At 66.1% G+C, this 115,343-nt stretch carries 82 protein-coding genes and 1 riboswitch (2 of these 83 only partly in view); of the genes, 60 read left to right on the top strand and 22 right to left on the bottom strand.

Annotated elements, in window-relative coordinates:
- Positions 1-516, top strand: the 3' portion of a protein-coding gene (rpoB, locus tag IEW02_RS04135; RefSeq protein WP_188543385.1) for a DNA-directed RNA polymerase subunit beta. It extends 3,039 nt beyond the left edge of the window; 516 of the gene's 3,555 nt are visible here — the last part of the coding sequence; its start codon lies off the left edge, out of view; its stop codon occupies positions 514-516.
- A gap of 74 nt (positions 517-590) precedes the next feature.
- Complete coding sequence (locus tag IEW02_RS04140) at positions 591-4,547, top strand: DNA-directed RNA polymerase subunit beta' (protein ID WP_188543386.1); 3,957 nt, start codon at positions 591-593, stop codon at positions 4,545-4,547.
- 100 nt (positions 4,548-4,647) lie between these two features.
- Here the strand turns inward: IEW02_RS04140 and IEW02_RS04145 are convergent, their stop codons facing one another.
- Positions 4,648-4,998, bottom strand: a complete 351-nt coding sequence (locus tag IEW02_RS04145) for a nuclear transport factor 2 family protein (RefSeq protein WP_188543387.1) — start codon at positions 4,996-4,998, stop codon at positions 4,648-4,650.
- On the opposite strand from IEW02_RS04145, the gene IEW02_RS04150 reads away from it, so the two are divergent.
- Entirely contained in the window at positions 4,997-5,488 is a 492-nt protein-coding gene (locus IEW02_RS04150) for a MarR family winged helix-turn-helix transcriptional regulator (RefSeq protein ID WP_229745766.1), read from the top strand. The genes IEW02_RS04145 and IEW02_RS04150 overlap by 2 nt on opposite strands.
- Here the strand turns inward: IEW02_RS04150 and IEW02_RS04155 are convergent.
- Positions 5,485-7,107, bottom strand: coding sequence for a GMC oxidoreductase (locus IEW02_RS04155; RefSeq protein ID WP_188543388.1), 1,623 nt, complete (start codon positions 7,105-7,107; stop codon positions 5,485-5,487). The two genes, IEW02_RS04150 and IEW02_RS04155, sit on opposite strands and share 4 nt — an antisense overlap.
- 168 nt (positions 7,108-7,275) lie before the next feature.
- Here IEW02_RS04155 and IEW02_RS04160 point away from each other — a divergent pair, with 168 nt between their 5' ends.
- On the top strand, positions 7,276-8,892 hold the full coding sequence (locus IEW02_RS04160; protein WP_188543389.1) for an alkaline phosphatase D family protein: 1,617 nt from the start codon (positions 7,276-7,278) through the stop codon (positions 8,890-8,892).
- On the opposite strand, the gene IEW02_RS04165 is transcribed toward IEW02_RS04160, so the two are convergent.
- Both IEW02_RS04165 and IEW02_RS04170 read right to left on the bottom strand, forming a co-directional pair.
- A complete protein-coding gene (locus IEW02_RS04165; protein WP_188543390.1) occupies positions 8,883-9,254 on the bottom strand; it encodes a VOC family protein in 372 nt (123 codons plus the stop codon). The genes IEW02_RS04160 and IEW02_RS04165 overlap by 10 nt on opposite strands.
- Positions 9,255-9,317: 63 nt before the next feature.
- The gene (locus tag IEW02_RS04170) at positions 9,318-9,554 is read right to left on the bottom strand and encodes a hypothetical protein (protein ID WP_188543391.1); all 237 of its coding nucleotides are present in this window, start codon (positions 9,552-9,554) and stop codon (positions 9,318-9,320) included.
- 48 nt (positions 9,555-9,602) lie between these two features.
- Here IEW02_RS04170 and IEW02_RS04175 point away from each other — a divergent pair, with 48 nt between their 5' ends.
- The 3 genes from IEW02_RS04175 to IEW02_RS04185 are packed head-to-tail and all read left to right on the top strand — an operon-like array spanning position 9,603 to position 13,025.
- The gene (locus IEW02_RS04175; RefSeq protein WP_188543392.1) at positions 9,603-11,489 is read left to right on the top strand and encodes a glycosyltransferase family 39 protein; all 1,887 of its coding nucleotides are present in this window, start codon (positions 9,603-9,605) and stop codon (positions 11,487-11,489) included.
- Positions 11,490-11,515: 26 nt separating this feature from the next.
- Positions 11,516-12,034: a DinB family protein gene (locus IEW02_RS04180; RefSeq protein ID WP_229745768.1), complete on the top strand. Its 519-nt coding sequence runs from the start codon at positions 11,516-11,518 to the stop codon at positions 12,032-12,034.
- Positions 12,035-12,062: 28 nt separating this feature from the next.
- Positions 12,063-13,025, top strand: a complete 963-nt coding sequence (locus IEW02_RS04185) for an MsnO8 family LLM class oxidoreductase (protein WP_188543393.1) — start codon at positions 12,063-12,065, stop codon at positions 13,023-13,025.
- Between the two features lie 12 nt (positions 13,026-13,037).
- Here IEW02_RS04185 and IEW02_RS04190 read toward each other — a convergent pair whose 3' ends face one another.
- A complete protein-coding gene (locus IEW02_RS04190) occupies positions 13,038-13,415 on the bottom strand; it encodes a DUF1707 SHOCT-like domain-containing protein (protein WP_188543394.1) in 378 nt (125 codons plus the stop codon).
- A 49-nt stretch (positions 13,416-13,464) separates the two neighbouring features.
- Here IEW02_RS04190 and IEW02_RS04195 point away from each other — a divergent pair, with 49 nt between their 5' ends.
- Entirely contained in the window at positions 13,465-14,043 is a 579-nt protein-coding gene (locus IEW02_RS04195) for a PadR family transcriptional regulator (RefSeq protein WP_229745769.1), read from the top strand.
- Positions 14,040-14,504 (top strand): 6,7-dimethyl-8-ribityllumazine synthase, encoded by a 465-nt coding sequence (locus IEW02_RS04200; RefSeq protein ID WP_188543395.1) that lies wholly within the window; start codon positions 14,040-14,042, stop codon positions 14,502-14,504. Before IEW02_RS04195 ends, IEW02_RS04200 begins: the two co-directional genes overlap by 4 nt.
- Here the strand turns inward: IEW02_RS04200 and IEW02_RS04205 are convergent.
- Genes IEW02_RS04205 through aroQ form a run of 4 tightly spaced genes read right to left on the bottom strand, consistent with a single transcriptional unit; the run spans position 14,475 to position 17,381 of the window.
- Entirely contained in the window at positions 14,475-15,605 is a 1,131-nt protein-coding gene (locus IEW02_RS04205; protein WP_188543396.1) for a cation:proton antiporter, read from the bottom strand. The genes IEW02_RS04200 and IEW02_RS04205 overlap by 30 nt on opposite strands.
- Positions 15,602-16,105 (bottom strand): SixA phosphatase family protein, encoded by a 504-nt coding sequence (locus IEW02_RS04210; RefSeq protein ID WP_229745770.1) that lies wholly within the window; start codon positions 16,103-16,105, stop codon positions 15,602-15,604. The genes IEW02_RS04205 and IEW02_RS04210 overlap by 4 nt, the downstream gene beginning before the upstream one ends.
- Positions 16,102-16,941, bottom strand: coding sequence for an acyl-[acyl-carrier-protein] thioesterase (locus tag IEW02_RS04215; protein WP_188543397.1), 840 nt, complete (start codon positions 16,939-16,941; stop codon positions 16,102-16,104). Before IEW02_RS04215 ends, IEW02_RS04210 begins: the two co-directional genes overlap by 4 nt.
- Positions 16,938-17,381, bottom strand: a complete 444-nt coding sequence (aroQ, locus tag IEW02_RS04220; protein ID WP_188543398.1) for a type II 3-dehydroquinate dehydratase — start codon at positions 17,379-17,381, stop codon at positions 16,938-16,940. Before aroQ ends, IEW02_RS04215 begins: the two co-directional genes overlap by 4 nt.
- A gap of 42 nt (positions 17,382-17,423) precedes the next feature.
- Between aroQ and IEW02_RS04225 the strand changes: the two genes are divergently transcribed.
- Both IEW02_RS04225 and IEW02_RS04230 read left to right on the top strand, forming a co-directional pair.
- Positions 17,424-18,692 carry an MFS transporter gene (locus tag IEW02_RS04225; RefSeq protein WP_371829906.1) on the top strand — a complete coding sequence of 423 codons (1,269 nt, stop codon included), beginning with the start codon at positions 17,424-17,426 and terminating at the stop codon, positions 18,690-18,692.
- A 38-nt stretch (positions 18,693-18,730) separates the two neighbouring features.
- Positions 18,731-19,645, top strand: a complete 915-nt coding sequence (locus IEW02_RS04230) for a lysophospholipid acyltransferase family protein (protein WP_229745771.1) — start codon at positions 18,731-18,733, stop codon at positions 19,643-19,645.
- A gap of 71 nt (positions 19,646-19,716) precedes the next feature.
- Here the strand turns inward: IEW02_RS04230 and IEW02_RS04235 are convergent, their stop codons facing one another.
- On the bottom strand, positions 19,717-20,910 hold the full coding sequence (locus IEW02_RS04235) for an MFS transporter (RefSeq protein WP_229745772.1): 1,194 nt from the start codon (positions 20,908-20,910) through the stop codon (positions 19,717-19,719).
- Between the two features lie 35 nt (positions 20,911-20,945).
- Here IEW02_RS04235 and IEW02_RS04240 point away from each other — a divergent pair, with 35 nt between their 5' ends.
- Entirely contained in the window at positions 20,946-21,968 is a 1,023-nt protein-coding gene (locus IEW02_RS04240) for a LacI family DNA-binding transcriptional regulator (protein WP_188543399.1), read from the top strand.
- A 91-nt stretch (positions 21,969-22,059) separates the two neighbouring features.
- Positions 22,060-24,033, top strand: coding sequence for an ArnT family glycosyltransferase (locus IEW02_RS04245; protein ID WP_188543400.1), 1,974 nt, complete (start codon positions 22,060-22,062; stop codon positions 24,031-24,033).
- Here the strand turns inward: IEW02_RS04245 and IEW02_RS04250 are convergent.
- Both IEW02_RS04250 and IEW02_RS04255 read right to left on the bottom strand, forming a co-directional pair.
- Positions 24,009-25,568, bottom strand: a complete 1,560-nt coding sequence (locus tag IEW02_RS04250; RefSeq protein WP_188543401.1) for an HNH endonuclease signature motif containing protein — start codon at positions 25,566-25,568, stop codon at positions 24,009-24,011. The two genes, IEW02_RS04245 and IEW02_RS04250, sit on opposite strands and share 25 nt — an antisense overlap.
- 87 nt (positions 25,569-25,655) lie before the next feature.
- Complete coding sequence (locus IEW02_RS04255; RefSeq protein ID WP_188543402.1) at positions 25,656-26,078, bottom strand: hypothetical protein; 423 nt, start codon at positions 26,076-26,078, stop codon at positions 25,656-25,658.
- A gap of 90 nt (positions 26,079-26,168) precedes the next feature.
- Between IEW02_RS04255 and IEW02_RS04260 the strand changes: the two genes are divergently transcribed.
- Complete coding sequence (locus IEW02_RS04260) at positions 26,169-27,164, top strand: aldo/keto reductase (RefSeq protein WP_188543403.1); 996 nt, start codon at positions 26,169-26,171, stop codon at positions 27,162-27,164.
- Between the two features lies 1 nt (position 27,165).
- Here IEW02_RS04260 and IEW02_RS04265 read toward each other — a convergent pair whose 3' ends face one another.
- Positions 27,166-27,999, bottom strand: coding sequence for a hypothetical protein (locus IEW02_RS04265; RefSeq protein ID WP_188543404.1), 834 nt, complete (start codon positions 27,997-27,999; stop codon positions 27,166-27,168).
- 137 nt (positions 28,000-28,136) lie between these two features.
- Between IEW02_RS04265 and IEW02_RS04270 the strand changes: the two genes are divergently transcribed.
- The 17 genes from IEW02_RS04270 to IEW02_RS04350 all read left to right on the top strand — a co-directional run bounded on the left by IEW02_RS04270 (position 28,137) and on the right by IEW02_RS04350 (position 46,399).
- A complete protein-coding gene (locus IEW02_RS04270) occupies positions 28,137-28,958 on the top strand; it encodes a TIGR03084 family metal-binding protein (protein WP_188543405.1) in 822 nt (273 codons plus the stop codon).
- Positions 28,955-30,661 carry an acyclic terpene utilization AtuA family protein gene (locus IEW02_RS04275; protein ID WP_188543406.1) on the top strand — a complete coding sequence of 569 codons (1,707 nt, stop codon included), beginning with the start codon at positions 28,955-28,957 and terminating at the stop codon, positions 30,659-30,661. Before IEW02_RS04270 ends, IEW02_RS04275 begins: the two co-directional genes overlap by 4 nt.
- A complete protein-coding gene (locus IEW02_RS04280; protein ID WP_188543407.1) occupies positions 30,658-31,806 on the top strand; it encodes an acyl-CoA dehydrogenase family protein in 1,149 nt (382 codons plus the stop codon). The genes IEW02_RS04275 and IEW02_RS04280 overlap by 4 nt, the downstream gene beginning before the upstream one ends.
- A complete protein-coding gene (locus tag IEW02_RS04285) occupies positions 31,803-33,401 on the top strand; it encodes an acyl-CoA carboxylase subunit beta (protein WP_188543408.1) in 1,599 nt (532 codons plus the stop codon). Before IEW02_RS04280 ends, IEW02_RS04285 begins: the two co-directional genes overlap by 4 nt.
- 2 nt (positions 33,402-33,403) lie before the next feature.
- A complete protein-coding gene (locus IEW02_RS04290; RefSeq protein WP_188543409.1) occupies positions 33,404-35,368 on the top strand; it encodes an ATP-binding protein in 1,965 nt (654 codons plus the stop codon).
- Entirely contained in the window at positions 35,365-36,531 is a 1,167-nt protein-coding gene (locus tag IEW02_RS04295) for an acyl-CoA dehydrogenase family protein (RefSeq protein ID WP_188543410.1), read from the top strand. Before IEW02_RS04290 ends, IEW02_RS04295 begins: the two co-directional genes overlap by 4 nt.
- On the top strand, positions 36,531-37,277 hold the full coding sequence (locus tag IEW02_RS04300) for an enoyl-CoA hydratase family protein (RefSeq protein ID WP_188543411.1): 747 nt from the start codon (positions 36,531-36,533) through the stop codon (positions 37,275-37,277). Before IEW02_RS04295 ends, IEW02_RS04300 begins: the two co-directional genes overlap by 1 nt.
- Entirely contained in the window at positions 37,274-37,870 is a 597-nt protein-coding gene (locus tag IEW02_RS04305) for a TetR/AcrR family transcriptional regulator (RefSeq protein WP_188543412.1), read from the top strand. The genes IEW02_RS04300 and IEW02_RS04305 overlap by 4 nt, the downstream gene beginning before the upstream one ends.
- 43 nt (positions 37,871-37,913) lie before the next feature.
- Positions 37,914-39,302: a guanine deaminase gene (locus IEW02_RS04310; protein ID WP_188543413.1), complete on the top strand. Its 1,389-nt coding sequence runs from the start codon at positions 37,914-37,916 to the stop codon at positions 39,300-39,302.
- A gap of 14 nt (positions 39,303-39,316) precedes the next feature.
- A complete protein-coding gene (locus tag IEW02_RS04315) occupies positions 39,317-39,850 on the top strand; it encodes a DUF3558 domain-containing protein (protein WP_188543414.1) in 534 nt (177 codons plus the stop codon).
- Complete coding sequence (locus tag IEW02_RS04320) at positions 39,847-40,362, top strand: DUF3558 domain-containing protein (RefSeq protein ID WP_229745773.1); 516 nt, start codon at positions 39,847-39,849, stop codon at positions 40,360-40,362. The genes IEW02_RS04315 and IEW02_RS04320 overlap by 4 nt, the downstream gene beginning before the upstream one ends.
- Positions 40,363-40,637: 275 nt before the next feature.
- On the top strand, positions 40,638-41,012 hold the full coding sequence (rpsL, locus tag IEW02_RS04325) for a 30S ribosomal protein S12 (protein ID WP_188543415.1): 375 nt from the start codon (positions 40,638-40,640) through the stop codon (positions 41,010-41,012).
- 1 nt (position 41,013) lies between these two features.
- Positions 41,014-41,484 carry a 30S ribosomal protein S7 gene (gene rpsG, locus IEW02_RS04330; RefSeq protein WP_027504615.1) on the top strand — a complete coding sequence of 157 codons (471 nt, stop codon included), beginning with the start codon at positions 41,014-41,016 and terminating at the stop codon, positions 41,482-41,484.
- A gap of 89 nt (positions 41,485-41,573) precedes the next feature.
- On the top strand, positions 41,574-43,676 hold the full coding sequence (gene fusA, locus IEW02_RS04335) for an elongation factor G (protein ID WP_188543416.1): 2,103 nt from the start codon (positions 41,574-41,576) through the stop codon (positions 43,674-43,676).
- An 86-nt stretch (positions 43,677-43,762) separates the two neighbouring features.
- On the top strand, positions 43,763-44,953 hold the full coding sequence (gene tuf / locus IEW02_RS04340; protein WP_188543417.1) for an elongation factor Tu: 1,191 nt from the start codon (positions 43,763-43,765) through the stop codon (positions 44,951-44,953).
- Positions 44,954-45,045: 92 nt separating this feature from the next.
- The gene (locus IEW02_RS04345; RefSeq protein WP_188543418.1) at positions 45,046-45,606 is read left to right on the top strand and encodes a histidine phosphatase family protein; all 561 of its coding nucleotides are present in this window, start codon (positions 45,046-45,048) and stop codon (positions 45,604-45,606) included.
- A gap of 16 nt (positions 45,607-45,622) precedes the next feature.
- Positions 45,623-46,399 (top strand): glutamate racemase, encoded by a 777-nt coding sequence (locus IEW02_RS04350; protein WP_188543419.1) that lies wholly within the window; start codon positions 45,623-45,625, stop codon positions 46,397-46,399.
- A gap of 38 nt (positions 46,400-46,437) precedes the next feature.
- On the opposite strand, the gene metE is transcribed toward IEW02_RS04350, so the two are convergent.
- On the bottom strand, positions 46,438-48,699 hold the full coding sequence (gene metE / locus IEW02_RS04355; RefSeq protein WP_188543420.1) for a 5-methyltetrahydropteroyltriglutamate--homocysteine S-methyltransferase: 2,262 nt from the start codon (positions 48,697-48,699) through the stop codon (positions 46,438-46,440).
- A 142-nt stretch (positions 48,700-48,841) separates the two neighbouring features.
- Positions 48,842-49,042, bottom strand: a riboswitch (cobalamin riboswitch).
- Between the two features lie 86 nt (positions 49,043-49,128).
- The gene (locus tag IEW02_RS04360) at positions 49,129-49,698 is read right to left on the bottom strand and encodes a TetR/AcrR family transcriptional regulator (protein WP_188543421.1); all 570 of its coding nucleotides are present in this window, start codon (positions 49,696-49,698) and stop codon (positions 49,129-49,131) included.
- An 82-nt stretch (positions 49,699-49,780) separates the two neighbouring features.
- On the opposite strand from IEW02_RS04360, the gene IEW02_RS04365 reads away from it, so the two are divergent.
- From IEW02_RS04365 to IEW02_RS04400, 8 genes are all read left to right on the top strand, one after another.
- The gene (locus IEW02_RS04365) at positions 49,781-51,010 is read left to right on the top strand and encodes an MFS transporter (protein WP_188543422.1); all 1,230 of its coding nucleotides are present in this window, start codon (positions 49,781-49,783) and stop codon (positions 51,008-51,010) included.
- A 131-nt stretch (positions 51,011-51,141) separates the two neighbouring features.
- Positions 51,142-52,434, top strand: a complete 1,293-nt coding sequence (gene mdo, locus IEW02_RS04370) for an NDMA-dependent methanol dehydrogenase (RefSeq protein ID WP_188543423.1) — start codon at positions 51,142-51,144, stop codon at positions 52,432-52,434.
- 96 nt (positions 52,435-52,530) lie between these two features.
- Positions 52,531-53,697 carry an AAA family ATPase gene (locus IEW02_RS04375; protein ID WP_188543424.1) on the top strand — a complete coding sequence of 389 codons (1,167 nt, stop codon included), beginning with the start codon at positions 52,531-52,533 and terminating at the stop codon, positions 53,695-53,697.
- A gap of 5 nt (positions 53,698-53,702) precedes the next feature.
- On the top strand, positions 53,703-55,226 hold the full coding sequence (locus IEW02_RS04380; RefSeq protein WP_188543425.1) for a VWA domain-containing protein: 1,524 nt from the start codon (positions 53,703-53,705) through the stop codon (positions 55,224-55,226).
- Entirely contained in the window at positions 55,223-56,326 is a 1,104-nt protein-coding gene (nicT, locus tag IEW02_RS04385) for a Nickel transporter NicT (RefSeq protein WP_188543426.1), read from the top strand. The genes IEW02_RS04380 and nicT overlap by 4 nt, the downstream gene beginning before the upstream one ends.
- A gap of 68 nt (positions 56,327-56,394) precedes the next feature.
- The gene (locus IEW02_RS04390) at positions 56,395-57,615 is read left to right on the top strand and encodes an iron-containing alcohol dehydrogenase (RefSeq protein WP_188543427.1); all 1,221 of its coding nucleotides are present in this window, start codon (positions 56,395-56,397) and stop codon (positions 57,613-57,615) included.
- Positions 57,612-58,898 carry a MadS family sensor histidine kinase gene (locus IEW02_RS04395; RefSeq protein WP_188543428.1) on the top strand — a complete coding sequence of 429 codons (1,287 nt, stop codon included), beginning with the start codon at positions 57,612-57,614 and terminating at the stop codon, positions 58,896-58,898. The genes IEW02_RS04390 and IEW02_RS04395 overlap by 4 nt, the downstream gene beginning before the upstream one ends.
- 26 nt (positions 58,899-58,924) lie before the next feature.
- The gene (locus IEW02_RS04400; RefSeq protein WP_188543429.1) at positions 58,925-59,557 is read left to right on the top strand and encodes a MadR family response regulator transcription factor; all 633 of its coding nucleotides are present in this window, start codon (positions 58,925-58,927) and stop codon (positions 59,555-59,557) included.
- On the opposite strand, the gene mftM is transcribed toward IEW02_RS04400, so the two are convergent.
- Entirely contained in the window at positions 59,554-60,384 is an 831-nt protein-coding gene (mftM, locus tag IEW02_RS04405) for a mycofactocin oligosaccharide methyltransferase MftM (RefSeq protein ID WP_188544012.1), read from the bottom strand. The genes IEW02_RS04400 and mftM overlap by 4 nt on opposite strands.
- On the bottom strand, positions 60,375-60,971 hold the full coding sequence (gene mftR / locus IEW02_RS04410; RefSeq protein ID WP_188543430.1) for a mycofactocin system transcriptional regulator MftR: 597 nt from the start codon (positions 60,969-60,971) through the stop codon (positions 60,375-60,377). The genes mftM and mftR overlap by 10 nt, the downstream gene beginning before the upstream one ends.
- Positions 60,972-61,066: 95 nt before the next feature.
- Between mftR and mftA the strand changes: the two genes are divergently transcribed.
- From mftA to mftD, 4 genes are read left to right on the top strand one after another with little or no spacing between them, the layout of a single operon-like run.
- On the top strand, positions 61,067-61,159 hold the full coding sequence (gene mftA / locus IEW02_RS04415; RefSeq protein ID WP_188543431.1) for a mycofactocin precursor MftA: 93 nt from the start codon (positions 61,067-61,069) through the stop codon (positions 61,157-61,159).
- Between the two features lie 8 nt (positions 61,160-61,167).
- The gene (gene mftB / locus IEW02_RS04420) at positions 61,168-61,449 is read left to right on the top strand and encodes a mycofactocin biosynthesis chaperone MftB (protein WP_188543432.1); all 282 of its coding nucleotides are present in this window, start codon (positions 61,168-61,170) and stop codon (positions 61,447-61,449) included.
- Complete coding sequence (mftC, locus tag IEW02_RS04425) at positions 61,446-62,666, top strand: mycofactocin radical SAM maturase (protein ID WP_188543433.1); 1,221 nt, start codon at positions 61,446-61,448, stop codon at positions 62,664-62,666. Before mftB ends, mftC begins: the two co-directional genes overlap by 4 nt.
- Before the next feature lie 9 nt (positions 62,667-62,675).
- Entirely contained in the window at positions 62,676-63,854 is a 1,179-nt protein-coding gene (gene mftD, locus IEW02_RS04430) for a pre-mycofactocin synthase MftD (protein ID WP_188543434.1), read from the top strand.
- Here the strand turns inward: mftD and IEW02_RS04435 are convergent.
- Positions 63,838-65,157 (bottom strand): HNH endonuclease, encoded by a 1,320-nt coding sequence (locus tag IEW02_RS04435; protein WP_188543435.1) that lies wholly within the window; start codon positions 65,155-65,157, stop codon positions 63,838-63,840. The genes mftD and IEW02_RS04435 overlap by 17 nt on opposite strands.
- 58 nt (positions 65,158-65,215) lie before the next feature.
- A complete protein-coding gene (locus IEW02_RS04440; protein ID WP_188543436.1) occupies positions 65,216-65,875 on the bottom strand; it encodes an SDR family NAD(P)-dependent oxidoreductase in 660 nt (219 codons plus the stop codon).
- Between the two features lie 55 nt (positions 65,876-65,930).
- On the opposite strand from IEW02_RS04440, the gene IEW02_RS04445 reads away from it, so the two are divergent.
- Together IEW02_RS04445 and IEW02_RS04450 are read left to right on the top strand one after the other, a co-directional pair.
- A complete protein-coding gene (locus IEW02_RS04445) occupies positions 65,931-66,353 on the top strand; it encodes a MarR family winged helix-turn-helix transcriptional regulator (protein ID WP_188543437.1) in 423 nt (140 codons plus the stop codon).
- A 35-nt stretch (positions 66,354-66,388) separates the two neighbouring features.
- Positions 66,389-67,105 carry a GTP pyrophosphokinase gene (locus IEW02_RS04450; RefSeq protein ID WP_188543438.1) on the top strand — a complete coding sequence of 239 codons (717 nt, stop codon included), beginning with the start codon at positions 66,389-66,391 and terminating at the stop codon, positions 67,103-67,105.
- A gap of 20 nt (positions 67,106-67,125) precedes the next feature.
- Here the strand turns inward: IEW02_RS04450 and IEW02_RS04455 are convergent, their stop codons facing one another.
- From IEW02_RS04455 to IEW02_RS04465, 3 genes are all read right to left on the bottom strand, one after another.
- Positions 67,126-67,854: an aspartate/glutamate racemase family protein gene (locus IEW02_RS04455; RefSeq protein ID WP_188543439.1), complete on the bottom strand. Its 729-nt coding sequence runs from the start codon at positions 67,852-67,854 to the stop codon at positions 67,126-67,128.
- A gap of 9 nt (positions 67,855-67,863) precedes the next feature.
- On the bottom strand, positions 67,864-69,447 hold the full coding sequence (locus IEW02_RS04460; RefSeq protein ID WP_188543440.1) for an NCS1 family nucleobase:cation symporter-1: 1,584 nt from the start codon (positions 69,445-69,447) through the stop codon (positions 67,864-67,866).
- Positions 69,448-69,540: 93 nt separating this feature from the next.
- Positions 69,541-70,242, bottom strand: a complete 702-nt coding sequence (locus IEW02_RS04465; protein WP_188543441.1) for a GntR family transcriptional regulator — start codon at positions 70,240-70,242, stop codon at positions 69,541-69,543.
- A gap of 59 nt (positions 70,243-70,301) precedes the next feature.
- Between IEW02_RS04465 and mftE the strand changes: the two genes are divergently transcribed.
- The 15 genes from mftE to IEW02_RS04540 form a co-directional block, all read left to right on the top strand.
- Positions 70,302-70,985, top strand: a complete 684-nt coding sequence (mftE, locus tag IEW02_RS04470; protein ID WP_188543442.1) for a mycofactocin biosynthesis peptidyl-dipeptidase MftE — start codon at positions 70,302-70,304, stop codon at positions 70,983-70,985.
- A gap of 59 nt (positions 70,986-71,044) precedes the next feature.
- Positions 71,045-72,439 (top strand): mycofactocin biosynthesis glycosyltransferase MftF, encoded by a 1,395-nt coding sequence (gene mftF / locus IEW02_RS04475; RefSeq protein ID WP_188543443.1) that lies wholly within the window; start codon positions 71,045-71,047, stop codon positions 72,437-72,439.
- Positions 72,440-72,449: 10 nt separating this feature from the next.
- Positions 72,450-73,877 (top strand): mycofactocin dehydrogenase MftG, encoded by a 1,428-nt coding sequence (gene mftG, locus IEW02_RS04480; RefSeq protein WP_188543444.1) that lies wholly within the window; start codon positions 72,450-72,452, stop codon positions 73,875-73,877.
- 39 nt (positions 73,878-73,916) lie between these two features.
- Positions 73,917-75,206, top strand: a complete 1,290-nt coding sequence (locus IEW02_RS04485) for a sigma-54-dependent transcriptional regulator family protein (RefSeq protein ID WP_188543445.1) — start codon at positions 73,917-73,919, stop codon at positions 75,204-75,206.
- A gap of 93 nt (positions 75,207-75,299) precedes the next feature.
- A complete protein-coding gene (gene adh / locus IEW02_RS04490) occupies positions 75,300-76,823 on the top strand; it encodes an aldehyde dehydrogenase (protein WP_188543446.1) in 1,524 nt (507 codons plus the stop codon).
- 41 nt (positions 76,824-76,864) lie between these two features.
- Positions 76,865-77,356, top strand: coding sequence for a DUF779 domain-containing protein (locus IEW02_RS04495; protein WP_188543447.1), 492 nt, complete (start codon positions 76,865-76,867; stop codon positions 77,354-77,356).
- A 100-nt stretch (positions 77,357-77,456) separates the two neighbouring features.
- Positions 77,457-78,896 (top strand): ethanolamine permease, encoded by a 1,440-nt coding sequence (gene eat, locus IEW02_RS04500; protein ID WP_188543448.1) that lies wholly within the window; start codon positions 77,457-77,459, stop codon positions 78,894-78,896.
- Positions 78,893-80,305, top strand: a complete 1,413-nt coding sequence (locus IEW02_RS04505; RefSeq protein WP_188543449.1) for an ethanolamine ammonia-lyase subunit EutB — start codon at positions 78,893-78,895, stop codon at positions 80,303-80,305. The genes eat and IEW02_RS04505 overlap by 4 nt, the downstream gene beginning before the upstream one ends.
- Complete coding sequence (eutC, locus tag IEW02_RS04510) at positions 80,302-81,045, top strand: ethanolamine ammonia-lyase subunit EutC (protein ID WP_188543450.1); 744 nt, start codon at positions 80,302-80,304, stop codon at positions 81,043-81,045. Before IEW02_RS04505 ends, eutC begins: the two co-directional genes overlap by 4 nt.
- A gap of 11 nt (positions 81,046-81,056) precedes the next feature.
- Positions 81,057-81,815 carry an alpha/beta fold hydrolase gene (locus IEW02_RS04515; RefSeq protein ID WP_188543451.1) on the top strand — a complete coding sequence of 253 codons (759 nt, stop codon included), beginning with the start codon at positions 81,057-81,059 and terminating at the stop codon, positions 81,813-81,815.
- 229 nt (positions 81,816-82,044) lie between these two features.
- The gene (locus tag IEW02_RS04520; RefSeq protein WP_188543452.1) at positions 82,045-83,631 is read left to right on the top strand and encodes an AMP-binding protein; all 1,587 of its coding nucleotides are present in this window, start codon (positions 82,045-82,047) and stop codon (positions 83,629-83,631) included.
- Entirely contained in the window at positions 83,628-85,106 is a 1,479-nt protein-coding gene (locus IEW02_RS04525) for an amidohydrolase (RefSeq protein WP_188543453.1), read from the top strand. The genes IEW02_RS04520 and IEW02_RS04525 overlap by 4 nt, the downstream gene beginning before the upstream one ends.
- Positions 85,107-85,139: 33 nt before the next feature.
- Positions 85,140-85,565, top strand: coding sequence for a PPOX class F420-dependent oxidoreductase (locus IEW02_RS04530; protein ID WP_188543454.1), 426 nt, complete (start codon positions 85,140-85,142; stop codon positions 85,563-85,565).
- A 143-nt stretch (positions 85,566-85,708) separates the two neighbouring features.
- Entirely contained in the window at positions 85,709-94,213 is an 8,505-nt protein-coding gene (locus IEW02_RS04535; protein WP_188543455.1) for a non-ribosomal peptide synthetase, read from the top strand.
- Positions 94,214-94,273: 60 nt separating this feature from the next.
- Positions 94,274-115,343: the 5' portion of a non-ribosomal peptide synthase/polyketide synthase gene (locus IEW02_RS04540; protein WP_188543456.1), read on the top strand. It continues 5,180 nt past the right edge of the window; 21,070 of the gene's 26,250 nt are visible here — the first part of the coding sequence; its start codon is at positions 94,274-94,276; its stop codon lies beyond the right edge, outside the window.

Genomic DNA, 115,343 nt, shown 5'->3' on the forward strand with positions numbered 1-115,343 from the left:
ACCTTGTTCGACGGCCGTTCCGGAGAGCCGTTCCCGTACCCGGTGTCGGTGGGCTACATGTACATCATCAAGCTGCACCACTTGGTCGACGACAAGATCCACGCTCGTTCGACCGGGCCGTACTCGATGATCACGCAGCAGCCCCTCGGTGGTAAGGCGCAGTTCGGTGGACAGCGCTTCGGCGAGATGGAGTGCTGGGCCATGCAGGCCTACGGCGCTGCGTACACGCTGCAGGAGCTTCTCACCATCAAGTCGGACGACGTCGTCGGCCGCGTGAAGGTGTACGAAGCAATCGTCAAGGGCGAGAACATCCCCGAGCCCGGTATCCCCGAGTCCTTCAAGGTGCTCCTCAAGGAGCTCCAGTCGCTGTGCCTCAACGTGGAGGTGTTGTCTTCGGACGGCGCAGCCATCGAGATGCGCGACGGTGACGACGAAGACCTCGAGCGTGCCGCGGCGAACTTGGGAATCAACCTCTCCCGCAACGAGTCCGCGACCGTCGACGATTTGGCTCAGTGACTCGCAGGTACCACCCGCGAGCCCACTGCAGCATCAGCAAAAACTAACCCTGAGAAGGGGAAAGGAAGTAAGACGTGCTGGACGTCAACTTCTTCGATGAACTCCGTATCGGTCTCGCGACCGCGGACGACATCCGCAACTGGTCCTTCGGCGAGGTCAAGAAGCCGGAGACCATCAACTACCGCACGCTCAAGCCCGAGAAGGACGGCCTGTTCTGCGAGAAGATCTTCGGACCTACTCGCGACTGGGAGTGCTACTGCGGCAAGTACAAGCGCGTGCGCTTCAAGGGCATCATCTGCGAGCGCTGTGGCGTCGAGGTCACTCGCGCCAAGGTGCGTCGTGAGCGCATGGGACACATCGAGCTCGCCGCTCCCGTGACCCACATCTGGTACTTCAAGGGCGTTCCGTCGCGCTTGGGTTACCTGCTGGACCTGGCACCGAAGGATCTCGAGAAGATCATCTACTTCGCTGCCTACGTCATCACCTCGGTCGACGAGGAGCTGCGTCACGGCGAGCTCTCCACGCTCGAAGCCGAGATGGAGGTCGAGAAGAAGGCTGTCGCCGATCAGCGCGACGCCGACCTCGAGGCCCGCGCACAGAAGCTCGAAGCCGACATCGCCGAGCTCGAGGCGGAGGGCGCCAAGTCCGACGTCCGTCGCAAGGTGAAGGACGGCGGCGAGCGCGAAATGCGTCAGCTGCGTGACCGCGCACAGCGTGAGCTCGATCGTCTCGAAGAGATCTGGACCACGTTCACCAAGCTCGCCAAGAAGCAGCTCATCGTCGACGAGCTCATCTACCGCGAGCTGGTCGACCGCTACGGCGAATACTTCACCGGCGCAATGGGTGCGGAGAGCATCCAGAAGCTGATGGAGACGTTCGACATCGCGGCCGAGGCCGAGAACCTGCGCGAGACGATCCGCAGTGGCAAGGGCCAGAAGAAGCTTCGTGCGTTGAAGCGTCTCAAGGTCGTCGCCGCGTTCCAGTCCACCGGCAACTCGCCGATGGGCATGGTCCTCGACGCCGTCCCGGTCATCCCGCCGGAGCTTCGTCCGATGGTGCAGCTCGACGGTGGACGTTTCGCGACGTCCGACCTCAACGATCTGTACCGCCGCGTGATCAACCGCAACAACCGCCTCAAGCGACTGATCGACCTCGGTGCTCCCGAGATCATCGTCAACAACGAGAAGCGGATGCTGCAGGAGTCGGTCGACGCACTGTTCGACAACGGTCGTCGTGGACGTCCGGTCACCGGACCGGGTAACCGCCCGCTGAAGTCGCTGTCCGACTTGCTCAAGGGCAAGCAGGGTCGCTTCCGTCAGAACCTGCTCGGCAAGCGCGTCGACTACTCGGGTCGTTCCGTGATCGTCGTCGGTCCTCAGCTCAAGCTGCACCAGTGTGGTCTGCCGAAGCTGATGGCACTCGAGCTGTTCAAGCCCTTCGTGATGAAGCGCCTGGTCGATCTGAACCACGCGCAGAACATCAAGTCCGCCAAGCGCATGGTCGAGCGTCAGCGCGCACAGGTGTGGGACGTCCTCGAAGAGGTCATCGCCGAGCACCCCGTGCTGCTGAACCGCGCACCGACCCTGCACCGCTTGGGCATCCAGGCGTTCGAGCCGCAGCTGGTCGAGGGCAAGGCAATTCAGCTGCACCCGCTTGTCTGTGAGGCGTTCAACGCCGACTTCGACGGTGACCAGATGGCCGTGCACCTTCCGCTGTCCGCGGAGGCGCAGGCCGAGGCACGCGTGCTGATGCTGTCCTCGAACAACATCCTGTCGCCGGCATCGGGCCGCCCGCTCGCCATGCCGCGTCTGGACATGGTCACGGGTCTGTTCCACCTGACCCGTCTCGACGACAAGGCCGTCGGCGAGCACGAAGCCGCGACCAAAGACAGTGCCGAGCTGGGCATCTACTCCAGCCCGGCCGAGGCTCAGATGGCCGTCGATCGTGGCGTCCTGACGGTCCAGTCCCAGATCAAGGTGCGACTGACGCAGCAGCGTCCGTCCAAGGAGATCGAGGATTCGCTGTTCCCGGACGGATGGTCGTACGGAGACGCATGGACCGCCGAGACGACTCTGGGGCGCGTGCTCTTCAACGAGCTGCTTCCGGTGAACTACCCGTTCGTCAACGAGCAGATGCCGAAGAAGCGTCAGGCGACGATCATCAACGATCTCGCCGAGCGGTACCCGATGATCGTGGTCGCGCAGACCGTCGACAAGCTCAAGGACGCCGGCTTTTACTGGGCCACGCGTTCGGGTGTCACGATCTCCATCTCCGACGTCCTCGTGCCGCCGGAGAAGCCGCAGATCATGGAAGAGTTCGAGGCGCAGGCCGACCGGATCGAAAAGCAGTACCAGCGTGGCGCTCTCGACCACACCGAGCGCAACTCTGCACTGGTCAAGATCTGGCAGGAAGCCACCGAAATGGTCGGTAAGGCCATGGAGGCGCACTTCCCCGACGACAACCCCATCCCGATGATCGTGAAGTCCGGCGCCGCCGGAAACATGACTCAGGTGCGGTCGCTCGCCGGCATGAAGGGCTTGGTGACGAACCCGAAGGGTGAGTTCATCCCGCGTCCGATCAAGTCCTCGTTCAAGGAGGGCCTGACGGTTCTCGAGTACTTCATCAACACGCACGGCGCTCGTAAGGGTCTGGCCGACACCGCGCTTCGTACGGCGGACTCGGGCTACCTGACTCGTCGTCTGGTGGACGTCTCGCAGGACGTCATCGTCCGGGAAACCGACTGTGGCACCGAGCGCGGCATCACGACCACCATCGCCGAGAAGCTGGCCGACGGCACGCTCATCCGCGATGCGCACGTCGAGACCAGCACGTACGCCCGCACCTTGGCCTCGGACGCGATCGACGCAGACGGCAACGTCATCGTCGAGCGTGGTCACGACCTCGGTGATCCGGCTATCGACGCGCTGCTCGAAGCAGGTGTCACCAAGGTGAAGGTGCGCTCCGTGCTCACCTGCACCACGGGCACCGGCGTCTGCGCCACCTGCTACGGCCGTTCGATGGCCACCGGCAAGCTCGTCGACATCGGTGAGGCCGTCGGTATCGTCGCGGCCCAGTCGATCGGTGAGCCCGGCACGCAGCTGACCATGCGTACCTTCCACCAGGGTGGTGTCGCCGGAGACGACATCACCGGCGGTCTGCCTCGCGTACAGGAGCTGTTCGAGGCACGTGTGCCGAAGGGCATGGCTCCGATCGCGGATGTGTCGGGACGCATCCAGCTCGAGGACGGCGATCGTTTCTACAAGATCACCATCGTGCCGGACGACGGCGGCGAAGAGGTTGTCTACGACAAGCTCTCCAAGCGTCAGCGTCTGCGCGTCTTCAAGCACGACGACGGTTCCGAGCGCCTGCTGGCGGACGGTGACCACGTCGAGGTCGGCCAGCAGCTCATGGAAGGTGCTGCCAACCCGCACGAGGTCCTGCGTGTCATGGGACCCCGTCAGGTGCAGATCCACCTCGTCAACGAGGTCCAGGAGGTGTACCGGAGCCAGGGTGTGTCGATCCACGACAAGCACATCGAGACGATCGTTCGTCAGATGCTGCGCCGCGTGACGATCATCGACTCGGGTTCGACGGAGTTCCTGCCCGGTTCCTTGACCGAGCGCAGCGAGTTCGAGTCGAGCAACCGTCGCGTCGTGTCCGAGGGTGGCGAGCCCGCCGCCGGACGTCCGGTGCTGATGGGTATCACGAAGGCGTCGCTCGCGACCGATTCGTGGCTCTCGGCAGCGTCGTTCCAGGAGACCACTCGTGTCCTGACCGACGCGGCGATCAACTGCCGCTCGGACAAGCTGATCGGTCTGAAGGAAAACGTGATAATCGGAAAGCTGATCCCCGCCGGAACCGGTATCAACCGGTACCGGAACATCACGGTTCAGCCGACCGAAGAGGCACGTGCTGCGGCTTACGCAGTGCCGTCGTACGACGACCAGTACTACAGCCCGGACGGCTTCGGCCAGAACACCGGCGCTGCAGTTCCGCTGGACGACTACGGCTTCACCGGCGAGTACCGCTAGGCGCCTGCGGCACACGGGTGTGAAAAAGCGTCCTCTGGGGCTCTTTTTCACACCCGACCCGAAAGCCCCGCGCCCCTCAGGGCGCGGGGCTTTCGTGTACCTACCCCAGGAACGTATAGAGCGCGGTGATCTTCCCGTCCTTGACGTGTGCCACGTCCTGTCCTGTCACCGCGGGCGCCGCCCCGGGAGGAGACAGTGCCCACGATGCGCGGCCCAGATCCGCGACGGCGGTGGGATCGCCGGTCACCGAGAACGACATACCGGCGGTGCTCGACCGCAGTGCCGTGACGGCTGCGATGATCTCTTCGTGACCGTGCGCAGTACTTTCGGGTTCGTACCAGGTTGCGTCGGCGTCGTACAAGCTCTCGACCAGCGTCCTCCGCAGGGCATCGTCGGTGGTCTCGAATACTTCCAGTACGTTGCGGCGCATGACGTTCACGATGGGTTCCATGCCTGACAAGATACGTGATATGTCACGCAACGACCAGTGGTTGACGCCGTCCGAAGCGGTGGTGTGGCGGGCGTACATGGGCCTGTCGCTCCAGCTGACGCACGAGATGAACCGTCAGCTGACCGAGGATCACGGACTCTCGCTGGCCGACTACTCCGTCCTGGTCGCCCTGGCCGACAGCCCGGACGGGCGGCGACAACTCAGCGAACTCGCCTCGGAGATAGGTTGGGAGCGCAGCCGGCTCTCGCATCACCTCAAGCGGATGTGTGCCCGCGGGCTGGCCGAGCGCACGTCGTCGAAAACCGATGGTCGGGCGACGGACGCCGTCCTCACCACTGTCGGTCGTGCAGCCCTGAACCGCGCTGCACCCGACCACGTTTCGCTGGTGCAGCGGCTGTTCTTCGCCGGTTTGTCGGATGAGGACGTCGACCTGCTCGGCGCCACGCTCCACCGACTCCGTGACCATGTGCGTGCGGAGGGAACCCTCTAGCTACCGTCCGCGATCACCTTCGCAACGTTGCGCTCCGCCAGCGCCGTGATGGTCAGCGACGGGTTGGCCGCTCCCGTGCTCCCGGGAATCAGCGCACCGTCCATCACGTACAGGCCGGGATGGCCCTCGACTCGTCCGTAGGAGTCGGTGACGTCGCCGAGCACCGCACCGCCGAGCGGATGCGCGGTGAAGGTGTCGTCCACGTCGCGGGTGAACGGCTCGGCCGACGGCAACGTCCGACCGGCCTGCGCCATCTTCGACTGCACGGCCCGCAGCGCCTCGACGGTGTCGCGGCTGCCGCCCTTGGGCCAATCGAGCGTCAATTTGTTTGTCGCAGAATCGAATCCGAAGCTTCCGCGCAACGGGTCGATCGTCATGCCGAGGGTGCCGAGGAACCCGAGGTCGGTGGGGACGCCCGGCACGTACCAGTTCTCGACGGACAGGGGCAGCCCGGATTCGTCGACGACGCGCGACGCGCACGGGGCGCCCTGCGGACCACTCGACATCGGCCCGAGCGAGCGCGTCATCGCGGCATCGCCGTTGGTACCCCAGCCGGCGCCGACGAATTCGTTCAGATTCGGCAGGGAGCCGTCCGACCGCGCCCGCATCAGCAACTCGGTCGTGCCGATGGACCCCGCGCCGAGGACGAGCCGATCGCACGTCACCGTGCGGGTCTCGAGGACCGCGCCCTCGGGGCTGAGCCGCTTGATCTCCACGCGGTAGCGCCCACCCGATTCGGCCCCGATGGACGAGACCTGATGGCTGTGGCACACGACAGCGTTCCCGGTGCCCTCGGCCTGTGGGATGTAGTTCTGCGTGAGGTCGTTCTTGGCGCCGTTGGAGTTGCCGAAGGTGCTTCGCCCGACCGTGGCCGACGGCCGCGAACGCCCGGACATCTCGTCTCGCACCACGTTCCAGTTCCAGTTGCCGTCGACGCGCTGCGGGTCGTAGCCGGCCTTGCGGGCGTGATCGTCCCAGGTACGCGAATGAGCGAAGTTCGGACTGGCGTAGACGTCGTCCGGCATCGCCGACGGACGCAGCATCGACCGCGCCTTCGGATACCAGGTCGCGGCCATGTCGTCGTAGGACAGTCGCCCGCCGAACGACAGGTCGAAGAAGCGTTTGTCGGGGGCGATGGTGACCCCGGTGTAGACGATGGACCCACCGCCGACGGCCGCGCCGCGCCAGACGGAGAGGTTGTCGAACGTGGTGGTGTCCAGAACGCCGTTGAAATAGTCCACGGGTCCGACGGGCAGTCCGGTGATGTTGGTGAAGGACTGCTGATGCCACAGTCCGCGGCCGTCGGCGGTCATGTCGGCGGGGAAGATTTCGCGCCACGGGTCGCGGGGCCAGCGCAGTCCGCGCTCGAGCACGGTGACTCGGCTGCCCGCCTGAGCGAGGCGGAGGGCGGCGGCGCTCGCACCGAAACCGGAGCCGACGACGATGACCTCGGAGTGGTCGGGCGGGCGGGGCGGATCGGCGAACAGTTCCGGCACCAAGCCGCGAATGGCCGGAGTGCCGATGGGAATGGCTCCGGCTGTGCCGGCCTTCAGGAGCGGCTGAGCGGCCAGGCCGACGAGCCCTGCCCCTGCCAGTCGAAGCAGTTGCCTGCGGTCCACGTGCTGCACCTCGGAGTTCGAATCGATGAGTTGCCATTGTCTCGCCCCGACCGGGCCCAAAACTACCAGTTGACCTTTTTCCGTGACCAATCCCAATCATGCGGTCTGTTTATTCAACGGTTACCTAGGCGAAGGATTATGGCCACCGAGTTCGACAACAGTGATTCCATGGCCACACCCGAGATCAACTCCGACATCTCCCTGCGCGCCGGCACCACCCGCCGCCAGTTCCTGACGTGGAGTGCTCTGGTCGGAGCCCTCGCCTTCACCCCTCAACTGGCCGGCGCAGCCGACGCGCGGGCGCAGTCGTCGTCGCCGCGCGACTACCCGTTCACCCTCGGTGTGGCGTCGGGCGACCCCGTGCCCGACTCGGTGATCCTGTGGACCCGCCTGGCCGTCGACCCGCTCGCCCCGCTCGGCGGAATGGCACCCGGCTTCGTCCCCGTGGGGTGGGAGATGGCCACCGACGACCGTTTCGGTTCCGTCGTGCGCCGCGGGGTGGAGATCGCGGCCGAGTCCGACGGGTTTTCCGTGCACGTCGACGTCCGCGGCCTCGACCCGGCGCGGGAGTACTTCTACCGCTTCCTCGTCGGCCCCCATGCGAGTCCGGTCGGTCGCACCCGAACTGCCCCGGCCTACGGCACTCCCGTGAGCGAGTTGAGCTTCGCGTGGGCGTCGTGCCAGAAATGGGAAGACGGCTACTACCCGGCGTACGCCGACATGGCGACCGCGAACCACGACGTGATCTTCTTCCTCGGCGACTACATCTACGAGTACGCCCTGCCGACCGCCGGAGCTCGCGGCAGTACGCCGTACCCGGAGTCGATGAAGCACGAGGCGGGAGTGCTCGCTGATTACCGCGACCGGTACGCGCTGTACAAGTCCGATCCGAATCTTGCTGCCGCACATGCGAGTGCGCCGTGGATCTCGACGTTCGACGATCACGAGGTGGACAACAATTGGGCGTCCGCCATCAGTCAGGACGACGACGACCCGCGCCAGTTTCTTCTGCGCCGAGCCGACGCGTTCAAGGCGTGGTGGGAGAACACCCCGGTCCGCGGTGACCTGCGCCCGAAGGGACCGGACATGAAGGTCTACCGCCGCTTCACGTTCGGTGACCTGGTGGACTTCTCGGTGCTCGACACCCGCCAGTACCGCAGCGACCAGGTCAACGGAGACAAGGAAGCCGCCCAGAACGCCGCGTCCGCCGATCCGGCGCGCACCATCACCGGGGCCGAACAGGAACGGTGGATTCTCGACGGTTTCGACCGGCCTCAGTCGTGGAAGTTCCTCGCTCACCAGACGGTGATCGCGGACCTCGCGCAGGTCGAGGACGGGGAACGCAAGGTCGGTATGGACCCGTGGAGTGGATACGAGGCCTCGCGGCACCGCATTCTGGACGGCGCGCGGGATCGCGGGACCAAGAACGTGGTGTCGATCGTCGGCGACATCCACCGCAGCATCGTCTCCGAGTTGCGACGCGACTATCGGGCTGGTGACACTCGAGACGCGTCCGCCCCGGTGGTCGGCGTCGAGTTCGCAGGCACGTCCATCGCGTCGGGCAAGGACGGAGCCGAGGTCGACGCCACCGGCCGCGGCATCCGCGAGGCGTCACCGCACGTGAAGTACGGCAACGCACTGCGCGGGCATGTTCGGGGTCGGTTGACGCACACGGAATGGACGGCCGAACTGCGGACCGTCGAGAAGGTGTCCGCGCCCGGTGGTGTCTCGAAAACGGCTGTGACAGTCACGGTTCCGAACGGGCGACCGGAAATTCAGCTGTAGTAGCCCTCGAGTTGCTGCACTGCCCACTTGTTGCCGTCGGGGTCGGCGAAGTAGGTGAACCAGCCCCAGCCCTCGTCCTTGACGGGTGTCGCCTCGACTCCGGCCGCGAGCAGGGCCTGGTACGCATCCTCGGCGCTGGAGACGACCATCTGCATGCCGACGACCGAGCCTGGTTCAGCGGTGGTGATGCCGGTGCCGACGGCGATCGAGCAGCCTGACCCGGGCGGGGTGAGCTGAACGTAGCGAATCCCGTCGTACGGGCTGGCGTCGTGGTCGGCGTTGAAACCGATCTTTTCGTAGAAGGCCTTCGCGCGGTCGACGTCGGTGACGGGGATGGCAACGAGTTCGATTTTCCAGTCCATGGCACTGCCTTTCGTTGGGGTGCGATCACCCTGTCACCGATTGCGGACATCCGTGGACCTTGTTCATCCGTCGAGTGATCGTTCGAGAAACGCAATCAGCTCTCGCAAGCCGACCTCGGAATTGCCGGTCCACCGGGCGTGGAACGACCTGGCGATGTCGCCGACGAGGCGTGCGGTGAACTCCGGTGGACCCGGAAGGGTGGCGCCCCGCCGCGCCAGGCCGTCGACGATCGCTAATGACGGTGGAGTACGAGTCGATCCCGCTCGCCGACGTCGAAAATGCCTGGACTGCAGCAGCATCGGCGCGTCACAAACTGGTTCTCGTGCCCTGAAACGCATCTTTGTCCGATGTGCGCCGCGCTCGCAGGAAACTCTCGAGTTTCCCGCAGCCTGTGCACATGCTGGGTGTTCACTGTGGCGTTCGTGACCACGCTGCTGCGAAGAAGACCGAGACTCCTGCTGGTTCTCCTCCTCGTCGGCACGGCGGCGGTGTACCTCACGAACCTCAGCTCCCAGAAGTGGGGCAACGCCTTCTACGCCGCCGCTGTACAGGCAGGGTCCGTCAGCTGGAAGGCGTTTCTGTTCGGTTCGTCCGACGCCGCGAACTCGATCACCGTCGACAAGCCGCCCGCGTCGCTGTGGATCATGGAGATCTCGGTTCGGATCTTCGGGCTGAACTCGTGGTCGGTGCTGGCGCCGCAGGTGTTGCTCGGTGTGCTGAGCGTCGGGATCCTGTATGCGACAGTGGAGCGCAAGTTCGGTTACGGAGCAGGACTCCTTGCAGGCCTGGTGCTCGCGCTGACCCCCACGGTCGCCCTGATGTTTCGGTACGACAACCCGGATGCGCTGCTGACGCTTCTCATGGTGTGCGCCGCGTGGTCGATGCTCCGTGCGCTGGACGACGGACGGACGCGGTGGTTGGTACTCACTGGCGTGTTCGTGGGATTCGGGTTCATCGCCAAGCAGCTCGAGGTGTTCCTGCCGCTGCCGGGTATCGCCCTGGCGTACCTCCTGTTCGGACCTCCCCAGGTCGGCCGACGGATCCGGCAGCTTCTCGCGGCGCTCGCTGCTCTCGTGGTCTCGGCAGGGTGGTGGGTGGCGATCGTTCAACTCACCCCGGCGTCGGATCGCCCCTGGGTCGGCGGCTCCAAGACGAACAGTATCCTGGATCTGACGTTGGGCTACAACGGTTTCGGGCGCCTGACCGGCAACGAAGGCCGCGGCGGCGGGCGACAGGTGCCGTCCCGACAAGACACCGAGCAGATGTTCCCCGGCGGCTTTTCCGGCTTCGGCGGCCGCACCGGCATCACCCGCCTGTTCGCCGACGCGCAGGGCGGTCAGATCGCCTGGTTGATCCCCGCAGCGCTGGTTCTGGCGATCGCCGGAATCGTGTTGCGCGGCAGAGCCCCTCGCGCCGACTTTCGCCGAGCGTGGTACGTGATGTGGGGCGTGTGGTTGGTCGGTGCGGGGGTGGTGTTCAGCTTCATGTCCGGAACGTTCCATGCGTACTACACGATGACGCTGGCGCCCGCCATCGCCGCGATCGTGGCCGTCGGCGCCGTGGATCTGTGGTCGACGCGTGAAAGGAACTGGGCCAGAATCGTTCTGGCCCTGACTCTCCTGCTCACCACCGCGACGTCGTTCGCCTTTCTGAACCGGACACCGGACTTCCTGCCGTGGTTGCGGTGGACGGTAATGGTCGCCGGTGTCGTCGCGGCGCTGGCCCTGCTCGTGCGCCCGGTGAGGATCGTTGCCGTGGTGGCGATCCTGGCGGCACTCGGGGGACCGATCGCGTACGTTGCACAGACCATAGCCACCACGCACTCCGGCGGCGGCCCGAGCGCCGGGCCGTCGATCCAGAGGCAGCCGCAGGCTCGCAGCGGTGGCGGTGTCGAGTCCACCGTGCCCGCCGCGGACGTGACCGCTCTGCTCGAGCATAACGCATCGTCGTACACGTGGGTGGCAGCGACCGTCGGGTCGAACGCCGCGGCCGGTTACCAACTGGCGACGCAGGATTCGGTCATGCCGATCGGCGGATTCTCGGGCGGAGATCCGTCTCCGACTCTGGCTCAGTTCGAGCAGTACGTGCACGACGGGCGCGTCCACTACTTCATCGGCGGTTCACAGGGTTCGAAGGGCAGGCCGTCGGACATCGCCGCCTGGGTCGATCGGACCTACGACTCGAGGACGGTCGGGAACGCCACGGTGTACGACCTGACGGCTGCCCCGAAGTAACCGTCTCACCGCAGTAGCCTCACCGTGTGAGTGCATCCGAGAACGGACGATTCGAACCACCGTACGACTGTGACGAGACCACGATGCTGGTCGGGTGGCTCGACTATCACCGAGCCACTCTGCTGTGGAAATGCGCGGACCTGAGCGAGGAGCAGCTGAAAGCTCGGTCGGTCGAACCGTCGCCCATGTCGCTGCTGGGCCTCGTCCGCCACATGACCGAGGTGGAACGAAGTTGGTTCGGCCGCACCTTCGCGGGCCGTGACCGTCCGCCGCTCTACTACTCGGACGCCGACCCGGACGGGGACTTCGACAGCCTCGACAGTGTGTCGGTTGCCGACGCATGTGCCGCATTCGACGACGCAGTCGAGGAAAGCCGCGCCGTCGCGGCCGATGAGGACCCGGATGCACTGTCGGCGGCGAATCATCACGGCGAGGGCCACCCGTCCCTGCGTTGGATCTACACGCACATGATCGAGGAGTACGCCCGCCACAACGGCCACGCCGACTTCCTCCGTGAGCGAATCGACGGAAGCACCGGGGACTGAACCACCGGCCGGTGTGGTTGAACGAAGTGTGAAGCTATCTCTGTTGGACCGCTCGCGCACCCGTGCGGGATTCGACGATGCGACCGGTGTCACCGGCACCGTCGAGCGTGCGGTGTGGGCGGAACAGGCCGGTTACCAACGCTTCTGGGTCGCCGAGCACCATGCCGTCCCTGGAATCGCGAGCGGTGCCCCGGCGGTGTTGCTCGCCGCGATCGGCGGCCGGACCGACCGCATCCGGCTCGGTTCCGGCGGGGTCATGTTGCCCAACCATCAGCCGCTGGTCGTCGCGGAGCAGTTCTCGATGTTGAGCGCGCTGTATCCCGGTCGTATCGATCTCGGTGTCGGTCGGTCGCTCGGGTTCACGCCGCCGGTCCGTCGGGCGCTACGGCGTGAGCGCGACGAGCCCGACACGTTCGAAGCCGACATCGACGAGTTGCGACACTACCTGCTCGGCACCGCCGACGTCACCGCCCGACCGGCGATCGCCGCGCCGCCGATATTCGTTCTCGCGACCGGTCATGGGCTGAATGTTGCTGCGCGACTCGGCCTTCCGGTGGTCGTGGGCGGGCCGGCGCTGCGCGACGCCGACCGGTTGGCGACGTACCGCCGGGAATTCCGTGCGTCCGAGTTCAATCCCGTTCCCCACGTGATGGTGTCGGTGGACGCGTACGTGGCCGACTCCGAGGAGCAGGCGCGTCGACTCGCGGTTCCCGAGGCCTGGGCCATCGCACGCTCGCGGCAGACGGGGGAGTTCCCTCCCCTCGAGGATATCGCCGAGCTCCCCTCCGACGCGCCGCCCAGGGTTCGTGAGGCAGTGGAGAAGTCGGTGGCGTCCGCCGTGGCCGGTACGCCCGAGCAGGTCGGACGATCACTGGAGCGGCTTGTGGACCACACGGCGGCCGACGAGGTCATCTCGTCCACATCGACGTTCGACCGCGCCCGCTTGCGCGCGTCGGACGAGCTTCTTGCGCAGGTCGTTTCGCGCCTGTGAAATTGCCGGTGATCAGGAAGACCGGCGATCCACGCAACCGCCGCCGAACCGCGACGCCAGCAGTATCACGCCCCACGGTCCTGCCACCCAGATCGGCCACGGGTACAGCAGCGAGGCGCCGGCGAGGCACGTGGCCAACCAGATGCCGACACAGAGAACGTTCACCGCGATCCACGGGATCCAGTCGTTCGGTACGCGCTCGGGTGTCGGTTCCGGCTGGGGAAGATCGTGCAGAACCGACTCGAGGTCTTCGGAATGCACGGCGGCCCAGGCAATTCCGGAACGCCTCTCGAACTCGGACAGGGTCAGACGACCTTCTCCGACGGCTGTGGTCAACGCATCCACAGCCGCCTGCCGCTCGTGGTCCCCGATTCGGATGTCGATCGCCATGCCAGCTCGTTTCGGTTGGATGTTCCACTGTGGACGGTCGAGTTTCATCATGGACCCACCACAGTGGACTGTCAACCTGTGGGACCATCGAGGCGTGACGGACAAGCCGCTGAACTCAACGGCCGCATCGATGCTGGGTTTCCTCCACGAGGGTCCGATGACGGGCTGGGATCTGATCGCGACGGCGCAGTATCGAATCGGGGAGTTCTGGACCATCACCCGTAGTCAGGTGTATCGCGAGCTGGCAACACTCGCCGACAGGGGCTTGATCGTCGGCCTCGAGTCGGGCGCCCGCGAACGCAAGCCCTACGAGATCACCGAGTCGGGCCGCACTGCGTTCGCGGCGTGGATACACCGCCAGCCCGACGCAGGCACGATTCGCAACCCGATGCTCCTGACGCTGGCCTTCGGAGCGCACCTCGAACCGACGGTGCTGGCCACGATGCTGGCCACCCACCGCCGCGAACACGAAGCGGTCCTCGTCGGCTACCGCGCGCAGGCCGTGAATCCGGAAATCATCAAGCACCCCTTCGCGGCAGCCACTCTGGAATTCGGAATCACCTACGAGGAGGGTGTTCTCAAGTGGTTCGACCGCCTCCCGGCGATCCTCGATAATATTGCTCCATGACGAACTCTCTGAACGGATCCGTCGCGTTCATTCAGGCAACGTGGCACCGCAGCATCGTCGATCGCGCACGTGAGGGATTTCTCGCCGAGTTCACCTCGCTCGGTTACGACGCGTCCGACGTGGACCAGTTCGAGGTTCCCGGCGCGTTCGAGATCCCTCTCCATGCTCAGCGGCTGGCTCGCACCGGAAAATACGCGGCCATCGTGGCTGCGGCGCTCGTGGTGGACGGCGGCATCTACCGGCACGAGTTCGTCGCCACCGCCGTCATCGACGGTCTGATGAAAGTACAACTCGATAACGACGTGCCGGTGTTCTCCGTGGTCCTCACCCCGCACCACTTCCACGAACACTCCGAGCACGTGAACTACTTCACCGACCACTTCGTGACCAAGGGTGCCGAAGCAGCGCGCGCCCTGGCGACGACGACGACCTCACTGAGCAGGATTTCGGCCCAGGCGTGACCCGGCGGCTGTCGCGGCCGCGAGGGTGATGAGCGCTCCGAGGATGATCGCGGGCGCCTCTCCGGGCGCGAACAGGCCCGATTGTGTCCCCAGGGTGACGGCAGAGACGGGAACGCCGAGCTGAGCTGCGGCCAGGACGCCGACCGCGAGCGGCTGCCCCGTGACCCGCATCGCGGCGTGCGTGATCACCGCGCCGAGTCCGAGTGCGACACCGAGTCCGATCATGGCGGGGTGAGCACCGAGGTCGCGTAGGTCGAGCGACGCCCCGAGCCACACGAAGTACACCGGTCCGAGGAACCCCTCGGTGATTGCGAACATCTGCTTCGTCAGCCGGCGCGGCGGGCCGATCGCCGCGATGGCGAGCCCGAAGCTGAATCCCGCCAACATGATCGAGACGTGGGTGAAGACGGCCACCGCAGCCAACCCGAACAGAATTGCCAGGTTGATGCGCAGTTCGAGAGCGAACTTCCGTCGTTCGGACAGGCGATGCACCCGCCGTCGAACCCCGGACGCCTCCAGGCGGCGGAAAACAAGGAACAGTACGACGGCACAGGCGATGACCACGACGGAACCGACGGCCGCGCGAGCCGCCCGCGACGGGTCGACCACCAGTGGAAGCGCCACGATGCACGCGGCATCGGCGATCGCGATCTGCGGAAGCATCTGCAGGACAGCTGAACCGGACAATTTCCCCGAGTCCACGATGGGCATGATGATCGCCGCAGACGACGACGCCATCAGCACCGCGTACAGACCGAGGTGGCCGGTGCCGAACGCGGTGGTCACGGCCCACGCGATTCCCGTCGACACCACCCCGATCGCGACGGCTCGGCCGGCGCCCACTCTGATGCCGGCCATCAGGTGCGGATCGCGGATCGGTACGTGCGTTCCCGCCACGAACATCACGAGGGCAAACCCGATGTTCGCCAGGAACGTCGCGGTCACATCGGTCGAATCGAAGATCTGGAAGCCGGTGCGACCGATGACGATTCCCGCTACCAACTCCCCGAGCACGACCGGCAGCCGCAGTGTCGTCGGCAGGGCAAGCAGAGGGCCGATCAATCCCAGCGCTGCAACGAGCGCCAGAATCTCGAAGTTCACGTCCCGGACGGTTCCGCTCGCAGTGCCGCGATCAGCGTCGCCCGTCCGGTCGTCAGGTCCGCCCACAGCGATTCGGTGGTCAACACGGCGAGGCCCGACGTGGGAAACTTGGTCCGAATCCACGACGCGTACTCCGACTCCGCATCGTCGGCGAGTTCCAGTGCCGTCCAGGGTGTTCCGGGTGCGTGGCCGACCACCATGAGCGTCCGCACCGAGTCGTCGGTGAGCGCGATCTGCTCGAGAATGTCCTCGGGCGAACCCCCGTAGACAGAGTCTTCGTACCGAACCGGCGCGTCGATTGCGGTGGCGTCGAACGTCTCTCGGGTCCTGAGTGCCGTCGAGCAGATCACGGCGTCGACGGCTCCGACGTTGGTCCGTATCCACTCGCCCGCCAGCCCGGCCTGATACTGCCCGCGCGCGGCGAGCGGGCGGTCGTGGTCGTCGACACCGTCGGGGTACCCGGACTTGCCGTGCCTCATCAGGATCAGAGTGCGCGTCACGGTGTAGACCCCCCGCTGTCGCCCGACCGGCCTCCGGCCTTCCCGCTGAGCGGCGAGAACCGCGCGACCGTCCGCACCTTCTCGTCGACGACGAACCAGATCGTGATCGTCGTGCCGTCGCGCCGTTGCCGGATGATCACGTGCTCGCGGGCGAGGATCGGGCTGATGTACTCGATGACGGCGCGGTGGGGGACCGAGGTGATGTCGTCGGCGTCGGCCACCACCTCTTCGACCGCCTGCCAGTAGGCGGCGTTGTTCACGTGGTTGAACGCGTCGATGTCCGTGACGCGCAACGGGAACTCGAAATCGGTGTTGGACGGCGCCGGAAGCGGTTCGGTCAGCCACGCCTTCCATTTGAGCCGGTGCTCGTCGGCGCTGCGCTGTAGTACCGCTATGCCGTCGTCGCTGATGCGGGTCGGCATGCCGGTCGTCTGGCTGATGTTGATCCAGAACGCTTCGGTCTCGAGGGACGCGCCTTTGGGGCTGGTGATGGCGACGCGCATGTTGGACCAGCGCGTCGACAGTCCGGAACACCAGCGGTGCAACGAGATTCGATCCGGCCACACCGCCGGCCGATGAACGTCGATCACCGTTCGGCGCACGATCCACAGGGGGTCGGACCCGTCGAGACCGGACGCGTCGAGATTGTCCGATCCGATGTCCTGAAGGTAGCGGGCAACGGAGTCGTACCGGAGGCGATTGTCGGTGTCGACGTCCCCGGCGCGCACGGGCCGCTCGGTGCGAAAGCCGTCGCCGCCGGGGGGCGGGGGCGGAAGCTCGTGCTCGAGGGCTGGGTCGAGGGCTGGGTCGAGAGCGGGGTCGGGCACGGTGCTCATGATGTCAGGCTGCACAGACGCTCGACCGCATATCCGTAGCCCGCGATCCCGAGTCCGGCGATCACACCGACCGCGATGGGTGACACGTAGCTGTGGTGTCGGAAATCCTCGCGAGCATGAACGTTGCTGATGTGTACCTCGATGATCGGAACCTCGGGAATCACCAACGCGTCGCGCAACGCGACCGAGGTGTGCGTGAGTCCGCCCGGATTGATGACGATTCCCGCTGCGGTTCCGCGCGCCTCGTGAATCCAGTCGATGAGCGCACCCTCGTGGTTCGACTGTTCCGCCCGCACCGTCCGGCCGAATTGTGCGGCTGTGTCGGTGCAGAGCGCCACGACGTCGGCGAGGCTGTCGCCTCCGTACACCTCGGGCTGGCGGGTGCCGAGCATGTTCAGGTTCGGCCCGTTCAGGACGAGGATGTGACCAGCGGTCGTCATGCGTTTGCACACTACCGGCCCTCTCACGGCACACTGAACGGCGTGCGGGCGTGGATTGTGTGGATCACCGGAGTCCTCGCGTACATCGTCGGCGTGCTGCACCGGACGTCGTTCGGCGTGTCCGGCCTCGACGCCGCGGATCGTTTCGGAGCCAACCCCAGCCTTCTCTCGTCGTTCGTGGTCCTGCAGGTGGTTGTCTACGCGTCGATGCAGATCCCCGCCGGCGTGCTGCTGGACCGCGTCGGACCACGGGTGATGATCGCCGCCGGTGCGGCCACGATGGTCGCCGGCCAGCTCGCCCTCGCCCTCACCGAATCTCTGCCGCTCGCGATCGCCGCGCGCGCCGTCGTCGGAGTCGGGGACGCCCTCACCTTCATCTCGGTCCTGCGGTTGGTGCCGGCGTGGTTCGCTCCCCGGCGGGTGCCCCTCGTGTCGCAACTGACCGGCATCTGCGGCCAGATCGGGCAGGTGCTCTCTGCCGTGCCGTTCCTCGCCATCCTGCACGGACCCGGCTGGACCGCGGCGTTCGTCTCGGCGGCCGCGCTCGGAGCGGTGGTGTTCGTCCTGGCCCTGACCGTGATTCGCGACGCGCCACCGGGGATGGAACGCCAGACGCAGAAGGTGACGGTCCGGGAGTCGGGGCGCCAGGTGGTTCGAGTGTGGCGTCGACCGGGCACTCGACTCGGGTTCTTCAGTCACATGGGTACGCAGTTCTCCATCACGGTCTTCACGTTGATCTGGGGGGTGCCGTATCTGTCGTCGGCACAGGGCTTGTCGTCGGGTGTCGTCGGCGCCATGTTGACGACGTCGGTGGTGGCGGCCATCGTCTCGGGAATCGTCGTCGGCATCCTCACGGGGCGCTACCCGAACCGTCGATCGTGGATGGTGCTGTCGATCATGGTCAGCAACGCGCTGATGTGGGGCATCGTTCTGTTGCTCCCCGGCCGCGCACCCGTGTGGTTGCTCTTCCTGCTGATCGTCGTCATCTCGGTCGGTGGACCCGGGTCGGCGATCGGATTCGATTACGCCCGCACCTTCAATCCGAGCGTCGCCCTCGGCACGGCGCAGGGAATGGTGAACATCGGCGGATTCTTGGCGTCGCTGCTGGTGATGCAGGCCATGGGCGTCATCCTGGGCGCGCTGGGCGGGTACACACTCGACGCGTTCCGAGTTGCCTGGCTGACGCAGTACGTGGTGTGGGCGGTGGCGATCACCGGGGTGCTGGTCAGTCGCCGGACCGCGCGGCGTGATGCGGGGGTTGTCCCGCGAACGATGCGCGAAGTTGTGTATCGGCACCAATCCCGGAAATGACCGGCGACTGCGCCACTGCGCGGTCTAAGTTCGCTTACATGAGTGAGTCTCGGGATCAGGCTGCCCGCACCGCCGCTGCGGCCCGGTTGGCGATGAAGGAGAAGCGCGAGAAGGAGTCCGGCGGGCTGAGCAGCTTCGTCGCGTCGCGTGCCGGTGACTGGGACCTCGAAGACCAGGATTTCGACAGCATGCGCAGGCAGGAAAAGCTGTGGAATCCGCTCGTGGACAAGTACTTTCGAATGGAGATCGACGGGTGGGAGACCATTCCCGACTCTCCGGTTCTGCTCGTCGGAGTGCACACCGGCGCGCCCTTCGTCTGGGACGCGTGGACCGTCGGCGCGCAGTGGTGGCGCCGCTTCGGCGAGTCTCGGCCGCTGCACGGGACCGCGCACGACGCGTTGATGGCGTTCCCGCTCATCGGCCAGGTGTTCAGGTCGATGGGTGTGCTGCCGGCTGCACCCGACTCGATGGCGACGGCTCTGGCGGAAGGCCGAGACGTGATCGTCTGGCCCGGTGGCGAGCGGGATTCGCTGCGCCCGTGGAAGGAGCGCGACGTCGCGACCCTCGCCGGCCGCACGGGCTTCGTGAAGCTCGCGATCCGCGCCGGGGTGCCGATCGTTCCGATCGCCACCGTCGGGGGCGCCGACGCGATGCCGGTGCTGATTCGCGGTGACCGTCTCTCTCGCGCACTGCGTTTGGACAAGATTGCCCGGCTCAAGGTGTTCCCGATCGCCGTGTCGCTTCCGTGGGGCATTGCGCCCGCCGCGCTTCCGCAGATTCCGTTGCCGGCCAAGATTCGCACTCGTTTCATGCCGCCGGTGACCGTCGAGTCGGATTTGTCCCTGGTCGACGACGAGGACTACGTGCAGGCGAAGTACGACGAGGTGCGCGACGCCATCCAGGTCGGCATGAATCAGCTGGCCCGCAAACGTAGGTTCCCCTTGTTTGGATAGCTCGAGCTGGATAGCTCGAGCCGGATAGCTCGAGCTGGATAGCTCGAGCCGGATAGCTCGAGCCGGATAGCTCAGACGGTAGCCAGGTCCGGTTGCTCGGACCTGAAGGCTTTCTTCCCGACGCTGACCAGCGCCAGTGCGGCCACCATCAGGGTCAACGCGGTCACCACGAGGGCGGACAGTCCTGCGTTGTCGATGATGCCGCCGCCGAGGAGTGCGCCGGAGGCGATGCCGACCTGGAACACGACGACGTAGATCGCCGACGCCCGGTCCGCGTCCTGCGGCGCGCTCCGCATGACCGCCGACTGCAGGCACACCGGGATGGTGGTGAATGCGAGTCCCCACAACGCCGTGGCGGCGATGGCGGAGACGCCGAGTCCTGTTGCAGGACCGAACGTCACGCCGAGCAGGAGGAGTGCGAGCGCCGTCGACACGGTCGCGAGAACCACGACCGTCGAGCGCCACGGCCACCGGTCGTAGGTGCGGCCGATCGCCCAGATCCCGGCGACCCCGGCCAGTCCGTAGACGAACAGCATGAGCGACAGGGTGGTTCCACCCCCGCCCATGGTGGCGCCGACGAGCAACGAAAAGTACGTGTAGCCGGTGAACTGGCCGAGTACGGCGAGAAATGTTGCGCCGCACAGCAACAGCAAGATCGGGCCGATGGTTCCCTTCTTGGTGTCTCGCGACGACACGGTTGCGGGCAGGTTCGGCAGCGTCTTGATCAGCGCCACCGTGGTCACGATGGCGACGACTCCCAGAGTTGCCGCTGCCACTCGCCATCCCAGCCACTGTCCGAGCGCGGCAGTCAGCGGATTACCGGCCACGAGTGCCAGCGACGTTCCGGCGTACACCGTTGCGATCGCCTTGCCCTTCTGGCCCGGCTTCGCGAGCGATGCCGCAACCGGAGCGACGACCGCCCAGAACACGCCGTGCGTCGCGGCGCAGACCATTCGGGCGATCACGAGCATCCAGTAGTCGAACGACAGGGCGGACACCAACTGCGACACCGCAAGTGCGGCGGCTGTGATCACGACGACCGTGCGGCGATCCCACGTCGTGACCGCGCGGATGAGCGGCATCGTGACGATCGCAACGGCGTAGGCGTAGAACGTCAGCAGCAAGCCGACGCGGGACTCGCTGACGTCCAGTCCCGCCGATATTTCCGGTAGCAGACCCACCGGCAGGGTCTCGGCCGTCACGTAGACGAAGGCGGTCGCCGCAAGGGTCATCAGCGGGAGAGTGCGGGTACGCAGTTCGGTCACTTGTGTAGCGTTACACAGTGTGTATCGTTACACAAATGGCGAACACGGTCACGATGGCGGAGGTCGCGAAAGCAGCCGGAGTCTCGCTGATGAGTGTCTCCTACGCGTTCGGCCAGCCCGACCGCGTCTCCGACGCCACCCGCCTCAAGGTCCGGGAAGCAGCGGAGCGCCTCGGCTACACCGGACCGCACCGCGGTGCGCAGTCCCTGCGCCGCGGAACGACCAACAACCTCGGCGTCGTCCTGACCGAGAAATTGTCCTACGCCTTCGACGACGCCCAGGCCAGGCAGTACCTGTCCGGAATCGCCGACGCGTGCCTCGACACCGATACCGGCCTTGTTCTGCTACCCAATGCGCGCATCGGCCGTGACGTCGAGCGAATCAGGGACGCCCACGTCGACGGTTTCGTCCTGTGGACGACGGTGTCCGACGACCCCGTCCTCGACGCCGTCGTCGGAACCGGAAAACCGGTGTGCATTCAGGGCGGCCCTCGTCACCCCGGCACGGCGTTCGTCGGTATCGACGACGTGCGCGCCGCGATCGACATCGCGACCCTCGGCCTGGTCGGTTCGACGCGACCTGCGGTGCTCAGCTTCCCGATGGACCACCGCCGTGCCGCCGGGGTGGTGCACGGACCTGATCCCGACGACGCCACCTTCCCCGTCACGCGCCACCGCCTCGCCGGCTATCGGCAGGCCGTCACCGCCGCCGGGTTGTCGTGGGACGAGACGCCGGTTGCGTTCGTGCCCAGCAACATTCGCGACCACGGGGCGGCGGCCGCCCGCAACATCCTCGGAGCCACCGACGCCTTGCTCGCGATGAGCGACGAGCTGGCGTTCGGCGCGTCGGACGTTGCCGCGGAGATGTCGCTGCACATCCCCGATGACTTTTCGCTGACCGGCTGGGACGACTCCGCGGCCGCGGCCACCGCCGGCCTGACGACGGTGGCGCAGTCGCTCTACGACCAGGGCCGGGCAGCGGCACGCTTCGTTCTCGGGCAGTCCACGACGATCGACGAAGCCACGTTTCGAGTCGTGGTCAGATCGTCCACGCGCTGAGGCGTTCACAGCGTTCGCCCGGGTTGCTCCCAGCTCCAGCCGAGGTAGGCACGTCAGAGTCGTTCGAGACAGCAACTCGAAGGGACCTCACATGACCACCGTTCTCGACCAGGCTCCGACGCATCCCCACGCGCCGCCGCCACCGCGACGACAGTTCCGCGGTTCGGCGGTCGGCCTCGTCGTGCTGCTCGCGGCCACCGCCGTCCTCTACCTCTGGGACCTGACCGCCAGCGGCTACGCCAACACCTTCTACGCCGCGGCCGCACAGGCAGGATCGCAGGACTGGAAAGCCTGGTTCTTCGGGTCCCTCGACTCCGCGAACTTCATCACCGTCGACAAGCCGCCCGCGTCGCTGTGGGTCATGGGCTTGTCCGGACGCATCTTCGGTTTTTCGAGTGCGAGCCTTCTCGTCCCGCAGGCACTCATGGGCGTCGGTTCGGTCGCTCTCGTGTACGCGGCGGTCAAGCGCGTTGCATCTCCCGGTGCGGGCCTGCTTGCCGGTGCGGTTCTGGCCGCGACGCCGGCTGCTGCACTCATGTTCCGCTTCGACAACCCTGACGCCCTCCTCGTTCTGCTGATGACGCTCGGCGGATACTTCGTGATCCGTGCCGTGCAGACCGAACTCGGAAAACGCGCCGCGATGTGGATCGTATTGGCAGGTGTCGCACTCGGTTTCGCGTTCCTGACCAAGATGCTGCAGGGACTGCTCGTACTCCCGGCCTTCGCGCTCGCGTACCTCGTCGCCGGACAGGCGAAGCTCCTTCCGCGACTGATGCATCTGGTCGGCGGACTCGTCGCACTCGTCGTCGCCTCCGGTTGGTGGGTGCTCGCGGCTGCCGTGTGGCCCGCTGACGCCCGTCCCTACATCGGTGGGTCGACGGACAACACCGTCATGGACCTCGTGCTCGGATACAACGGCTTGGGCCGCATCTTCGGCGCCTCACAGGGCAGTGGCGGTGGCGGCGGCGGTGGAATGACAGGCGGCGCAGCAGGATCCAGTTTTGGCGGTAGCACCGGCCTGGATCGGCTGTTCGGCAGCGAGATGGGCATTCAGATCTCCTGGCTCATTCCCGCCGCGCTCGTGGCACTGATCTTCGGCATCATCGTCCGGGGACGCGCTCCGCGGACCGACGGTCTGCGCGCCTCGCTCATCATGTGGGGTGGCTGGTTCCTCGTCACGGGTCTGATCTTCAGTTTCATGTCCGGCACCATCCACCCCTACTACACCGTCGCACTTGCTCCGGCCGTGGCCGCACTGGTCGGTGTCGGCGGGTACGCACTGTGGGCGCAGCGCCATCGTGTTCTGCCTCGCGTCGGCATCGCCGCGATGATGCTCGCAGCCGGATCGTGGAGCTGGGTTCTGTTGCACCGCAACGCTGACTGGCTCTCTGCGCTGAAGTGGATCCTGCTCGTCGGTACCGTCGCCGGTGCCGTCCTCGTCCTCCTCGGTGGACAGAACCGGTTCCGTAAGTTGGCCGTCGCCGGCATCATCGTCGGCTCGATCGCCGGCATCGGCGGATCCGCATCCTACGCAATCGCCACTGCTGCAACAGCTCACAGCGGTTCCATCCCCACCGCGGGTCCCAGCGGTGCCGTCGCCGACGGCGGCATGGGCGGCATGGGTGGTGGAACTCGGCCCGATGGTGGCACGGCTCCGACGGGCGGCACGGCTCCAACGGGTGGCACGGCTCCGACGGGCGGCATGGGCGGGGGCGGAACGGGCGGCGAGTCCAATGCCGAGCTTACCGCCCTGCTCGAGAACGCCGGCACCACCTGGTCCGCGGCCACCAACGGGTCGCAGAGCGCCGCGACGTACGAATTGGCAAGTAACACAGCGGTCATGGCCATCGGCGGATGGAGCGGTGACCCCGCTCCGACGCTCGATCAGTTCATCGCGTACGTCGAATCGGGTCAGGTGCACTACTACATCGCCGGCGGCATGGGCGGGGGCGGCATGGGCGGTACCGACAGCACGTCCAGCCAGATCCAGGAGTGGGTCGCCGCCAACTTCGCCTCCACGACGGTCGGCAGTTCGACCGTCTACGACCTGAGTGGCCTGAAGTAGTCGTTGCCCAGTGAATCCCGTGCGTGGATGGTGCCGTCGGGCAGAATCTCGTAGTCCCAATGTTTGTCGGTTTTCATGTTGTGGTGCCTTCGGCACAGGGGTCGCAGGTTCGAGCCGATGGTCCACCCGCCGAGCAGGGGATCGGCGTGGTCGAATTCGACGACGTGGTCGAGGTCGCAGCGCGCCGATGGGACCTGGCAGCCCGGATGGACGCAGGTGTGATGTTGTCCGCGCACGTATTCCGCCAGAGCGGCGCCGGGAGCGTACGTCAGCGCGCCGGGTGGTGGGGTCGCGAAGCCGCCGTGTCCGTCGGGGTACTCGGCGTGGCATTTCTCGGGCTCGCACCTGAACCGGTGGGTCCAGTAGTCGACGACTCGACACGCCGGATCGACGGGCACCGGATCCCGATCGTCGTGGATCCGCGGTTGGTGACCTGGTCGAAGTTTCCTGGTGCGGCCCAGGACTACGGCGGCTGCCCCCGCACGTTCCTCGGCGTCGGCATCCTCGTAGTCGTGGGCGCGGAAAACGATGTCGCGCAGTCGCTTCGCGTCCGTGCTCGTGCAGTCACACGATCGGTACGCGTCGGGTGCCGTACCGGGGGTGTCACCGTAGTACGGCTCACCTCCGGTGAGCGTGTCCAGGAAGCGGCGGCTGGCGAGGAAGATGGCTTGCCAGGTTCCGTCCGCCATGAGCCGAGCGGCGGTATCGGGGTCGAGTGGTCCGTACCCGTGCAGGTACGGTGCGGCGGATCCCAAGCCGAGGACGGTTTCGAGATCGACAGTGATGTGGGTGAGGTTGGTCGACGGTGTCGGCGTGACCGAGTCCCGATGCGGGCACTCCTCGTCGCCGCACTCGCACGCGACACTGTTGCCGCGCATCACGGCGACGAAGCTTGCGGACAGTTTCTCTCCGGGAGTACGGGAATCTGCGTGGCAGAGTGTGCGCCTGGCGTCGGTCATGCGTTGGCCGAGCTCGGCGCCCTCGGCTGCGTCCACCACCGCGATGACCTTTTTCAGCCCGTGCCGCATCGGGATAATTCGAACCTTCTTCTCTGCCTCCGAGGCCAGCTTCCGGGCCTTCTCGTCCCAGTCCGGAATCATTGCGCGGACGAGACGGTCGATTTCGGTCCCGAGAGGTCCGGGCGCGAGGACACGGGCGCAGGCGACCACGTCCTCGTCGAGTTCGTTCATCACCGCGGCGGGGACGCCCGAGATGTGGTTGGCGATGACGCGGACCTTGGTCAGCGGCAAGTCTCCGGCCACGAATGCGTCGTGCACCGCGGGACGCATGCGCCACCGCAGGTTCAGCAATCCGTCGATGACGGGGCAGGTCGAGGCCAGCTGCGCGGACATCTCGGCGACGACACTGTTGTGGATGTAGGTGCTGTCGGGTGAGTCGACGGTGCGTTCGGGCCAGCGGGTGCGGGCTTCGTAGTAGTCGGCGATGGTGTCGATGCGTACGGCGTCGGCGATGTTGGCTGCCCGGTCGCTGTCGGCGACCCCGGCGAGCATGGCGCGAGCAGTCTCGACACTCACCTGCATCACCCCCCGATGAAGTCCCTACCAGCAAAATCGAACGTATGTTCGAACTGAAGAAAGACTATCGCAGGGCTCCGACAACTCTTACGGGTTGACGATCCCGAACCCCGGCACGCCGATGGCGCCGACTGCACTGACCGCGATACCCACCGGCCCGCCTCCGGTCGTGATCGTGGTCGGAGTGGACCCGGCCTCGGTGGCCCCGCTCGCCCCGCTCGCGAAGTTGATCCACTGCACCGTCAAGCCGCTGCTGTAGCCGGCGCACCGTGGTCCGAGCTGGTTGCACAGTTCGCCGGCCGTGAGTCGAACCACTCCGGTTCCGTTGGTTGCAGCCTCGAGAATCTCGTAAGCGAACGGGAACGGGGACCCGACCAGGTAATTGGTTCGGATGAACTGTGAGGCGTAAGCAGGTTCGGCAGACGCCGGTGCAGCACCGGCGACCACTGCGCCCGCGAGCGCGCATGCCACGGTGGCCGATCGAATGAGGTGGGTTCGATGTGCTGTCATGCGGCGGGACGTTACTGGACCAGATGGACTGTTTCGGATAACGAACGATCACGATCGAATGACATCTGAAGAGGGCGTAAGACTGAGGACATGACTCTCGCACAACGCACCCTCGGTACCCGGTCTCCGCTCACCGTCTCCGCACTCGGACTCGGCTGCATGGGCATGTCCGAGTTCTACGGCGACACCGACCGCGCATCCGGCATCGCCACCATCCGCCGGGCACTGGACATCGGCGTGTCCTTTTTCGACACGGCAGACATGTACGGCCCGTTCGTCAACGAAGAACTTGTCGGAGAAGCCATCGCGGGTCGACGTGACGAGGTGGTTCTCGCGACCAAGTTCGGCAACGAGCGGCTCGCCGACGGCACGCGTCTCGGAATCAACGGCACTCCGGAGTACGTCCGCTCGGCGTGCGACGCGTCACTGACCCGGCTCGGAGTCGATCACATCGACCTCTACTACCAGCACCGCGTCGACAAGTCCGTCCCGATCGAGGACACAGTCGGCGCGATGGCCGAACTGGTCCAGGCGGGCAAGGTCCGCCATCTGGGAATGTCGGAAGCGTCGGCGTCGACCATTCGACGCGCTCACGCCGTCCACCCGATCACGGCGGTGCAGACCGAGTATTCGTTGTTCACGCGCGATCTGGAGGAGACCGTGCTGCCGACGCTGCGCGAGTTGGGTATCGGTCTCGTGCCCTACTCGCCACTGGGCCGCGGGCTGCTCACCGGTGCCATCGCACACGAATCCGAACTGGCCGCGACGGACTCCCGCCGCACCTCGTACTTCCCGCGCTTTCAGGGCGAGGCGTTGGCGACGAATCTCGAGCTGGTGCAGAGGATCGGAACGATCGCCGACCGACTGAACTGCACTCCCGGGCAGCTCGCTCTCGCGTGGGTTCTCGCGCAGGGTGACGACATCGCTCCGATTCCCGGAACCAAGCGCGTGCCTTACCTGGAGGAGAACGTCTCCGCGCTGGACGTGCAAGTCACGCAGGACGTTCTGAACGAGCTGGAGTCCGCTGTTCCCGCGGGAGCCGTGGCCGGCGCGCGCTACGGGGACATGTCCAGCATCGACGAGTGACTCAGGACTGATCGAGCCGTACCGCCCGCACGAACGTGTAGAGCAAGGCGGGCACGGCGATGATCAAGGACATCACGGGCGCCCACACGACGAGGGCGCCGAGCGGCGGAACATCCTGAAAGAGCATGTTGTAGCCGATGATTCCGGTCACCGCGGTGCCGGCGAGAGCGATGTGCGTGATCAACATCCAGCGATCGAGGAACACTCCCGCGAACAGTCCCAGCACGACGAAGAACGCTGTCTTACCCACGGCGTAAGCGGGCGGCATGTTCGCGCTGAGGTTCGCGGCGGCGATTCCGATGTCGGAGAGCACGACGAACGCGAATGCGCTGTGCAGTCGCGGCCAGGATGTGATCAGCCACCACAGTGCCGCAGCGAACGCGAAGGCGGCGGAGCCGACCTGCACACCGAGGGCGAATGTCGACGTGGCACCGAATCCGAAGAGGATCTCGAGGGTTGCGCAGACGCCCATCGATGCGGTGAAGAACGCGATGATCCACCGCACCAGACGCTCGTCGGTGAACGACGACATGAGTCCCACGATCCACTCGTAGCGGCCTTCGAGCTCGCCGAGTGGTTCGTCGTCGGGTTCGGGCGCAGACGCAAGCGACGGGTCGTCCGCGAGTTCGCGCGACTCGGCGTACTCGGCGCCGGAGTCGAATGCCGTGGTGAAGGGTCGCGATGGGCCGTACGCCCGCCGTGGTGCAGGAAATCCGTCTCGTGTCACCATCGCGGATCGCGATCCCTCCGGTGCGGGCGACCGCAGGCGATCTCGGCGATGCAGCGTGTCGCGAACCAATTCTCGGCTGGGTGCGGTATTGGGTCGTGCACCCATTCGCAATACCGTAAACCAGGTATTCGTTCCAGGAACGGGGTTGAATGGCCAACCCGATTGTTTTGGGAGTTGTCACAACACCGTTAAACAAGCAAGCACGCTTGCTTTTTTGCGAAGATGATGCGACCGTTCTGCCCATGGCGTCCTTGACTGCGATCCTGGCGGACCTCCGGGCGGAGGGAGATGCGTTGGACGCGATGGTGTCCGACGCGGACAGCTCCGTGTGGCAGACGCCGACCCCCGCCGCCGGCTGGACGGTGGCGCACCAGATAGCCCACCTGCACTGGACCGACCACGTGTCCGCGCTTACCGCTGCGGGAGCAGCGGGCGACGAGGATGCCGACGCCGCGTTCGACGCCGTGATCGCCGACGCGATGGCCGCGCCGGACACCTTCGTCGACACCGCCGCCGAGACACTGGCCACCGAACAGATCACCAGCCTGCTCGCCCTGTGGCGTCTCGGACGGGCACAACTCTTGGACGTTCTCCCTCGCGTTCCCGACGGCACCAAGATTCGTTGGTTCGGTCCGCCGATGAGTCCCGCATCCATGGCCACCGCCCGCATCATGGAGACCTGGGCTCACGGCCAGGACGTCGCCGACGCCCTGGGGGTCGAGCGAACTCCGACCGCCAGGCTGAAGCACGTCGCGCACATCGGAGTGCGCACCCGAGATTTCGCATACGCGGTCCACGGACGCCCGGCGCCGGCCGAGCAGTTCCGCACCGAACTCACTGCGCCCGACGGCGACCTCTGGACCTGGGGTCCCGAGGACGCTTCCCAGCGCATCACCGGACCTGCCGAAGACTTCTGTCTCCTGGTCACCCAGCGGGCCCATCGCGACGACCTCGAGGTCTCGGCAACGGGTGCCGACGCGACCCACTGGCTCACTATCGCACAAGCTTTCGCCGGTGCACCCGGCTCGGGCAGATCAAAAAGCGCAGGACGGGACCCAAGATGACGATCCGCATCGGCAACTGCTCCGGCTTCTACGGCGACCGACTCTCTGCGATGCGCGAGATGCTCGAGGGCGGTGAACTCGACTATCTGACAGGCGACTACCTCGCCGAGCTCACCATGCTCATCCTCGGCCGAGACCGCATGAAGGACCCCGCTCGCGGCTACGCCAAGACGTTCCTGCGGCAACTCGAAGAGTGCCTCGGCCTCGCGAGCGACAAGAACGTGACGATCGTGTCCAACGCAGGTGGTCTCAACCCCGCCGGGCTCGCCGACGCCATCCGCGAGCTGTCCGAAAAGCTGGGTGTGGCAACGACGGTGGCTCACGTCGAAGGCGACGATCTGCTCTCCCGAGCAGCCGAACTCGAGCTGGGAACCCCGCTCACCGCGAACGCGTACCTCGGAGCCTTCGGCGTCGCCCGCTGTCTCGACGCGGGCGCGCAGGTGGTGGTCACCGGACGAGTCACCGACGCGTCCGTCGTGGTCGCCCCGGCCATTTCACGATTCGGCTGGGCCAGAACCGATTACGACAAGTTGGCGGGCGCGGTTGTCGCGGGACACGTCATCGAGTGCGGAACCCAGGCGACCGGGGGCAACTACTCGTTCTTCACCGAAATTGCGGATATGTCGCGTCCGGGGTTTCCGATCGCCGAAATCTCCGAAGACGGTTCCTCCGTCATCACCAAGCACGGCGGCTCCGCCGGGGCAGTGACCATCGGAACCGTGACGGCGCAGTTGATGTACGAGATCACCGGTGCCCGCTACCTCGGTCCCGACGTGACCGCCCGCATGGATTCGGTGTCGCTGACGCAAGAGGGTCCGAACCGTGTCCGCATCTCCGGTGCGATCGGCGAACCGCCACCGTCGACGCTGAAGGTGTCTCGGAACCTGTTGGGCGGGTTCCGGAACGAGATGACCTTCGTTCTCACCGGCCTCGACATCGAAGCCAAGGCCGATCTTGCGAAGAGTCAGATGATCGCGGCTCTGCAACCACCGCCGCGCGAGATCGACTGGACTCTCGCCCGGACCGATCACCCCGACGCCGAGAGCGAGGAGACGGCGAGCGCACTGCTTCGCGTGGTCGTGCGTGACGACGACGCGAACCGCGTCGGCCGTGTGTTCTCCGCTGCGGCAGTCGAACTCGCACTGGCGAGTTACCCCGGCTTCCACGTGACCGCACCGCCCGCCGCAGCCAGTCCGTACGGCGTCTTCGAACCGGGGTACGTCGACCAGAAGGTTCCCGAACACGTTGCTGTGCTCCCCGACGGGGAGCGTGTCGACATCGAGCCGCCGTCCGAAACGACGACGACCGAACCAGACGGTGAACCGGTTCTGCCGGAACCGTTGCCTACCGAACCCACCGTCCGCGCACCGCTCGGTACCGTCGCCGCAGCGCGAAGCGGCGACAAGGGTGGCAACGCCAACGTCGGAGTCTGGGTCCGTACCGATCGCGAATGGTCTTGGCTCACACACGAATTGACCGTGGACAGAGTCAAGCAACTCCTGCCCGAAGTCGCGGACCTACCCGTGTCCCGCCACGTCTTCCCCAACATCAAGGCCCTCAACTTCGTCGTCGACGGCATCCTCGGCCAGGGCGTCGCGTCGCAGGCTCGTTTCGATCCACAGGCGAAAGGCCTGGGGGAGTGGCTGCGATCGCGGCACGTCGACATCCCCGAATCCGTAGCGTTCTCGAAAGGCGTCGAGTGAACATCTGGACCACCCCCGAGCGGGAGCAACTCCGTAAGACAGTGACGAGCTTCGTCGAACAGGACATCGCGCCGCACTTGGACCAGTGGGAAAAGGACGGGGAGCTTCCGCGCGAACTACACAGGAGCGCAGCAGCTCTCGGGCTCCTCGGTGCCGGCTTCCCGGAGTCGGCGGGCGGCGACGGCGGCGATCTCGCCGACGCATTGATCATCTGCGAGGCCATGCACGAGGCCGGCGCGTCGGGCGGGCTGTTTGCATCCCTGTTCACCTGCGGAATTGCTCTGCCGCACCTGATCGGAGCGAACGATCCCGAGCAGATCGAGCGGTGGGTCGCACCGACTTTGCGCGGCGAGCTCATCGGGTCGCTCGCCATCACCGAACCCGGTGGCGGCTCCGACGTCGGCCATCTGCGCACCACCGCGGTGAAGGACGGCGACCACTACGTGGTCAACGGCTCCAAGACCTACATCACCTCGGGATGCCGTGCCGATTTCGTCGTCACCGCCGTCCGCACCGATGGCCCCGGCGCCGGCGGCGTCTCCCTGCTCGTGATCGAGAAGGGCACACCCGGTTTCGAGGTCTCACGCAAGCTGGACAAGATGGGATGGCGAGCCTCCGACACCGCCGAACTGTCCTTCCAGGACGCCCGCGTTCCGGTGGGCAACCTGGTCGGCGAGGAGAACACGGGGTTCGTCCAGATCGCGAAGGCGTTCGTCACCGAGCGTGCAGCGCTTGCTGCACAGGCGTACTCGAGCGCGCAACGCTGCCTCGACCTGACCATCCAGTGGACCCGCGACAGGGAGACGTTCGGCAAGCCGCTCATCGAGCGGCAGTCGGTGCAGAACACTCTCACCGAAATGCACCGCAAGATCGACGTCGCCCGCGTGTACACCCGCGCCCTCGTCGAGCGCGCCATCACCACGAACGACGACTGCATCGCCGAGGTGTGCTTCGCGAAGAACACCGCGGTGGAGGCCGGCGAATGGGTGGCCAACCAGGCTGTGCAACTCTTCGGCGGTCTCGGATACATGAGCGAAAGCGAAGTGGAGCGGCAGTACCGCGACATGAGAATTCTCGGGATCGGCGGCGGAACAACGGAAATCCTGACCGGGCTTGCCGCGAAACGATTGGGATATCAGAAGTGACCACACTGAAGTCGGGACTCGACACCGGTTCCGAGGCGTTCACCTCCGCCGCAGCCATCATGGAGACCAAGCTCGCCGAGATCGACGTCGAACACGCCAAGGCCATCGGCGGTGGCGGCACCAAATACACCGAGCGCCATCACAAACGCGGCAAGCTCCTTGCTCGGGAGCGCATCGAGCTGCTCGTCGACGAGGACGCGCCCTTCCTCGAACTCTGCCCTCTCGCGGCCTGGGGCAGCGACTTTCCCGTCGGGGCCAGCACGGTCGTCGGCATCGGGGTGGTCAGCGGAGTCGAATGCCTCATCGTGGCCAACGATCCGACCGTCCGCGGCGGCACCAGCAATCCGTGGACACTGCGTAAGGGGTTTCGCGCCAACGACATTGCGGTGCAGAACCGATTGCCGGTGATCTCGCTCGTCGAATCGGGCGGCGCCGACCTTCCCACTCAGAAGGAAGTGTTCATCCCCGGTGGCCGGATGTTCCGCGATTTGACGCAGCTGTCCGCCAAAGGTATTCCGACCATCGCACTGGTCTTCGGCAACTCCACCGCGGGCGGCGCCTACATCCCCGGTATGTCCGATCACGTGGTGATGATCAAGGAACAGTCCAAGGTGTTCCTCGCCGGACCTCCGCTGGTCAAGATGGCGACGGGCGAGGAATCCGACGACGAATCGCTCGGTGGCGCCGAGATGCACGCTCGCACATCCGGTCTGGCCGACTACTTCGCCGTCGACGAGCATGACGCCATCCGTATCGGGCGCTCGATCGTGAAGCGACTGAACTGGCAGAAGAAGGGTCCCGCCCCGCGGGAGACCGTCATCCCGCCGCTCTACGACGAGGAGGATCTCCTCGGCATCGTTCCGGCCGATCTCAAGACCCCGTTCGATCCCCACGAGGTGATCGCGCGCATCGTCGACGGCTCCGACTTCGACGAGTTCAAGCCGATGTACGGCGGCAGTCTGGTCACCGGCTGGGCCGAACTCCACGGCTACCCCATCGGCATCCTCGCCAACGCGAGGGGTGTGTTGTTCAGCGAGGAATCGCAGAAGGCCACGCAGTTCATCCAGTTGGCGAACCGCTCGAACACTCCACTGTTGTTCCTGCACAACACGACCGGATACATGGTCGGCAAGGAGTACGAGGAAGGCGGGATGATCAAGCACGGCTCCATGATGATCAACGCCGTCTCCAACTCGACGGTCCCGCACATCTCGATCCTGCTCGGGGCGTCCTACGGCGCCGGTCACTACGGCATGTGCGGCCGCGCCTTCGACCCACGATTCCTCTTCGCCTGGCCCAGCGCGAAATCGGCAGTGATGGGCGGCGCGCAGCTGGCGGGCGTCATCTCCATCGTCAGCAGGGCGTCCGCGGAAGCACGCGGTCAGGCGTTCGACGCCGAAGCCGACGCCGGAATGCGCGCCATGATCGAAGGTCAGATCGAGGCCGAGTCGTTGCCCATGTTCCTGTCGGGGCGCCTGTACGACGACGGCGTCATCGACCCCCGTGATACCCGCACGGTGGTGGGAATGTGCCTGTCGGCCATTGCCACCGCCCCGATCGAAGGCACCGCCAACTTCGGTGTCTTTCGGATGTGACCATGCACTCGATACTCGTAGCCAACCGCGGTGAAATCGCCCGCCGAGTCTTCGCCACCGCCCGTCGGACCGGGCTCGGTACCGTCGCGGTGTTCTCCGATCCCGATGCCGGCAGCCCCCACGTCGCCGAAGCGGATGTGGCCGTTCGTCTTCCGGGTAAGTCGCCGACGGACACCTACCTCCGCGGCGATCTGGTCATCGCCGCGGCCCTGTCGGCCCACGCCGACGCGATCCACCCCGGTTACGGATTCCTCTCCGAGAACGCCGAGTTCGCGCAGGCAGTGCAGAACGCGGGACTCACGTGGATCGGGCCGCCCACCAAGTCGATCGAGCTGATGGGCTCGAAGGTCGAGTCCAAGAAGATCATGCGCGAAGCCGGAGTCCCGGTACTCGAGCAGAAGGACCCGGCCGACATCACGCAGAGCGACCTGCCGGTGCTGATCAAGGCGTCCGCCGGCGGCGGTGGACGCGGCATGCGGGTGGTGCGCGAGATCGACCGTCTGGCGGAGGAGATCGACGCCGCTCAGCGAGAGGCGCTGTCCGCCTTCGGTGATTCCACCGTCTTCTGCGAGAAGTACCTCGAAACCGGTCGCCACATCGAGGTTCAGGTGATGGCCGACAAGCACGGCACGGTTTGGGCGGTCGGTGAACGCGAATGCTCCATCCAACGTCGGCACCAGAAGGTGATCGAGGAGGCGCCGTCACCCCTGGTGGAGAAGACACCCAAGATGCGCGATCGCCTCTTCGAAGCATCACGACTGGCAGCGAACGCCATCGGGTACGAAGGCGCCGGCACCGTCGAATTCCTGAGCGACGAGAACGGTGACTTCTTCTTCCTGGAGATGAACACTCGTCTGCAGGTGGAACATCCGGTCACCGAATGCACCACGGGTCTCGATCTCGTCGACCTTCAGCTCCGAGTTGCCGACGGTGAGCGCTTGCCCGCCGAACCGCCTGCTACGCGGGGCCATTCGATCGAAGTACGCCTCTACGCCGAGGATCCGGCGCAGAACTGGCAGCCACAGAGCGGACCGGTGCACCGCTTCCACATCCCCGGTGTACGAGAAGAATTCGACGTACTGACGACCCCTGGGATCAGGCTCGACTCCGGAGTGATCGACGGCAGCGTCGTCGGTGTCGACTACGACCCCATGCTCGCCAAGGTGATCTCGTACGCGAACACCCGGAGCGGAGCCGCAACCATCCTCGCCAAAGCTCTGCACGACGCCACTGTTCACGGACTGAAGACCAACCGCGACCTACTGGTCACCGTGCTGCGCCATCCGGCGTTCCTCGCCGGCGACACCGATACGGCGTTCTTCGCGACGCACGACCTCGATGTTCTCGCTCGGCCGCTGGCGGACCAGAACGCGCAACGACTGTCGGCACTTGCTGCGGCGCTGGCGGATTCGGCCGCCAATCGAGCGCAGGCCCGCACGCTCACATCCGTTGCGGCGGCGTGGCGCAACATGGCGTCGGCTCCGCAACGCAAGGAGTACGAGGCGGAATCGGGCATCATCGCCGTCGACTATCTGCGCACGCGGGGCGGCATCACCGCGCCGGACTATCCCGACGTGGTCGTCGAGAGCGCTACCCCGACGGAGACAGTGCTGGTGGTCGACGGGCTCCGCCGGACGTTCCGCATCGCCCGCTACGGCCGCGGTGTGTTCGTCGACTCCTCGCTCGGACCGGTCACGCTGGAATCCGTTCCTCGATTCGTCGACCCGTCGGAGCAAGTAGCGGCAGGATCGTTGGTGGCGCCCATGCCGGGCGCCGTCGTGCGGGTCGGCGTTCACGTCGGAGACACGGTCACGGTGGGAACGCCGATCGTGTGGTTGGAAGCAATGAAAATGGAACACACGATCGTCGCACCGGCGGCGGGCGTCCTCACTCACCTCGGCGTGACAGTCGGCCAACAGGTGGACGTGGGTTCGGTTATCGCAGTGATAGAGGGAGACCAGTCATGACATTCGGATTCATCGAGACCGACGAGCAGAAGGAACTGCGCGCGTCGGTGTCGGCTCTGGGCCAGCGATTCAACTACAAGGACTACGTGCTGCCGAAGGCGCGACGCGGTGAGCCTCTCACCGAATTGTGGACCGAGGCAGGCAAACTCGGCTTCCTCGGTGTGAACATCTCCGAGGAGTACGGCGGCGGTGGGGCGGGAATCTACGAACTCGCGCTCGTGCAGGAAGAGATGGCGGCGCACGGTGCAGGACTGCTCCTCGTGGTCGTGTCCCCGGCCATCTGCGGCACGATCATCGGCAAGTACGGCACAGCGGATCAGAAGCAGGAGTGGCTGACCGGCCTCGCCGACGGTTCCAAGATCATGGTCTTCGGTATCACCGAGGCCGACGCGGGTTCCAACTCGCATCAGATCACCACCACCGCCAGGCGCGACGGTGACGACTGGATCCTGACCGGCAACAAGATCTACATCTCGGGTGTCGATCAGGCCGACGCGGTGCTCGTGGTCGCGCGTACCGAGGACTCGAAGACCGGCAAACTGAAGCCGGCGCTGTTCATCGTCCCGACCAGTGCGGACGGCATGACCAAGACCGCGATGGACATGGACATCATCGAGCCCGATCACCAGTTCATGCTGTTCCTCGATCAGGTGCGGCTCCCCGCGACAGCCCTGGTGGGAGAAGCGGACGCTGCGCTCATGCAGCTCTTCGCCGGCCTGAACCCCGAGCGCATTCTCGGTGCGGCCATGGCTATCGGCATGGGCCGGTACGCCCTCGACGCCGCGGTGAAGTTCGCCAACGAGCGCACCGTCTGGAAGACCACCATCGGTGCGCACCAGGGGATCGCGCACCCGCTGGCGCAGGTGAAGATCGAACTGGAGCTGGCTCGACTGATGATGCAGAAGGCCGCCGCCCTGTACGACAGCGGCGACGACTTCGGCGCCGCGGAAGCGGCCAACATGGCCAAATACGCTGCAGCAGAGGCGAGTATCAAAGCCCTCGACCAGGCGATCCAGACCCACGGCGGCGCCGGTCTCACCGCGGAGTACGGCCTCGCGTCCATGTTGGGTGCCGCACGGATCGCTCGCGTCGCCCCGGTCAGCCGCGAGATGATCTTGAACTTCGTCTCGCAGCACTCCTTGGGCCTGGCCCGCTCGTACTGATGGCGGTGAAGTACGAGGTCGCAGACGGCGCCGCAACTCTGACGCTGGATTCGCCGAGCAACAGAAATGCCCTGTCCTCGGCGCTCGTGGGGGAACTGCTGGGTGGGCTCGAGGCTGCTATCCGAGACAGCGCCGTCCGCGCCATCGTCCTGACCCACACCGGCGGAACCTTCTGCGCCGGGGCGGATCTCACGGAGGCGGGCAGCTCACCGGAGCAGCGGACCCAGCAGATGGTCGACCTGTTGCGCGCCGTCGTCGAGTGCCCCAAACCGGTGGTCGGGGTGATCGACGGCCACGTGCGCGCCGGCGGGATGGGCCTTGTCGGCGCGTGCGACATCGTCGTCAGCGGACCGGCAAGCACGTTCGCACTCACCGAGGCGCGCCTGGGCCTCGCGGCATCGATCGTGTCGCTGACCCTCCTACCGCGTCTCACCTCTCGCGCGGCCGGCCGGTACTTTCTCACCGGAGAGAAGTTCGGACCGGAGAAGGCGGAGGCGATCGGGTTGGTCAGCGATATCGCGCCGGATCCACATGCCGCCGCGGCGGAGATTCTGAACTCGCTGCGCAAGGCGTCACCGCAAGGTCTCTCCGAGTCGAAGGCGCTGACCACGCGCAGCATTCTTGCCGACTTCGATTCTCTCGCAGACGAACTCGCTGCCACCTCCGCACGACTGTTCGCGTCGGACGAGGCCCGCGAGGGCATGATGTCGTTCCTGGAAAAGAGGTCACCTCGGTGGTCACGGTGACCCGCACACCCAAACAGGACCGCAGCCGCGTCACTCGTCGCCGACTCCTCGAGGCCACCATCGACTCGCTGGCGCAGGCCGGGTGGAACGCGACGACCGTCGGCGTGGTGGCCGAGCGTGCCGGTGTGTCACGCGGCGCGACGCAACACCACTTCCCGACGCGTGAAGACCTCATCACCGCGGCGCTCGAGTACATGTTCGACGAGCGGACCGACGTCGCACGTCGCGAGGCGGAGACGATTCCGCCCGGTCCCGGGCGGACCAAGATTGTGGTCGAAAGGCTGGTCGAGTACTACACCGGCCCGATGTTCAAAGCGGCTCTGCAGGTGTGGACGGCGGCGTCCGCGGATCCCGAGCTGCGTGACCGGATCGTCCCCCTCGAGGAGAAGTTCGGGCGCCGAGCGCACCAGATGGCCGTCGAGAATCTCGGTGTCGACGACACCGATCCCGCCGTGCACCGGCTGGTGCAGGCAACGCTGGACCTCGCCCGCGGTCTCGGTCTCGCCGACGTGCTGACCGACGACGCTCGGCGGCGCAGCGAGGTCGTGCGTGCCTGGGCCGACGTCCTCGACGCGGCCCTGACACAGCAGTAGCCTCCGGCCTGCACACCGCACCCACCTGTGCTTGGCTCGGCCCGTGAATACCGAGACCGCCCGCGTGCACCGCGGCCACGTGTTCCACATCGCCGGCTCGCCTGTCCTCGGCGATGCAGCGGAATCCCTCGTCGAGTTCGAGGACGGCGCACTGGTGGTCGCGTCGGGAAAAATCCTGTGGTGCGGCAACCATGCCGACCTTCCGGCCGAGTACCTCGAGATGTCCGTCGACGACCACCGCCCCGGCTTCCTGATTCCGGGTTTCGTCGACACCCACGTGCACTTCCCGCAGACCTTCACGGGCGACGCGTACGGCGGCGGCCAACTTCTCGAGTGGCTCGAACGGTGCGTGTTTCCGTCGGAAGCGCGGTTCTCGGACCTCGACTTCGCGTCTGTTGCTGCGGCGAGATTCTGCGACCGGCGCATTGCAGCCGGAACCACAGCCGCCATGGTCTTCGGATCGGCCTTCCCCCACGCGCAGGACGCACTGTTCACCGAGACCGCGCGCCGCGGCCTGCGGATCGTCAGCGGCCGCGGCATCCAGACCCGCGGCCCGGCGTCGGCGGCTCCGCTGATCACGAGCGAGGCCGACGCGATCCGCCTCACCCGCGAGGAGATCGAGAAGTGGCACGGCGACGCGGACTCGTTGCTGCACGTCGCCGTCGTCCCGCGGTTCTCGCTGTCGGTCACCACCGACACCTTCGCTGCCCTGGGCGACCTGTACGACGACGTCAGAACCGACGGCGTCTACTTCCACTCCCATCTGAACGAGAACGATCGCCCGGGCACCGGTGAGGTGGCCGCGACCAAGGAAGTGTTCGGCACCCACACCTACCTGGACACCTACGACGGCAAGTTCCTGGCCGGCTCGAAGACGGGCGGGTCGTCGCTGTTGGGTCGGCGCAGCATCCTCGCCCACGCGGTCCATTGCGAGGACGGCGAGTTGGCGCGGATGGCCGAGACAGGCACGTCGATCTCGCATTGCCCGACGTCGCAGCAGTTCCTGGGCTCCGGCACCATGCCGTGGAAGCGCACGGTCGCGTCCGGCGTGACCGTCTCGATGGGATCGGACCACGGCGGCGGCGACGAGTTCTGCATCGCCCGCGTCCTCAACGACTCCTTCAAGGTGCATATCTCCGAACCGGGAGACGACGGACTGTCACTGCACCCAGCCGAGTTGTTGTTCAGCGGGACGCTCGCCGGCGCCCGTGCGCTCGACATGGAGGAGCGGTTCGGCAACTTCGACGTGGGGAAGGACGCCGACTTCCTGGTGATCGATCCGTCGTTGTGGGAACCCCTTCACGACGCATTGGCCTACGGTCACTTCTCGGACGATCCCACCCTTGCGCGTGACCAGCGGCTGTTCACTTTGCTGATGACGATGCGCGAACCGGCCATCGCACACGTTCATGTGCGGGGGAGGCGGCTATAGGTACTCTCTGTGCCATGTCGCGCGCCCGGATCCTCGTGTCCGTGAGCGCCGCTCTGTTGCTGGCAGCCTGTGGGTCGAGCAGCGGCGACGATCAGGCCGGCAGCGAGCCGACCACCACCCTTGCTCCGGCCCTCGGCCCCGACTTCGGCGTGTGCGGATCGTTGACCGACGACGAAGTCAGATCCGCGTTCGCCGTCCCGTCCTTCGCCGTCGTGAACCGCAATTCCGTCGGGTGTGTTTGGGAGACAACGGGTCCGACCGGTCCGAGCGTCAGCTTCTCCTGGTATCGCGGATCCCCTATCGGGCGTGAGCGGGCCAGTTCGGAGCTGATCGGACGTCCGGCCGAGGACATCGAGATCGACGGTCATCAGGGTTTCGAGGCGCAGTTCGAGAACGCCTCCGGGCAGGTGGTTCTGTGCGAGTCGGCAGTGCAGTACGACGCCGACTTCATTCACATGTCGGTCACCTACTCCGATACACCTCCGACCGCGGACGCCTGCACGGTGTCCCGAGACCTGCTCGAACTCGTGGCATCGAGGGCCAAGTGAGAAAGACCGTCGTACTGATCGCAGCCGGCCTTCTACTGGCCGGCTGCGGCAACACCATCACGGGCACCCCGACAGCGGCGCGCGTCGACCTCGGCGACGAGAACTTCACGAATTTGCTCGCGGAATGCAACGCCGTCACCGAGGAGCAGATCGCGCAGGTGGTCGGAGGCAATCAGATCGACAAGGGATTCCTCGGCGCCATCTGCCGGTGGGACGTCGCGGGCGCGACCGGCGCGGTGCACGTCACGTTCGACTGGTTCGAGAACGGGACGCTCGAGAACGAGAAGACGACGAACGAAAATCTGGGATGGAACGTCGCCGACGTGACCGTCTCCTCGCGCAAGGCCATCGAAATTCGTCAGCCGGACGACCCTGCGTCGTGCGGGGTGTCCGCCGGCGCTCCCGGCACCGGCGTCATCGGCTGGTGGGTCCAGTATCGGCCCGGATCCTCCTCCGACCCGTGCGTGGCAGCCACCAAGCTGATGCAGTTGGCCCTCAATCTCAGTGCCTGACCGCTATCACGCAGGAGGCGTTTTGACCGTCGACCACGCCGACGGGTAACGTGATAGGTCGGGTCCGGCTCGTCCGGACCGTTTGTGTGCCTATGCGAGGTACAGCCGTGTTCCGTCATGGAAACCGGCTGCACGTGTGGGGGTACGCGACACACCCGACCGCGGGGTGAGCTGAGTTTCCGAACTTCGGCCCGCGGGAGTACGGGTGAGGAGCAGCGTTTTCTTGCTCCAACTGCTGGATCCCTGAATATCTATCGCGAAGAAAGCCGGTTACATTGCCAACCATCAATCAGCTGGTCCGTAAGGGCCGCACCGACAAGGTCAACAAGCTGAAGACCGCTGCCCTGAAGGGCAGCCCCCAGCGCCGTGGCGTGTGCACTCGCGTGTACACCACCACCCCGAAGAAGCCGAACTCCGCTCTTCGTAAGGTCGCGCGCGTCCGCTTGACCACCGCTGTCGAGGTCACCGCCTACATCCCCGGTGAAGGACACAATCTGCAGGAGCACTCGATGGTGCTCGTCCGCGGTGGTCGCGTGAAGGACCTCCCCGGTGTTCGGTACAAGATCATCCGTGGCTCGCTCGACACGCAGGGCGTCAAGGCCCGCAAGCAGGCTCGAAGCAAGTACGGCGCCAAGAAGGAGAAGAGCTGATATGCCACGCAAGGGGCCAGCACCCAAGCGTCCGTTGATCAACGACCCGGTCTACGGGTCCCCGTTGGTCACGCAGCTTGTGAACAAGATTCTGCTCGACGGCAAGAAGTCGACCGCAGAACGCATCGTCTACCAGGCACTCGAGCAGGCACGCGAGAAGACCGGCACCGATCCGGTCGTCACGCTCAAGCGCGCGCTCGACAACGTCAAGCCTGCACTCGAGGTGCGCAGCCGCCGTGTCGGTGGCGCCACCTACCAGGTTCCCGTCGAGGTCCGTCCGGGCCGCTCCACCACTCTGGCCCTGCGCTGGTTGGTCTCGTTCTCTCGCGCGCGTCGTGAGAAGACCATGGTCGAGCGTCTCGCCAACGAGCTTCTCGACGCCAGCAACGGTCTCGGCGCAGCAGTCAAGCGTCGCGAGGACACGCACAAGATGGCAGAAGCCAACAAGGCTTTCGCGCACTACCGCTGGTGAAACTTCGTCGCGCTCTGCGACGTTGTACTTACTGAACCAGCACTATCAGTACTTAGCAGTTCTCTTACAACACCAAGGCGGATGATTTCGTGGCACAGGACGTGCTGACCGACCTGAACAAGGTCCGAAACATCGGCATCATGGCCCACATCGATGCCGGCAAGACCACCACTACCGAGCGCATCCTCTTCTACACCGGTATCTCGTACAAGATCGGTGAGGTCCACGACGGCGCAGCCACCATGGACTGGATGGAGCAGGAGCAGGAGCGTGGCATCACGATCACTTCTGCAGCTACCACGTGCTTCTGGAACGACAACCAGATCAACATCATCGACACCCCGGGTCACGTCGACTTCACGGTCGAGGTGGAGCGTTCGCTCCGAGTCCTCGACGGTGCCGTTGCCGTGTTCGACGGAAAAGAAGGCGTCGAGCCGCAGTCGGAGCAGGTCTGGCGTCAGGCCGACAAGTACGACGTGCCGCGTATCTGTTTCGTCAACAAGATGGACAAGCTCGGTGCGGACTTCTTCTTCACCGTGCAGACCATCAAGGACCGCCTCGGTGCCAAGCCGTTGGTCATCCAGCTGCCGATCGGCGCAGAGGACAACTTCGAGGGCATCATCGACCTGGTCGAGATGAACGCGAAGGTCTGGCGCGGCGAGACGAAGCTCGGTGAGTCGTACGAGACCATCGAGATCCCGGCCGAACTCGCCGAGCAGGCGGCGCAGTACCGCCAGGAGCTCATGGAGACCGTCGCCGAGTCGGACGAGGCTCTGCTCGAGAAGTTCTTCGGCGGTGAAGAGCTCTCGATCGAGGAGATCAAGAGCGCCATCCGCAAGATGACGGTCAACTCCGAGCTCTACCCGATCATGTGTGGCTCGGCGTTCAAGAACAAGGGCGTTCAGCCCATGCTCGACGCCGTGATCGACTACCTCCCGTCCCCGCTCGACGTCGCCGAGACCATCGGACACGCCGTCGGTGACGAGGAGAAGGAGATCTCGCGCAAGCCGAGTGCCGACGAGCCGTTCGCGGCTCTGGCGTTCAAGATCGCCACGCACCCGTTCTTCGGCAAGCTGACCTATGTCCGCGTGTACTCGGGCAAGGTCGACTCCGGCGCTCAGGTCATCAACTCGACCAAGGGCAAGAAGGAGCGTCTGGGCAAGCTTTTCCAGATGCACTCCAACAAGGAGAACCCGGTTGCCACCGCGAGTGCCGGTCACATCTACGCCGTGATCGGTCTGAAGGACACGACGACGGGTGACACGCTCTGCGATCCGCAGAACCAGATCATCCTCGAGTCGATGACCTTCCCGGACCCGGTCATCCAGGTCTCGATCGAGCCCAAGACCAAGTCCGACCAGGAGAAGCTCGGCACAGCGATCCAGAAGCTGGCCGAAGAGGATCCGACGTTCTCGGTCAAGCAGGACGAAGAGACCGGCCAGACCGTCATCGGCGGCATGGGCGAGCTTCACCTCGACATCCTCGTCGACCGCATGCGCCGCGAGTTCAAGGTCGAGGCCAACGTCGGCAAGCCGCAGGTGGCGTACCGCGAGACCATCACCAAGAAGGTCGAGAAGCACGACTTCACCCACAAGAAGCAGACGGGTGGATCGGGCCAGTTCGCGAAGGTCATCATCGCCCTCGAGCCCTTCATCGGCGAGGACGGCGCAACCTACGAGTTCGAGAACAAGGTTTCCGGCGGACGTATCCCGCGCGAGTACATCCCGTCGGTCGACGCGGGTGCACAGGACGCCATGCAGTACGGCGTGCTCGCCGGCTACCCGCTGGTGAACCTGAAGCTCTCGCTTCTCGACGGTGCGTACCACGACGTGGACTCGTCGGAAATGGCGTTCAAGATCGCGGGTTCACAGGCACTCAAGGAAGCGGCCCGCAAGGCCGGTCCCGTGATCCTCGAACCCCTCATGGCTGTCGAGGTCATCACGCCCGAGGAATACATGGGCGACGTGATCGGCGACGTCAACTCCCGCCGTGGCCAGATTCAGGCCATGGAGGAACGCAGTGGTGCCCGTGTCGTCAAGGCATTGGTTCCGCTCTCGGAGATGTTCGGTTACATCGGCGATCTGCGGTCTCGTACCCAGGGTCGCGCGAACTACTCCATGGTGTTCGATTCCTACGCAGAGGTTCCGTCGAACGTCTCGAAGGAAATCATCGCGAAGGCCACAGGGGAGTAACTCTCCTTCGAAGCTGGACCAGGCACTACCCGTAAACAATCCGTATTGCTGCACATGGCACGCAAACAACAGTCCAGGAGGACACAGTGGCGAAGGCGAAGTTCGATCGGACGAAGCCGCACGTCAACATCGGCACCATTGGTCACGTTGACCACGGTAAGACGACGCTGACGGCTGCAATCACCAAGGTTCTGCACGACAAGTTCCCGGACCTGAACGAGGCCTCGGCCTTCGATCAGATCGACAAGGCGCCGGAGGAGAAGGCTCGTGGTATCACGATCAACATCTCCCACGTCGAGTACCAGACGGAGAAGCGCCACTACGCGCACGTCGATGCTCCGGGTCACGCGGACTACATCAAGAACATGATCACCGGTGCGGCTCAGATGGACGGCGCAATCCTCGTCGTCGCAGCCACCGACGGCCCCATGCCCCAGACGCGTGAGCACGTGCTGCTCGCTCGCCAGGTCGGCGTGCCGTACATCCTCGTCGCGCTGAACAAGGCCGATATGGTCGACGACGAAGAGATCATCGAGCTCGTCGAGATGGAGGTGCGCGAGCTTCTCGCCGCACAGGAATTCGACGAGGACGCACCGGTCATCAAGGTCTCCGCACTCAAGGCGCTCGAGGGCGACGAGAAGTGGGGCGCCTCGGTGCTCGAGCTCATGCAGGCCGTCGACGACTCGGTTCCGGACCCCGTCCGTGAGACCGAGAAGCCCTTCCTCATGCCCGTCGAGGACGTTTTCACGATCACCGGTCGTGGCACCGTCGTCACCGGTCGTATCGAGCGCGGTTCGGTCAACGTCAACGAAGATGTCGAGATCGTGGGCATCAAGGAGAAGTCGACCAAGACCACCGTCACCGGCATCGAAATGTTCCGCAAGCTGCTCGACTCGGGTCAGGCAGGCGACAACGTCGGCCTCCTCGTTCGTGGCATCAAGCGCGAAGACGTCGAGCGTGGACAGGTTGTCGTCAAGCCCGGCACCACGACTCCCCACACGGAGTTCGAGGGCCAGGCCTACATCCTGTCGAAGGACGAGGGTGGCCGCCACACTCCGTTCTTCAACAACTACCGCCCGCAGTTCTACTTCCGCACGACCGACGTCACCGGCGTCGTCACGTTGCCGGAAGGTACCGAGATGGTCATGCCCGGTGACAACACCGAGATGTCCGTCGTGCTGATCCAGCCGGTCGCCATGGACGAGGGCCTGCGCTTCGCGATCCGTGAGGGTGGCCGCACCGTCGGTGCCGGTCGCGTTACGAAGATCAACAAGTAACACCTGCTCCACCGAAGACACCGTAAAGGCGCGTACCCCTCGGGGTGCGCGCCTTTCGGCGTTTCCCCACCCGTTTCCGTAAGCTGCACCGCGTGACGGTCAAGTTGGCGTTGGTGTCGCACGCGGCCACGGAGGCGACGCGCAGTGTGCGCTTTCCAGCCGACGAGCCGCTCAACGTGACCGGCCTGCGCGACGTCGAGAAAGTGGACGGTCGAGCATTGGTGCGGGGCGGCGCGGTGTTGAGCGCACCCGAGCGCCGCACCACGGAAACCGCTCAGCGACTTCAGCTTTCGGACGTGCAGGTCGAGGACGCCGTGCGCGACGTGAACTACGGACGCTGGACCGGCAAAGCGATGACCGATCTCGGCGACGACGAACTGCACGCCTGGCTCACCGATCCCCGCGCGTCACCGCACGGCGGCGAATCGGTCTCGGACGTCGTCACGCGAGTGGCCGGCTGGCTCCGCACCCTCGACGAAGGTTCCCGCACGCTCACCGTCACCCACCCCGCTGTCGTACGAGCAGCGGTGGTGGTCGCACTGGGCGCGCCGTTGCAGGCGTTCTGGCGCATCGACGTCGTGCCGCTCAGCCTGACCTCGATGCACCGGCGAGGGAACCACTGGACGCTGCGGTGCGCCTCGTCGAGGTTGTGAACGGTAGATTCGAATCGTGATCGCTGCACTCATCGACTCCGGACTCGGCATGCTGCCCACCGCCGCGTGGCTGAAGCGGCTGCGACCGGACCTCGATCAGCTGCTCTTCACCGATCCCGACAACGCGCCCTGGGGACCGAAGCCCGAAGCATGGACCATCGAGAAGGTCGTCTCCACGGCTCGCCGGGCGGTGGAGATGGGCGCCGACGTCGTGGTCCTTCCCTGCAACACCGCGTCGGTGACGGCGCTGAGCCACACCCGCGTTGCCCTCGGCCCGTCCGTACCCGTGGTCGGTACGGTTCCGGCGATCAAACCCGCTGCAGCCGAACATGACTCGATCGCCATTTGGGCCACCGCCGCGACGACGGCCAGTAGGTACCAGGCCGATCTGGTTGCGAAGTTCGCCGACGGAAAACATGTCACTGCCGTCGCCTGCCACGGACTTGCCGACGCTATCGACCGTGGAGACTCGGGGGCCGTATCCGCGGCCATCGCATCGGCCGCCGAACGCACGCCGAGCGGGACCCGCGCGTTGGTCCTGGGGTGCACCCACTACCCCCTCGTCGTCGACGAGATCGTGGCGGCTCTGCCGCCCGGTGTCGAACTGTTCGACAGTGCCGAAGCGGTGGCTCGCCAGACGCTCAAACGGGTGGACGAGGTCGGCGGCGTTGCCGGTACCGGTGACGTCCGGGTGTTCCTCAGCGGCCGGCCGGGAGCGCTGCCCGACGGTGCGCTGGCGTTCGAGGCCGGGAGGCTTCTGGCGGAATCCGATACTCAGCGGTTCGTGCAGTGACACCGCAACAGTGAACCGCTGAGCACCCGATGTGCCGTCTAGGTCTCGGATCGCACCAGCTTCGCTGCCTCGACAAGGTTCCGAAGTGATTCCTCGACCTCCGCGTGACCGCGCGTCTTCAGTCCACAATCCGGGTTGACCCACAACCGGTTCACCGGTACCGATTTCAGGGCGAGACGGAGCGATGCTGCAATCTCGTCGATGCTCGGCACTCGCGGCGAGTGGATGTCGTACACGCCGGGTCCCACTCCGAGTTCGAAGCCCGCTGCGGCGAGGTCGTCCAACACTTCCATGTGCGATCGTGCTGCCTCGATGGAGGTGACGTCCGCGTCGAGACCGGCGATCGCACCGATGACTGCCCCGAATTCGGAGTAGCAGAGGTGTGTGTGGATCGCCGTGGAGTCGGCTATCCCGGACGTTGCCACTCGGAACGCGTCGACGGACCAGTCCAGATACGCACCCTGGTCGGCGCTGCGCAGCGGAAGCAGTTCACGCAGTGCGGGTTCGTCCACCTGAACGATGCGAACGCCCGCAGCTTCCAGATCGACCGTCTCGTCCCGGATCGCCAGTGCCACTTGACGAGCAGTGTCGGCCAGTGGTCGATCGTCGCGAACGAATGACCACGCCAGGATCGTGACCGGGCCGGTCAACATGCCCTTGACCGGCTTGTCGGTCAGGGACTGCGCGTACGTGATCCAGTCGACCGTCATCGGTGTCGCCCGCGTGACGTCGCCGAAGAGGATCGGCGGCCGCACGCAGCGCGTCCCGTACGACTGGACCCAGCCCGACGATGTCGCGAAGAACCCATCCAGCCGTTCGGCGAAGTACTGGACCATGTCGTTGCGTTCCGGCTCGCCGTGTACCAGTACGTCCAGACCCAACTTCTCCTGCAGCGCAATGATATCGACGATTTCGGATCGCATGCGCGCGCGGTACTCGGCGTCGTCGATCTCGCCGGATCGAAGGGCCGCGCGGGCCACCCGGATGGCGGAGGTCTGCGGGTACGACCCGATCGTGGTGGTCGGCAGAACGGGGAGTGGCAACGCCGCCTCCTGCTGGACCCTGCGATGTGCGGCAGGGGCCCTGGTGGCGCCAGATCCGATGGTCCGAAGCCGTTCGCGTACAGCCGGATTGCTCAGGCGCGGATCGTGTGCGCGACTCGACTGTGCATCTCGGGACTCCTCCAGAGCGCGCTCCACTCGTTCGCGACCGTGGCTCAGCGCGGTCGCCAGTGCGACCACTTCGGCGACTTTCTCTGCCCCGAACGCCAGCCACGATCGCAGGGCGTCGTCGAGTTCGGTCTCTGCGTCGACGGTGTAAGGGACGTGCAGCAGCGAGCACGACGACGACACGGCCACGGTGTGCGCGCTACCGAGCATGCTGGCGAGTGTCGCGAGCGCCGCCTCGAGGTCGGTGCGCCAGACGTTGCGTCCGTCCACGATTCCAGCGACGACGAGTGTGCGGGACAGTGCCGGGACGGTTGCGATCACGTCGTCGCCCGCCACCATGTCCACGGCGATACCGTCGATGCCGGTGGAGGCGAGCGCAGGAAGGGCGTCGCCGAGAGACCCGAAGTACGAGGCGACGAGGATGGCCGGGCGTCGCGGTACGGCCGACAGTTGCTCGTATACCGCACGGGCCGTAGAGATCTCGGCAGCGGTCCGATCGGCGACCAGCGCGGGCTCGTCGAGTTGAACCCACTGTGCGCCGGCGTCGGCGAGTTGCTCCAACAACTCCACGTACAGCGGAACGATCTCGTCGAGCCGGGTCAGGGGCGAGTCCTCGGTCCCCACAGCCTTCGACAGCAGGAGGAACGTGACCGGTCCGATCAGCACGGGGCGTGCCGGGATACCCGCGTCCAGCGCTTCGCGTAGTTCGCCGAGTACCTTCGTCGCGTCGAGACGGAACTCCGTCGACGGCCCGATTTCCGGCACGAGATAGTGATAGTTCGTGTCAAACCATTTCGTCATCTCGAGCGGCGCGATCGTAGCCGTTCCGCGAGCGGCCGCGAAGTATCGATCCAGCGGATCGACTACCGCCGCAACGCGTTCGGGAAGTGCGCCCAGCATGACCGCGGTGTCGAGTACCTGGTCGTAGTACGAGAAGGTGTTGACCGGAACGGAGTCGAGTCCCGCGGATTGCAAGGCGCGCACCGAGTCCAGACGTAGGTCGCGAGCAACGGTCTCCAGTCCCTCGGCGTCGAGAGCGCCGGACCAATACCGCTCGGTTGCCCTCTTCAATTCTCGATTCGGGCCGATGCGCGGGATACCCAGCACGGTGGATGTGAAATGTTCTTTCATCGGAGGTCTCCAGTTGCAGAGTGCCAATGGTCGCAGCCCAAGTCGGCGCGCACACTCCAGCGCGACCGCGCTCGGATACGAGTCGGCCGCGAACAAGAGATCTGCACGCCCATTCCACGAGGCGGCGGACCGTCGGGCACGGGTGTGCCCGACACAGTCGGCAGGTCTTCGGACTCGCGGGCGCGCAACCACATCTTTGCGTTGCACCTACTGGGCGCCGCTTCCCGAACCGAATGGTTCAGTGCTGATGGCGCCGGTCGTTCCTGCTCACCGCTGCGGGACAGTCTCGGACTTCCACCGAGTTCCCTCTCGCACATCTCCGGCCGGGGGCTCCCGCGGAGTGTGCTCGACGCAGCGCACGGTCTTCGGGACTCCTCACGACCGCACGGTGCGAACCAGCTGCACGCTCAGCATAGAGACCCACACCGCTCAGGTACAGGCCACCAACCGGCTCACCATGCGTCGGGCATCCGATTTCGCCACACCGTCGTAACCGAAGAGGACGCGAAAGTACAAGGGCGCCAACAGAAGATCCATGGCGTCTCGCAGGGTCGGGACGTCGGGCTCGCCGCGCTCACGAGCGCGGTCCAGAATCCTGCTGACCTGCGCCTCGCGTTTGTCCAGGCAGTGGCTGCGCTCGTCGGTCATGGATCCGACGACGGTGCGGAGGAACGCGCGTCGCTCGGGTCGTGAGATGTCGGTGACGAGCAGATCGGTCCACGCCTGCAGATCGCGCTCGAGGCTGCCGGTGTCGGGGACGGGCGCGTCCTGAGACAGCACGGACATCGCGACTTCCACGAGAAGGGTCTCCAGGTCACCCCAACGGCGGTAGATCGTCGTGGGATTGACCCCGGCGCGAGAGGCGACGGCGGGAACGGTGACGCAGTCGGGCCCCGTCGCTTCGCCGATCAATTCCGTGACGGCGGTGTGTACCGCGTCGACGACGCGAGCACTGCGTCCACCGGGCCGCGGTGCAGATCGATGATCCGTGATGGCCATGACACCATTATTGCAAATGTGATGGCTTTAGAGGTAGCTTCACTAAAGCACACAGACTTGCGTTTGTTGGAAACGGAGCACCATGGTTGTCACTGCACCCTCGAGCCGTATCTCGCGTACCGCTGCATTCTGGATCGTCGGCATCGTGTTCTTCACACTGATGGCGTCGTCCGCCGCACCGTCTCCGCTGTATCCGGTGTACCAGCAGGCGTGGGGCTTCTCGTCCACCATGCTCACCTTCGTCTTCGCCGTGTACGCCTTCGCCCTCCTCGGCGCCATCCTCACCGTCGGATCGCTGTCCGACCATGTGGGCCGCCGGCCGATCGTGATCTCGGCCCTGGTGTTGTTGATCGTCAGCCTCGCCGTGTTCGCGCTGGCCGACAGCGTCACCTGGCTGATCGTGGCGCGCATTCTGCAGGGCATCGCCGCCGGGGCTGCCACGGGGGCGCTGACGGCGTCCATCGTCGATCTGCAGCCCACCGCCGCGCACGGACCCCTGTTGAACAGCGTGGCCCCGTCCATCGGGCTGGGCGCCGGCGCCCTGGGTGCCGGGACACTGGTGCAGTTCGCACCGTTCCCGCGGGTGACGGTGTTCGTGCTGCTGATCGTCGTGCTGGTCGTCCTCACCGCGGTGGTGGCACTGATTCCGGAATCGACGGAGCCGCGCGGATTCACGTCGCGACGCCACGTGGCGCAGACGCTGCGGCCACGCCTGTCCGTGCCGTCGTCGATGCGGGCCGAGTTCCTGATCGTGCTGCCCTGCCTCATCGCTACCTGGGCGCTCGGCGGGTTCCACCTCTCGCTGGGGCCGTCGATCATCGGCACCGTCTTCGGTCTGCACGGCGCGGTACTCAGCGGCTTCGACATCTTCACCCTCTTCACCGCGGGCGCACTCGGTGCAGCGCTGCTGCGCAACGTTCCTCCTCGTCGGGTGATGACGATCGGCACGCTCGTGCTGGCGACCGGTCTCGTCGGCAACCTCGTCGGACTCGCGACGGGTGTCGCGACGGTCTACTTCGTCGGGTCTGCGGTGTCCGGTTTCGGCTGGGGCGCAGCGTTTCTCGGCTCGATGCGCATCGTCGGCGAGGTCACCCCGGCCGACCAGCGCGGCAGCGTGTTCGCGACCATGTTCGTCGTCAACTACGTGGCGTTCAGCGTTCCGGCGATCATCGGTGGCGTCGCGGTGCACAGCATCGGGCTCGTGACCACGGGGCTGATCTACGGCAGCGTCGTGATCGCCCTGGCGCTGTGGTCTTCGATAGCGCTGTGGTCGGCGGCCGGGGCGCAGCTGGCGGCACGCCGAACCGGCTAGGCGCGGTACCTGCCCGATCGGACGGTTCGGGTAGCGCAGTCGGATGGTTCCCGAGCAGAGCCGCATGTGGCGTCGGTCACGAGTCCTACCGTCGGTTCAGTCACTGAAACCGTCGCGCAAAGGACAAGCCCATGAAGGTCGACGACCTGCTCAAGCCGTTCCCCATCAAAGAGTTTCACCCGTTCCCGCGCGCCATGATGGGCCCCGGGGCGCACGAGATGATCGGACCCGAAGCCCTCAAGCTCGGCTTCAAGAAGACCCTCGTGATGACGTCCGGTCTCCGCGGTACCGACACCGTCCACAACATCGTCGAGTCGATGCGTTACCACGGCCTCGAGGTGGTCGTGTACGACCAAGTCGAGTCGAATCCCAAGGACTACAACGTGATGGACGCCGTCGCGATGTACTCCGAGGCCAAGTGCGACAGTTTCGTGTCCATCGGCGGCGGCTCGTCGCACGACGCGTGCAAGGGCGCTCGCATCGCCGTCGCGCACGACGGCCGCAACGTAAACGAGTTCGAAGGCTTCAACAAGAGCGAGAATCCGAAGAATCCGCCGCATATTGCTGTATCCACCACGGCCGGAACGGGTTCGGAGACCTCGTGGGCGTACGTCATCACCGACACCACGACCGATCCCGACAACCCGCACAAGTACGTCGCCTTCGACGACGCCAGCGTCACCACCCTCGCCATCGACGATCCGGTTCTGTACTACACGTGTCCCACGGACTACACCGCCCAGTGCGGGTTCGACGTTCTCGCTCACGCCAGTGAGCCGTACGTGTCCCGACTCGACTTCGCGCCCTCGAAGGGCAACGCATTGCACGCCATCAAGCTGACGGTCGAAAACCTCAGGGCGGCAACGTGGAACGGTGAGGACTTGCCGGGCCGCGAAGGAATGATGTACGCGCAGTACATCGCTGCGCAGGCGTTCAACTCGGGTGGCCTCGGCATCATTCACTCGATCAGCCACGCCATCAGTGCGTTCTACGACACGCACCACGGATTGAACAACGCCATTGCGCTGCCGCGTGTGTGGGCGTTCAACATGACCGCCAGCTACTCGAAGTTCGCGGACATCGCCGTCGCCATGGGGATCGACACGCACGGCATGTCCGATCAGCGCGCGTCGCACGCCGCACTCGAGTCGGCTATCCAGTTGCTGCGCGACGTGGGTATCGCCGAGAAGTTCACCGACGTCCACTCGGACACCTACAGCAAGAACCGTCTGGGCACGGGGCCGACCAAGTACTACCAGAACTCGCCGGTCATCAACGGCGACGACAAGGACGTCGACCGGATCACGCACCACGTTCTCGGCGACGCCTGCACCCCCGGCAACCTCAAGGAGTGCACCTTCGAGACGGTCCGCCCCGTCGTGGAGCACTGCATGACCGGGGATCTCGACGACCTGATCGGCTGACCTTTTCCGACCCAGGGGCACCCTCACACCCATAGATCGACCGAGGGTGCCCCTCAGTCAGCAACCGAAGCAACCAAGCAACCGAAGGACTTCGCTGTGCCCGATTTCGCCTCCGTAGAAGACGTCGTCACCCGCTTCGGCGACGTCGGCTACATCACCGACGACCGCCTCGCCACCACGGTGTTTCTGCAGACGCGACTCGACAAGCCGGTCCTTTTGGAAGGTCCGGCCGGCGTCGGAAAGACCGAGCTGGCAAAGACATTGGCCGAGGTCACCGGACGCCGGCTGCTTCGGTTGCAGTGTTACGAGGGGCAGGACGAGACCAAGGCACTCTACGAGTGGGATTACGGTAAGCAGCTCCTCTACACCCAGGTGCTCAAGGAGAAGATCGGGCAACTCGTCGCCGACGCCGAAACCCTCGGCGACGCAGTGGATCGCATCTCCGCACAGGAGAGCGTGTTCTTCTCCGAACGCTTTCTCGCCCCCCGCCCGCTACTCGAAGCCATTCGGTCCGACGAACCCGTGGTGTTGTTGATCGACGAAGTCGACCGCGCCGACGAAGCGCTCGAAGCCGTCCTGCTCGAACTACTCGGCGAGAACCAGGTGTCCGTGCCCGAGCTCGGGACGTTCGTCGCGAAGGTCAAGCCCTATGTGGTGTTGACCTCCAACAACACTCGCGATCTGTCGGCTGCGCTGAAGCGCCGCTGCCTGCACAGCTTCCTCGACTACCCGACAGCGGCCCGCGAGCTCGAGATCGTGAACTCGAAGGACACCGGACTGTCCGAAGCGCTTGCCGAGCAATTGGTTCAGGTGGTGCGTGGTCTGCGGGACCTCGAGCTGCGGAAGTCGCCGTCGATCTCCGAAACCGTCGACTGGGCGCGCACTCTGGCGGTGCTGGGTGCGAGTGAACTGACGGCAAAGCTGTTGTCCGACACGGTCTCCGTCGTCGTCAAGTACGACAAGGACGTCCGCAGGGCGGTCGACGCCCTCCCGCGATTGATCGATCCCAACGCCGTGATCGAGGAGGATCACGGACACGGCCACGGTCATGGACACGGACACGACTCGGATCACGACCACGACAGTCACGAGGACGCCGGCCCGAACGGGAAGGACGTCCGCGCCGCGAAGGACGACCCGGGCCGTCACGACGAGAACTACTACGGCGGTGCCACGACAGCCGTTGCCACCCCCAAGAAGACCGTCCCCTCCAGTCAGGGTGCCAAGTCCTTCGCCCGCGGCTTCGGCCCGAAGAAGCGCTAGAGACGATGGAGCAGAGCCTGCACCGCTTCGTGCGGTTGCTTCGGTTGCGAGGACTGCGCATCTCGGTGCCGGAGATGCTCGACGCGATGAACGCGGCGGCGCTGCCCGGCGTCCTGCAGAACAGGGCACTGCTGAAGGAAGCGCTGCGCGTCGCGCTGGTGAAGGACCGGGACGGCGACCCCGTCTACGACGCGGTGTTCGACCTCTATTTCGCCCTCGTTCGGGTGCAGCCGGAGGACACCGGCCACGGTCACGGGCACGGCCACGACGACTTGTCCGACACCGGTCAGCTCGACTCGTTCACCCTCTCGGAAGAGCCGGGTCAGCTGCCGCAGCAGGGCCACGAACACGGAGCCCCGTCGGACATTCGCGAATACTTCGACCCCGACGACCTTGCGACGCAGTACAACCTGCACCAGGAGGCGAACAAGATCGATCTCGCGTCGATGACCGACGAGATCGTCTTCAGCCAGGACGCGACCACCGTTCTCGGTGAGGGCAATCGCGTACAGATCGAGACCGACCGACTGCACGGCGCCGGCGCACCCGGCGAGATCTCGACGGCGACGGGAACGCGCGTCGACGCAGATTTGTCTATAGCCGAACAAGACGCGTTGTTCGGATGGCTCGACGACATGCCCGACGAGCAGCGGGACGTCACCGATGACGCGGCGGACCTTCGTCGTCGACTCGCGGGTGTGCTGGCGAATCTGCCGGCGGCACTGAAGAAGCACCTCGAATCGCTGCTGGCGCTGGAGAACAGGGTGGTCGAGGGACGGGAGGAGTCCGTCGCGAAGGTCGATCACGTCGGTGAGCACGAGCGCGCCGAGCTGGAGGAGACGCTGCGTCGGCTCACGCAGAGCTTGCACGGAGCCTTGACCCATCGCCGCAAGGCCGGTGCGCGGGGGCGCGTCGACTCCTCCCGCACGATGCGCAAGAACATGCGCTACGACGGCGTCCCGTTCCGCCCGGTCACGGTGGCGCGCAGCGAGGACAAGCCTCGGCTGGTGCTCCTCACGGACGTCAGTCTGTCGGTGCGCGCCACCGCCCGGTTCACCTTGCACCTGGTGCACGGTCTGCAGGACCTGGTGAGCCAGGTCCGCACCTTCGTCTTCGTCTCCGAACTCGCCGAGGTGACCGATCTGTTCAGCGATCACTCCGTCGAGCACGCTCTGGGGTTGGTCTTCGGCGGCGACGTTCTGGACGTCGACGCCAACTCCGACCACGGCACGGCGTTCGGTCAGTTCCTCGAGGACCACGGCAACGCCGTCAGCCGCCGGACGACGGTCCTGGTGCTCGCCGATGGACGCAGCAACGGGCTCGACCCCAACGTCGAGGCCTTCGCGGAGATCACCCGTCGGGCCCGCGAAACCATCTGGCTGACGCCTGAACCGCGGTACTCGTGGGGTCTCGGATCCTGCGATCTGCCGCTCTATGCCGAATACTGCCAACGTGTGCGGGTGGTCCGGGATCTCACCGGACTCACCAGCACCGCCGATGCACTTGCGACCGAACAGGTAGGACGATGACGCTCACCGCCGAGAGTTTGCCAGTCAAGCAGAGCCGCTTCACGCGCGACGAAATCCCGCGGCTGCTGCTCCTGCTCGGTGTGGTCGTCGGGCTCCACGTGCTCGGCTGGGGGTTGTTCACCCATTACAACTCGATCCCGCGCATCCACGAATTGACCGGCGCGGACGGCACTCTCGTGTACGCCGGCGCGGGCATTCTCGCCTACACCCTGGGCATGCGGCACGCCTTCGACGCCGACCACATCGCGGCCATCGACGACACCACCCGGTATCTGTTGCAGAAGGGCAAGCGGCCCTTGGCCGTCGGCATGTTCTTCTCGCTCGGCCACTCGACGGTCGTCTTCCTCTTCGTCACGGCCATCGCCATCGTGGCAGCCAAAGCCACGGCATTTCAGGATGCCTTCGAGGGCGTGGGCGGCATCATCGGCACCCTCGTGTCGGGAAGTTTTCTGTATCTCATCGCGGCACTGAATTTCGCGGTGCTGGCCGGGATCGTGCGGGTGTGGCGCCGCGCCAAGCGCGGCGAGTTCTCCGAGCAGACCCTCGACGAGCTTCTGGCCAAGCGGGGCTTCATGAATCGCCTGTTCCGGGGACGGTACAAGTTCATCAACGATTCCTGGCAGATGTATCCGTTAGGGCTGCTCTTCGGCCTCGGGTTCGATACCGCCACCCAGGTGGGTCTGCTCGCCGTCGCCGGCACCACGGCCATGACCGGGGGCTTGCCGCCGATGGCGATCATCGCACTGCCGATCATCTTCGCGGCGGGGATGACGACCATGGACACGATCGACGGTGTGTTCATGTCGAAGGCCTACGGCTGGGCGTTCGTCACCCCGATCCGCAAGATCTACTACAACATCACGATGACGTCCCTGTCGATCTTCGTCGCCTTCGTCATCGGCACGATTCAACTCCTCTCCCTCCTCGGTGAGCAGCTCGGGCTCACCGGCGGACTGTGGAACCTGCTGGCGTCGGTGAACCTGAACGTGGCCGGTCAGATCGTCGTGGGCACGTTCTTCGTCGTGTGGATCGGTGCGGCTGTGTACTACAAGGCCGCCCGGATAGACGAGAAATACGACCGCCCCCTGCTGGAACCGTGAACCAGTTCCTGCACCACCTGCCCGTTCGGACAGGTCGGAGCGGGCGAATCAGACGTAAGCTGGGTCACATGTGTGCGGCCAACGGTTCGGCATCGGCCCTCCCGGTCGACGCGTCCGGCAGCGCCAGGGCCGCTGTCTCGGACAGAGTCGTCAAGTTCCACGCACCCGAGATCGTCTTCGGTGTCGGCTCGACCAGCGAGGCGGCCTTCGCCGTGCAGCGCCTGGGTGGATTCCGCCCGCTGCTCGTCACCGACCCCGGTCTCGTGAACGCGGGTTGGGCGTCGGAGGTGGAAAAAGACCTGATCGAGGCCGGAATGACCCCGGTGGTCTGGTCCGCTCTGACCCCCAATCCCAAGGATCACGAGATCGAGGCCGGTCACGAGATCTACCGCGCAGACGGATGCGACGTCATCGTCGCCCTCGGTGGCGGCTCCGTGATGGACGCCGCCAAGGGCATCGCTATTCTCGCCTCTAACGGTGGCCACATCCTCGACTACGAGGGGGTCGACCGAGTGGCGAGTCCCATCCCGCCACTCGTCATGCTGCCGACCACCGCGGGTACCGGAGCCGACGTCTCCCAGTTCTGCATCGTGACCGACACGGCTCGCGGTACCAAGATCACCATCCTCGGGCGCGCTCTGGTTCCCGACATCACGATCATCGACCCGCGCCTGCTCACCACCATGCCCGAATGGCTGAGTGCGGCAACCGGTCTCGACGCTCTGACGCACGGGATCGAGGCCTTCGTCTCGCTCGCGCACAATCCGCTGACCGACCACCATGCTCTGCGCGCGGTCACGTTGGTCACCAGCACCTTGGCCGCCACCATTCGCGAACCCGACGTCATGGCCACCCGCACGGTCATGGCGCAGGCCAGCCTCGAAGCCGGATTGGCATTCACCAACGCCATTCTCGGTGCAGCACACGCGATGAGCCATCAGGTGGGCGGTCTGCTCGACCTACCGCACGGCGTCCTCAACGGGGTGCTGCTCCCGCACGTCATCAGATTCAACGCCGCCGCAGACGCGCGTCCCTATGTTCTGGTCGCGGAAAGTCTGAATCTGCCCGAGCACCGCGGAGCGCCCGAGGAAGCCGCGCTCGCCGTCGCGGATCGGGTGGAAGCATTGGCGCGTGAAGTCGGCGTTCCCCGCACCCTCGGCGAACTCGGTGTGCGAGAGCAGGATCTGGACCGGCTCGCCGCGCTCGCCCTGCGCGACGCGTGCATGGCCACCAACCCCCGAACCCCGACTCATGCCGACGTGGAAGCGCTCTTCCGAGCAGCGTTGTGACGCAGCAAGACTTCTCGCGCCTCACCGGACTTCGTTCCGGCAAGAGCAGTTTCTACCCGCAGTACCGCGGCGCGGCGGAGCGTCTCGAGCGCGTCGTCCATGCCCTGGAACTCATTTCGCGTGCGTTGGTCAAGACCGTCGAAGGTCCCGAGACGTTGATCTGCGCCGTCGCCGAGGCGGCCCGTGCACACCTCAGTGCGCAGTGGGTCGTGTTCGCCCTGGCCGACGGCGCCATCCCCGACGCCGGGCCGCGCAGTCTGGTTCTCGGCCCCGACGCCACCCCCTTTCTCGTCGACAACGTGGAGGGTCCACCACTTCCCGACGCCGTCGTCGAATGTCTCGACGACATTCACACTGCCCGCTTCGCTCCCGGCTCGGGTTCGGTCGTCGACGAGCACTTCGCGTTCGTGCCGATTCAGTTGAACGGCGGGATCGTCGGCGCGTTCGCGGCATGGACCGCGCCCGGCCGCACTCTCGACGCCACCGACAGTGCCGTGCTGAGCATCCTCGCGTCGCAAACGGCGGTGGCGCTGCAGAACTCGGCCACGTTCCAGGAAGCGAGGCGGACGGCTGCCGACCTCGTGGTGCGCAACGCCGAACTGCAGGTGACGCAGAAGCAGCTCAGTGCAGTACACCGTCACCAGGTGCTCGACGACGAACGTCACCGCATTGCACGCGAACTGCACGACAGCGTGACGCAGGCCGTCCTGTCCGCCGGCATGCAGATCGAAGTGTGCCTGGGCGACATTCCGACCGAGGAGCGCACCGAGAGGCTCGATCTCGCGAAGGATCTGACGAGACGCGCTGTGGAACAACTACGTTCGGCGATCTACGCTCTCAATCATTCGTCCGACTCCGCGCGATCCACCCTGCCGGAAATGCTCGATCAGCTCAGCGTGGTGCACATGCCGGACGAATTGCAGGTGAGCGTCGACGTCGACGGCACCGCGGTGGAGCTGTCCAGCGAGGTCGAGCACGCTCTGCTGCGCATCGCCGGTGAAGCGTTATTCAACACCGCGGTGCACTCCAACGCCTCGCACGCCAAACTCCATCTGAGCTACCGCGAGAACTCGGTGCTGCTGTGCATCGACGACGACGGCGACGGAGACCCCAAGAACCTGCGGGTCATCCTGCGGATGGCGGAGACCAACGACCTGGGTGGAAATCACAGAGGACTGGTGAACATGGCAACTCGAGTACGTGAGTACGGCGGAGTGTTCGAGGTGCGTCGGTCGAGACTCGGAGGGGTTCGTATTTTCGCGAAACTGCCGGTGATGCAGTGACAAGCGACCGGCCTCCGGCCTGCCCGATGACCTCGATACTCCTCGTCGACGACCACGCCATCCTGCGACAGGGACTGCGGTCGGTCCTCGAACGGGAGCCGGATCTTCGTATCGTCGGCGAGGCAGCGTCGCTCGACGAAGCGACAACCGTTGCGGCGCACCTGGAACCGGACGTGGTGTTGATGGACCTCAAGTTGTCCGCGAGCTCGGACTACGAGGGGCTGGTGCTGTGCAAGGCGCTGTCGAAGTCCCACCCGACGATGGGATTGTTGGTGCTCACCACGTTCCTCGACGAGCGGCTGGTGATCGAGGCCGTCCACGCCGGTGCCCGCGGATACGTGGTCAAGGACGTCGACACCACGGAACTGGTACGCGCCATCCGTGCCGTCTCGCGAGGCGAATCGGCATTCGATTCACGCAGCGCGTCCGCAGTCGTGCGGTCGTTGAACGGCAAGGGCGACAGCGAAGGACGACTCACCGACCGGGAGCTCGAGGTCATGAGACTGCTGGCAAGTGGGTTGTCCAACGCCAGCATCGGGACCGAACTCTTCATCTCCGCAACCACCGTCAAGTTCCACGTCAGCAACATCATGCGAAAGCTGCACGTGAGTCGACGGGCGGAGGCGGTGTACGCCGCGAGCAAGGGTGGGTTGATCTAGACCTCGATCACCAGCCACCCACCGTGGTGCTCGAACACCTCGAACGGGTGCCCCGACCTCGCGCCCACCGCGGCCAGCGATTCCAGGTCGAACGTTCGCACGTGCCCGTGACACGCTTGCGCCTGGTCCTCGAACGGCACGGCGATCACCACGCGATCACGGGCAACGCGCAATGCCTCCTGCACGATCCGATCGCCCAATTCTGCGTCGACGTGTTCCAGCAGGTGCAGCGCCGTCACCGTGTCGGAAGAGCCATCTGGCACTGGCACGTCGCCACCGTCGCACACCAGAGTGTTCATCGTCAGTCCGAGGTGGGGGAGTACTGCGTCGAGCAATCTGATTGTGCCGGAATGAATATCGGTTGCGGTCACGTCGCGGCCGTGGGTGGCGAGGCGCAGCGGGAAGAAGCCGAAGCACGACCCGAGATCCACGACGGATCCGCGAATCAGCTCCTCGGCTTTCGCATGAATCGGTGCGAAGTCGGCAGTGCCGTCGAGTAATTCGTCGAGGGAGTTTCGGTAATACGTCGTCCACGCCTGTACCGGGTCGTCCATCGTGGACAACACAAGGCCCACCATCACCGACTCGAACTCGCTCTGGCCGAGTCCCGACTGCGCGACCTGCTCGGTCACGTCCCCGACGAGAGCTTCGCTGAGATCGTCCGGCGTCAAGTTGTGCCAGACACTCAACCCCGACTCGCTGCGCAGCACGCGCAGTTCCGCCTCGTCGTCCGAATGCTCGACCGTGACTCCGAGGTGAGTCCACCTCCCCGGCACGAGGCACGGTGCGAGAGAGTCGAATTCCTCGACGGAAGCGGTCACGGTAATCCACTGTAGAGCGGCGTGGACCCCGTGACCAGTAGCTCGGCGAGATCGGAATTCTCGTCGGTCAGCCACTGCTCGTACGCCGAGATTGCGATGCCCAGCGCGATCCAGCCGGCGGTACGCGGTGCGAGGTCGTCGGGAGAGGCACCGAGGCGTCGGGCGACGTACTCGGCGATCACCCGTCGCCACCCTTGATACATCAACGTCGAATACGCCTGAAGTGCAGGTACTTCCAAGATCAGCCGCATGCGGGTGCGATGCACAGCCCGCTCCTCATCCGGGAATCGGTTGAAGTCGAGGATCGCCGACATCACGCCGTCGGCGAGGGACACATCGGATGGGAGGTCGTCGAGCAGGGTGCGCAGAACATGGAGGTGCGAATCGAAGTCTCCCCACGGAACGGCCATCTTCGAGGGGAAGTACCGGAAGAAGGTTCGTCGCGCGATGCCGGCCGCGTCGGCGATGTCGTCGATGGACGTCTCGTCGAACCCTTTCGATTCGAAGAGCTCGAGTCCGACATCGCTGATCTCCCCCCTCGAGGTGGCGGGGCGCCGACCTACCCGACTGGACGGTCTTCGTCTATCGGCCAACTTTTCCTCCCTTCCACCTGGTTTACTGCACTCGATGCCATTATTGTGGTGATCCACACCACAGTGTTACCCGCTCACAACCTACGGAGGACAGCATGTCGGATTCCAAGGACGAAACACAGACGGAACTGGTCGAAGAGGCCTTGGTGGAAGAAGTGTCCATCGACGGCATGTGCGGCGTGTACTGAGGCCTGGAATGGACATCGATCTCGGGTGGCAGTTGAACCCGAAGGTGGCGCTTCGCCCCGAGCCATTCGGGGCGTTGCTCTACCACTTCGGCACCCGCAAGCTGTCGTTCCTGAAGAACACGACCATCGTGGCGATCGTGCAGTCCCTGCCCGACCACCCGAACGCCCGATCGGCCATCCTCGCCGCCGGCGTCGCCGAGCCCGCCTTGGCGAAATATGCTGACGCGCTGGGTGTTCTGGCGTCCTCCACCATGATCGTCCCGACACTCGTAGAGGAAGATGCCGCATGACTTCGACCCTCGCCCGTCCCGAACAGCCCGTCGGCCGCCTCGTCGATCAGTTCGAACTCGGCCTCGACGCCCCGATCTGCCTCACGTGGGAGCTGACGTACGCCTGCAATCTCTCGTGCGTGCACTGCCTCTCCTCGTCCGGTAAGCGCGACCCGCGTGAGCTGAGCACCGAGCAGTGCAAGTCGATCATCGACGAGTTGCAGCGCATGCAGGTGTTCTACGTCAACATCGGCGGCGGTGAACCCACCGTGCGCAGCGACTTCTGGGAACTCGTCGACTACGCCACCGCGCACCAGGTGGGGGTGAAGTTCTCCACCAACGGCGTCAAGATCGATCAGAAGGTGGCCGCCCGCCTCGCCGCGTCGGACTACGTCGACGTGCAGATCTCCATCGACGGCGCTACCGCCGAGGTCAACGACGCGGTGCGCGGGCCCGGCTCGTTCGACATGGCGGTGCGCGCGCTGAAGAACCTGCGCGACGCGGGATTCAAGGACGCCAAGGTCTCCGTCGTCGTCACCCGCCACAACGTCTCGCAGCTCGACGACTTCAAAGCTCTCGCTGACGAATACGGTGCGACACTTCGTATCACCAGGCTTCGACCGTCCGGCCGAGGCGCGGACGTGTGGGACGATCTGCATCCGACGGCGGGGCAGCAGCGTGAGCTGTACAACTGGCTCGTCGCGAACGGCGACGGTGTGCTCACCGGCGATTCGTTCTTTCACCTCTCGGCCTACGGCGACGCTCTGCCGGGTCTGAACCTGTGCGGCGCCGGTCGGGTGGTGTGCCTGATCGATCCGATCGGCGATGTCTACGCGTGTCCCTTCGCGATCCACGAGCAGTTCCTCGCCGGGAACATCTTGGCCGACAACGGGTTCAAGTCGGTGTGGCAGACCTCGGAGCTGTTCCAGGAGCTGCGTTCTCCGCAGACCGGTGGTGCGTGCACGAAGTGCCAGCATTTCGATTCGTGCCGTGGCGGCTGCATGGCGGCGAAGTTCTTCACCGGCCTTCCGATGGACGGTCCGGATCCCGAATGTGTTCAGGGCTACGGAGAAACGGCACTCGCCGGCACCCGTGGTGACATCCCGAAGTCGAGCGTCGACCACTCCCGCAGTGGAAAGCGTGCGACACCCAAGGCCTCGGTCCCGCTCACGCTGTTGATCAGACGTGACGGTGCACCGGCCAAGATCTGCGATGAGTCCCCACTCGCGGGGATGTAGGAGCACGTTGTGAAGTGGATCGAAACCGTTGCCGAAGCGCAGCGCCTCGCCAAGAAACGCCTGCCCAAGTCCGTCTACTCGGCATTGATCGCCGGATCCGAACGCGGCACCACCCTCGAGGACAACACGGGTGCGTTCGCCGAGCTCGGATTCCAACCTCGTGTCGCCGGTCATTCGGCCAAGCGCGACATGGCAACTCGGGTCATGGGCCAGGACATCTCGATGCCGGTCATCATCTCCCCGACCGGTGTCCAGGCTGTCGACCCCGACGGTGAGGTGGCAGTGGCGCGCGCCGCTGCCGCCCGCGGTATCGCGGTGGGATTGAGTTCGTTCGCGAGCAAGTCCGTCGAAGAAGTCGCCGCCGCGAGTCCGCAGGTGCTGTTCCAGATCTACTGGCTCGGCTCGAAAGACGAGATGGTCGCGCGGATGGTGCGCGCCAAGGCCGCCGGCGCGGTCGGCATCATCCTCACTCTCGATTGGTCGTTCTCCTACGGACGCGACTGGGGTTCGCCCCAGATCCCCGAGACCATGAACCTGGCGGCAATGCTCAAGTTCGGTCCCGAAGCAGCGCTGCGACCCAAGTGGTTGTACAAGTTCGCGAAGAGCGGCAAGATCCCGGACCTCAAGGCGCCCAACGTCTTACCGTCCGACCAGGTGGCGCCCACCTTCTTCGGTGCGTACGGCATGTGGCAAGCAACCGAGCCTCCCGCGTGGGAGGACATCGCCTGGCTGCGCGCCCAGTGGGACGGCCCGTTCATGATCAAGGGCGTCTCCCGCGTCGACGACGCCAAGAAGGCCGTCGACGCCGGTGTTTCCGCCATCTCCGTCTCCAATCACGGCGGCAACAACCTCGACGGCACCCCCGGTGTCATCCGAGCCTTGCCGGCGGTGGCCGACGCGGTCGGTGACCAGATCGAGGTGCTCCTCGACGGCGGTATCCGGCGCGGATCCGACGTCGTGAAGGCGGTCGCTCTCGGCGCTCGTGCGGTGATGATCGGCCGCGCCTCCCTCTGGGGTCTCGCGGCGAACGGGCAGGCCGGTGTGGAGAACGTCCTCGACATCCTCCGCATGGGCATCGACTCCGGACTCCTGGGCCTCGGGCACAGCTCGATCGCAGACCTGTCGCCCGACGACTTGGTGATCCCCGACGGTTTCTACCGCCCACTCGGAGTCACGCAGCACTCGTGATCCATTCCGCAACGAAGACTTCGGGCGTCGAGTAGATCTCGGGTCCGGGTAGCGGTGGTGCGGTCGACTCGAACTCTCGCCCACTCGGAGTCAGCAGTCGGTAGGTGTGGCGGCCGGGTGCGTCCATCGGTGCCGAGAACCATCCGGGCTGGTTCTTGACCTGGTTGCAGTGCGCGCACAGCCCGGCTCCGTTGTGCGCAGACGTCGGTCCGCCTCGGGAGTCCTCGACGATGTGGTCGCCGTGGCGGATGGGCGCATCGCAGAACGGGGTGCGGCACACCTGGTCTCGGAATTCGATCCATCGCCGGAGTCCGGCGGGGAACGTACGCGACTTCGCCTCCATCGCAACGAGTTCCCCGCTCGCGGGCGACGCGTACAGACGTCGCAGTTCCAGGTGCACGTCCGGGTCTGCGATGGTGTCCATCAGTACCCGCGCCGGGACGGGCCCGATGCCGCTGATGTGGGCGGGGGTGTCCCCGCCGCCTAACAGTGTCCGGTCGGAGACGATCACGTTCACCGTGACCGGGATGCCGCTCGCCGTGTCGACACCGAGAACCCGGTTCACGAGCAGGTCGGCCATGATCTGATCGCGGGTGCGGTCGCCGGACTGCCCTGCTGCGACGATGGAGTCGGCGTCACGTCGCAGAGTTGCCCACACCGCGACGGATTGCTTCGTCGGCAGCAACGCCGTCAGGTATCCCATGCAGTCGGGTGCCGGTCGGCTGGTTACCCGGCGTTCTCGTTCGGCCCTCTTGGCTCGCTCGGCGACGGCTTTGTTGTTCAACTCGATGGCACGGCTCTTGGCGCGCCCTTCGACGGAGTTGTCCCCGCAGTTTCGCAATGTGTCTGCGTCGGCGCATAATTCGCGATCGATCTGTCGCCGTTGTTCGTCCGTCAGACCGGTGGTTTCGCGAACGAGAATCTCTGCACGTTTCTCCGTGAGTATTCCTCGGGTGAGAAGACCGAGCGTGTGCGGCATCTCGGTGGCGAGTACGCCCGCACGCGCGTTCCAGTGACTACCGGCGGTAGGCGAGGTCTTGCGCGCCAGTCCGAGCTCGGAGGCCAGTGTTCTGCGCGAGTCGATGCGCCGGACCTTCGTGCCGTCGCTGAGCAGGCGTGGGGCGGCAGTGCCGGCGTTCAGCGTCACGGTCGGACCGACCTGAGCGGCGGCGCACGCAGCCTTGACGGATTCGAGTACGGCGATCCGTCCGTAGCGTTCGGCGTCGGTCGGGTCGTCGGACGGCACGGCCAGACGTTTCATGAAGTCTTCGATATCGCTGTGCGACAGCGGTTCTGCGGACATTCTCTATCTCCCCCCGGTGATGTGTTCCCACGCTAGCAGCCACCACCGACACAAATTTTCACCACGCCAGCACCCTGTCGTCCTGTATCACCACCCCGGTTGGTCCGTCGGGGCCGAGCGTTGCCAGACGGACCGCGACGGCCGCACCCTCGTCGGGAGTCCGGGTCCCGCGAAAGCCGTTGAAATCCGTCGCCACGTGGCCGGGCGCTGCGCCGTTCACCTTGATTCCAGAATCCTTCAGACTCCGCGCGTAGTGCACCGTGATCGCGTTCAATGCCGTCTTCGAACTCGAGTAGGACATCGACGGTTGTCCGACCCACGCGCCTTCTTCGCCGAGGGACCCGCGCATGCTGCTGACGTTCACGATGCGACCGGCACGGGAACGGCGTAGCAGCGGCAGGAATGCGTCGATCATGTCCACGACGGCGAACACGTTGGTGGCGTACACGAATCGCATGTCGTCGTCCGCGCTGTGGACGCCGGCGTTGTTGACCAGGACGTCCAGTGAACCCACCGCTGCCACGGCACCAGCGATGTCCGCCGCCGACGTCACGTCCAATCGCAGGGGCCGTACGTCCCCGTCGATGTCCGCAGCTGCCGCTCGTCCACGATCGAAGTCTCGTGAACCCAGGTACACGACCGTTCCGCGGGCGGCCAACTGCCGCACGATCGCCAATCCGATGCCCTTGTTTCCGCCTGTTACCAATGCTGTTGTCATGACAACAGCGTTGCACCGATTGTGTTGTCATGTCAACACCGGCTAGGGTCGATCCATGAGCCTGACGCCCGACGAGTCGGAGATCTGGCATCTCTGGAAGGCCGCGTCCGAGGGAGTGCGGACCCGTGTCGTCGCCGACATCACCGAGCGCACCGGTCTGTCGGATCCCGACTTCGCCGTTCTGACTCGAGTGACCGAGCTTGGCGACGGCGGCACGCTTCGCCAGAACGTCTTGGCGGCGTCGATGGGGTGGCACCGCAGCCGACTGTCCCACCACCTGGGCCGCATGCAGGAGCGCGGACTGATCGAACGGGCGACGGTGCCGGGTGGTGTCGAGGTGACCGCTACCGACGAGGGATCGCGACTCGTTCGACAGGCGCGGCCGGTCCACGGGGCCGCCGTGAGGAAGTACCTGCTCGACGTCATCCCAGAGGGGCAGAAGGAGGACTTCGTTGCCCTCCTGCAGCAGTTGGCGTGACCACTGCGTGACCGCCCCTCGGTAGCATCGGGGCCATGACAGCCCCTCCCGACGGCACTCTGCGCACCCTTCGCGACGAGTTCACTCGGTTCACCATGTCGTACCAATTCGGCATGGAAGAGCTCCTCACCAAGATCAACATCTTGAAGGAGGAGTTCACCCATCTGCACAGCTACAGCCCGATCGAGCACGTCGGATCACGAATCAAGACCCCGGACAGCATCACGGCCAAAGCAATTCGAAAGAACATCCCGCTCAACTTCGACAGCCTGCGAGCGCAGATGTTCGACATCGCCGGCATTCGCATCACCTGCAGCTTCATCGAAGACACCTACAAGGTGAAGGACATGCTCGCCGGCCAGCACGACGTCCGGGTCGTCGAGTTCGAGGACTACATCGCGAACCCGAAACCGAACGGCTACAAGAGTCTTCACATGATCGTGGAGGTGCCGGTGTTCCTGTCCGACCGTGTGCAGCCGGTGTTCGCCGAGATCCAGATCCGCACCATCGCCATGGATTTCTGGGCCAGCCTCGAACACAAGATCTTCTACAAGTACGACGGCGAGGTGCCGCAGTCCATTCGCGACGAACTACAGGACGCAGCCGACGTCGCAGGCCGCCTCGACGTCAAGATGGAGCACCTGCACAACGAGGTGCAGGCATTGGATGCGCGACGCGAGAACGGCAAGGACAACGCGCCGGACCTGCAGGAGCGGTTCCTACGTTCGTTGATCTCGGGGAAGGGATTATGACGAAATGTGGGCTACCTGACTCACGATCCGAACGATTCCAGCGCTCCCACATAGCTTTTCGGTAGCGGAGCGGCGAACTCTCCTCGCTTGCCCGTCTGCAGCCCCAGCGTGACGAGCGACTGCACGAACAGCGTCGCCGCCGCGACGCCGTCGACGACCGGAACGCCGATCTCGTCCGAAATGTGTTTGCACAGGTCTGCCATTCCGGCGCACCCGAGAACGATGGCATCGGAACCGTCGTCGAGAATCGCTTGACGACACGCCTCGGTGATCAACTTCAAGGCGTCGGGATTCGTCTCCAGCTCGAGCACAGGAATTTCGCACGCGTGGATCCCACGGCACTGCCGCGCGAAACCGTAATGCTCGGCGAGGTCCTGTGCGCGCCCGATGGTTCGGCCCAGCGTGGTGACGACGGAGAATCCGCGACCGAGAAAACTTGCGGCATGCATTGCGGCTTCGGCAATTCCGATCACCGGACCGGTCGCGAGCTCACGCGCGGCGTCCATGCCGGGATCGCCGAAGCAGGCGACCACGTACCCGTCGGCTCCGTCTCGCTCGCCCTTCGCGATCTCGTCGAGCAGACCGGGGACGGACAGGGCTTCGTCGTAGTGGCTCTCGATGGACGCCGGACCCATGGCCGGGCTGACCGCCTCGACGAGCGTGCCCGGGCCGACGACGGCCCGGGCACACTGTTCGATCGTGGCGGTCATCGACCAGGTGGTGTTGGGGTTGATGACCTTGATCAGCACGAGGGAATGCTAGCTCCTCACGGGGACGTCGAAATTGGTGACGGCCAGCCGTGTCTTCTTCGCCAGGAACATGTAGACGAGGAATCCGAGTCCGCACCCGATGAACCAGCTGTACTTCGACGCGGTCGACATGCCGGGTATTTCCATGCCCTCCAAGGCGCCGTTGAAGAGCACGGTGAACATGGCAACGACGGCGCCGACGATGGTGGCGTACACGGCCGCTGGGTTGTAGCCCTTCTTGTACCAGTACAGGCCGGTCTTCTCCATCGAGAACAGTTCGTCGACCACCACGTGCTGCTTGCGGATCAGGTAGTAGTCGGCGATCAGGATGCCGAACAGCGGTCCGATGAACGCGCCCAACGTCTCCAGGGTGAGGTGGATGACGTCGGGATTGTTGTACAGGTTCCACGGGGTGATGAGCACCGATCCGACGGCGGCGATCATGCCGCCCGCACGCCAGCTGATGCGCTGCGGATCGACGTTCGAGAAGTCGAACGCGGGGGAGATGAAGTTGGCGACGATGTTGATGCCGATGGTCGCGATGGTGAACGTCAACGCGCCCAACACGATTGCGAAGGTGCTGTCGATACGGGCCACGGTCTCGACCGGGTCGGTCAGCAGTTCGCCGAACACCGGCACGGTGAGCGACGCCGTCACGACCACGAGGATCGAGAACACGAGGAAGTTGACGGGCAGTCCGAGGAAGTTGCCCTTCTTCACCGCCGCGTAGGACTTGCCGTAGCGCGAGAAGTCGCCGAAGTTGAGCATCGGTCCGGAGAAGTAGGACACGACCAGTGCGATGGCACCGAGCATGACCGGGATGGCGTCGAGCCCGGTGTACTGGACGTCGCCGAGGTTCAGATCGATCGCACTCCACCCGGCCTTCCAGATGAGGTAGCCGCAGAGCATGAACATGACGACGTAGACGGCGGGGCCGCAGAAGTCGATGAACTTGCGGATCGACTCCATTCCGCGCCAGAACACGGCGGCCTGCACGACCCAGAGGAAGAGGAAGCTGGCCCAGCCCAACAGCGAGAGTCCGAGGAAGCCGTAGTCCGCGACGACGGCGTACTTGCCCAGGCTGGGGAACAGCTTGATGAGCACGATGTCCAGGGCCGCCGACGCCAGGAAGGTCTGAATTCCGTACCAGGCCACCGCGATCAATCCGCGAATGATGGCCGGGATGTTGGCACCCAGGACACCGAAGACGCTGCGGCAGATCACCGGATACGGAACGCCCGTCACCTGTGAGGGCTTGGCCACGAGGTTGCAGAGGAAGTACACGATGGTGATGCCCACCAGCAGCGACACCAGGACCTGCCAGCTGGCCAGCCCGAGCGCGAAAAGGCTGCCGGCCGTGACGTATCCGCCCACCGAGTGCACGTCCGACATCCAGAAGGCGAAGAGGTTGTAGGAGGTCCACGACTGCTTCTTCAGCGGCGCGAGGTCCTCGTTGGTCAACCGTGGGTGGTAGCCGTCCTTGATGAGACCGCCGCCGACGGGATGGCCGGACGCCTCGATCAGATCGTTGGCGCCCGGCTGGGCACCGGGGGGCGGATCGAACTTGCCCGAATGCGGAACGGTGTCGGTCATGGACTTCTCCTGAGAACAGTGCGCAGCAGAAAAGCGAATGAGGTGAAAAGTAACCCCGAAGTATTTCGGCCCTGTTGCGTCAGCGATATATCTTCACGAGTCCGATCGAAGTCCCGCCTCGTCGCCGATGGTGGCGATGACGCCGTTCAGCCGGTTGTGGTGGCGTTCGGACGCATCGAGCAACGTCGGGATGTCGCGCGCCACGAACGCGTCGAGCATCTCCCGGTGATCGGCCTGCAGTGCCGCGCGGTCGGTCTCTGCCACGTGCACCATCGGCTGCAGGGGTTCGGTGATGTTCCACGCCGCACCGAGCATGTGCAGAAGACGATGCATGTTCGACGGGCGCGCGAGCGCCATGTGGAACTCGCGGCTGAGCCGGTGGTATCGCTGCGGGTCGTCGATGGAATCCCGCAGTTCGGCGTCGACCGCGGTGGCAACGGCGTGATCGGTGGCCGTCGCCGCTTCCGCCGCCGCGGCGAGCGCAGCCATCTCGAGAACCTCGCGAACGATGTACATCTCTCGTAGCTCGGCCGAAGTCAGTTGCGCCACAGCGTAACCCGCATTCGGCCGGTGATCGACCAACCCCTCGCCGATCAGTGTCTTCAGAGCTTCGCGCACCGGGATGCGGCTCACTCCGAACAGCTCGGCGACTTCACCGAGTGGAATGGGGGTCCCGGGCGGGGCGTCGCCGGCCAGAATCACGCGGCGCAATTCGTCGAGAATGGCTCCCTGCGACCCTCCGGGCGCGTCGATCGTCAGCTGCGCGAGCAGGACGGATCGACGACGGGGTGGCACCTTTCGGACTGTAGTTGCGTAGGGGCTGCGGCGCAGGCCGTACCGGCTAGGCTCTCAGCGTGAACAGGGTTCTGGGGGAGCAGCGGTGGCCGGATGTGGACAAGTCCGCGCTCGTAGCGGTCCCCGTCGGGTCACTCGAGCAACATGGGCCGCATCTGCCCCTCGACACCGACACACGCATCGCTACCGCTGTGGCACAAGCGGTTCCCGGCGGAATGCTCGCGCCCGCGATCGCCTACGGGGCCAGCGGCGAACACGACGGATTCGCCGGAACCATCTCGATCGGCATCGCCGCGCTCGAGACCGTCCTCGTCGAGTACGGACGGTCCGCGTGCCTGTGGGCGTCGCGCGTCGTCTTCGTCAACGGGCACGGTGGTAACGCGTCGGCGGTACGCGCTGCGGTGATGCTTCTCCGTCACGAGGGGCGAGACGTCGCATGGTTCCCCTGCGCCGTCCCCGGAGCCGACGCCCACGCCGGACTCACCGAGACGTCGATCATGCTCGCCCTCGACCCGGACTCCGTGTCCGTCGACAAACTCGCCCCGGGCGCGCTGGATCCCATCGGCGAGATCATGCCGCGGTTACGCGCCGAGGGAGTCCTCGGAGTCGCCCCCAGCGGCGTTCTCGGAGACCCGACGAAGGCCGACGCGAAGGAGGGACAGGAGATGCTCGACGAACTTCGCGCTCGTTTCGAGGCCGCCGTGTCGGCCTGGAAACCGCGAAGTGGCGGAAATCTGGCCTGAGACAGCCCAATATCGGGCTCCTTGTGACATACGACAATCCGGTTGCTTACGATGACCCGATGCACAACGGTCGGTTGCCCGATGGATTCGGGGTGAGAATCGACCCGCACGTGAAATCCCTGTCCGGTGGTCGCGTTCTGATCGGCGGATCGCCCACCCGCATGTTGATGTTGGCACCCGCCGCCGCCGCGATGATCGGCGACGGATTCCTGAAGGTGAGCGATACCGATTCCGCCGCCGTGGCGCGTCGGCTACTGGACTCGGGTGTGGGCAATCCCCGACCGATGTCGACGCCGTCTGCAGCGGACGTGACCGTCGTGGTCCCCGTCCGAGACAACCACGCCGGGCTCGAGCGACTCCTCCACGCGCTGCGCGGTCTGTGCGTTCTCGTCGTCGACGACGGTTCGACGGTTCCCGTCGACACGAGTACGTGGGGTCTGCAGACGGGATCCGTCACGATCGTCCGGCACCCGATCTCGCAGGGTCCGGCCGCCGCTCGTAACACCGGACTCGAATCGGCCACAACCGATTTCGTGGCGTTTCTCGACTCCGACGTGGTTCCCCGCAAGGGTTGGCTGGAAGTGATCCTGAGTCATTTCTCCGATCCGTCGGTCGGTCTGGTCGCCCCGCGCATCGTGGCACTCGAGCCCGAGGGCAGTGCCCTCGCCCGGTACGAGCACGCGCGCAGCTCTCTCGACCTCGGTCGCAAGGAAGCACCCGTGCACCCGGGTGGGCCGGTGTCGTACGTTCCCAGCGCCGCCGTCGTGGTCCGCCGCCGCGCGGCCGTCGAGTGCAAGGGTTTCGACGCGTCGATGCACGTCGCCGAGGACGTCGATCTGTGCTGGCGCCTCGAAGACGCGGGGTGGCGGTTGCGGTACGAGCCAGTGGCGCAGGTGGCGCACGATCACCGCATCGATTTCCGTAAATGGTTCCAGCGCAAGATGTTCTACGGAACCGGTGCGGCACCGCTCGCAGCGCGGCACGCAGGGAAGGTGCCGCCCATCGCGCTGTCGAAGTCCACGTTGCTCGCCTGCCTTCTCGCCGCGTCGGCCACCCGATTCGGACTCCTCGGACTGCTGGCCACCCTGGCCGTGACGGTGACGCGCCTGCGACGAGTCTTCGTCGACCTCGACAATCCCACCCGTCTGGCCGGTCTGTTCGCCGTGCAAGGTTTCGTCGGCGGGATGTGGCAGCTCGCGTCGGCCATGATGCGGCACTACTGGCCGGTGACGATCGTGGCGATGCTGCTCTCTCGCCGCATACGGAGGCTCGCCATCTCGATCGCACTCGTCGAAGGCACGTGGGACTGGTTCGAACACCGAGAGCCCGGCGGTCTCGGGCCGGTGCGCTACACGGCGTACAAACGGCTCGACGACATCGCCTACGGCGCGGGGCTGTGGTCCGGCGTGCTGGAGAGCCGCGATCCGCGCGCGCTCGCACCCCGGTTGGTGTGACAGGGCCGGCGTGACCCGACGTCCCGACGTCGTCGTGATCGGCGGCGGCAGTGCAGGTTCCGTCTTTGCCGCTCGCATCAGTGAGAACCCGGACCTGCGGGTGACGCTGCTGGAATCCGGTCGAGGATTCGACGCCGACTGGCCACCGGAGTTGCTCGACGCGTCGACCCTCCCGATCGGACCGGGGAGCGAGTGGACGGATGTGATCGACGTCGAACTGACGCCGAACCGGCCGTCGTCGATTGCGCGCGGCCGGGTGCTGGGTGGGTCGGGGGCGGTCAACGGTGCGTATTTCGTCCGCGCCCGGCCGGAGGACTTCGCCCCGTGGCCGCAGTCGCAGTGGTCGTGGCCGCAGGTGCTGGCGGCGTACAGGCGCACCGAAACCGACATGGATTTCGGTGGTGCGGACCACGGGAGCGACGGGCCGATGCCGGTGATTCGCAGCGCCTCGCCGACGCCGATCACGGAGTCTTTCGAAACAGCCTGTGTCCGTAACGGATTCACCCACGTTCCCGATCTCAATTCGCATACCGCAGGCGACGGTTTCGGGCGGGTGCCGTCGAACGTATCCGAGGGGAAACGTATCAACGCGGCACTGGCCTACCTGGTGCCCGCGCGGAACCGCACCAACCTGGAGATCCGGACGGAGACGTCCGTCGGCCGGATTCTGTTCGACGGAACCACCGTGGTGGGCGTCGAAGGGCGAGACGCGAACGGGCCGTTCGTCCTCGAGTGCGACCGCGTGGTCCTGGCCGCCGGGGCCGTCCGCACGCCTGGACTTCTGATGCATTCCGGGATCGGCCCGGAGTCGGAGCTTCGAGCGCTGGGAATCGAGGTGCTCGTCGACCTGCCCGGTGTGGGCCGCGGCGTGCGCGACCATCCCGAAGTTGCCGTGCCGTATTCGTTGCCGCACAACTCGATCGGCGGCACACCGCTCCAGTCCGTGCTCCATCACGACGGCCTCGAGCTACGACCGTTCTCGTCCTCGTTCGACCGCATGATCGCGGGACTTCCGGTCTCCGATCCGTCCATCGGCGTCGCTCTGATGAACCCGACGAGTCGCGGAGACATCGTGGTGCCGCGAGACCCGTACGAGCCGCCCAGAATCCGGTACCGGTACCTCGAGTCGGCCGACGATCGTGACGCCTTAGCGGCGGGCGTCGAACTCGCGCGTTCGTTGCTGGCGACCATGGGGTTCGAGCCCGATGCGCCGGCCGCGCTGACGAGCCGGCTCGGAACCTCGTTGCATCTGTGCGGAAGTGCGCGGATGGGTGACGACGACAGCGCGGTGGTCGACGAACGATGCCGGGTGCGAGGAGTCGACGGTCTGTCCGTCGTCGATACCTCCGTGTTCGCGTCGGTACCCTCGCGCGGTCCTCACGCGAGCGCCCTGATGGTGGCCGAGCGGGCCGCTGAGCTGTACCGACACCGTCTGTGAGCTGCGTTACAGTAGGATGAAACAGTCGAAAGGTCGGATGTGAGCACCTTCTCTGCTGCGCCGGGGAACCCCTGGGTAGCCGTTCGTCCGGGAGAGGACACGCGCGCCCTGGCGCGGTCGGTGTCCAAAGCACACGAAACCTTTGTCGCACACCGCCTGAACACCGATATCGGTCCGTCGAACGTTCGCTCCGTCGTCATGGATTCCTGGATGCGCAGCCGCCGCATGGGTGTCGATCCGGACCGCGGAACCGAAGGACTGCTCAGCGGTATCGAGCTCGAGCAGTACCGCAACGACCACCCCATGTCGATCATTCGGCCGGTGGTGCGCAAGTTGCTCGTCGAAGACGCCGCCGACACCGGACTTCTGGTCGCCATCACCGACGCGTCGGGACGGATGCTGTGGGTCGAAGGCGACTCCGCCGCCAAGGATCGCGCCACGGCCATGAACTTCGTCGAGGGTTCCGACTGGAGCGAATCCCGTGTCGGAACCAACGCACCGGGCACCGCGCTCGCCATCGACCACAGCGTCCAAATCTTTGCTGCAGAACATTTTTCGCGACCGGTGCAGGACTGGAGCTGCTCGGCCGCTCCCGTCCACCACCCGCTGACAGGGCAGATTCTCGGCGCCATCGACATTACCGGCGGGCCCGGTGTCGCCGTCCCCGCGGTGCTCTCTCTCGTGCGTGCGACGGTGGCCGCAGCGGAGTCCGAGCTGAGGCTGCACCTGCTCGAGAGCCCGCACCTGGCGCTCGATCTCGCCCCACGTCTGGAAGTGCTCGGCGCCGGGCGCGCGACGCTGGTACGTGGTCACGCACGCATCCACCTCTCGCAACGTCATGCCGAGGTGTTGTTGCTGCTGATCACCCACCCAGAGGGTGTGAGTTCCGATGCTCTCGCGGCTCTGCTCGACGAGGGCGACCTCGACTCGGTCACCATCCGTGCCGAGATGTCGCGCCTGCGAAAGGTTTTCGGTGCGGAGGGACTCGGGTCACGTCCCTACCGACTCATGACAGAGCTGCGGTCCGATGTTGGGGACGTGCGCTCCGCGCTCGACCGCGGTGACATCGCCGCGGCGCTGCGTCTCTACTCCGGGCCGCTGCTGCCCGCGTCGTACGCCCCCGGTGTCGAGGACATTCGTGAGGAACTGCGCGTCCGGATGCAGGCCGAGTTGCTGCGGGTCGGCGATCCGGTGCTGCTGGCGCGGTGGACGTCGTCGGTGCACGGACGTGAGGATGCGTCGGCCTGGACGGCGTACTTGAGTTCGCTCGATCCGTCGTCGGCGCTTCACGCGCAGGTCAAGGCCCGCCTCGACCTGCTCGGTCGCTGACGCAACGTAGTTGCAACCTTCCCCGGCCTAGTGTCCTGCATCACAGGCCTTCGGTATGTCCGGAGGCAGGTCTGACGAAGGAGCACCAACACAATGACTGTTTTCGCTCGGCCGGGTACGCCCGATGCTGCGATGTCCTTCCAAACCCGCTACGACAACTGGATCGGGAACGAGTGGGTGGCTCCCGTGAAGGGCCAGTACTTCGAGAACCCCACACCGATCACCGGCCAGAACTTCTGCGACGTGGCCCGCTCGACCGCAGAGGACATCGACCTCGCGCTCGACGCCGCACACGCTGCCGCACCGGCGTGGGGCAAGACCTCGCCCGCCGAGCGCGCTGTCATCCTGAACAAGATCGCCGATCGCATGGCCGAAAACCTCGAATCCATCGCGCTCGCCGAGGCGTGGGACAACGGCAAGCCGATTCGCGAGACGCTCGCCGCCGACATCCCGCTCGCCATCGACCACTTCCGCTACTTCGCGGGATGTATTCGTGCGCAAGAAGGTTCGCTATCCGAGATCGACGGTGACACCGTCGCGTACCACTTCCACGAGCCCCTCGGCGTGGTCGGACAGATCATTCCCTGGAATTTCCCCATCCTCATGGCCGTCTGGAAGCTCGCCCCCGCGCTTGCCGCCGGCAACGCCGTCGTTCTGAAGCCGGCCGAGCAGACCCCGGTGTCGATCCTGCACCTGTTCTCGATCATCGGCGATCTGCTTCCTGCCGGCGTCGTCAACATCGTCAACGGCTTCGGCACCGAGGCCGGCAAGCCCCTCGCCTCGAGCCCGCGGATCAAGAAGATCGCGTTCACCGGTGAGACCACCACCGGCCGCCTGATCATGCAGTACGCATCGCAGAACCTCATCCCGGTGACGCTGGAGCTCGGTGGCAAGAGCCCGAACATCTTCTTCTCCGACGTGCTTCAGGCCAACGACGACTACCAGGACAAGGCCCTCGAGGGCTTCACGATGTTCGCCCTGAACCAGGGCGAGGTCTGCACCTGCCCGTCGCGTTCGCTCATCCAGGCGGACATCTTCGACGAGTTCCTCGCCATGGCCGCCATTCGCACGAAGGCTGTGCGACAGGGAGATCCGCTCGACACCGAGACCATGATCGGCGCGCAGGCGTCCAACGATCAGCTCGAGAAGATCCTGTCCTACATCGAGATCGGCAAGGGTGAGGGTGCCCAGATCGTCACCGGCGGTGAGCGTGCCGAACTCGGCGGCGACCTCAACGGTGGCTACTACGTCCAGCCGACCATCTTCACCGGCAAGAACAACATGCGCATCTTCCAGGAGGAGATCTTCGGACCGGTCGTCTCGGTCACGTCGTTCACCGACTACGACAACGCCATCGAAATCGCCAACGACACGCTGTACGGCCTCGGCGCCGGTGTCTGGTCGCGTGACGGCGGGGTGGCCTACCGCGCCGGGCGCGACATCCAGGCCGGGCGCGTGTGGACCAACACGTACCACCAGTACCCGGCACACGCCGCATTCGGTGGCTACAAGCAGTCGGGCATCGGCCGCGAGAACCACAAGATGATGCTCGACCACTACCAGCAGACCAAGAACCTGTTGGTGAGCTACGCGCCGAAGGCACAGGGCTTCTTCTGATGGTCCTTGCCCCTCCGCGTATGAAGGCGACCGTGGCAGCGATGGACCTGCTGCGGAAGCTTCGTGGCGCCAACGGCGGCCTGATGATGCATCAGTCCGGCGGATGCTGCGATGGCTCGTCTCCGATGTGTTACCCCGCAGGCGAATTCATCGTCGGTGACCGGGACGTCCTGCTCGGTCTGCTCGACCTTCGGGTCGCCGTCGATGAGGTGGGAACGGACCTGCCCGACGGTGACGACGCTGTGGCCGTGTGGATCTCAGGATCGCAGTTCCAGGCGTGGAAGCACACTCAGCTCGTGCTGGACGTGGTTCCCGGTCGGGGCAGCGGCTTCTCCCTCGAGACGCCCGAAGGATTGCGGTTCCTCAGCCGCGGTAGAGCGTTCACCGCGGAGGAGAACGATCTCCTGGCCGACGTACAGGCGTTCGTCGGGGTCGACTGGGAAGAAGGTCGACGCCCACCGGTTCCCGACGAGGCCATCGTCGTCGCCGAGGCGGTCGATGCGTGCCCGGTGCCCGGGATGGCGCTGCAGTAACTCGAAAGAATCCGGTGTCGAGCGGTTGATTTTACGAACCGCTCGGCACCGGATTTCTCGTGTTAACACCGGCGGTACAAAAGCGGCCTATCGTCCAATCATGGCGATCGCAGAACCCACCAAGCCCGCTTCGCAGGCCTCCGATTCACACGTCGAGGGCGGTGATTACCTGGCCAAACGAACACTCAAAACTGGTACGGCAGGATGGATTCTGCTGGCCGGACTCGGGATCAGCTACGTCATCTCGGGTGACTATTCCGGGTGGAACTTCGGGCTCGCCGAGGGCGGGTTCGGCGGATTGCTGATCGCCGCGATTCTGATCGCCGGCATGTACTTGGCGATGGTCCTCGGGATGGCCGAGATGTCGTCGGCGCTCCCCGCGGCCGGCGGCGGATATACCTTCGCCCGCCGCGCACTCGGCCCGTGGGGCGGTTTCGCCACCGGCACAGCCATTCTCATCGAGTACGCCATCGCCCCGGCGGCCATCGCCACCTTCATCGGCGCCTACGTCGAGTCGCTCGGACTGTTCGGCATCACCGACGGCTGGTGGGTCTACCTCGCCGTCTACGTGATCTTCATCGGCATCCACTTGACCGGCGCCGGTGAGGCTCTCAAGATCATGTTCGTCATCACCGCAGTCGCTCTCGTCGGTCTGGTGATCTTCGTCCTGGCCGCGCTCGGCAAGTTCGACGCGAGCAACCTCACCGACATCGCCCCGACCGACGCAGCCGGTGCGTCCAGCTTCCTGCCTTTCGGGTACCTCGGGATCTGGTCCGCCGTTCCCTTCGCGATCTGGTTCTTCCTTGCCATCGAAGGCGTGCCGCTGGCCGCGGAGGAAGCGAAGGATCCGACCAGGAACGTTCCCCGCGGCATCATCGCCGCCATGGGTGTTCTGCTCCTCACCGGTGCAGCGGTGCTCGTCTTGGTCACCGGTGCGGGCGGCGCCGAGGCGATGCAGGAGTCCGGTAACCCCCTCGTCGAAGCGCTCGGCGACGGCACCGCAGCCAAGGTGGTCAACTACATCGGCCTGGCCGGCCTCGTCGCGAGCTTTTTCTCGATCATGTACGCGTACTCACGCCAGCTCTTCGCCCTGTCTCGGGCCGGTTACCTGCCGAAGACGTTGTCGATCACCAACACTCGTAAGGCGCCGATCCTCGCGCTGATCGTGCCCGGTGTCATCGGCTTCCTGCTCTCCCTCACCGGCCAGGGCGCGATGCTGCTCAACATGGCCGTGTTCGGCGCGGCGCTGAGCTACGTGTTGATGATGATCAGCCATATCGTGCTGCGACGCCGCGAGCCCGACATGCCGCGCCCGTACCGCACCCCCGGCGGGGTGGTCACCACCGGATTCGCGCTCGTGATCGCGGCACTCGCCGTCGTCGCGACGTTCCTCGTCGACAGCACCGCCGCCCTCTGGTGTCTCGCCGTGTTCGCTCTGTTCATGGTGTATTTCGGCGTCTACTCTCGACATCACCTGGTCGCCAATTCTCCGGACGAAGAGTTCGCCGCCTTGGCACGTGCGGAGGAAGAACTCGGGTGAGTACCTACCATCAGCAGATCTCGGGGACCACCTTCACGTTCGACGGTCTCGTGGAGCTGATGGCCAAGGCCACGCCGATGCGCTCCGGCGATCAATTGGCCGGGTGCGCAGCCGATTCGGACGCCGAGCGCGCCGCTGCGGCATGGGTACTCGCGGACCTGCCCCTGCAGACTTTTCTCGACGAGCAGGTGGTCCCGTACGAGAGCGACGAGGTCACCCGGCTCATCATCGACAGTCATGACGCGGAGGCGTTCTCGGCCATCTCGCATCTGACCGTCGGCGGTCTGCGGGACTGGCTGCTCACCGTCGCCGCCGAACCGGGGAGCGCCGCGCGACTGACTGCTGTCGCGCCGGGGTTGACGCCGGAAATGGTTGCGGCCGTATCGAAGATCATGCGCAACCAGGATCTGATCGCCGTCGCGAAAGCGGCCACGGTGATCACCGCGTTCCGCACCACGATCGGGCTGCCGGGCACCATGGCCACGCGCCTGCAACCGAACCACCCGACAGACGATCCACGAGGTATCGCCGCGGCGACCCTCGACGGGTTGCTGATGGGATCCGGTGACGCCGTCATCGGCATCAACCCGGCAACCGACTCACCCCGTGCCACGTCGGATCTGCTGTACCTGCTCGACGAGATCAGACAGCGATTCGAGATCCCCGTTCAGTCGTGTGTGCTCTCGCATGTCACCACCACGATGGAACTGATGGAGAAGGGCGTGCCGGTCGATCTGGTCTTCCAGTCGATCGCCGGGACGGAGGGGGCGAACAGCAGTTTCGGTGTCACCGTGCCGTTGCTGATGGAGGCCAACGAAGCGGGAAAGTCGTTGCAGCGCGGCACCGTCGGCACCAACGTGATGTACCTCGAGACCGGTCAGGGGTCGGCGTTGTCGGCGGGCGCGCATATCGGGACCGGTGGGAAACCCGTCGACCAGCAGACGTTGGAAACGCGCGCGTACGGTCTGGCCCGCGCCCTCGACCCGCTGCTCATCAACACCGTCGTCGGCTTCATCGGACCCGAATATCTGTACGACGGAAAGCAAATCGTCCGTGCGGGGCTCGAAGATCACTTCTGCGGGAAGTTGCTGGGCCTGCCGATGGGAGTCGACGTCTGTTACACCAACCATGCCGAAGCCGATCAGGACGACATGGACACGCTGCTCACCCTTCTCGGGGCCGCCGGCGCGGCGTTCGTGATCGCGGTTCCCGGTGCCGACGACATCATGCTCGGGTACCAGAGCCTGTCCTTCCACGACGCGCTGTACGTCCGGCAGGTGTTGGGGCTCAAGCCGGCTCCCGAGTTCGAGAAATGGATGCACGGGCTGGGCATGACCGACAACGCCGGCCGGGTGCTGCCGATCGATGCGTCGAATTCGCCGCTTCGCGCGTTGGCGAGTGGACAATGACCCAGCCTGTTGCCGAAGACTTCTGGGCCGATCTGCGGCTGTCGACCCAGGCTCGCATCGGACTCGGCCGGGCCGGCGACGCACTCCCGACGTCACGGGTCCTCGAATTCAAAGCGGCACACGCGGCGGCGCGGGACGCGGTGCACGTACCGCTCGATGCGTCGACCTTCGCGGCTCGCGTGGCCGAGGTCGGACTCGGTGATCCCGCCGTGGTGTCGTCCCGAGCGTCGACGCGCAGCGAATACCTGCGTCGACCGGACCTGGGCCGCATGCCGGAATCACTGGACGAAATCGTCTCCGAGGAAGCCGATCTCGGATTCGTCTTGGCCGACGGGCTGTCTCCGCGCGCGTTGGAGGAGCACGGCGTCGGGTTGCTGACCGCGCTGAAAGAGGCACTGTCGCAGTACTCGATCGCCCCTCCGGTGGTGGCGACTCAGGCACGGGTCGCCCTCGGCGATCACATCGGCCTTGCGATGGGCGTGCATACGCTGGTCGTGATCATCGGCGAGCGGCCCGGCCTGTCCGTCGCCGACAGTCTCGGTATTTATCTGACCCACCTGCCGAAACCGGGCCGGTCCGACGCCGACCGCAACTGCATCTCCAACATCCACCCACCCGACGGCCAGTCCTACGCCAACGCCGCACGGGTTGCGGCGCTGCTGATCTCGGGAGCGCGGGAACTGGGGAAGTCCGGTGTGGCGCTGAAGGACACGTCCGCTGCCGAGGCGCTCGAGGGGTAACGTCTCGAGCCATGACCGACCACGTCATCGATGTCGACGGCGTCCCGACGTACTACGAGGTGTACGGCGAGGGCGAACCCGTCGTCCTGTTGCACGGCGCTCTGGCCGGCGCGTCGTCGTTCGGCGCGCAGATTCCCGACATTGCTGCCGCGGGCTTCCAGGTGTGGGTTCCCGAGCGTCGGGGGCACGGACACACTCCGGACGTACCCGGCCCGCTCACGTATCAGGTGATGGCGGACGACACGATCAGGTTCCTCGACCTCGCGATCGGCGGTCCGGCGCACCTCGTCGGCTGGAGCGACGGCGGAGTGGTGGCCATGCTCGTCGCGATGGCACGGCCGGATCTCGTCCGGCGCCTGGTGTCGATCGGGCAGTACTTCGACGAGGACGGCCAGGTACAAGGCGGCTTCGCCAGTAGGCTGACCGACCAGTCGTCGCCCCCGGACTTCTTTCGCGAGGAGTACGCCGCAACCTCACCCGACGGCGTCGAGCACTTCGACGAGTTCTACGCGAAGACTGTCGCGATGATCACCCGAGAGCCGCGAATTCCGTTGTCCGACTTCGACTCCATCACCGCCGAGACATTGCTGCTGCAGGGCGACCGCGACGAGGTGACGATCGAGCACACCGTCGCCGTAGCGGCGGCGCTTCCGAACGGGCGCATCGCCGTGTTGCCGGGTTCGCACGTGCTCCCGATCGAAAGTCCGGGCCCGGTCAACGCGCTGCTGATTCAGTTCCTTCGTGGCGGAGTTCCGGCACCGTTCATGTGAGGGAGACACGGTGAGCTTTCCGAAGAGCATCGGCGCGCCCGCGACCAGGGCCTTGGTCGCAGCGGGGTATACGGGGATCGACGACTTGGCGGATGTTCCGGACGCGGACCTGTTCGCGCTGCACGGGGTCGGGCCTAAGGCTGTCAGGCTGATCCGTGAGCTCCTCGGTTGCCCATGTCGCCCGCAGAATCGAGCAGCTACGCCGGCAGAATTCACTACCCTCAGTACCATGCTCAGTTACGACTCCGGTACGGCCGACGCCCCGCTGCTCGGCGACACCATCGGCGGCAACTTCGACCGAACCGTCGACCGCTTTCCCGACAACGACGCTCTGATCGACGTTCCCTCCGGTCGGCGGTGGACGTATCGGGAACTGCAGCGTGACGTCGACGCGTTGGCGGCCGGCTTGCTGGCGAAAAATGTCTCGAAGGGCGACCGCGTCGGCATCTGGGCACCGAACTGCCCCGAGTGGACGATGGTGCAGTACGCAACCGCGAAGATCGGCGCGATTCTGGTCAACATCAACCCCGCGTACCGGGCGCACGAGTTGGCGTACGTTCTGAATCAGTCCGGGGTGTCGACGCTGATCGCGGCGGAGAGCTTCAAGGACTCGAACTACGCCTCGATGATCGACCAGGTGAAGTCCGATTGTCACGATCTGCGAACCGTGCTGATCATCGGATCACCGGAGTGGGCAACGCTTCCCTGCGCCGACCCGCTGCCGGTGATCGACTTGTCCTCCGACGATCCCATCAACATTCAATACACCTCGGGCACCACGGGATTCCCCAAGGGCGCCACGCTGAGCCATCACAACATTCTGAACAACGGGTACTCCGTCGGCGAGCTGTGCCACTACACGGAGACGGACCGGGTCTGTATTCCTGTCCCCTTCTACCACTGCTTCGGCATGGTGATGGGGAACCTGGCGTGCACCAGTCACGGTGCGGCCATGGTGATTCCGGGTCCGGGGTTCGAGCCCAGCGCCACGTTGAAAGCCGTCGAGCAGGAGAAGTGCACCTCGCTCTACGGCGTGCCGACGATGTTCATCGCCGAGTTGAGCCATCCGGATTTCGATACCGTCGACCTCTCCAGCTTGCGCACCGGCATCATGGCCGGCTCCCCGTGCCCCGCCGAGATCATGAAGCAGGTCATGGAACGGATGGGGATGTCCGAGGTGTCGATCTGCTACGGAATGACCGAGACGTCACCGGTGTCGCTGCAGACTCGCTCGGACGACACTGTCGATCAGCGCGTCTCGACGGTCGGGCGCGTCGGCCCGCACCTCGAGGTCAAGATCGTCGACCCCGCAACGGGACTGACGGTCTCGCGCGGCGAGCCCGGTGAGTTGTGCACTCGCGGTTACTCGGTGATGCTCGGCTACTGGGACAACGCGGAGAAGACGGCCGAGGCCATCGACGCGGCGCGGTGGATGCACACCGGGGACATCGGCGTCATGGACGCAGACGGGTACGTCGCGGTCACCGGCCGCATCAAGGACATGGTCATTCGCGGCGGGGAGAACGTGTACCCGCGGGAGATCGAGGAGTTCCTCTACTCGCACCCGGACATCGTCGATGCGCAGGTGATCGGGGTTCCCGATGCAAAGTACGGCGAGGAACTCATGGTGTGGGTGCGCCTACGTGACGGCGCCCCGGCCCTGACCCCGTCCGCGCTGCGCGAGTTCTGCACCGGAAAGCTTGCGCACTACAAGATTCCGAAGTACGTGCACGTGGTCGACGAGTTCCCGATGACGGTCACCGGCAAGGTCCGCAAGGTCGCGATGCGAGAGCAGGCGCTCACTCTGCTTGGATGAGCCCTGTGTTGTTGCATCGGGTGCGAACTGCGGCGGATCGGCCGCTTGCCGACGTGAGAGTGTCGGGCGGTGTGGTCACGGAGATCGGCACCGGACTCGACCGTTCGGGCGAGCCGGTGATCGACTGCGCAGGCGGGTTCCTCCTGCCCGGCTTCGTCGACGGGCACCTGCACATGGCGCAGTGGGCCCTGTCGCGTCGACGGATCGACGTGACCTCCGCAGCCAGCGCGTCCGAGACAGTGGACGCGGTGGTGGCAGCGGTGCGCAGCGGCGGACCGATGTCGACCGGAGTGGTTCGCGCACAGGGGTTTCGCGGCGCTATGTGGGACGAGCAACCACACAAGGACATGCTCGAGTCGGCGCTGCCGGGCCGCCGCGTCGCGATCACCAGCATGGACTTGCACACCGCGTGGCTGTCGCCGTCCCTGCTGTCGGACCTCGGTATCGACGATCCGACAGGAGTCTTTCGCGACCAGTACGCCATCGAGGTGTGCAGTGGCATCGACGACCGGATCGACAACGATCTGCTCGACTCGTACATCCTCGACTCCACCGATGTGCTTGCCGCGCAGGGAGTCACGGGCGTCATCGACTTCGAGTACGACGACAACGCGGCCGCATGGACACGGAGGATCGCGCACCGCCGGCCGAGCGTGCGGGTGTCCGCGTCGACGTGGCCGGTGTGGTTGGACGAGGCGCTGGAACTCGGGCGGCGCACCGGCGACGTCGTCCCCGGCACCGACGGGCTGCTGCGCGTGGGGCCGCTCAAGGTGATGGCCGACGGATCCCTCAACACCCGGACCGCCTGCTGCCACGATCCGTACCCCGATTCCGAGGACGGTGAGGAGCATGGACTGCTGCTCGTCGAATTCGCCGAGCTCGTCGAGCTGATCACCAAGGCGCGCGCCGGTGGGTTGGCTCCGGCGGTCCACGCCATCGGGGATCGCGCCAACACGATCGTGCTGGACGCGTTCGAGGCGGCCGCGTCGACGACGCCCGGAACCGGCGGCCGCATCGAACACGCGCAGCAGCTGCGGCCGGAGGACGTGAAGAGGTTCGCGCGGGCCGGCGTCGTCGCCTCCGTGCAGCCTCAACATTGTGTGACCGACCGCGACGTCGCCGACGCGCTCTGGGCCGGCCGCCGTTCGATCGCGTTTCCCTACGGTTCGCTGCACGCGTCGGGGGCCGATCTCCAGTTCGGCTCCGACGCGCCGGTGAGTCCACCGAACCCGCGGGCCGCGATCGCCGACGCCGTGTGGCGCACCGACGACGGCCGGCCGCCGTGGACTGCGTCGGAGTCCCTCCCGCTAGACGTCGCGATCAGGGCGGCGTGCGGTGGCCGTGCATCGGTCGAGGTGGGGAGTGTCGCCGACCTGGTCGTCCTGGCCGAGAATCCACGCGACCTGGGCAACAGCGATCTCAGAAACGTCCCGATCGTGGCGACGGTGGCCGACGGTCGTCTGACGTACTCTTAGTTCTTCGCAGAGGTAATCGGTACTATGGGTGTGATGACTGCTGTATCGGACTCCGACGTTTCCGCCTTCCTCTCTGCGGGGACCCGCACCGGCAAGCTCGGTTGGGTGGCCAAGGACGGCCGTCCGCTGGTCGCGCCGATCTGGTTCGTGGTCGAGGGCGACGAGATCGTCTTCAACACCGGAGCCGACACCGCCAAGGGACGAGCGATAGCCCGCGATCCGCGTGTCGTTCTGTCCGTGGACCTCGAGGAGCCGCCGTACGCATTCGTGCAGGTGCAGGCCGAGGCGGTCACCACCACGGACCCGCAGGAATTGCTGCGTACCGCGACCGACATCGCTCGTCGATACATGGGTCCCGACCGCGCCGAGGAGTTCGGAAAACGTAATGCAGTGGACGGTGAACTGGTCGTGCGGCTTCGTCCGACGAAGGTGATCGCCAATCTCGACATGACGGCTTGACATATTCGGCGCTGTCGGACCGGTAGCATCGAAAGCTGGCCGCTGGGCGAGCATTTCGCAAGTGGATCAACGGATTTCGCGACTGTTTGCGGGGGCAAAACAATCGATGTACCGAAATCGTGGAATGAAAGTGGGGTCGGTCGTTGGAGCCAGACGCAGGAGATCCCGATTACTCCCTACCGAACGGCGCATTTCCGCTGTCGGCGGCGCAGCGAGGAATCTGGTTCGCGCAACAACTCGCAGGTGACGTGCCGATTTCGATCGCACACTACGTGGACGTTCCGGGCCCGCTCGACGTCCAGATGCTCAACGACAGCCTCTACACCGCAGGGCACGAGTTCGGTTCCGGCTTTCTCCGTCTGATCGAGGTGGACGGGCAGCCGTACCAGTACGTCGACCGGTCCATCGAGGATGCACTCGGATACCTCGATCTGCGCTCCGAAGCCGACCCCACCGCCGCGGCGATGGAGTGGATGACACGCGAGTACAGCTCACCCATCGACATCCTGGCCGACCGGTTGGTCGTGTCCTGGGTACTGCAGCTCGCCGACGAGCACTTCTTCTGGTATTCGCGCATTCACCACGTCGCCACTGACGGTTTCGGCGCCATGACGATGCTGCAGCGTGCGACTGCGCTCTACTCCGCAGGCGCCGACGGGGTCGACCCCGCTCCCGGTACGGCCGTCGAGTTGCAATGGCTCTACACCGACGATTCCAAGTACCGCCAGTCCGAGCGGTTCGAGAAGGACCGTGCCTACTGGGCCGAGAAGACGGCATCTCTTCCCGACCCGCCGAGCCTGGCCGACGCGATGGCTGCGGCCACCTCTCCGGCTGCACTCGCCGGCGGCGGCATCCCCACCTCACTGATCGAACGGATCGACGGCCGGATCGCCGAGCTGGGGACGGGAACCGCGCCACTGGTCGTGGCTGCGTTCGCGGCGTACGTCGCGAGGATGACCGGGGCCGACGACACGGTCCTCAGCCTTCCCGTGTCCGGCCGCACCACCGCCGCGGTGCGCCGGTCGGGTGGCATGGTCTCCAACGTCGTTCCCCTGCGGATGCAGTTGCCGCCCGAGTGCACGGTCGCGGCCGCGGTGACGCAGGCTCAGCTCGAACTCACCGGTGCGTTGCGTCGTCAGCGCTACCGCCACGAGGACATCCGTCGCGACAGCGTGCAGGCCGGAGGCCGGCAGGAATCGGGGGGTGGGTCGTCGACGCACCGCGGTCTGTTCGGTCCGTCGGTCAACATCATGCTGTTCCACGACGAACTGCGACTCGGCTCCGTCTACGGGTCGTACAACGTCCTCAGTACGGGCCCGATCGAGGACCTGGCGCTGAACGTCTACCCCGGGTCCGATGCGAGTTCGCTGCGAATCGATTTCGAGGCCAACCCGAATCGGTACGACATGGAGCGCCTGCAGGGGCACCGCGATCGCTTCGTCCGCTTCCTCGACGACTTCGTGGGCGCCCCGGTCGAGTCCGCCATCGGCGAGATCGATCCGGTCACCGAGGCCGAGCGTGAGCAGTTCGTTCCGGCGCGTGGTCCCGAGTCATGGCCCGTACGAACGTTTTCCGAGATCATTGCTACGGCGGTCGCCGCCGACCCCGATGCCGTCGCCGTGACGACCGATCGGGCGCAGATGACGTACCGGGAGCTCGACGACTACTCGAATCGCATGGCGCGCATGCTGATCGCCCGCGGGGTGGGTGTGGAGTCGGTGGTGGCCATGGGGTTGCCGCGGTCGCTGAACACGATCGCCTCGACGTGGTCCATCGTGAAGTCCGGTGGCGCGTTTCTCCCGATCGACCCGGCGTATCCGATGGACCGCATCGAGCACATGCTCGTCGATTCCGGTGCGAAAGTGGGTCTCACGACGTCGGAGTACCGCGGCAATCTGCCGAGCACCATCGATTGGCTGCTCCTCGACGACGACGCGGTGCGCAGCGAGAGCGCCGAGATGTCCGCGGACACGGTCACCGATTCCGACCGCTCCGCACCGATCCATTCCTCGAACATGGCGTACATGATCTACACCTCCGGCTCCACGGGGTTGCCCAAGGGTGTGGTGGTGGGCCACGACGGATTGGTCAACATCGGCGACGACATGGCCGAACACTATGGTGTGCATCATGATTCGGTCGTCATGGCCGTCGCGTCGCCTAGCTTCGACGCATCCGTGTTCGAGCAGTTGATGGCGCTGTCCCGCTCCACCACGCTCGCGCTGGCGCCGGTCGGCGTGTTCGGAGGCGACGAGCTGGCCGAGTACATTCGCACCAAACACGTGACCCACGTGGTGATCACGCCCGCTGCGCTCGGGTCGTTGGACCCCGACGGTCTCGAGCAGATCGAGTGCATCATCAGTGCGGGCGAAGCGCTTCCGCCCGAGGTCGCCGCCCGCTGGGTGGGGCAGACGAACATCTTCAACGCGTACGGACCGACCGAGACCACGATGATCTCCTCGATCACCCGCCCTCTCACGCCCGGTGCGCCCATCACCATCGGGACCCCGGTGCGCGGCCTCGTCGAGGTCGTCCTCGACAACAGACTGCGACCTGTCCCCACCGGCGTCATCGGTGAACTGTTCGTGGCCGGTCCCGGTGTCACCCGGGGTTACGCGAATCGTTTCGCGCTCACCGTGACTCGATTCGTCGCCAGTCCCTACGGCGAGCCGGGATCGCGGATGTACCGCACCGGTGACCTGGTGCGGTGGACGTCCGACGGCGAGATCCACTACGTCGGCCGCGCCGACTCGCAAGTGAAGATTCGCGGTTTCCGCATCGAGCTCGGCGAGATCGACAACGTGCTGACCGACCACCGCAGCGTGCGCACCGCGGTGACCGTCGCCTACGAGCAGAGTTCCGGCGCGACGGTGCTGGCCGCGTACGTGGTGCTCGAGGAGGGTGACGGACTCGACCACTCCGAGCTGCTTCGTCATGCTGCGCAACGACTTCCGTCGCACATGATCCCCGCCTCGGTGGTGGTGCTCGACCACCTGCCCGTCACGGTCAACGGCAAGATCGACCGCTTCCGCCTGCCCGAGCCGGTGCTGGAGGTGCGCGAGTTCCGCGCCCCCACGACGGTCGTGGAGGAGATCGTCGCGTCCGTGTTCACCGAACTGATGGGCGTCGACAAGGTCGGTCTCGACGACGACTTCTTCGCTCTCGGCGGCAACTCGCTGATCGCCACTCGTGCGGTCTCTCGACTCGGCGCCGCCCTGAACACCACCGTCTCCGTTCGGACGTTGTTCGAGGCGCCCACCGTCGGCTCGCTGGCCGCACGTCTGCAGCAACGGTCCGGTGATTCGGCGAACCTGTTGCTGGTACCGCGGGAGAGCACCGAGCCGGCACCGTTGTCGTTGGCGCAGAGGCGAATGTGGTTCCTGAACCAGTTCGACCCGTCGTCCGTGGCGTACAACATTCCGTTCGCGGTCCGTCTGGACGGAGAGCTCGACGTCGCCGCGCTCCAGGTGGCCGTTCTCGACGTCATCGACCGCCACGAGGCGCTCCGCACGTCGTACCCGGACACCGACGCCGGACCCGTGCAGCTGATCCACATGGCCGAGGAAGTCGTTCCCGACCTCACTCCCGTCGACGTCGACGACGCGTTGCTCGAGCAGACGTTGCTCACCTTCGCGTCCACCACGTTCGACGTCACCACCCGCGTGCCGATCCAGGGTCGGCTGTACCGGCTGGACGACACGCGATACGTGCTCGCGATCGTCATCCATCACATCTCCTCCGACGGCGCGTCGATGGCGCCGCTGGCCCGCGACATCATGGCCGCCTACAGCGCCCGTATCGCGTGGTACGCGCCTACCTGGGCGCCGCTCCCCGTTCAGTACTCGGACTACGCGCTGTGGCAGCGCGAGGTACTGGGGTCCGAGGACGACCCGGAATCGGTGATCTCGCAACAGGAACGGTACTGGGCGGCCAAGCTCGCCGACGCCCCCGACCGCCTCGAGTTGACCACCGACCGACCGCGGCCGGCGCGTCCGAGCTTCCGCGGCGCCACCTACGAGTTCGAGGTCGACGCCGGGCTGCACGGCGCCATGTCGAAGGTCGCCGCTCGCTACCACACCACGCTCTTCATGGTGGTGCACGCGGCGTTCGTCGCCATGCTCTCGAAGGTCACGGGCAGTACCGACATCGTGGTCGGCACCCCGACCGCGGGCCGCGGAGACGCGGCCATCGACGACCTCGTCGGCATGTTCGTCAACACGCTTGCGCTGCGGACGACGTTCGACACCGGAACCGATTTCGAGTCGTTGCTCGCTTCGGTGCGCGAGGACGACCTGGCCGCGTTCGCCAACGCCGACGTGCCGTTCGAGCGGCTCGTCGAGGTGCTCGCCCCGTCGCGTTCGGAATCGCGCCACCCGATCTTCCAGGTGATGCTGGCGTTCCAGAACCTCGAACAGTCGTCGGTCGAACTCACCGGGCTGCGCTTGTCCACCGTCGAGTTCGACCTGTCGGTCGCCAAGTTCGATCTGCAACTGACGCTGATCGACTCGACCGACAAGAACGGCGCGCCCGGCGGAATGCATGCGGCGTTCACGTACGCGACCGACCTGTTCGATCGCGAGTCCGTCGCGTCCTTCGCCGAGCGTTTCGTCCGTGTCCTGCGCGGCGCGGTGTCCTACCCGGAAGTACCCGTCGGGGACATCGACGTGCTGAGCTCCGCCGAGCGCCGCAACGTGATCGAGGTGTGGAACAACACCGCGGTGACCATCGATCCCTCCCGCACCCTGGTGGATCTGTACGACGCGCAGGTCGCTCGCACCCCGAGTTCGGTGGCCGTCGAGTTCGGCGACGTGAGCCTGACGTACGCGGAGTTCGACGCTCGGGTCAACCGGCTTGCGCGACAACTGATCTCGAACGGAGTGGGCCCCGAGTCCTTCGTCGTGGTCTCGATGCGTCGGTCGATCGAGATGCTGGTCGGTATCTACGCCGTCGTGAAATCGGGTGCGGCGTACGTACCGATCGACCCCGACCAGCCGGCGGACCGCAACGAGTACATCCTCGACAAGGCCGACCCGATGCTGGTGTTGACCACCACCCGCGACGATCGTCCCGGCGTCGGTACCGCACCGGTGCTCACGGTCGACACCCTCGACCTCACCGAGTCGTCACCGGTGTCCCCGGCGCCGATCGCCGACTCGGAACGTAGTGCGCCCCTTCGTGCGTCCAATCCGGCGTACGTCATCTTCACCTCCGGCTCCACCGGGCGACCCAAGGGTGTGGCCGTCTCGCACGGCGCCATCGTGAACCGTCTGCTGTGGATGCAGCACGAGTACTCCGCGAACGCCGGCGACGTGGTGTTGCAGAAGACTCCGGTCACCTTCGACGTGTCGGTGTGGGAACTGTTCTGGGCCTTGCAGATCGGCGCGCGCATCGCGATCGCCGTCCCGGACGGTCACCGCGACACCGCGTACCTCGCGCAGCTCGTGGAGGAGAAGTCCGTCTCGATCATGCACTTCGTGCCGTCGATGCTGTCGGTGTTCGTCTCCGACCTCGAACCGAACCGACTGCCCTCGCTGCGCATGGTGTTCGCCTCCGGCGAGGCACTTGCCGCGTCCACCGCGCGACGAGCACGACATCTGCTCCCGACAGCGTTGCTGCACAACCTGTACGGCCCCACCGAGGCTGCCGTCGACGTCACCTACCACGAGGTGGTGCCCGCCGATCACACCGATGTTCCTATCGGCAAGCCCGTGTGGAACACCGGCACCCTCGTGCTCGACGAACGTCTCGGACCGGTACCGGTGGGCGTGGCGGGCGAGCTGTATCTGACGGGCGCCCAGTTGGCCAGGGGATACCTCGGCCGCACGGACCTGACCGCGGACCGTTTCGTGGCGCACCCGTTCTCGTCGACGCCGGGCGAACGGATGTACCGCACCGGTGACCTCGTGCGGTGGCGCCGTGACGGCGAAATCGTCTACGTGGGCCGGACCGACTTCCAGGTGAAGGTGCGCGGGTTGCGCATCGAGCTCGGCGAGATCGAATCGGCGCTGTGTGACCAGATGGCCGTCGGAAACAGTGTGGTCGTGCTTCGCGACGAGGTGCTGGTCGCCTACGTCGTACCGCATTTCCACAGCGTGATCGACGTCGCGGACGTGCGTACCGCGCTGGTGAAAGCGGTTCCGTCGTACATGGTTCCGACGCACTTCGTCGTGCTCGACGAGTTCCCCCTGAACGCCAGCGGCAAGCTCGATCGCAAGGCTCTGCCCGACCCCGTCGTCGAGGCAGTGGCGTACCGAGCCCCGAACACCGCCGTCGAAGAGACCGTCGCAGGCATCTTCGGGGAGCTGCTGGGGGTCGAGAAGGTCGGTCTGGACGACGACTTCTTCGCGCTCGGTGGAAACTCGCTGATCGCAACGCAGGTCGCGTCGCGGGTGGGCGCTGCACTCGACGTGCACGTACCGGTGCGCGTGGTGTTCGACAACACCACCGTGGCGTCCTTCGCGTCGCGCATCACGGCGCTGTCCGGTCCGGTGCGGCCGCCGCTGGTGCCCCGCGAGCGGCCGAACGTGGTGCCGCTCGCACTCGCCCAGCAACGCATGTGGATCAGCAACCGCATCGAACCGACGTCACCGGTCTATAACCTGCCGTTGGGTATCCGACTCGAAGGTGATCTCGACGTCGACGCGTTCCGCGCCGCGGTGGCGGATCTCGTCGCTCGCCACGAGATCCTGCGGACCGTGTATCCCGAGACGGACGGGGTCCCGCGTCAGGAACTGCACTCCGAGTCGATCGGCGTCGAGATCGTCGACGTCGATCCGGACGACGTCGTGGATCGCTTCGTGAACTTCGCCCTCGCACCGTTCGACGTGACGTCCGCCGTACCGCTTCGGTTGCAGCTCATGCGAATCGGGCCGTCCTCCGCCGTGCTCGCACTGGTCGTACACCACATCTCGGCGGACGGTTTCTCCCGCGTGCCGCTGACGCGGGACCTCATGACCGCGTACGTGGCGCGCGCATCCGGATCGGCGCCGAACTGGGCTCCGCTGCCGGTGCAGTACGCCGACTACGCGCTGTGGCAGCGCGACGTGCTCGGGTCGCCGCGGGAATCGGACTCTCTGGCGTCGGCCCAGTTGTCCTACTGGAAGCGCGCTCTGGACGGGTTGCCGCCGGAGCTGGACCTTCCGCGCGATCGTGATCGTCCCGTGAATCCGACCAAAACCGGTGCGTCCGTGCACTTCACGCTGGACGGCGAGACGTCCGACCTCCTGGAGACGGTGGCGCAGAGTCACAGCGCCACCAAGTTCATGGTGGTCCACGCGGCGCTGTCGGTCGTGCTGTCACGGTTGTCCGGTTCGCTGGACGTCGCCGTCGGCACCGCCCTCGCCGGTCGTGGTGATCCCGCGCTCGACGGGTTGGTCGGCATGCTGGTCAACACCGTCGTGCTGCGGGTGCGGATCGACGAGTCGGAATCGTTCGGCGCGTTGGTGTCCGAGACGAGGCACGCCGATCTCGGTGCGTTCGCGAACGCGGAGGTCCCGTTCGAGAACGTGGTGGACGCGGTGGCGCCCGGCCGATCGAGCGGTATCCATCCGCTGTTCCAGACCGCGCTGGCGTTCCGCAACATCACCCCGGCGACGCTGGAGCTGCCCGGTCTGGAGGTGTCGGAGCTGGAGAACCCGTTCGAGCCGGCCAACTTCGACCTGATGCTCACCGTCGACGACGACGGCACCCGCGCACCGGGCGGCCCCACCACGATGATGCTCACCTACGCGACCGAGCTGTTCGACGAACGGACCGCCCGCACCATCGGCGCTCACCTCGTCAGCATTCTGACCGCCGCCGCTGCCGATCCCGAACGGACCGTCGCGAGTCTTCCGCTTGCGGAGGTCGAGGCCGCCGCGCCGACCCCCACCGCCAATCACGTCGCCGTGGACGGACGGCCGATCACGGCGCTGTTCGAGGCAGCCGTCGAGTCGGATCCGGAGGCGCCTGCGATGTCCGGGCCCGAATCGGACGTCACGTTCGCCGAGCTCGACACCGCATCGAACAAGGTTGCCCGCGTACTGGCGGGCCGCGGAGTGGGTCCGGGGTCACGGGTGGCCGCAGGATCGGATCCCGTGACGTGGTGGGGTGCCCTCAAGGCGGGAGCCGCTCTGGTGGTGGGCGCGGACCCGGATGCGGTCCGCTTCGACGGGGGCGACCCCGCACTGGCCGAGGCGTCCGGGCGACCGGTCACCTACGCCGATCGCACGCGCGCACTGGAACCCGCTGACACGGCGTTGATCGTTGGCGAGCTGTCGCTCACGCACGACGAGTTGGGTGGACTCGTGTCCGCCGAGGCCGCGGCGCTGCACGTCACCTACGAGTCGCGTCTGCTGACGACGCCCGCGGTCGCGCCGTCGGTGTCGATCGTCGCCGCCCTGATCGCGGGGGCGATGGGCGCTGCCGTGGTGTCGAGCGCCGGGGTGGTTCACGACGAGATCCCGCTCGAGGACGAGCTCGCCGACCAGTGGGTCACGCACGTCTTCGCACGTGCCGAAGACCTCGCCGACGTCGACCCGAGCGAGTTGGACGACCTCGAGGTGACCGTCGTCGACGGCGCGGGAAACGTCTCGGCGTTCGCGAGCGATACCACTGTGGACGTTCTCTCGATCGACGCCGCGCAGCTGAGGACGAGTGCGTGGAGCTGATCACGTGATCGTTAAGGTTGTGGACGGACACAGGTATACGGCAACAAAAGGAGTTACTGCATGACTGACGGCTCTCCCGACAGCGAAGGTCGGGGCGCTCGTCGATCACGTGCTCCCCGAGAACGGCCCCGTCGGCGGCAGCGCCCCCGGTCCGCGACTCTCCCGCAGATCCTCGCGGCGGCTGTCGAAGCCAATCCCGACGGTCTCGCCGTCGTCGCCGCGGATGCCACCTGGACCTACCGAGAGATCGACGAACGGTCGTCGCGGCTCGCTCGTGAACTGATGTCACGCGGCGTCGGCGTCGGCGCCGAGTCGGTGGTCGCTCTCGCGATCACCCGGTCCGCACAGTCGATCCTGTCCGTGTGGGCGGTGGCCAAGACCGGTGCCGCGTACGTCCCCGTCGACCCGAACTACCCGGCCGATCGCATCGAGTACATGCTCACCGATTCCGGGGCTGCTCTCGGCATCACGACGGCGGAGTTCCTGCCGAGCGTGAGCGGGCATGGACCCGAGTGGCTGGTTCTGGACGACCCCGATACCGCGGCCGCGGTGGACGTCCACGCCTCCGACCCCGTCACCTACGCCGACCGCCTGCGCACCGTCACCCCGCTCAACACGGCGTACATGATCTACACCTCCGGCTCCACCGGCCGCCCCAAGGGCGTCGAGGTCACCCATGCCGGTCTCGCCGGATTGGCCGCCGAGCAGCGTGAGCGGTACGGCATAGACCGTGACTCGCGCACGCTGGCCGTCGCCTCCCCGAGCTTCGACGCGTCCGTCTTCGAATTGCTGATGGCAATCGGTTCCGGTGCGACACTGGTGGTCTCGCCGTCCACCGTGTTCGGCGGCGACGAGCTGACCGAGCTGCTCCGCGAGCAGAAGGTGACGCACGCAGTCATCACCCCGTCGGTGCTGGCGTCCATCGACCCGGAGCCGCTGACGGACCTGCGTGCGGTCGTCACCGCCGGTGAAGCGTGCCCGCCCGAGCTGGTGACGCGCTTCGTCACGGGGAACAGGAAGATGTTCAACGGCTTCGGTCCCACCGAAGCCACCATCATGACCAACTGCGCCGAACTGATTCCGGGAGAACCGGTCTCGATCGGCGGGGCCATTCGCGACTTCAGCACCTATGTTCTCGACTCGCGGTTGCGCCAGGTGCCGGTCGGTGTCGCCGGTGAGTTGTATTCCGCTGGGCCGGGTCTGGCTCGCGGGTACCACGGCCGGCTGCCGCTGACGTCGGAACGCTTCGTTGCCGACCCCTTCGGTGAGCCCGGCGCCAAGATGTACCGCACGGGCGACGTGGTGCGCCAGCGTGCCAACGGCGCCCTGGACTACCTGGGCCGCAGTGACTTCCAGGTGAAGGTGCGCGGCTTCCGCATCGAACTCGGTGAGATCGACGCCGCCCTGTCCGCGAACGAGAAGGTGCGCTTCGCCGCCACGATCGGTCACCAGCTGCCCGACGGGTCGACCGCCCTGGTCGCGTACGTTCTGCCGGAGCCCGGCGCGGATCCGGACCCGGCCGAGCTGACGGAGTTCGTCGGCCGCTCGCTGACGGCGTACATGGTGCCGTCGGAGATCATCGTGATCGACGCGGTCCCGCTGACCCCGGTGGGCAAGCTCGACCGCACCGCCCTTCCCGCCCCGACCATCGGCACCAGCACGCGCGAGTACCGCGAACCCGAGACCGACGCCCAGCGCGCCGTCGCCACGGTGCTCGCGGACTTGCTCGGTGCGGAGCGAGTCGGGCTGGACGACAACTTCTTCGAGCTCGGCGGTAATTCGCTCATCGCCACCCGGGTCGTCGCCCGCATCAACGACGCGTTGGGCGCTCGCGTCGGCGTGCGCGACATCTTCGAATCCGGTTCGGTCGCCGATCTCGCGGCCCGCGCCGAAGGCTCGTTCGGCGCTTCCGGCAGGCCCCGGCTCGAAGCCGGACACCGTCCCGAGGGCGGACTGCCGCTCTCCTTTGCGCAGCAACGGATGTGGCTGACCAACCAGTACGACACCTCGTCCGCCGGATACAACCAGCCCGTCGCTCTGCGCATCACCGGTGAGCTGAACATCGCCGCGCTCGAGCAGGCGTTCGGTGATCTTCTCGAGCGTCACGAAACCCTGCGCACGGTCTATCCGCAGACCGACGACGGTCCGGTGCAACAGATTCAGCCCGCCTCGTCGATGACGGTGTCGCTCACACCCGAACCGCTCGCGGAGACCGCGCTCGTGGAGACCCTCACACCCATCGTGATGGAGGGCTTCGACGTCTCGGCCGCAGTGCCGTTCCGCGCCAGACTGTTCGAACTCTCCAGCGACAGCTATGTCCTCGTCGTCGTCATGCACCACATCGCCAGTGACGGCGGCTCTCTCGCGCCGCTCGTGCGCGATCTGACCACCGCCTACGTCGCTCGCGCAGCCGGGGCGGCGCCCGAGACGGCGCCCCTCGAGGTGCAGTACGCGGACTACGCCATCTGGCACCGCGAACTGCTCGGCGACGAGAGCGACCCGGATTCGCTGTCCGCCAAGCAGATCGCGTTCTGGTCCACGGCCCTCGCCGGGACACCGGACGTGATCGAGCTTCCGACGGATCGCCCGCGTCCCGACCTTCCCACGTCCCGCGGTGCCACGGTAGCGTTCAGCGTGGACCGCGATGTTGCGGAGTCGCTCAACCAGCTTGCGCGGCAGAGCAATTCGACGTTGTTCATGGTGATTCACGCTGCGCTGGCTGTCCTTCTGTCCCGCCTCGCGGCCACCGACGACGTCTCCGTCGGCACCCAGATCGGCGGACGCGGCGAGGCCGCCCTCGACGACCTCGTCGGCATGTTCGGGAACACCCTCGTCCTGCGCTCGTTCGTGAACCCGGACGAGTCGTTCACCGACTTCCTGACGCGGACCCGCACCACCGACCTCGAAGCGCTCGGCAACTCCGACCTGCCACTCGACCGCCTCGTCGAAATCCTGCGACCCGCCCGGTCGTTGGCGTACGCGCCGCTGTTCCAGGTACTGCTCATGTTGCAGAACTTCGAGCGCACCGAGATCGAACTGCCCGACGTCACCATCGAGTTGGTCGACGTCGAAGCCGACGTCGCGAAACTCGATCTGACCGTCACGATGATGGAGCAGACCGAGCCGGACGGCTCCACCGGTCCCATCGACGGAACTCTGCTCTACGCAACGGATCTGTTCGACCGCGCCACCGTCGAGGCCGTCGCCGAACGCTTCGTCGCTGTGCTCACGGCCGTCGCGGCCGACGCGAGCACGCCGGTCGGCGACCTCCCGCTCGTCATCGACGGGGAGCAGCCCGAACTCCGCGGTGCCGACGCCCCGCTTCCCGAGACCACCCTCGTCGAGATGTTCCGGTCGAGCGTCACCGCGCACCCGCACAACACGGCCCTCGTCTACGAGGGTGACGACCTCACGTACGCCGAGTTCGGAAACAGAGTCGCACGTCTTGCGCGGCACCTGGTCTCGCTCGGGGTCGGACCCGACACCCTCGTTGCGGTCGGCGCGCGGCGATCGCTGGAACTGATGGTCGCGGTGTACGCGGTGCTCGAGGCAGGCGGCGGCTACGTCCCCATCGATCCCGAACATCCGCACGAGCGAACCGAATACGTGCTCGAGACCTCGAAGCCCGTTGTCGTCCTCACGACGGCACGGGATCACGCGGACCTGCCGGCCCACTCCAACGTGATCGACATCGACACGATCGATCTGTCCGAGTACTCGCACGAGCCGTTGACCGACGACGAGCGCGCCGCCCCGCTGCGGCCCGAGAACGTCGCGTACGTCATCTTCACCTCCGGCTCGACCGGACGCCCCAAAGGTGTTGCGGTAGCTCATCGCAGCGTGATCAACCAGATGCTGTGGATGCACGAGCTCTACGAGCTCGGCGACACCGACGTCATGCTGCACAAGACGCCCGTGACGTTCGACGCGTCGGTGTGGGAGCTGTTCCTGCCGCTCCAGCTCGGCGCCGCACTGGTGATCGCGCGCCCCGAAGGTCACCTCGACGCGGCGTACCTTCTGCAGATCGCCCGCGAGCGTGAGGTGGCCATTCTCGAGTTCGTTCCGTCGATGCTCGAATTGTTCCTCTCCGACGCCGATCTCGCGTTGCCGACCACCCTGCGCTACCTCTCCGTCGGTGGCGAGGCGCTGTCCGCCGATCTCGTGCGACGATTCTCCGCGTCGTCGCCCGCCGAACTCGACAACACGTACGGCCCCACCGAGGCCACCGTCACCTCGACGCTGCACCGCACGGTGGAATCGGACACCAAGACCGTGCCGATTGGCCGCCCGATCCGCAACACCGGCGCCCGCGTGCTGGATTCGCGCCTGCACGACGTCCCGACCGGTGTTCCGGGTGAGCTGTATCTGACGGGCGTTCAGTTGGCCCGTGGCTACCTCGGACGCGCCGACCTGACTGCCGAACGGTTTGTCGCCGATCCGCGTTCGACCGACGGCGAGCGCATGTACCGCACCGGCGACCTGGTCTTCCACAACTCCGATGGCGAGCTGGAGTTCCTGGGTCGCACCGACTTCCAGGTCAAGCTTCGCGGTCTGCGCATCGAGCTCGGCGAGATCGAGTCCGCACTCGCGGCGCACCCCGAGATCTCCCGCGCCGTCGCACTCGTGCATTCCGACGAGCGGACAGGGGACTCGCTCGTTGCGTACGTGACGACGGCGCCCGGCGCCGCGCCCGACGTTCATCGCGTGCTCGAGTTCGTGGGGGAGCGCCTGCCGGCCTACATGGTTCCCGCGCAGGTGCTCGTGCTCGACGAGATTCCGCTCAGTCCGAGCGGCAAGCTCGACCGCCGCGCACTGCCCGAGCCCGTGTTCACCACGGAGGCCAAGGAATACCGTGCTCCGTCGACGGTGACGGAAAAGGTTGTCGCCGACGTGTTCTCGGCGCTCCTCGACGTCGAACGCGTCGGGCTGGACGACTCGTTCTTCGAGCTCGGCGGCAACTCGCTCGTCGGCATGCGCGCCGTCGCGCGCATCAACGACGCCCTGTCCGTCAGCGTCGGAGTGCGCGACCTGTTCGAACGCCCGACCGTGACGTCGCTGTCAATCCGGATCGACGAGAAGGCGCAGCTCGGTCGAATCCGGCCGGTGCTGGAGCCGGTCGTGCGCCCGGAGCGAATCCCGCTGTCGCTTGCGCAGCAGCGCATGTGGTTCGTCAACCAGTTCGACACCGAGTCCGCGGCCTACAACATCCCGTTGGTCATTCGCCTCGGCGGCACGATCGACGACACGGTCCTGCGTGCGGCGGTCACCGACGTGCTGGAACGTCACGAGTCGCTACGGACGGTGTACCCACAGGTCGACGGCACGCCGTACCAGGTGATCCTGCCCGCCGACTCCGTGTCCTCGCAGTTCACCATCGAAGACGTGGCACCGGAGGCGCTGCGCGAACGTGTAGTCGAGCTCGTCACCGAGGGATTCGAAGTCCAGGAACAGGTCCCGGTGCGCGGCGCACTGCTGCGGACCGGCCCCACCGAGGCCGTGCTGGCCTTCGTCGTGCACCACGTGAGCGCCGACGGCTTCTCGATGTCGCCTCTCGCCCGCGACGTCATGACCGCCTACGCCTCACGCATCGCCGGGGTCGAGACACAGTGGCAGCCCCTCGCGGTGCAGTACGCCGACTTCTCGGTCTGGCAGCGCGACATGCTCGGGTCTGAGAGCGACCCGAACTCGCTTGCCGCGCAACAGGAGAAGTACTGGGTCACCCAGCTCGCCGACCTGCCGGACCGCATCGACCTGCCGTCGGACCGTCCACGGCCCGCGGTCTCGACCGGCGGCGGTAGCGCGTTCACGTACGTCATCGACGCATCGGTCCGTACCGGTCTGGACGAACTGGCTCGGGCGCACGACGCCACACTCTTCATGGCGGTGCACAGCGCCCTCGCCGTGTTGCTCGCTCGCACCAGCGGGACCGACGACATCGCCATCGGTGCCCCCATCGCCGGCCGCGGCGAGGAAGCGCTCGACGACCTCGTCGGCATGTTCGTCAACACCCTCGTCCTGCGCACACCCGTGCGCGGAGGAGACAGCTTCCTGGAGCTGCTGGCGCTGGCGCGGACAGTCGACCTCGGCGCGTTCGGCAACGCCGACGTGCCGTTCGAGCGGCTGGTGGAAGTGCTTGCGCCGGAACGTTCGACGTCGCACAACCCGCTCTTCCAAGTTGCACTCGCATTCCAGAACCTCGAGCGCACTCGCTTCGAGTTGGCCGACCTCACCGTCGAGCGGTACGACGCCGGCGTCCATGCCGCAAAATTCGACCTCTCCCTCGAGATGGCCGAAACCGAGGAAGGCGCGTTCTCGCTCGAGGTCACCTACTCCACGGATCTGTTCGACGAGCCCACCGTCCGGGTGTTCTGCGAGCGTCTCGATCGCATCCTGCGTGCCGTCGTCGACGCTCCGGAACGCCCCGTCGGCGACATCTCGTTGCTGGACGAGTCCGAGGAGACGCTGCTCAGTCCGGTGGTCGGCGACGACCCAGTCGACGAGCTCACCCTCGCCGACATCCTCCACGGGGCGGCGCAGGCCAACCCGGACGGCACGGCTCTGATCTTCGAGGGCGGAACGCTCTTCGACGGCGGGTCGGTTACCTACCGCGAGCTCGACGCGGTGACCTCTCGCCTGGCGCGTCTGCTCGTCGGTCGCGGTTTGGGCGCTGGATCGGTTGTGGCGCTGTCGGTTCCGCGGTCCGCGGAGTCCGTTGCCCTGATGTGGGCCGTGACCAAGACCGGCGCAGCATTCGTACCGATCGATCCGAACTACCCGGCGGACCGCATCGCGCACATGGTGCAGGACTCGGGCGTCGAGGTCGGGTTGACCACGCTGGCGTACCGATCCGCGCTGCCGAGCACAGTGGACTGGCTGGTGGTCGACGACGACGAGACGCGCAGCGCCACGGCGGAACAGTCCGACGCGCAGTTCACCGACGAGGACCGGCTGCGCGGGGTCACACCCGCCGACCGCGCCTACATCATCTACACCTCGGGTTCGACCGGCCTGCCCAAGGGCGTGTCGGTGTCGCACCGCGGCTTGAACCAGCTCGGCGTCTCGCAACGCGAGCAGTACCGCGTGGAGCAGTCCTCGCGCGTGATGCACTTCGCCTCACCGAGTTTCGACGCGTCGCTGCTGGAGCTGCTGCTCGCGGTGCCTGCCGCCGCGACGATGGTCATCGTTCCGACCACGGTCTACGGCGGTGAGGAACTTGCGCAGTTCCTGCGTCGCCACGAGGTCACCCATGCCTTCATCACCCCGGCCGCGCTCGCGTCGGTCGATCCCTCGGGTCTCGATGCGCTGCAGACCATCTCGGTCGGCGGTGAAGCGTACGGCCAGGACCTGGTCGCGAAATTTGCTGTCGAGACACGACCGGCCTCCGGCCTGCCCGCGGTTCGCCGGATGCTCAACGTCTACGGCCCCACCGAGACCACCATCGTCTCGCACATCGGCAAGCCGATGGTGCCCGGCGGACCCATGCCGTTCGGCGGCCCCATCCGCGGTGGCCGTGCAGCGGTGCTGGACTCGCGGCTGCGGCCTGTTCCCATCGGCGTGCCCGGCGATTTGTACACCGCCGGACCCGGTGTGGCGCTGGGGTATCACGAGCGACGCGCGCTGTCGTCGGAGCGGTTCGTCGCGGATCCGTTCGGAGCGCCGGGCACACGGATGTACCGCACCGGTGACGTCGTGCGGTGGACACCCGACCTCGAGCTCGAATACGTCGGTCGCGGCGACTCGCAGATCAAGATCCGCGGCTTCCGCATCGAGCCCGGCGAGATCGACGCCGTCGTCGCTGCGAACCCCGAGGTCCGTTTCTCGTTGACCGTTCCGCACGAATCGGCAACCGGCGCCAAGGTTCTCGTGACCTACGTGACGTTGGCCGAAGGCTCGTTGCTGCTCGACTCCGACATCAAGGACTTCGCCGCCGAGTCGCTGCCGAAGCACATGGTGCCCTCGGCCGTCGTCGTGATGGACAGCGTTCCGCTCGGCAGCACCGGCAAGGTCGACCGGCGCGCACTGCCCGCACCGGTGTTCGGTGGAGACGAATCCACGTACCGCGCACCGTCGACCGAGCTCGAGATCGCGCTGGCCGCGGTGTTCGCCGACGTCCTCGGCGTGGAACGAGTGGGCGCCGACGACGATTTCTTCGCCCTCGGCGGCGACAGCATCGTCTCCATCCAGCTGGTGTCGCGCGCACGCGCAGCCGGGCTGTCGCTCACCCCGCGCGAGGTCTTCGAACGACGAACGGTCGCCTCGCTCGCCAAGGTCGTCACCGTCGGTGACAGTGCGCAGAAGGTGCTCACCGAGCTGCCGGGTGGGGGAGTGGGATCGCGTCCGCTCACGCCGGTCGAACACTTCATGACCCAGCGCGGCGGTGCGTACCAACGCTTCTCGCAGACCATCGCGCTCGAACTGCCCGCCGGCATCGACCGCGCCGGTGTCACCGCAACCGTGCAGGCGCTTCTCGATCGACACGACATGCTGCGCGCCCGACTCGTCGGCGACGCGGAGATCGGGTACACCGTCGAGACCGGTCCGATCGGCAGTGTGCGTGCCGAGGATCTGCTGACCGAGGTCGACGTCGACGGCAGTTTCGACGCCGCGGCGGCGCCCGCCCTCGATGCGGCTCTGGACAACCTGTCCACCGCCGACGGCCGCCTGATGCAGTTCGTCTGGCTCCGGTCCGGCGATGCCGGCCGGATGATCGTCGCCGGCCACCACCTCGCCGTCGACGGTGTGTCGTGGCGAATCATCGTGCCCGACCTGGTGCAGGCCTGGTTCGCCGTATCGACGGGTACGACACCGGAATTGCCCGCCGTCGGCACCTCGATGCGGACGTGGGCACACGCCCTCGTCGACGAGGCGGCGTCCGAGACGAGGAAGGCCGAATTGCCGTTCTGGCGTTCGGTTGTCGCGTCCCCGGATCCTCTTCTCGGCTCTCGCGCACTCGACCCCGCGGTGGACGTTCAGAACACGCTCGACAAGGTCCGCGTCACCGTGCCCGCCGACGTCACGGCCTCCGCCCTGACAACCCTGCCGCAGACGTTCCGCGGCGGCGTCAACGACGGACTGCTCTCGGCGCTCGCGCTGGCGGTGGCCCGATACCGACGTGAGGGCGGCACGGAACTGTCGTCGCTGTTGCTGCGGCTCGAGGGTCACGGCCGTGAGGAAGAAGTACTCGCAACCGATGCCCGCGCGGACCTCTCGCGGACGGTCGGCTGGTTCACGTCCATCTTCCCGGTGCTGCTCGATCTCGGTGACGTCGACGTCGACGAGGCCTTCGCCGGTGGCGACTCCGCCGGGCGCGCAATCAAAGCCGTGAAGGAGCAACTCCTCCGCATTCCGGATCGCGGTATGGGGTACGGCATGCTCCGCTACCTCGACGGCAGCCTGCGCGGACAGTCGGTGGGGCAGATCAGCTTCAACTACCTCGGCCGCCTCTCCGCGGGCGACCTCCCGGAAGGTGCGCAGAGCATCGGGTGGCTGCCCGCCACCGACATCACCTCCACCGCCGACGTTCCGCTCGACGCGGACATGCCGGCCATCGCGGTGCTCGACATCAACGCCAGCGTTGTAGACGACGAATTGGCCGCCACCTTCGCGTTCCCTCGGGGCATCCTGTCGACCGACGAGGTCACCGAGCTCGGCGGGTACTGGGTCGACGCTCTGACCGCTCTGGTCCAGCACGCCGCCAGCGACACCGCGGGTGGGTTGACCCCATCGGACGTACCGTTGGTTCGAGTGTCGCAGAAGGACATCGAGGTCTTCGAAGCTTCCGTGCCGGACCTGCAGGACGTGTGGTCGTTGGCGCCGTTGCAGTCGGGCCTCCTCTTCCACGCGTCGATGCAGACCGAGGGCACGGCTGACGTCTACGTCATGCAGGTCGTCCTCGAACTCGCCGGTGAGGTCGACGTCGACCGCTTCCGCAGCGCTGCTGCATCGCTCATGACGCGCTACGACGGTCTGCGCACCTCGTTCACGACGACCGCGGACGGCACCCCGGTGCAGCTCGTTCCCTCCCGAGTCGACGTGCCGTGGACCGATCTCGACTTCTCCGACAAGACCGCCGACGACCTGTCGGCGGAGCTCGAGGCCGAGCGAGCACGGCCGTTCGCGATGAATCACGCTCCGCTGGTGCGTTTCCTGATGATCCGCACTGCCGACGGCGGGTACACGCTCTCGCTCATGGCGCACCACATCGTCATCGACGGCTGGTCCATGCCGCTCATGATCAAGGACCTGCTGACGCTGTACGCCACCCGCGGCGACGCGGCGATCCTCCCGCGGGTGCAGTCCTACGGCACGTTCCTCGAGTGGCTCTCGCGTCGTGACCGCGCCGCGTCGACCAAGGCGTGGACCACTGCGTTCGCCGGAACCGAAACGCCCACACTGCTGTCCGGCGTTGTCGACACCGCACAGGTGGCCGCCGACACCGGCCGCATCGAGGTCGAGCTCGACGAGCAGACCACCAGCGAGCTCACCGAACTCGGTTCGCGACTCGGCGTCACCCTGAACACCATCGTCCAGGCGGCGTGGGGCCTGCTGCTGGCTCGGTCGCTGGGCCGCGACGACGTCACGTTCGGCGGCACCGTCTCCGGTCGACCCGCCGAACTCGACGGCGTCGAATCCATGGTCGGTCTCTTCATCAACACCCTGCCGGTACGCATCGCGATCGACGAGGCGTCCGACATCGAGGCGTTCCTGCGCCGCATCCAGAACGAACAGAACGCGCTTCTCGACCACCACTACCTCGGACTGGCGGACATCACGACCGCCGTCGGGCCCGGTGCGGTGTTCGACACGATCACCGTGCTCGAGTCGTACCCCGTCGACGAGGAGGGCCTCAAGGCCGCCGCCTCGATCGACGGCATGTCGGTCACCGGCGCTCAGGTCCTGGACGCGACGCATTACCCCATCTCGGTGGTCACGTTCGCGGACAAGCAGATTCGCATGACCCTGCGGTACCTGCGCGAGCTCTTCGACGACGACTACATGTCGAAACTGGGCGAGCGACTGCAGGCGGTGTTCGCTGCCTTCGCGTCGAATTCGTCGGCTCGTGTCGCCACCGTCGACACGCTTCTTCCCGACGAGCGGGACGATCTGCTGAGCCGCCGTGGCCGCGCCGACCTTGCGCCGCAGACGCTGGCGCAGGTCTTCGAACATGCTCTGGCCGAGAACCCGGACGGCGACGCCGTGCGGCAGGGCGATCTGGTGTGGACCTACCGCGAGCTGGACGCACGGTCCTCGAAGTTGGCCCGCTGGCTCGTCTCCCGCGGCGCCGGCCCCGACACCGTTGTCGCCGTGGCGGTTCCGCGCTCACCGGAGTTCGTTCTCACCGTGTGGGCCGTCGCGAAGTCCGGCGCGTACTTCGTGCCGATCGACCCCGGTCATCCTGCCGACCGCATCGAGTACATGGTCGACGACTCCACGGCCGCGCTGGGCCTGACCACGGCCGCCGACGCCGCGAACGTCGCGGGCGACATCGAGTGGTTCTCGCTCGGAGACGCCGACTTCGATTCTGCGGTGGACGCATTCGACGACACCCCCGTCACCGATGCGGACCGGGTGGCGACGCTGTCACTCGGCCACCCCGCGTACATGATCTACACCTCGGGCTCGACCGGACGGCCCAAGGGCGTCGTCGTGCCGAACCGCGGACTGGCCAACCTCGTGGACGCGCAGCTGCAGGCCTTCGGAGTCGACGACGAATCTCGGGTACTCGCGGTCGCGTCGACCAGCTTCGACGCCGCGATCTTCGAGATCCTGATCGCGTCGGGATCCGCCGCGCCGCTGGTTCCCGCGCCCGCCGGCTACTACGGCGGACCGGATCTTGCTCGTTTCGTCACCGACGAGGCCGTCACGCACGTGGTGATCACGCCGTCGGCGCTCGCATCGATGGAGCCGCAGGACATTCCGAGTGTGCGTGTCATCATGTCCGTCGGTGAAGCACTGCCGCCGGAGCTGATGGCGAAGTGGTCGGTCGGCGCCACCGTGATCAACGGGTACGGGCCCGCCGAGTGCACCGTCATGATCTCGGTGAGCGACCCGCTGCACGCCGGCGATCTCGTGACCATCGGTGGGCCGAGCACGGGTACGGCGCTCTACGTTCTGGATTCGCGTATGAGCCCGGTGCCTGTCGGTGTCGCCGGGGAGCTCTACGCCGGCGGTGTCGGGGTGGCCCGCGGCTACCACGATCGCGAAGCCCTGACCGCCGAGCGTTTCGTCGCGAACCCGTTCGACGTCGACGGTTCTCGCCTCTACCGCACCGGTGACGTTGTGCGGTGGACCGAAGCCGGGACCATCGAGTACGTCGGTCGCAGCGACTTCCAGGTCAAGATCCGCGGCCAGCGCATCGAACTCGGCGAGATCGACGGTGCGCTCTCGGCGCACCCGGATGTCGACTTCGCCGTCACCGTCGGTCACACGTCGTCGAACGGGGTCACCGACCTCGTGTCGTACGTGGTGCCGCGTGAGGCTCTGGCGTCGGAGAACCGCGAACTGGACGTTGCCGCGGTGCACGCCGCGGTGCGAGAGGTGCTGCCCGCGCACATGGTTCCCGCGGTCATCATGCCGATCGCCGCGATCCCGCTGAACCCCGTCGGCAAGCTCGATCGCCGCGCGCTGCCCGAGCCCACCCTGCTCCGCCGCCAGGCGCAGTATCGCGCGCCGGAGACACCCGAGGACCACGCAGTCGCCGAGGTCTTCGCGGAACTGCTCGGAGTCGAGAAGGTGGGCGTCGACGACTCCTTCTTCGACCTCGGCGGCAACTCGTTGATGGCCACCCAGGCCGTCGCCCGCATCAACGCCGCCCTCGATTCGCACCTCGGTGTGCGTGACATCTTCGACGCGAGCACCGTCGGAGACCTTGCGACACGGGCAATCTCGGGTGGGTCAGGGCATCGCCTGCCGCTCGTGGCGGGGGAGCGACCGGATCCGCTGCCGCTGTCCCTCGCGCAGCGGCGAATGTGGTTCCTGAACCAGTTCGACACCAGCTCACCGGCGTACAACATTCCGCTCGCGGTGCGCCTCGACGGCCGCCTCGACGTGGCGGCGCTCGAGCGCGCAGTGATCGACGTGCTCGCTCGTCACGAGACTCTGCGCACCGTCTACCCGGGGTCGGAAGACGGCCCGCACCAGGTGATCCTGTCGCCGTCGGACGTGCCGCTCGACCTCGCCCCGCAGCAGGTCGACGAGGCCGAACTGACGAACCGCCTCTTCGGCTTCATCGCCGGCGGATTCGACGTCACCGCCGGTGTGCCGGTGCGCGGGATGCTCCTCGAGATCTCCGACGAGTCGCACGTCCTCGCCATCGTGGTGCACCACATCTCGGCCGACGGGTTCTCCCTCGGACCGCTGGCGCGTGACGTCATGGTCGCGTACACCGCCGAGGTTCGCGGGGAGGTTCCCGCGTGGTCGCCGCTGCCGGTGCAGTACGCCGACTTCGCACTCTGGCAGCGGAAGGTCCTCGGCGACGACACCGACCCGGAGTCGTTGACCACCAAGCAAATTGCGTTCTGGAAGAACCAGCTCGCCGGACTCGACGACGCCCTCGAACTGCCCATGGACCGCCCGCGTCCCACCGTGCAGTCACTGCTCGGTGGGTCGGTGCGCTTCTCGCTGACCGCGGAGCAGACCGCCGGTCTGTCACGAGTCGCGGCGTCCCGTCAGGGAACGCTGTTCATGTCGGTGCACGCCGCCTTCGCGGTGCTGCTCGCGACGCTGGCGAACCAGCGAGACATCGCCGTCGGCACCCCGATCGCCGGCCGCGGCGAACAAGAACTCGACGACCTCGTCGGCATGTTCGTCAACACGTTGGCGCTGCGACTCGACGTCGACCCGGACGCTACGTTCGAGGATCTCGTCGGCGCGGCGCGCAGTGTGGACCTCGCTGCATTCGGGCACGCGGATGTTCCATTCGAGCAGCTCGTCGAAGCGGTCGACCCGCGACGCTCGACGGCCTACCACCCGATCTTCCAGGTGGGCTTCTCGTTCCAGAACCTCGCACCGGTCAGCTTCGAGCTGCCCGATCTGACCATCGGTGACGTCGGCATCGAAGCCGCGGTGTCGCAGTTCGATCTGCACCTGATCGTCAGCGAGGACACCGCGACCGGGTCCATGCAGGGCGTGCTGACGTTCGCGGAGGCTCTGTTCGATCGCGCGACCGCGGAGACCTTTGCCGAGCGTTTCGTTCGGGTCGTCGACGCCGTCGTCGCGGATCCGTCCGCACCCGTCCGCACGATCGACGTGCTGGACTCAGCCGAGCGCTCCTCGATCCTGCTGCAACGCAACGATACTGCCGTGTCGGGTGTCCCCACCCGCCTGACGGACATGGTCGATGCGCGGGTGGCCGCCGCACCGGAGACCACTGCCCTGGTGTTCGGAGACGAGTCCCTCACCTACGCCGAGTTCGGTGCACGGGTGAACTCTCTCGCCCGGCACCTGATCGCCGCGGGAGTCGGACCGGGCGACCTCGTCGCCGTGAAGATCGCACGCTCGTTCGACCTGATGGTCGCGATGTACGCCGTGGTGACTGCAGGTGCGGCCTACCTCCCGATCGATCTCGATCACCCCGCCGAGCGCACCGACTACGTCATGAACGACGCACAGCCCTCGCTCGTTCTCGATGCCGAGTACGTTGCGGCGCTCGATCTCTCCGATCTGTCGAAAGATCCCGTCACCGACGCCGAGCGCACCCGCGCTCTGACCGGTGAAGACCTGGCGTACGTCATCTACACCTCCGGATCGACCGGTCGACCGAAGGGTGTGGCCCTGCCGCACCGTGCCGTCGCCAACCAGATGGCCTGGATACAAGGCGAATTCGAGCTGTCGGCGGACGACGCGATGATCCAGAAGACACCGGCGACGTTCGACCTGTCGGTATGGGAACTGTGGTGGCCGCTCACCTCCGGGGCGCGACTCGTGCTCGCGACGCCCGAGGGCAACCGCGATCCCGCCTACCTCGCGCAGCTCACCCGCGAGCAGAACATCACTGTCGCCGATTTCGTGCCGTCGCTGCTCGGCGCCTTCACGTCGGTCGCGCAACCCGACGACCTCGGCTCGCTGCGGGCCGTCCTCTGCATCGGTGAGGCATTGCCGCGCGAGACGGTCGAGTCGTTCGGACGTGTCTCGGACGCACCGGTGTTCAACCTCTACGGACCCACCGAGGCGGCCGTCTCGGTGACCACGCACAAGACTGTTCCCGGCGCCCACGGGCCGGTTCCGATCGGCGCGCCCGAGGCCAATGTCCAGGTCTACGTTCTCGATTCGCGCCTGCGGCCCGTTCCCGCCGGTGTCGCCGGCGAGCTCTACCTTGCCGGAACCCAGTTGGCGCGCGGCTACTTCGGCAACTCCGCGCTGACCGCCGAACGCTTCGTGGCCAACCCCTACGGCGACGCCAGGCTGTACCGCACCGGTGACGTCGTTCGCTGGAACTCCGGTGGCGACCTGGTCTACCTCGACCGCTCCGACTCACAGGTCAAGGTGCGCGGCTTCCGCATCGAACTCGGTGAGGTCGAAGCGGCTTTGACCGCCGCCACGAACGTGGCGTCCTCTGCTGCGGCCGTGGTGAAGACGGCCGGTGGCGAACTCCTGGTCGGTTACGTCGTCGCAACCGCGGACTCGGTCGTCGATGTCGACCAGGTCCGCGCCGACGCCGGCACTCTCGTCCCGGCCTACATGGTCCCGTCGCGCATCGTCGTGCTGGATGCGTTGCCGCTCAACGCGAACGGCAAGCTCGACCGGCGCGCGCTTCCGTCCGTCGACCTCGGTCCGGCCCGCGAGTACCGGGCGCCCTCGACCCCCGTCGAAGAGATCGTCGCCGACGCGTTTGCGTCGGTCCTCGGTGTCGAGCGCGTCGGAATCGACGACGACTTCTTCGAGCTCGGTGGCAACTCGCTCTCCGCCACTCAGGTCGTCGCACGCGTCAACGCCCGACTCGGGACCCGCATCGGTATTCGCGAGATGTTCGAGTCCGCGAACGTGTCGGCCTTCGCCGCGCACGCCGAATCCGCCACGCAGGACGGCCCGCGCGCACCGCTGGTACCCGTCGACCGCCCCGAGACCATCCCGTTGTCGCTTGCGCAGCAACGGATGTGGTTCCTCAACCAGTTCGACACCGCCTCGCCGGCGTACAACGTGCCGCTCGCGGTTCGACTGGAAGGCACGCTGGACGTCACCGCGCTCGAACTCGCCGTGCGCGATGTTCTCGAACGCCACGAGTCGCTGCGCACCGTCTACCCGACCACCGACGACGGCCCGCATCAGGTCATCGTCCCGGCTCGTGACGTCCCTCTCGACCTGACCGTCGAACCGGTTGCGGCCGAAAGCGTCGCCGCGCGTCTGTTCGCGTTCGTGTCCGAGGGGTTCGACGTCACCGCCGCCGTCCCGGTGCGCGGTCTGCTCCTCGAAGTGACACCGACGCACTACGTGCTCGGCATCGTGATTCACCACGTCTCCGCCGACGGGTTCTCGCAGGGTCCGTTGGCCCGCGACGTCATGGTCGCGTACACCGCGCGTGCTCGCGGAGAGAACCCGCAATGGGCTCCGCTGCCCGTGCAGTACGCCGATTTTGCGCTGTGGCAGCGCACGGTGCTCGGTACGCTGACCGATCCGACGTCGGTGGTCAGCCGCCAGGTGTCGTTCTGGCGCACCACACTTGCCGGGCTCGGCGACGCCCTTGCCCTCCCGACGGACCGTCCGCGGCCGGCCGTGCAGTCGCTCCAGGGTGGGTCCGTCCGGTTCGAGATCTCGCCCGAACTGACCGACGCGCTCACCGACGTCGCGAAGGATCGCCGGGGCACTCTGTTCATGGCGATGCACGCCGCGTGGGCCCTCCTCCTCGCGAAGCTGGGTGGAACGCGCGACATCGCCGTCGGCACCCCCATCGCAGGGCGTGGCGAGCAAGAGCTGGACGACATGGTCGGCATGTTCGTGAACACTCTCGCCCTACGTCTGGACGTCGACCCGGATCTGACCTTCGCCGATCTGGTCGAGTCCGCGCGGTCGGTCGACCTCGCCGCGTTCGGCAACGCCGACGTGCCGTTCGAGCAGTTGGTCGAGGCGCTGAACCCGGTGCGCTCCACGGCATATCACCCGCTGTTCCAGGTCGGGTTCTCGTTCCAGAACCTGTCGCCGGTGTCGTTCGAGCTACCCGATCTGACGGTCGGCGACGTCGGCTTCGATTTCGACGTGTCGCAGTTCGATCTGCATCTCATCGTCAGCGAGCAGGCCGGCCACGGTCAGATCGCCATGCTGACCTACGCCACGGCCCTCTTCGATCGGGCCACCGCCGAGGTCTTCGTCGAGCGGTTCCTGCGAGTGCTCGAAACCGTTGCCGCGCAGCCGACGACACCCGTGCGGGACGTCGACGTGCTGTCGACGTCGGAGCGTAGCGCCATTCTGACCGAACGCAACGCGACCGAGTGGGTCGGCGTTCCGCGCACTCTCACCGCGATGTTCGACGAGCGCGTGGCGCAGACCCCGGACGCGACGGCGCTCACCTTCGGCGGCGACAGCCTGACCTACGCCGAGTTCGGTTCCCGCGTGGCACGTCTCGCGCGCTACCTCGTCGGACGCGGAGTCGGAACCGACAGCCTTGTGGCGCTGAAGATTCCGCGGTCGATCGACATGATGGTCGCGATGTACGCCATCGTCACCGCCGGTGGCGCCTACCTGCCCATCGACCTCGACCACCCGGCCGAGCGCACGCAGTATGTCCTCGACGACGCGAAGCCGACACTGACGCTCACCGCGGAGGACCTGACCGGCCTCGATCTCGACGCCTTCTCCGATGCTCCCCTCACCGACGACGATCGGGTGGGAACGCTGCGGGCGGAGAACCTGGCGTACGTCATCTACACGTCCGGATCGACCGGCCGGCCGAAGGGCGTCGGTGTTCCGCACCGTGCCGTCGCGAACCAGATGGCGTGGATACAAAGCGAATTCGAGCTCACCGCAGACGACGCGATGATCCAGAAGACGCCGGCGACGTTCGACCTGTCGGTGTGGGAACTGTGGTGGCCTCTCACTGCTGGTGCGCGTCTGGTGCTCGCCACCCCCGAGGGCAACCGTGATCCGGCCTACCTCGCGAAGCTCACGCGCGAGCAGAACGTGACTGTCGCAGACTTCGTGCCGTCGCTCCTCGGCGCGTTCGTCTCCGTCGCCGAACGCGGCGATCTGGAATCGCTGCGGGCGATTCTGTGTATCGGTGAAGCCCTGCCCCGCGACGTCGTCGACGCGTTCGCACGCGTCTCGGACGCTCCCGTGTTCAACCTGTACGGACCCACCGAGGCAGCCGTCAGCGTCACCTCGCACCGCACCGAGCGCGGCGCCACCGGACCGGTTCCGATCGGCGCACCGGAGTGGAACAACCGTGTCTACGTGCTCGACGAAAGCCTGAACCCGGTGCCCACCGGCGTCGGCGGCGAGCTGTACATCGGTGGAGAACAGCTGGCGCGCAGCTACTTCGGGCGTGCGGCACTCACGGCAGAACGCTTCGTGGCCGATCCGTTCTCCGCCGTACCCGGCGCGCGCCTGTACCGAAGCGGCGACGCGGTGCGCTGGAACGGCAACGGCGAGCTGGTGTTCCTCGACCGCACCGACTCCCAGGTCAAGGTCCGCGGGTTCCGCATCGAACTCGGTGAGATCGAGTCCGTCCTCGCCGCCCACGAGTCCGTCGCGTCCGCAGCTGCAGCCGTATCGACGTCGGTCGGCGGCGAGATGCTCGTCGGCTACGTCGTCCCGGAGCAGGATTCGACCGTCGACGTCGATGCTGTCCGCGACTTCGCCGGCACCCGTCTGCCGTCCTACATGGTGCCGACGCGGATCGTGATTCTCGACGAGCTACCGCTGAGCGTGAACGGCAAGCTGGACCGCCGCGTCCTGCCTACCGTCGGATTCGAATCGACTCGTGAGTACCGCGCACCGTCGACGCCCGTCGAGGAGATCGTTGCGGACGCGTTCGGGTCGGTTCTCGGCGTCGACCGGGTCGGCGTCGACGACGACTTCTTCGCCCTGGGCGGCAACTCGCTCTCGGCGACTCAGGTTGTCGCACGCGTCAATTCGCGACTGTCCGCGCGCGTGGGCATCCGTGAGATCTTCGAGGCGCCGACGGTCAAGGAGCTTGCCGCGCGCGCCGAGAATGCCGAGGTCGACAACCGGCCACCGCTGGTGCCGCAGGAGCGCCCGGACCAGATCCCGCTCTCGCTCGCGCAGCAGCGGATGTGGTTCCTCAACCAGTTCGATACCTCGTCGGCGGCGTACAACATGCCGCTGGGCATTCGCCTCACCGGTGACCTCGATGTCGACGCTCTGGTGAAAGCCATTGCGGACGTGGTCGATCGGCACGAGACGCTGCGCACGGTGTACCCCACGGTGAACGGCATCCCGCACCAGCGGATTCTGAAGGGGTCCGACGTTCCGCTCGGCGTGACGGTCCACGACGTCGAGCCGGACAAGGTCATCGGAACGCTGTTCACCACTGCCGCAGCAGGATTCGACGTCACCGAGGCAGTGCCGCTTCGTGTTCGGCTGCTGCGTCAGTCGCCCACCGAGCACGTACTGATGATGGTGATCCATCACGTCTCGGCGGACGGATTCTCGCTGGCACCGCTCGCACGCGACGTCATGACCGCCTACACGTCGCGGACGGCCGGCAACGCCCCCGTGTGGACTCCGCTGGCGGTGCAGTTCGCCGACTACGCGATCTGGCAGCGCCGCCTCCTCGGCGATCCGGCCGACAGCGAATCACTGTTGGCTCGCCAGCTCGACTACTGGAAGGGAACGCTCCGCGGACTCGACGGTCCGCTCGACCTCCCGTTCGATCGCCCGCGTGCCGACGTGCAGTCCATGGCCGGCGCCAACATCAAGTTCACGATTCCGGAAACTGTGGCGCGCGCCGCGACAGCAGTGGGTGCGCCGCGATCCGCGACCCAGTTCATGGTGGTGCACGCCGCGTTCGCGACGTTGCTCGCCGGACTCGGCGCCACCCGCGACGTCGTGGTGGCCACGCCCATCGCCGGTCGCGGCGAGCCCGAGCTGGATCCCTTGGTGGGTCAGTTCGCCGGCACGCTGGCGCTTCGACTCGACGTCGATCCGGCGCAGACGTTCGGAGAACTTGTTGCGCAGGCACGTTCGGTGGATCTCGACGCGTTCGCACACTCGGACGTCCCGTTCGAGCAGGTCGTGGAGGCGGTCGATCCGCCGCGCTCGACCGCGTACCCGGCCATCGCGCAGGTGGGTTTCTCGTTCCAGAACCTCGCGTCGACCTCGTTCGAACTGCCCGGGCTCAGCGTCACCGATCTGGACGTCGACCCCGGAACGTCGCAGTACGACCTGCATCTCATCGTCGGCTCCGATCAGCAGGGTGCACTCGACTGCGTGATCACCTACTCCACAGCGCTGTTCGACGAAGCGACGGCCGCGTCGATCGTCGGTCGATTCACCAGGCTGCTCAGCACTCTGGTGACCGAGCCGGAGACGGCCGTCGGCGACATCGATCTGCTGTCGGCGCGCGAACGCGAGCTCCTCGTCTTCACGCGCAACGACACGGCCGTCACCGGTGCCCCCTCGACGCTGGTCGAGATGTTCGACGCAGCCGTGGCCGCGAACGCCGATGCCGTCGCACTCGTCGACGCCGACGGAGCCGAACTCACGTACGCCGATTTCGACGCACGCGTCTCTGCCCTCTCCAGCGCGCTGATCGACGACGGCGTGCTCGTGGGAGACGTTGTGGGCGTGGCCGTTCGGCGGTCCGTCGATCTGATGGTCGCGTTGTACGCCGTCGTGAAGTCCGGTGCGGCGTACCTTCCGATCGACCTCGACCACCCGGCCGAGCGCACCGAGTACGTACTGAGCAGCGCCCAGCCGACGCTGGTGCTGACCGCCGGTGAGACCCTCGACGTCGACACGACGGTGCGAGTACGCGATCTCTCGGAACTGCCCGACACGTCGTCGGCAGCCCCCGCGCGCCAGGCTCGACCGGACGACACCGCCTACATCATCTACACCTCCGGATCGACGGGCCGACCCAAGGGCGTCGCCGTCCCGCACCGCGCCGTCGCGAACCAGATGTGGTGGATGCAGCGTGAATTCGCGTTGACCAACGACGACGCGATGATCCTCAAGACGT

This window comes from Rhodococcoides trifolii, from assembly GCF_014635345.1.
GTDB classification, from domain to species: Bacteria; Actinomycetota; Actinomycetes; order Mycobacteriales; family Mycobacteriaceae; genus Rhodococcoides; species Rhodococcoides trifolii.

Bases quoted from the DNA above. Each gene is read 5' to 3' on its own strand.
- IEW02_RS04150 (WP_229745766.1), top strand. From the start codon at position 4,997: ATGCCTGACAAGATACGTGATATGTCACGCAACGACCAGTGGTTGACG.
- IEW02_RS04145 (WP_188543387.1), bottom strand. From the start codon at position 4,998: ATGGAACCCATCGTGAACGTCATGCGCCGCAACGTACTGGAAGTATTC.
- IEW02_RS04160 (WP_188543389.1), top strand. From the start codon at position 7,276: ATGGCCACACCCGAGATCAACTCCGACATCTCCCTGCGCGCCGGCACC.
- IEW02_RS04165 (WP_188543390.1), bottom strand. From the start codon at position 9,254: ATGGACTGGAAAATCGAACTCGTTGCCATCCCCGTCACCGACGTCGAC.
- IEW02_RS04170 (WP_188543391.1), bottom strand. From the start codon at position 9,554: ATGCTGCTGCAGTCCAGGCATTTTCGACGTCGGCGAGCGGGATCGACT.
- IEW02_RS04175 (WP_188543392.1), top strand. From the start codon at position 9,603: ATGTGCGCCGCGCTCGCAGGAAACTCTCGAGTTTCCCGCAGCCTGTGC.
- IEW02_RS04190 (WP_188543394.1), bottom strand. From the start codon at position 13,415: ATGGCGATCGACATCCGAATCGGGGACCACGAGCGGCAGGCGGCTGTG.
- IEW02_RS04195 (WP_229745769.1), top strand. From the start codon at position 13,465: ATGGACCCACCACAGTGGACTGTCAACCTGTGGGACCATCGAGGCGTG.
- IEW02_RS04200 (WP_188543395.1), top strand. From the start codon at position 14,040: ATGACGAACTCTCTGAACGGATCCGTCGCGTTCATTCAGGCAACGTGG.
- IEW02_RS04215 (WP_188543397.1), bottom strand. From the start codon at position 16,941: ATGAGCACCGTGCCCGACCCCGCTCTCGACCCAGCCCTCGACCCAGCC.
- aroQ (WP_188543398.1), bottom strand. From the start codon at position 17,381: ATGACGACCGCTGGTCACATCCTCGTCCTGAACGGGCCGAACCTGAAC.
- IEW02_RS04230 (WP_229745771.1), top strand. From the start codon at position 18,731: ATGAGTGAGTCTCGGGATCAGGCTGCCCGCACCGCCGCTGCGGCCCGG.
- IEW02_RS04240 (WP_188543399.1), top strand. From the start codon at position 20,946: ATGGCGAACACGGTCACGATGGCGGAGGTCGCGAAAGCAGCCGGAGTC.
- IEW02_RS04245 (WP_188543400.1), top strand. From the start codon at position 22,060: ATGACCACCGTTCTCGACCAGGCTCCGACGCATCCCCACGCGCCGCCG.
- IEW02_RS04255 (WP_188543402.1), bottom strand. From the start codon at position 26,078: ATGACAGCACATCGAACCCACCTCATTCGATCGGCCACCGTGGCATGC.
- IEW02_RS04260 (WP_188543403.1), top strand. From the start codon at position 26,169: ATGACTCTCGCACAACGCACCCTCGGTACCCGGTCTCCGCTCACCGTC.
- IEW02_RS04265 (WP_188543404.1), bottom strand. From the start codon at position 27,999: ATGGGTGCACGACCCAATACCGCACCCAGCCGAGAATTGGTTCGCGAC.
- IEW02_RS04270 (WP_188543405.1), top strand. From the start codon at position 28,137: ATGGCGTCCTTGACTGCGATCCTGGCGGACCTCCGGGCGGAGGGAGAT.
- IEW02_RS04275 (WP_188543406.1), top strand. From the start codon at position 28,955: ATGACGATCCGCATCGGCAACTGCTCCGGCTTCTACGGCGACCGACTC.
- IEW02_RS04290 (WP_188543409.1), top strand. From the start codon at position 33,404: ATGCACTCGATACTCGTAGCCAACCGCGGTGAAATCGCCCGCCGAGTC.
- IEW02_RS04295 (WP_188543410.1), top strand. From the start codon at position 35,365: ATGACATTCGGATTCATCGAGACCGACGAGCAGAAGGAACTGCGCGCG.
- IEW02_RS04300 (WP_188543411.1), top strand. From the start codon at position 36,531: ATGGCGGTGAAGTACGAGGTCGCAGACGGCGCCGCAACTCTGACGCTG.
- IEW02_RS04315 (WP_188543414.1), top strand. From the start codon at position 39,317: ATGTCGCGCGCCCGGATCCTCGTGTCCGTGAGCGCCGCTCTGTTGCTG.
- rpsG (WP_027504615.1), top strand. From the start codon at position 41,014: ATGCCACGCAAGGGGCCAGCACCCAAGCGTCCGTTGATCAACGACCCG.
- metE (WP_188543420.1), bottom strand. From the start codon at position 48,699: ATGAAAGAACATTTCACATCCACCGTGCTGGGTATCCCGCGCATCGGC.
- IEW02_RS04360 (WP_188543421.1), bottom strand. From the start codon at position 49,698: ATGGCCATCACGGATCATCGATCTGCACCGCGGCCCGGTGGACGCAGT.
- IEW02_RS04365 (WP_188543422.1), top strand. From the start codon at position 49,781: ATGGTTGTCACTGCACCCTCGAGCCGTATCTCGCGTACCGCTGCATTC.
- mdo (WP_188543423.1), top strand. From the start codon at position 51,142: ATGAAGGTCGACGACCTGCTCAAGCCGTTCCCCATCAAAGAGTTTCAC.
- IEW02_RS04380 (WP_188543425.1), top strand. From the start codon at position 53,703: ATGGAGCAGAGCCTGCACCGCTTCGTGCGGTTGCTTCGGTTGCGAGGA.
- nicT (WP_188543426.1), top strand. From the start codon at position 55,223: ATGACGCTCACCGCCGAGAGTTTGCCAGTCAAGCAGAGCCGCTTCACG.
- IEW02_RS04390 (WP_188543427.1), top strand. From the start codon at position 56,395: ATGTGTGCGGCCAACGGTTCGGCATCGGCCCTCCCGGTCGACGCGTCC.
- IEW02_RS04400 (WP_188543429.1), top strand. From the start codon at position 58,925: ATGACCTCGATACTCCTCGTCGACGACCACGCCATCCTGCGACAGGGA.
- mftA (WP_188543431.1), top strand. From the start codon at position 61,067: ATGTCGGATTCCAAGGACGAAACACAGACGGAACTGGTCGAAGAGGCC.
- mftB (WP_188543432.1), top strand. From the start codon at position 61,168: ATGGACATCGATCTCGGGTGGCAGTTGAACCCGAAGGTGGCGCTTCGC.
- mftC (WP_188543433.1), top strand. From the start codon at position 61,446: ATGACTTCGACCCTCGCCCGTCCCGAACAGCCCGTCGGCCGCCTCGTC.
- IEW02_RS04435 (WP_188543435.1), bottom strand. From the start codon at position 65,157: ATGTCCGCAGAACCGCTGTCGCACAGCGATATCGAAGACTTCATGAAA.
- IEW02_RS04440 (WP_188543436.1), bottom strand. From the start codon at position 65,875: ATGACAACAGCATTGGTAACAGGCGGAAACAAGGGCATCGGATTGGCG.
- IEW02_RS04445 (WP_188543437.1), top strand. From the start codon at position 65,931: ATGAGCCTGACGCCCGACGAGTCGGAGATCTGGCATCTCTGGAAGGCC.
- IEW02_RS04450 (WP_188543438.1), top strand. From the start codon at position 66,389: ATGACAGCCCCTCCCGACGGCACTCTGCGCACCCTTCGCGACGAGTTC.
- IEW02_RS04460 (WP_188543440.1), bottom strand. From the start codon at position 69,447: ATGACCGACACCGTTCCGCATTCGGGCAAGTTCGATCCGCCCCCCGGT.
- mftF (WP_188543443.1), top strand. From the start codon at position 71,045: ATGCACAACGGTCGGTTGCCCGATGGATTCGGGGTGAGAATCGACCCG.
- adh (WP_188543446.1), top strand. From the start codon at position 75,300: ATGACTGTTTTCGCTCGGCCGGGTACGCCCGATGCTGCGATGTCCTTC.
- IEW02_RS04495 (WP_188543447.1), top strand. From the start codon at position 76,865: ATGGACCTGCTGCGGAAGCTTCGTGGCGCCAACGGCGGCCTGATGATG.
- eat (WP_188543448.1), top strand. From the start codon at position 77,457: ATGGCGATCGCAGAACCCACCAAGCCCGCTTCGCAGGCCTCCGATTCA.
- eutC (WP_188543450.1), top strand. From the start codon at position 80,302: ATGACCCAGCCTGTTGCCGAAGACTTCTGGGCCGATCTGCGGCTGTCG.
- IEW02_RS04515 (WP_188543451.1), top strand. From the start codon at position 81,057: ATGACCGACCACGTCATCGATGTCGACGGCGTCCCGACGTACTACGAG.
- IEW02_RS04520 (WP_188543452.1), top strand. From the start codon at position 82,045: ATGCTCAGTTACGACTCCGGTACGGCCGACGCCCCGCTGCTCGGCGAC.
- IEW02_RS04525 (WP_188543453.1), top strand. From the start codon at position 83,628: ATGAGCCCTGTGTTGTTGCATCGGGTGCGAACTGCGGCGGATCGGCCG.
- IEW02_RS04530 (WP_188543454.1), top strand. From the start codon at position 85,140: ATGACTGCTGTATCGGACTCCGACGTTTCCGCCTTCCTCTCTGCGGGG.